86 protein-coding genes, 1 other RNA gene, 3 pseudogenes and 1 riboswitch (2 of these 91 cut by a window edge) are annotated in these 115343 nt (G+C 71.0%); of the genes and pseudogenes, 44 read left to right on the top strand and 46 right to left on the bottom strand.

What is annotated here, in order from left to right:
- On the top strand, positions 1 to 6460 hold the 3' portion of the coding sequence (locus tag ACZ58V_RS17190) for an amino acid adenylation domain-containing protein (protein WP_471290627.1). It extends 4196 nt beyond the left edge of the window; 6460 of the gene's 10656 nt are visible here — the last part of the coding sequence; its start codon lies beyond the left edge, outside the window; its stop codon occupies positions 6458 to 6460.
- A gap of 9 nt (positions 6461 to 6469) precedes the next feature.
- Here ACZ58V_RS17190 and ACZ58V_RS17185 read toward each other — a convergent pair whose 3' ends face one another.
- Positions 6470 to 8092 carry an MFS transporter gene (locus ACZ58V_RS17185; RefSeq protein ID WP_471290626.1) on the bottom strand — a complete coding sequence of 541 codons (1623 nt, stop codon included), beginning with the start codon at positions 8090 to 8092 and terminating at the stop codon, positions 6470 to 6472.
- Between the two features lie 133 nt (positions 8093 to 8225).
- Between ACZ58V_RS17185 and ACZ58V_RS17180 the strand changes: the two genes are divergently transcribed.
- Entirely contained in the window at positions 8226 to 8870 is a 645-nt protein-coding gene (locus ACZ58V_RS17180) for a TetR/AcrR family transcriptional regulator (protein WP_471290625.1), read from the top strand.
- 9 nt (positions 8871 to 8879) lie between these two features.
- Here the strand turns inward: ACZ58V_RS17180 and ACZ58V_RS17175 are convergent, their stop codons facing one another.
- The gene (locus ACZ58V_RS17175) at positions 8880 to 9524 is read right to left on the bottom strand and encodes a TetR/AcrR family transcriptional regulator (protein ID WP_471290624.1); all 645 of its coding nucleotides are present in this window, start codon (positions 9522 to 9524) and stop codon (positions 8880 to 8882) included.
- A 16-nt stretch (positions 9525 to 9540) separates the two neighbouring features.
- Positions 9541 to 10176: a TetR/AcrR family transcriptional regulator gene (locus ACZ58V_RS17170; protein WP_468190806.1), complete on the bottom strand. Its 636-nt coding sequence runs from the start codon at positions 10174 to 10176 to the stop codon at positions 9541 to 9543.
- Positions 10177 to 10312: 136 nt separating this feature from the next.
- On the opposite strand from ACZ58V_RS17170, the gene ACZ58V_RS17165 reads away from it, so the two are divergent.
- From ACZ58V_RS17165 to ACZ58V_RS17150, 4 genes are read left to right on the top strand one after another with little or no spacing between them, the layout of a single operon-like run.
- Positions 10313 to 11431 (top strand): VOC family protein, encoded by a 1119-nt coding sequence (locus ACZ58V_RS17165; RefSeq protein WP_471290623.1) that lies wholly within the window; start codon positions 10313 to 10315, stop codon positions 11429 to 11431.
- 42 nt (positions 11432 to 11473) lie between these two features.
- Positions 11474 to 12412: a fumarylacetoacetate hydrolase family protein gene (locus ACZ58V_RS17160; RefSeq protein WP_468190810.1), complete on the top strand. Its 939-nt coding sequence runs from the start codon at positions 11474 to 11476 to the stop codon at positions 12410 to 12412.
- A gap of 59 nt (positions 12413 to 12471) precedes the next feature.
- Positions 12472 to 14049, top strand: coding sequence for a bifunctional 3-(3-hydroxy-phenyl)propionate/3-hydroxycinnamic acid hydroxylase MhpA (gene mhpA, locus ACZ58V_RS17155; protein ID WP_471290622.1), 1578 nt, complete (start codon positions 12472 to 12474; stop codon positions 14047 to 14049).
- Between the two features lie 11 nt (positions 14050 to 14060).
- Positions 14061 to 16055 carry an acetoacetate--CoA ligase gene (locus ACZ58V_RS17150; protein WP_471290621.1) on the top strand — a complete coding sequence of 665 codons (1995 nt, stop codon included), beginning with the start codon at positions 14061 to 14063 and terminating at the stop codon, positions 16053 to 16055.
- A gap of 28 nt (positions 16056 to 16083) precedes the next feature.
- On the opposite strand, the gene ACZ58V_RS17145 is transcribed toward ACZ58V_RS17150, so the two are convergent.
- The 17 genes from ACZ58V_RS17145 to ACZ58V_RS17065 all read right to left on the bottom strand — a co-directional run bounded on the left by ACZ58V_RS17145 (position 16084) and on the right by ACZ58V_RS17065 (position 35487).
- Complete coding sequence (locus tag ACZ58V_RS17145; RefSeq protein WP_471290620.1) at positions 16084 to 17181, bottom strand: patatin-like phospholipase family protein; 1098 nt, start codon at positions 17179 to 17181, stop codon at positions 16084 to 16086.
- A complete protein-coding gene (locus tag ACZ58V_RS17140) occupies positions 17178 to 18263 on the bottom strand; it encodes a hypothetical protein (protein WP_468190818.1) in 1086 nt (361 codons plus the stop codon). Before ACZ58V_RS17140 ends, ACZ58V_RS17145 begins: the two co-directional genes overlap by 4 nt.
- A gap of 6 nt (positions 18264 to 18269) precedes the next feature.
- A complete protein-coding gene (locus tag ACZ58V_RS17135) occupies positions 18270 to 19586 on the bottom strand; it encodes a P-loop NTPase family protein (RefSeq protein WP_471290619.1) in 1317 nt (438 codons plus the stop codon).
- 61 nt (positions 19587 to 19647) lie between these two features.
- Entirely contained in the window at positions 19648 to 21945 is a 2298-nt protein-coding gene (locus ACZ58V_RS17130) for a dynamin family protein (RefSeq protein ID WP_471290618.1), read from the bottom strand.
- Between the two features lie 229 nt (positions 21946 to 22174).
- A complete protein-coding gene (locus ACZ58V_RS17125; RefSeq protein WP_471290617.1) occupies positions 22175 to 22963 on the bottom strand; it encodes a hypothetical protein in 789 nt (262 codons plus the stop codon).
- Positions 22964 to 23011: 48 nt separating this feature from the next.
- Complete coding sequence (locus ACZ58V_RS17120; protein WP_471290712.1) at positions 23012 to 23500, bottom strand: hypothetical protein; 489 nt, start codon at positions 23498 to 23500, stop codon at positions 23012 to 23014.
- Positions 23497 to 24774, bottom strand: coding sequence for an MCE family protein (locus tag ACZ58V_RS17115; RefSeq protein ID WP_471290616.1), 1278 nt, complete (start codon positions 24772 to 24774; stop codon positions 23497 to 23499). Before ACZ58V_RS17115 ends, ACZ58V_RS17120 begins: the two co-directional genes overlap by 4 nt.
- On the bottom strand, positions 24771 to 26081 hold the full coding sequence (locus ACZ58V_RS17110; protein ID WP_471290615.1) for an MCE family protein: 1311 nt from the start codon (positions 26079 to 26081) through the stop codon (positions 24771 to 24773). Before ACZ58V_RS17110 ends, ACZ58V_RS17115 begins: the two co-directional genes overlap by 4 nt.
- Complete coding sequence (locus ACZ58V_RS17105) at positions 26078 to 27193, bottom strand: MCE family protein (RefSeq protein ID WP_471290614.1); 1116 nt, start codon at positions 27191 to 27193, stop codon at positions 26078 to 26080. Before ACZ58V_RS17105 ends, ACZ58V_RS17110 begins: the two co-directional genes overlap by 4 nt.
- Positions 27190 to 28356 (bottom strand): MCE family protein, encoded by a 1167-nt coding sequence (locus tag ACZ58V_RS17100; protein ID WP_471290613.1) that lies wholly within the window; start codon positions 28354 to 28356, stop codon positions 27190 to 27192. Before ACZ58V_RS17100 ends, ACZ58V_RS17105 begins: the two co-directional genes overlap by 4 nt.
- Positions 28353 to 29390: an MCE family protein gene (locus ACZ58V_RS17095; protein ID WP_471290612.1), complete on the bottom strand. Its 1038-nt coding sequence runs from the start codon at positions 29388 to 29390 to the stop codon at positions 28353 to 28355. The genes ACZ58V_RS17100 and ACZ58V_RS17095 overlap by 4 nt, the downstream gene beginning before the upstream one ends.
- The gene (locus tag ACZ58V_RS17090) at positions 29387 to 30628 is read right to left on the bottom strand and encodes an MCE family protein (RefSeq protein ID WP_471290611.1); all 1242 of its coding nucleotides are present in this window, start codon (positions 30626 to 30628) and stop codon (positions 29387 to 29389) included. Before ACZ58V_RS17090 ends, ACZ58V_RS17095 begins: the two co-directional genes overlap by 4 nt.
- 8 nt (positions 30629 to 30636) lie before the next feature.
- Complete coding sequence (locus tag ACZ58V_RS17085; protein WP_328338145.1) at positions 30637 to 31440, bottom strand: MlaE family ABC transporter permease; 804 nt, start codon at positions 31438 to 31440, stop codon at positions 30637 to 30639.
- 3 nt (positions 31441 to 31443) lie between these two features.
- Complete coding sequence (locus tag ACZ58V_RS17080) at positions 31444 to 32214, bottom strand: MlaE family ABC transporter permease (RefSeq protein WP_010036858.1); 771 nt, start codon at positions 32212 to 32214, stop codon at positions 31444 to 31446.
- On the bottom strand, positions 32211 to 33140 hold the full coding sequence (locus tag ACZ58V_RS17075; RefSeq protein WP_471290610.1) for an ABC transporter ATP-binding protein: 930 nt from the start codon (positions 33138 to 33140) through the stop codon (positions 32211 to 32213). Before ACZ58V_RS17075 ends, ACZ58V_RS17080 begins: the two co-directional genes overlap by 4 nt.
- A 181-nt stretch (positions 33141 to 33321) precedes the next feature.
- Entirely contained in the window at positions 33322 to 34413 is a 1092-nt protein-coding gene (locus ACZ58V_RS17070) for an RNA polymerase sigma factor (protein ID WP_471290609.1), read from the bottom strand.
- A gap of 54 nt (positions 34414 to 34467) precedes the next feature.
- Positions 34468 to 35487, bottom strand: coding sequence for a lytic transglycosylase domain-containing protein (locus tag ACZ58V_RS17065; protein WP_471290711.1), 1020 nt, complete (start codon positions 35485 to 35487; stop codon positions 34468 to 34470).
- A gap of 525 nt (positions 35488 to 36012) precedes the next feature.
- On the opposite strand from ACZ58V_RS17065, the gene ACZ58V_RS17060 reads away from it, so the two are divergent.
- Positions 36013 to 38595 (top strand): GmrSD restriction endonuclease domain-containing protein, encoded by a 2583-nt coding sequence (locus ACZ58V_RS17060; RefSeq protein WP_471290608.1) that lies wholly within the window; start codon positions 36013 to 36015, stop codon positions 38593 to 38595.
- Between the two features lie 71 nt (positions 38596 to 38666).
- On the opposite strand, the gene ACZ58V_RS17055 is transcribed toward ACZ58V_RS17060, so the two are convergent.
- Positions 38667 to 39140 (bottom strand): ATP-binding protein, encoded by a 474-nt coding sequence (locus ACZ58V_RS17055; protein WP_471290607.1) that lies wholly within the window; start codon positions 39138 to 39140, stop codon positions 38667 to 38669.
- A gap of 151 nt (positions 39141 to 39291) precedes the next feature.
- Between ACZ58V_RS17055 and ACZ58V_RS17050 the strand changes: the two genes are divergently transcribed.
- From ACZ58V_RS17050 to ACZ58V_RS17020, 7 genes are all read left to right on the top strand, one after another.
- Entirely contained in the window at positions 39292 to 40206 is a 915-nt protein-coding gene (locus ACZ58V_RS17050; protein WP_471290709.1) for a helix-turn-helix domain-containing protein, read from the top strand.
- A complete protein-coding gene (locus ACZ58V_RS17045; RefSeq protein WP_030950791.1) occupies positions 40203 to 40400 on the top strand; it encodes a DUF397 domain-containing protein in 198 nt (65 codons plus the stop codon). The genes ACZ58V_RS17050 and ACZ58V_RS17045 overlap by 4 nt, the downstream gene beginning before the upstream one ends.
- 73 nt (positions 40401 to 40473) lie before the next feature.
- Entirely contained in the window at positions 40474 to 41640 is a 1167-nt protein-coding gene (locus ACZ58V_RS17040) for a serine/threonine-protein kinase (protein ID WP_471290606.1), read from the top strand.
- A 111-nt stretch (positions 41641 to 41751) separates the two neighbouring features.
- Positions 41752 to 44931, top strand: a complete 3180-nt coding sequence (locus tag ACZ58V_RS17035) for an SNF2-related protein (protein WP_471290605.1) — start codon at positions 41752 to 41754, stop codon at positions 44929 to 44931.
- Positions 44928 to 50414 (top strand): hypothetical protein, encoded by a 5487-nt coding sequence (locus ACZ58V_RS17030; protein ID WP_471290604.1) that lies wholly within the window; start codon positions 44928 to 44930, stop codon positions 50412 to 50414. Before ACZ58V_RS17035 ends, ACZ58V_RS17030 begins: the two co-directional genes overlap by 4 nt.
- Positions 50411 to 57118, top strand: coding sequence for a DEAD/DEAH box helicase (locus ACZ58V_RS17025; protein WP_471290603.1), 6708 nt, complete (start codon positions 50411 to 50413; stop codon positions 57116 to 57118). The genes ACZ58V_RS17030 and ACZ58V_RS17025 overlap by 4 nt, the downstream gene beginning before the upstream one ends.
- Positions 57115 to 59451, top strand: a complete 2337-nt coding sequence (locus ACZ58V_RS17020; RefSeq protein ID WP_471290602.1) for a UvrD-helicase domain-containing protein — start codon at positions 57115 to 57117, stop codon at positions 59449 to 59451. Before ACZ58V_RS17025 ends, ACZ58V_RS17020 begins: the two co-directional genes overlap by 4 nt.
- Before the next feature lie 7 nt (positions 59452 to 59458).
- Here ACZ58V_RS17020 and rnpB read toward each other — a convergent pair.
- The 4 genes and pseudogenes from rnpB to ACZ58V_RS17000 all read right to left on the bottom strand — a co-directional run bounded on the left by rnpB (position 59459) and on the right by ACZ58V_RS17000 (position 62222).
- An RNA gene (gene rnpB / locus ACZ58V_RS17015) (RNase P RNA component class A) lies at positions 59459 to 59870 on the bottom strand.
- A gap of 115 nt (positions 59871 to 59985) precedes the next feature.
- Positions 59986 to 60702, bottom strand: a pseudogene (locus tag ACZ58V_RS17010) (DMT family transporter); the annotation flags it as partial.
- Between the two features lie 82 nt (positions 60703 to 60784).
- The gene (locus ACZ58V_RS17005) at positions 60785 to 61633 is read right to left on the bottom strand and encodes an AraC family ligand binding domain-containing protein (protein ID WP_471290601.1); all 849 of its coding nucleotides are present in this window, start codon (positions 61631 to 61633) and stop codon (positions 60785 to 60787) included.
- A gap of 22 nt (positions 61634 to 61655) precedes the next feature.
- Positions 61656 to 62222 carry a Uma2 family endonuclease gene (locus tag ACZ58V_RS17000; RefSeq protein ID WP_471290600.1) on the bottom strand — a complete coding sequence of 189 codons (567 nt, stop codon included), beginning with the start codon at positions 62220 to 62222 and terminating at the stop codon, positions 61656 to 61658.
- Between the two features lie 132 nt (positions 62223 to 62354).
- Between ACZ58V_RS17000 and ACZ58V_RS16995 the strand changes: the two genes are divergently transcribed.
- From ACZ58V_RS16995 to ACZ58V_RS16980, 4 genes are all read left to right on the top strand, one after another.
- Positions 62355 to 63110 carry a MerR family transcriptional regulator gene (locus ACZ58V_RS16995; RefSeq protein ID WP_468190932.1) on the top strand — a complete coding sequence of 252 codons (756 nt, stop codon included), beginning with the start codon at positions 62355 to 62357 and terminating at the stop codon, positions 63108 to 63110.
- 67 nt (positions 63111 to 63177) lie between these two features.
- Positions 63178 to 63759, top strand: a complete 582-nt coding sequence (locus ACZ58V_RS16990; protein WP_471290599.1) for a hypothetical protein — start codon at positions 63178 to 63180, stop codon at positions 63757 to 63759.
- A gap of 65 nt (positions 63760 to 63824) precedes the next feature.
- The gene (gene yaaA, locus ACZ58V_RS16985) at positions 63825 to 64607 is read left to right on the top strand and encodes a peroxide stress protein YaaA (protein ID WP_468190937.1); all 783 of its coding nucleotides are present in this window, start codon (positions 63825 to 63827) and stop codon (positions 64605 to 64607) included.
- 75 nt (positions 64608 to 64682) lie between these two features.
- Positions 64683 to 65330, top strand: coding sequence for a bifunctional 4-hydroxy-2-oxoglutarate aldolase/2-dehydro-3-deoxy-phosphogluconate aldolase (locus tag ACZ58V_RS16980; protein ID WP_471290598.1), 648 nt, complete (start codon positions 64683 to 64685; stop codon positions 65328 to 65330).
- Here the strand turns inward: ACZ58V_RS16980 and ACZ58V_RS16975 are convergent.
- Genes ACZ58V_RS16975 through ACZ58V_RS16965 form a run of 3 tightly spaced genes read right to left on the bottom strand, consistent with a single transcriptional unit; the run spans position 65305 to position 68252 of the window.
- Positions 65305 to 66621: a bifunctional RNase H/acid phosphatase gene (locus ACZ58V_RS16975; protein WP_471290707.1), complete on the bottom strand. Its 1317-nt coding sequence runs from the start codon at positions 66619 to 66621 to the stop codon at positions 65305 to 65307. The two genes, ACZ58V_RS16980 and ACZ58V_RS16975, sit on opposite strands and share 26 nt — an antisense overlap.
- Positions 66622 to 66654: 33 nt before the next feature.
- Positions 66655 to 67398, bottom strand: coding sequence for a zinc ribbon domain-containing protein (locus tag ACZ58V_RS16970; RefSeq protein WP_189725048.1), 744 nt, complete (start codon positions 67396 to 67398; stop codon positions 66655 to 66657).
- Entirely contained in the window at positions 67395 to 68252 is an 858-nt protein-coding gene (locus ACZ58V_RS16965; RefSeq protein ID WP_471290597.1) for a Nif3-like dinuclear metal center hexameric protein, read from the bottom strand. The genes ACZ58V_RS16970 and ACZ58V_RS16965 overlap by 4 nt, the downstream gene beginning before the upstream one ends.
- 258 nt (positions 68253 to 68510) lie before the next feature.
- On the opposite strand from ACZ58V_RS16965, the gene ACZ58V_RS16960 reads away from it, so the two are divergent.
- The gene (locus tag ACZ58V_RS16960) at positions 68511 to 69803 is read left to right on the top strand and encodes a hypothetical protein (protein ID WP_471290596.1); all 1293 of its coding nucleotides are present in this window, start codon (positions 68511 to 68513) and stop codon (positions 69801 to 69803) included.
- Positions 69804 to 69899: 96 nt separating this feature from the next.
- The gene (locus tag ACZ58V_RS16955) at positions 69900 to 70067 is read left to right on the top strand and encodes a hypothetical protein (protein ID WP_471290595.1); all 168 of its coding nucleotides are present in this window, start codon (positions 69900 to 69902) and stop codon (positions 70065 to 70067) included.
- A 69-nt stretch (positions 70068 to 70136) separates the two neighbouring features.
- On the opposite strand, the gene ACZ58V_RS16950 is transcribed toward ACZ58V_RS16955, so the two are convergent.
- Genes ACZ58V_RS16950 through ACZ58V_RS16940 form a run of 3 tightly spaced genes read right to left on the bottom strand, consistent with a single transcriptional unit; the run spans position 70137 to position 73106 of the window.
- Complete coding sequence (locus tag ACZ58V_RS16950; protein ID WP_471290594.1) at positions 70137 to 71078, bottom strand: 3-oxoacyl-ACP reductase; 942 nt, start codon at positions 71076 to 71078, stop codon at positions 70137 to 70139.
- Positions 71079 to 71089: 11 nt separating this feature from the next.
- On the bottom strand, positions 71090 to 72166 hold the full coding sequence (locus tag ACZ58V_RS16945) for a Zn-dependent alcohol dehydrogenase (RefSeq protein ID WP_468190951.1): 1077 nt from the start codon (positions 72164 to 72166) through the stop codon (positions 71090 to 71092).
- 46 nt (positions 72167 to 72212) lie between these two features.
- Complete coding sequence (locus tag ACZ58V_RS16940) at positions 72213 to 73106, bottom strand: MaoC/PaaZ C-terminal domain-containing protein (RefSeq protein ID WP_468190953.1); 894 nt, start codon at positions 73104 to 73106, stop codon at positions 72213 to 72215.
- 502 nt (positions 73107 to 73608) lie between these two features.
- Here ACZ58V_RS16940 and ACZ58V_RS16935 point away from each other — a divergent pair.
- Positions 73609 to 73905 (top strand): annotated as a pseudogene (locus ACZ58V_RS16935) (response regulator transcription factor); the annotation flags it as partial.
- Here the strand turns inward: ACZ58V_RS16935 and ACZ58V_RS16930 are convergent.
- Both ACZ58V_RS16930 and ACZ58V_RS16925 read right to left on the bottom strand, forming a co-directional pair.
- Positions 73873 to 74655 carry a class I SAM-dependent methyltransferase gene (locus ACZ58V_RS16930; protein WP_471290593.1) on the bottom strand — a complete coding sequence of 261 codons (783 nt, stop codon included), beginning with the start codon at positions 74653 to 74655 and terminating at the stop codon, positions 73873 to 73875. The pseudogene ACZ58V_RS16935 and the gene ACZ58V_RS16930 overlap by 33 nt on opposite strands.
- 273 nt (positions 74656 to 74928) lie before the next feature.
- Positions 74929 to 76347, bottom strand: a complete 1419-nt coding sequence (locus ACZ58V_RS16925) for an MFS transporter (RefSeq protein ID WP_471290705.1) — start codon at positions 76345 to 76347, stop codon at positions 74929 to 74931.
- Between the two features lie 212 nt (positions 76348 to 76559).
- Between ACZ58V_RS16925 and ACZ58V_RS16920 the strand changes: the two genes are divergently transcribed.
- The 7 genes from ACZ58V_RS16920 (at position 76560) to ACZ58V_RS16890 (ending at position 83076) form a co-directional block, all read left to right on the top strand.
- On the top strand, positions 76560 to 78299 hold the full coding sequence (locus ACZ58V_RS16920) for an MFS transporter (RefSeq protein WP_468190958.1): 1740 nt from the start codon (positions 76560 to 76562) through the stop codon (positions 78297 to 78299).
- 101 nt (positions 78300 to 78400) lie between these two features.
- Positions 78401 to 79051 carry a class I SAM-dependent methyltransferase gene (locus ACZ58V_RS16915; protein WP_468190961.1) on the top strand — a complete coding sequence of 217 codons (651 nt, stop codon included), beginning with the start codon at positions 78401 to 78403 and terminating at the stop codon, positions 79049 to 79051.
- 251 nt (positions 79052 to 79302) lie between these two features.
- Positions 79303 to 79590 (top strand): hypothetical protein, encoded by a 288-nt coding sequence (locus tag ACZ58V_RS16910; protein WP_471290592.1) that lies wholly within the window; start codon positions 79303 to 79305, stop codon positions 79588 to 79590.
- A gap of 63 nt (positions 79591 to 79653) precedes the next feature.
- Positions 79654 to 80613: an N-acetylmuramoyl-L-alanine amidase gene (locus tag ACZ58V_RS16905; protein WP_471290591.1), complete on the top strand. Its 960-nt coding sequence runs from the start codon at positions 79654 to 79656 to the stop codon at positions 80611 to 80613.
- A 157-nt stretch (positions 80614 to 80770) separates the two neighbouring features.
- Positions 80771 to 81628, top strand: coding sequence for a hypothetical protein (locus ACZ58V_RS16900; protein ID WP_468190969.1), 858 nt, complete (start codon positions 80771 to 80773; stop codon positions 81626 to 81628).
- A 97-nt stretch (positions 81629 to 81725) separates the two neighbouring features.
- Complete coding sequence (locus ACZ58V_RS16895; protein WP_471290590.1) at positions 81726 to 82736, top strand: LLM class F420-dependent oxidoreductase; 1011 nt, start codon at positions 81726 to 81728, stop codon at positions 82734 to 82736.
- 46 nt (positions 82737 to 82782) lie between these two features.
- Positions 82783 to 83076 (top strand): hypothetical protein, encoded by a 294-nt coding sequence (locus ACZ58V_RS16890; protein WP_003989869.1) that lies wholly within the window; start codon positions 82783 to 82785, stop codon positions 83074 to 83076.
- A 78-nt stretch (positions 83077 to 83154) separates the two neighbouring features.
- Here the strand turns inward: ACZ58V_RS16890 and ACZ58V_RS16885 are convergent, their stop codons facing one another.
- The 3 genes from ACZ58V_RS16885 to ACZ58V_RS16875 are packed head-to-tail and all read right to left on the bottom strand — an operon-like array spanning position 83155 to position 86617.
- Positions 83155 to 84225 (bottom strand): prenyltransferase, encoded by a 1071-nt coding sequence (locus ACZ58V_RS16885; protein WP_468190975.1) that lies wholly within the window; start codon positions 84223 to 84225, stop codon positions 83155 to 83157.
- A complete protein-coding gene (locus tag ACZ58V_RS16880) occupies positions 84222 to 84971 on the bottom strand; it encodes a class I SAM-dependent methyltransferase (protein ID WP_471290589.1) in 750 nt (249 codons plus the stop codon). The genes ACZ58V_RS16885 and ACZ58V_RS16880 overlap by 4 nt, the downstream gene beginning before the upstream one ends.
- Positions 84965 to 86617, bottom strand: a complete 1653-nt coding sequence (locus ACZ58V_RS16875) for a glycosyltransferase family 4 protein (RefSeq protein ID WP_468190980.1) — start codon at positions 86615 to 86617, stop codon at positions 84965 to 84967. Before ACZ58V_RS16875 ends, ACZ58V_RS16880 begins: the two co-directional genes overlap by 7 nt.
- Positions 86618 to 86822: 205 nt before the next feature.
- Here ACZ58V_RS16875 and ACZ58V_RS16870 point away from each other — a divergent pair, with 205 nt between their 5' ends.
- Positions 86823 to 87488, top strand: a complete 666-nt coding sequence (locus ACZ58V_RS16870) for a TetR family transcriptional regulator (protein WP_471290588.1) — start codon at positions 86823 to 86825, stop codon at positions 87486 to 87488.
- A 329-nt stretch (positions 87489 to 87817) separates the two neighbouring features.
- Positions 87818 to 88138, top strand: a complete 321-nt coding sequence (locus ACZ58V_RS16865) for a GYD domain-containing protein (protein ID WP_471290587.1) — start codon at positions 87818 to 87820, stop codon at positions 88136 to 88138.
- Positions 88139 to 88160: 22 nt separating this feature from the next.
- Here ACZ58V_RS16865 and ACZ58V_RS16860 read toward each other — a convergent pair whose 3' ends face one another.
- Positions 88161 to 88394 (bottom strand): ferredoxin, encoded by a 234-nt coding sequence (locus ACZ58V_RS16860; RefSeq protein WP_403876923.1) that lies wholly within the window; start codon positions 88392 to 88394, stop codon positions 88161 to 88163.
- Between the two features lie 2 nt (positions 88395 to 88396).
- Positions 88397 to 89848, bottom strand: coding sequence for an aldehyde dehydrogenase (locus ACZ58V_RS16855; protein WP_471290586.1), 1452 nt, complete (start codon positions 89846 to 89848; stop codon positions 88397 to 88399).
- Positions 89849 to 89934: 86 nt separating this feature from the next.
- Between ACZ58V_RS16855 and ACZ58V_RS16850 the strand changes: the two genes are divergently transcribed.
- The 3 genes from ACZ58V_RS16850 to ACZ58V_RS16840 all read left to right on the top strand — a co-directional run bounded on the left by ACZ58V_RS16850 (position 89935) and on the right by ACZ58V_RS16840 (position 92497).
- The gene (locus ACZ58V_RS16850) at positions 89935 to 90990 is read left to right on the top strand and encodes an MBL fold metallo-hydrolase (protein WP_468190988.1); all 1056 of its coding nucleotides are present in this window, start codon (positions 89935 to 89937) and stop codon (positions 90988 to 90990) included.
- 50 nt (positions 90991 to 91040) lie between these two features.
- Positions 91041 to 91496 (top strand): nuclear transport factor 2 family protein, encoded by a 456-nt coding sequence (locus tag ACZ58V_RS16845; protein WP_471290585.1) that lies wholly within the window; start codon positions 91041 to 91043, stop codon positions 91494 to 91496.
- A 92-nt stretch (positions 91497 to 91588) separates the two neighbouring features.
- Positions 91589 to 92497, top strand: a complete 909-nt coding sequence (locus ACZ58V_RS16840; RefSeq protein WP_471290584.1) for a helix-turn-helix domain-containing protein — start codon at positions 91589 to 91591, stop codon at positions 92495 to 92497.
- A gap of 26 nt (positions 92498 to 92523) precedes the next feature.
- On the opposite strand, the gene ACZ58V_RS16835 is transcribed toward ACZ58V_RS16840, so the two are convergent.
- Together ACZ58V_RS16835 and ACZ58V_RS16830 are read right to left on the bottom strand one after the other, a co-directional pair.
- A complete protein-coding gene (locus tag ACZ58V_RS16835) occupies positions 92524 to 93339 on the bottom strand; it encodes an SAM-dependent methyltransferase (protein WP_193477700.1) in 816 nt (271 codons plus the stop codon).
- A gap of 33 nt (positions 93340 to 93372) precedes the next feature.
- A complete protein-coding gene (locus ACZ58V_RS16830; protein WP_471290583.1) occupies positions 93373 to 94050 on the bottom strand; it encodes a phosphotransferase in 678 nt (225 codons plus the stop codon).
- A gap of 35 nt (positions 94051 to 94085) precedes the next feature.
- Positions 94086 to 94226: riboswitch (cobalamin riboswitch) on the top strand.
- A gap of 112 nt (positions 94227 to 94338) precedes the next feature.
- Here ACZ58V_RS16830 and ACZ58V_RS16825 point away from each other — a divergent pair.
- From ACZ58V_RS16825 to ACZ58V_RS16800, 6 genes are all read left to right on the top strand, one after another.
- On the top strand, positions 94339 to 95547 hold the full coding sequence (locus ACZ58V_RS16825) for a prenyltransferase/squalene oxidase repeat-containing protein (RefSeq protein ID WP_471290582.1): 1209 nt from the start codon (positions 94339 to 94341) through the stop codon (positions 95545 to 95547).
- Positions 95544 to 96182 carry an SCO2322 family protein gene (locus tag ACZ58V_RS16820; RefSeq protein ID WP_468191001.1) on the top strand — a complete coding sequence of 213 codons (639 nt, stop codon included), beginning with the start codon at positions 95544 to 95546 and terminating at the stop codon, positions 96180 to 96182. Before ACZ58V_RS16825 ends, ACZ58V_RS16820 begins: the two co-directional genes overlap by 4 nt.
- Positions 96169 to 97296, top strand: coding sequence for an energy-coupling factor transporter transmembrane component T (locus ACZ58V_RS16815; RefSeq protein WP_471290581.1), 1128 nt, complete (start codon positions 96169 to 96171; stop codon positions 97294 to 97296). The genes ACZ58V_RS16820 and ACZ58V_RS16815 overlap by 14 nt, the downstream gene beginning before the upstream one ends.
- The gene (locus ACZ58V_RS16810; RefSeq protein WP_471290580.1) at positions 97293 to 98927 is read left to right on the top strand and encodes an ABC transporter ATP-binding protein; all 1635 of its coding nucleotides are present in this window, start codon (positions 97293 to 97295) and stop codon (positions 98925 to 98927) included. Before ACZ58V_RS16815 ends, ACZ58V_RS16810 begins: the two co-directional genes overlap by 4 nt.
- On the top strand, positions 98924 to 99763 hold the full coding sequence (locus ACZ58V_RS16805; protein WP_468191009.1) for an ECF transporter S component: 840 nt from the start codon (positions 98924 to 98926) through the stop codon (positions 99761 to 99763). The genes ACZ58V_RS16810 and ACZ58V_RS16805 overlap by 4 nt, the downstream gene beginning before the upstream one ends.
- Positions 99764 to 99921: 158 nt before the next feature.
- Entirely contained in the window at positions 99922 to 100338 is a 417-nt protein-coding gene (locus tag ACZ58V_RS16800) for an aggregation-promoting factor C-terminal-like domain-containing protein (protein WP_471290579.1), read from the top strand.
- 84 nt (positions 100339 to 100422) lie between these two features.
- On the opposite strand, the gene ACZ58V_RS16795 is transcribed toward ACZ58V_RS16800, so the two are convergent.
- A complete protein-coding gene (locus tag ACZ58V_RS16795) occupies positions 100423 to 101661 on the bottom strand; it encodes a cytochrome P450 (protein ID WP_468191013.1) in 1239 nt (412 codons plus the stop codon).
- Between the two features lie 217 nt (positions 101662 to 101878).
- Here ACZ58V_RS16795 and ACZ58V_RS16790 point away from each other — a divergent pair, with 217 nt between their 5' ends.
- Positions 101879 to 103048, top strand: a complete 1170-nt coding sequence (locus tag ACZ58V_RS16790) for a steroid 3-ketoacyl-CoA thiolase (protein ID WP_471290578.1) — start codon at positions 101879 to 101881, stop codon at positions 103046 to 103048.
- Here the strand turns inward: ACZ58V_RS16790 and ACZ58V_RS16785 are convergent.
- Both ACZ58V_RS16785 and ACZ58V_RS16780 read right to left on the bottom strand, forming a co-directional pair.
- Positions 103032 to 103244 (bottom strand): DUF397 domain-containing protein, encoded by a 213-nt coding sequence (locus ACZ58V_RS16785; protein WP_468191018.1) that lies wholly within the window; start codon positions 103242 to 103244, stop codon positions 103032 to 103034. The genes ACZ58V_RS16790 and ACZ58V_RS16785 overlap by 17 nt on opposite strands.
- Positions 103204 to 104052 (bottom strand): helix-turn-helix domain-containing protein, encoded by an 849-nt coding sequence (locus ACZ58V_RS16780; protein WP_471290577.1) that lies wholly within the window; start codon positions 104050 to 104052, stop codon positions 103204 to 103206. Before ACZ58V_RS16780 ends, ACZ58V_RS16785 begins: the two co-directional genes overlap by 41 nt.
- Positions 104053 to 104145: 93 nt before the next feature.
- Here ACZ58V_RS16780 and ACZ58V_RS16775 point away from each other — a divergent pair, with 93 nt between their 5' ends.
- From ACZ58V_RS16775 to ACZ58V_RS16765, 3 genes are read left to right on the top strand one after another with little or no spacing between them, the layout of a single operon-like run.
- Complete coding sequence (locus tag ACZ58V_RS16775; RefSeq protein ID WP_471290576.1) at positions 104146 to 104556, top strand: ATP-binding protein; 411 nt, start codon at positions 104146 to 104148, stop codon at positions 104554 to 104556.
- Between the two features lie 31 nt (positions 104557 to 104587).
- Positions 104588 to 105421: a hypothetical protein gene (locus ACZ58V_RS16770; RefSeq protein ID WP_471290575.1), complete on the top strand. Its 834-nt coding sequence runs from the start codon at positions 104588 to 104590 to the stop codon at positions 105419 to 105421.
- Positions 105418 to 109638 carry an AAA family ATPase gene (locus tag ACZ58V_RS16765; protein WP_471290574.1) on the top strand — a complete coding sequence of 1407 codons (4221 nt, stop codon included), beginning with the start codon at positions 105418 to 105420 and terminating at the stop codon, positions 109636 to 109638. Before ACZ58V_RS16770 ends, ACZ58V_RS16765 begins: the two co-directional genes overlap by 4 nt.
- Here ACZ58V_RS16765 and ACZ58V_RS16760 read toward each other — a convergent pair.
- The 3 genes and pseudogenes from ACZ58V_RS16760 to ACZ58V_RS16750 form a co-directional block, all read right to left on the bottom strand.
- Positions 109626 to 110366, bottom strand: a complete 741-nt coding sequence (locus ACZ58V_RS16760) for an MSCRAMM family protein (RefSeq protein ID WP_471290703.1) — start codon at positions 110364 to 110366, stop codon at positions 109626 to 109628. The genes ACZ58V_RS16765 and ACZ58V_RS16760 overlap by 13 nt on opposite strands.
- 168 nt (positions 110367 to 110534) lie before the next feature.
- Positions 110535 to 112148 (bottom strand): annotated as a pseudogene (locus tag ACZ58V_RS16755) (MFS transporter); the annotation flags it as partial.
- 170 nt (positions 112149 to 112318) lie between these two features.
- On the bottom strand, positions 112319 to 114376 hold the full coding sequence (locus ACZ58V_RS16750; protein WP_471290573.1) for a bifunctional glycosyltransferase 87/phosphatase PAP2 family protein: 2058 nt from the start codon (positions 114374 to 114376) through the stop codon (positions 112319 to 112321).
- A gap of 275 nt (positions 114377 to 114651) precedes the next feature.
- Here ACZ58V_RS16750 and proP point away from each other — a divergent pair, with 275 nt between their 5' ends.
- Positions 114652 to 115343: the 5' portion of a glycine betaine/L-proline transporter ProP gene (proP, locus tag ACZ58V_RS16745; RefSeq protein WP_468191039.1), read on the top strand. The gene runs 703 nt beyond the window's last position; only the first 692 of its 1395 coding nucleotides appear in the window; the start codon lies at positions 114652 to 114654; its stop codon lies off the right edge, out of view.

The raw sequence follows: 115343 nt of genomic DNA, 5'->3' as shown, positions 1-115343 counted from the left end.
CCGGGCGTTCCACTCCGCGGACGTCGACAGCGCGCTGGACGAGTTCCGGACCCGGGCGCGCGAGGTGACGTACCGGCCGCTGCACACCCCCTTGGTGACCACGGCCGACGGCGAGCCGCGCCCAGCGGGCTGGACGGTCGACGTGGACTACCTCTGCCGGCAGGCCCGGCAGCCGGTCCGCTTCGACCTCGCCATGGACACGGCCGTCGAGCAGGGCTTCCGGGACTTCGTGGAGACCGGCTCCGGGCGGACCCTCACCGGGCTCGGCCGGCACTGCGTTCCCGACAGCCGCTGGCTGAACGGACAGGGCGAAGGGGACGGGGCCGCCGAGCAGGCCCACGGGTTCCTGACAGCGCTCGGCTCGCTGTACCGCAGGGGTGCCGACCTGGACTGGCGGACGCTCATCGGCGACGACGGGGGCCGGGTTCCGCTCCCCGGGCATCCCCTGCGCCGGAGCAGGGTGCCGTACCGAACCGGGACGCCAGGGGCGGCACCGGAGCGGCCGGAACCGCGCGCTGATGAAGTCGTGGATGAGATCAGGCAGTTGACGGCGGACAAGCTGGGCCGCCCGACCGCCGACGTCACCCCCGACAGCTCCTTCTTCGAACTCGGCGCCGACTCGCTCTCCCTGATGGGCATGACGACCGAGCTGGAACAGCGGTACGGCGTCCGTGTCCCGGTCCGCGAGGTGTTCGACTCGGCCGACACACCGCGCCGACTGGCCGAACGGGTCGCGGGACTGCGACGGGTCGCGCGACTGCGGGGCGACGACGCGCCGGTGGTCGCGCCGGTGGTGCGGGGCGACGACGCGCCGGCGGTCGCGCCGGTGGTGCGGGAGCCCGTGGCCGAGGACCCACCGGCGGCGCCCGCCGCTCCCCAGGAGGCGTCCCCGGATCTCCACGCCCTGTTCGGTCAGCAGCTCCGGCTGGCGGAGCAACTGGTAGGCCAGGTCGGCGACATGATTTCCCGTCAGCTGGACGTACTCGCGACAGCGTCCGGCACCACGACGGCACCGCTCACTCCCGAATTGGTGCCGACGCGCCTCGTTCCCGAGCCCACGCCCTCGGGAGCCGTCGACTTCAGCCTCTACTTCTTCGGCGACTACCCCCAGCACACCGACCACGACAAATACGGCCTGATCATGGCCGCCGGCGACTTCGCCGACCAGCACGGCTTCCACGCCCTGTGGTTCCCCGAACGGCACTTCAACTCCTTCGGCGCGCTCTTCCCCAACCCCTCCGTCCTGGCCGCGGCCCTCGCCGCCCGGACCAGCCGGGTCCGGCTGCACGCCGGTTCCGTGGTGCTGCCGCTGCACCATCCCGCCCGGGTCGCCGAGGAGTGGTCGGTCGTCGACAACATCTCCGGCGGCCGGGCGGGCCTGTGTTTCGCGAGCGGCTGGCACGCCACCGACTTCGCGCTCGCCCCGCAGCACTTCGGCCGGCACCGTGACGTGATGTACGAGCATCTGACGGCCGTACGGGACCTGTGGTCGGGGCAGGCGCTGAAGACGACGGCGGGCGACGGCACCCCGGTGGAGATCCGCCTGCACCCGCGCCCCGTACAGGAACGGCCGCCGATGTACGTGGCCGTCGTCGGGAACCCGGACAGCTACCGCCGGGCGGCCGCCGAGGACCTCGGCGTGGTCACCAATCTGATGACGCAGACGGTGGAGCAACTGGCCGAGAACATCGCGCTGTACCGGCGCTGCCGAGCCGAGCACGGTCTGGACCCGGCGGCGGGGCGGGTCGTGGTGCTCGTGCACACGTACCTGGAGGACGACGCGGAGCGGGCGCGGGCCGAGGCGTACCGGCCGTTCCTGTCGTATCTGCGCTCTTCCCTCTCCCTCTTCGACCAGGTCACCAACAGTCTCGGCTTCCAGGTGGACCTGGAGAACACCCCCGAGGAGGACGTGGAGTTCCTCCTCGGGCGCGCCTATGAGCGCTACTGCGACTCCCGCGCGCTGATCGGCGACGAGCACACGGCGGCGGAGACCGTAGCGCGGCTGCTGGCCGCCGGAGCGGACGAGATCGCCTGCTTCGTGGACTTCGGCGTACCGAAGGAGAAGGTGCTGGCGGCGCTGCCGGTGCTGGACCGGGTGAGGCGGACCACGCCCGGAACGGCGGCGCGGGCCCTGCCCGAGCCCCGCCATACGCCGCCCCGCACCCCCCTCACCCCCGCCCAGCGCCGCATCTGGTTCCTGGAGCAACTGCACCCGGGCACCGCCATGTACCACGAGCCCAAGGCGATCCGGCTGAACGGCCCCCTGGACGTACCGGCGCTGCGCTGGGCGCTGGACCGCGTCGCGGACCGGCACCCGGCGCTGCGCACGGTCTTCGGTGACACGGCCGGTGTCCCCTACCAGGAGATACGCGACCGTATGCCGCTCGACTGCCCGGTGGAGGACCACACGGGGTCGACGGAGGAGGAGGTCCTACGGGCGCTGCTCGCGGCAGACCACGGACTGGACCTCGCCTCGGGCCCGCTGGTCGCGGCCCGCCTGCTCCGGCTGTCTCCGGACCACCACCTGCTCTTCCTCATGGCGCACCACATCGTCTTCGACTCGTCGTCCACGGCCGTCCTGGCCCGCGACCTGGCCGCGCACTACCGCGCCCGGCGGGGCGGGGGTTCCGTACCACCGCCTCTGTCCGAACTGCCGACGGTCGCCGAGCCGGACCCCGCGTCCCTCGGCTTCTGGCGGCAACGACTCGGCGACGCACCGGAGCTGACACTCCCCACCGATCGCCCCCGCCCGGCGGTCAGATCGGGCGCGGGCGCGAGCCTCACCCACGCCCTCGACGCCGAACTGACCGGCGGCCTGCGGGCGTTCGCGGCCCGCCACCGCGCCACTCTCTTCATGACGCTGACCGGCGCGATCGGCGCGGTCCTGGGCCGGTTCAGCGGGCAGCGGGACGTGGTGATCGGTACCGCGGTCGCCGCGCGTCCCGCCGGCGCCGAGGACCAGGTGGGCCTGTTCCTCGACACCGTGCCGCTGCGCCTGGACCTCACCGGCGACCCGGACTTCCCGGCCCTGCTGCACCGGGTCCGCGAGAGCAGCACCTCGGCATTCGAACACCGGGGCGTCCCCTTCGACGAGCTGGTGGGCGCGCTCAACCCGCGTCGCGACCCGGGCCGCAATCCGCTGTTCCAGGTGATGGTGGAGTACGAGAACGAGGGCGAGGCCCCGTTCGACCCGCCGAGTCTGACGGCCACCCTGCTCGACGTGCCGAGCGCCCGTGCCCCGTTCGACCTCAGCGTCTATCTCACCCATCACGCGGGCGGCGTCCGGTTCATGGTCGAGTACGACACCGCCCTGTTCGACGAGACCACGGTGCGCCGTTTCGTGGACTACGTCGAACAGGTGCTGCGCCGCGCCCTGGCCGCCCCCGACGCGCCCCTCCCCGAACTGACCGCCCTCACCGCCGCCGACCGCGAGTCCCTGGCCCGCTGGGAGCACCCGGCCGGCGTGGACGACGCGGCGTCCCCCGGCACCCTGCACGGCCTGTTCGAGCGGCAGGCCCGCCGCACCCCGGACGCCGTGGCGCTGATCAGCGGGGAACAGCGGCTCTCCTACGCGAATCTGGACGCGGCTGCCGACCGCCTCGCCCGGCAGCTCCGGACCCGGGGCGCGGCACGCGGGGAACGGGTGGCGGTGCTCCTGCCGCGCGGCCCGCACCTGATCACGGCCCTTCTCGCGGTGCTCAAGAGCGGGGCGGCCTACCTCCCCCTCGACCCGTCCCTGCCCACCCCCCGGCTCGCACTGCTGCTCGCCGACACCACACCCGTCCTCCTGCTCACCTCCGACACCGCCCTCACCGCGCACCCGGAGCTGGCGGCCGGGCTGCCCGTCCAGCGGGTGGAACAGGTGGACGACGCCCTCCCCACCGGCCCCGTGCCGGAGGGAGCCCGCCCGGAGGACCCGGCGTACTGCATCCACACCTCGGGCTCGACCGGCCGCCCGAAGGGCGTCGTCGTACCCCACCGGGGCCCGGCGAACCTGGTCCAGGGCCATCTGAGCCGCCACCCGGCCCTCCGCACCCTGCAATGGACGTCACCGGCGTTCGACGTCAGCGTCCAGGAGATCTTCACGACGCTGGCCTCGGGAGCCGCGCTGGTCCTCGTCGACGACGCCGTACGGCACGACCCGGCGGCGGTGGCCGAGGCGGTGCGCCGCCACGAGGTGCAGCGGATGTTCATGCCCTGCACCCCGCTGAAGTACCTGATGGAGACCGCTCCCCAACTGCCGTCCCTGCGCGAGCTGTTCTCGGCCGGCGAGGCGCTCCAGCTCACGGCCGCCTTCCGGCGCTTCCTCGCGTCGCACCCGCGCTGCGCGCTGTACAACCAGTACGGCCCCACGGAGACCTCGGTCATCGTCACCTCGCACCGCGTCGACCCGGACGGCGAGGAGTGGCCGCCGATCGGCACCCCGGTGCCGGGAGCACGCGTCCTGCTGCTGGACGGCACGGGCCGGCAGGTCCCGGTCGGGGCGGTCGGCGAGATCCATGTGGGCGGGATCCCGGTGTCGTACGGCTACCACGACCGCCCCGCCGAGACCGCCGAGGCCTTCCTCGACGACGGCACGGGCGGGGTGCTGTACCGCACGGGCGACCTGGGCCGTCTGCGTACGGACGGCACCCTGGACTACCTGGGCCGGGCGGACGACCAGGTCAAGATCCGCGGCTACCGGGTCGAACCCGGCGAGATCCAGGCGGCGTTGACGGCGCTGCCGGACGTCCGGGACGCGGCGGTCCTCAGCCGCCGCGACCGTCACGGCGACACGGAACTGGTCGCGTACGTGGTCCTGGTTCAAGGGGCCTCCTGCCACTCCGTACGCACGGCTCTGGCAGCCGGACTCCCCGAGCACCTGGTGCCCCGCCGCTGGGTGCCCCTGGACCGCCTCCCGGTGAACGCCTCGGGCAAGCTGGACCGCGCGGCCCTGCCCGCGCCGGGCGACGGCTCCGACGCGACTCCGGCCGCCGTACCGGCCACGGTCCTGGAGAAGACGCTGCACGACCTGTGGTGCGAGGAACTGGACGCGGAACCGGTCCCGGTCACCACGTCGTTCTTCGAACTCGGCGGCCACTCCCTGAGCGCCATCAGGCTGCTGAACCGTATGCGGGACGAGGCCGGCGTCGACCTCACGATGGCCGACTTCTTCCTGGATCCGACCATCCGGGGCATCGCGACCCGTCCCCGTGTCGTGGACACCGCACCGATGCCGTCCACCCTGCGCCGACTGTGGCGCCGCCACCACGCGCTCACCGACCCGAGCGTCTACAACATCGCCCACCGCATGGACCTGCGCGGCGATGTGGACCCCGGCGCCCTGCACCGGGCCCTCACGGACCTGGTGGCCCGCCATCACGCGTTGCGCGGCCGCCCGGTACGCAGGCCGGACGGCCGCTACGAGGTCGAAGTCCTGGCGGAGGTCCCGGTGCCGCTGCCGCTCACCGACCTCACGAGGGCGGCAGCGGACACGGTGGACCGCTGGTGCGACGAGCAGGTGTCCACCCCCTTCGCGATGGACCGAGCCCCGCTGCACCGCTTCCGTCTGGCCAGGGTCGCCCCCGACCACTGGATCCTGGTGACGGTCTTCCACCACGCGGTCTGCGACGGCTGGTCCCTGGGCATCATCCGGCGCGACCTGGCGGATCTGTACAACGCGCGACGGGCGGGAAGGACTCCTGAACTACCCAGCGAGGTAGAGCAGTTCACCGACTTCGCCCGATCGGAACACGCCCTGCCGGACGAACGCAGGACAGCCCTGGAATGCTTCTGGCGCACGGAACTCGAAGGCGTCCCGCTGCGCCCGCCCCTCCCCTACGACCACCCGCACCCCGGCACGCTGTCCGGCCGGGGTGCCCTGCACACCTGGGTCATCGACGACGACACCCCCGCCCTCCTGGCCGACACGGCGACCCGCCTGGGCACCACCACGTACACGGTCCTCGCGGCCCTGTTCGCCAGGTGGCTGGGCGACCTGTGCGGCGAGGGGAACGACATCGTCCTGGCGGCGTCCAGTGCGAACCGCGTCCGGCGCGACCGCTCGGAGATCGTCGGCATCCTGGGCGACGCCGTACTGCTGCGGGCCCGGCTGGGCGAGGCCGAGACCTTCGGCGACCTGGTCGCGCAACTCGGCGCCTCCCTCTTCACGGCCCTCGACCATCAGGAACTCCCCCTGACGGATGTCGTGTCCCTGGTGTCACCCGACCTGAAGGGCGCCCTGTTCCCGACGGTCCTCTTCACGGTGATCACCACGGAGCCACCGGCCCTGGACCTCCAGGGCGTGTCGACGGCCGTACACGCCCTCCCCGTCCAGGGCGTGGCCCGCAACGAGCTGTACGTCGTGATCGCCCCGGAAGGCGACCGCGTCACGGTCACCTTCGAGTACTCGACGGACCTGTTCACCAGGGAGACCGTCGAGGGGTGGGCCAGGTCCTTCACCGGGTTCCTGCGGGGGTAGGCCGGGCCGTTACCGCTGCGCGGACTCCGCGTACTCCTCGTCCCGGTCGGCTGCCGCCGCCGGGTCGTCGTCGCCGGGCTTGACCGTGGCCTTGCGGCCGGGCAGCACGGCGATGACGATCATGGTGCCGGCAGCCATGATGACGGCGCCGATGAGGCTGGTCTGCGCGATGGCGTGGGCGAAGGACTCGTGGACCGCGTCGACGAGGGCCTGGGCCTGCCGGGCGCCGCCGTCGGGGGTCTTCGCGACCTGCTCGGCGACCGCGAGGCCGCCGCCCACCGAGTCCTGGGCGGTGTCCATCGCGGTGGCCGGGAGGTGGCCGCCGACCAGGTCGGTCAGCTTGTCCTTGTAGGAGGTGGCGAGGAGCGAGCCGAGGACGGCGATCCCGAGGGCGCCGCCGAGTTCCAGGGCGGTGTCGTTGGCGCCGCCGCCGACGCCCAGTTCCGACTCGGGGAAGGAGCCCATGATGGTGTCGGTGGCCGGGGACAGGCTCAGGCCGATCGCGAAGCCGAGCAGCAGCAGCGGCGCCAGGAAGTCGGTGTACGTGGAGCCCGACTCGATCCGCGTGAGCAGCAGGACGCCCACGGTGCCGAGCGCCATACCGGTCCCCACCACCAGCTTCACGCCCAGCTTCGGGGCCAGCCCGCCGGTCACCGCGGCACCGGCGAAGACGGCTCCGGCCAGCGGCAGCAGCCGTACGCCGGTCTCCAGCGCGCTGTAGCCGAGGACGAACTGCAGGAACTGGGTGGAGTAGTAGATCGAGCCGAAGGTGCCGAAGAAGAAGAACAGCACCGCGAGCATCGACCCGCTGAAGGGGCGCTCCCTGAACTTGCGCACGTCCAGCATGGGGTTGGGGTGGCGCAGCTCCCAGGCGACGAAGGCGAGCAGGCCGACGCCGGCGACCACGGCCGCGGTGATGGGGCCGGTGCCCCAGCCGAAGTGCGGGCCCTCGATGGCCGCGTAGACCAGGGAGCCGATGGAGACGATGGAGAGCAGGCCGCCGACGTAGTCGATCGCGCCCATCCGCTCCGCCTTGGACGGCGGTACGAGAAGCAGGGCGCCGACGACGCCGAGAACCGCGATGGGGACGTTGATCAGGAAGGTGGAGCCCCAGGCGTGGCTCTCCAGCAGCCAGCCCGCGGCGAGCGGCCCGGCGGCGATGGCGAGGCCCGAGGTGGCGCTCCAGGCCGTGATGGCCTTGGCCCGCTCGGCCCTGGGGAAGATCGCGACCAGCAGGGACAGGGTGGCCGGCATGACGACGGCGGCGCCTATGCCCATGATCGCGCGTGCCGTGATGACCAGGGTGGTCTCGTCGACCATGCCGCCCATCACCGAGCCGCCCGCGAAGATCAGCAGACCGAGGATCAGCGCCCCGCGGCGGCTGTACTTGTCGCCGATCGCGCCCAGGACGAGCATCAGCGCGGCGTACGGAACGGTGTAGCCGTCGACGACCCACTGCAGGTCGCTGCTGGTCAGACCCAGGTCCTTCGTCATGTCCGGCGCCGCCACGATCAGCGACGTGTTCGCCATGACGACGATCAGCAGGCTCAGGCAGAGCACCAGCAGGGCCCACCAGCGCCGTGGATAGGGGGCTGTCATCTTCTCGGCGGGTGTGTCCGCAAGCAGCGGCATCGGAGGCTCCTCGGGGGCGAAGCGACGGGGGCAGTTATTTGCCCATCGATGTGCAGACTAGTTTATTGCCCACTGGTGTGCAAATATCGAGCCGCCCTCCCCCGTCGACCGTCGCCCGGAGATCCGATCCGCCATGACCCGCCCACGCCGACCGGCCCACCCCACAAGGGCCCGCATCCTGGAAGCGGCGGGACGGGAACTGGGCCGCGACCCCGACAGCAGCCTCACGGACATCGCCGAGGCCGCCGGGGTGGTGCGCCGCACCGTCTACGCCCACTTCGCGGGCCGATCCGCACTGGTGGAAGGCCTAGCCACGGAGGCCGCGGAGGCGCTGCGCGGCGCCTTGGCAGCCGAGACGGTGGCGGCCGAGACGGTGGCAGCGGCGCCGACCCCCGGCCCCGACGACGACGCCGCCACCGCTCTACGGCGCTTCGTCCTGGCCCTCTGGCCCGTCGGCGACCGCTATCGCATCCTGCTGAGGCTCGCGCCGCAGGACCTGGGCGCGGCACGGGTCGACGAAATCCTCGCCCCCGCCCGTGACATGGCGACGGCGATCATCGAACGCGGACAGCGACAGGGCGTCTTCCGCACGGCCATCCCACCGGCCCCGCTCGCCAGAGCACTGGAGAAGCTCCTCCTGGCCCTCCTGGACTGCGTGAACGCCGGCATGTGGAGCGACGACGGCACGCGTAGCGCGAGGGCAGCGCTGATCGCCGTGGGGGCGGACGCCCCTGTGGGCCCACAGGATGAGCTCACACACAGGTCAGTGACTCACTGACCGCCCCGATCAACTGTCGGACACGTCGTCCCGCATCTCCGACGCCACGTCTCGGACGATCGTCGTAGCCGCCTCGTCCGACACCCCCGCGGCGACCAACGTGGCCACCGCCGTCCGCGTCCCGTCGTCCTCCCACGCGCCCGTGTTGACGCTCTCCAGCAGGGAGAGGGTGACGGCCTCCAGCGCGGCGCTCAGCACCGCCGCCGGCAGGTGGTCGTGGAACACACCCGCGCGCTGCCCGCGCTCCAGGATCGCGGTGACCTCGTCGCGGGCCGGGGCGAGGGTCTCGGACACCCGCTGCATGCCCAGGTCCTGGCGGGCGAGGGAGAGGAGCAGCCGGTAGCGGTCGCCGACGGGCCAGATCGACAGGACGAACCGGGCCAGGGCCCGCTCCGGCGCCTCCTCGGCGTCGGGGACCCCGGCCGCGATGCCGCGCAGGGTCTCGGACGCCTCCTCGGCGAGCGCCTCCAGCAGGGCCGCCCGCCCCGGGAAATGCCCGAAGAGCGTACGGCGGACCACCCCGGCGGCCCGTGCGATCTCCTCCAGGGTCACATCGGGGTTCCGGCCGAGCTCCTGCCGGGCGGTGGCGAGGATCCGGGCCCGGTTGGAACGGGAGTTGCGGCGCAGCGGTTCGCGGACGACGGGTTTGCTCATGGCGCTCAAGCCCCTGTCAGTCGAGGTCGGGCAGGGGTCGGCGGGCGACGTCACGGGCGTCCTCGGGCGGCACTCCCAGCATGCGCAGCAGCATCTCGGAGAGATTGGACGCGGCCTCGTCGCCGTCGAGCTCCGGCCGGGCGAACCGCAGCTCCACCAGCGCCAGCAGCGAGCCGCCCAGGGCGGTCACGGCGACGGTGGGATCGGCGATGGTGAACCGGCCGGAGGCGATACCGGCCTCCAGATCACGCACCGCGCGCGGCGCCAGGCCCGATTCCGAGTGGATGTGCCCGAGGCCGCGGTGGCGCAGCACCTGCATCAGCTCGGGCCGGGAGTCGGCCAGACGCGCACTGAGGCGGAAGCCGGTCGCGACGAGTTCCGCCGGGTCGTCGACATCCCGCAGATGCTCGTCGAAGGCCTGGCCGAGCTCTTCGAGCGCGTCCCGCACCGCAGCGTCGAACAGCTCCGTCTTCGACTCGAAGTGGTTGTAGAAGGAGCCGAAGCCGACGTCCGCGCGCTCCGCGATCAGCTGGATGCTCGCGCTGGTGTCCCCGGTCTCGGCGAGGATCTGCCGCGCCGCGCGGACAAGTGCCTGACGGGTCTCGGCGCGGCGCCGTTCGAAGCGGTTGCGGGGCGGGGCTGACGACGGCATGCGCGCGAGTCTAACAACACCCCGCAGGACGCCACAGTTCTGACGAAATCCTCAGGCTTCCTGCCGGCAGCTATTGACGATCGAAGAGTCAAAGCTGATGATTTCATCACTACGGCAATGTTGCTTGGAGGACGTCATGTCCAAGACGGCTCATCAGGACCTCCACAGCGAGCAGGGCGCCCTACGCGGCGAGCACCCCGGTCGCTCCCGGAACCCGGTGATCAAGGTGGCCGACCTGGCCTGGCTGGAGTTCGAGAAGCCCGACCTGGACCGCGCCGAGGTCTTCGCCCGGGACTTCGGCTTCGCCATCACCTCCCGCACCGAGCGGGAGCTGTGGCTGCGCGGCACCTTCGCGGGCTCACCGTGCATGGTGATCCGGCGCGGTCGTACGTCCCGCTTCATCGGCCCGGCCTTCCGCGCGGCGGAGCGGGCCGACCTGGACCGGCTGGCCCGGGCGACGGGCACGGCCGTACGGGACGCCGATGTACCCGGTGGCGGCAGGGCGGTCGAGCTGCTCGACCCCTCGGGCTTCCCCGTGCGCGTGGTGCACTGCGGCGAGGACCTGCCCGCGCTGCCCGAGCAGCGGCCGCTCCTCCTCAACTCCGGCACCGGGCACCACCGTACGAACGCCACGCAGCGGCCCCCGCGCGAACCGTCCCGGATCCAGCGGCTGGGCCATGTGGTCCTGGAGACCCGCGTGTTCACCCGCGCCCTGAACTGGTACCTGGACACGCTCGGCATGATCGTGTCCGACTTCCTCTTCCTGGACGGGCAGCGCGATCGCGGCCCGACGATGGCGTTCATCCGCTGCGACCAGGGCGGCCTGGCCGTGGACCACCACACGCTGGCGATGCATCTGGGGCCGGGCACGGGTTACGTCCACTCCGCCTACCAGGTCACCGACCTGGACTCGATCGCCGCCGGCGGCGAGTACCTGGCCGAGCGCGGCTACCGGCGCAGCTGGGGCATCGGCCGGCACATCCAGGGCAGCCAGCTCTTCGACTACTGGCGCGACCCCGACCGCTTCATGCTGGAGCACTACGCCGACGGCGACCTGTTCTCCTGCGACATCGAGCCCGGCTGGGCGCCCATGTCGACGAGCGGCCTGGCCCAGTGGGGCCCGCCGGCCACCCGCGACTTCCTCGGCGCGAGCCCCTCCCCGCAACGGGTCCGCGATGTCGTCCAGGCCCTGCGGGGCGACAACGAGCTGGACGCGGAACGTCTGCTGGGCCTGCTGAAGGCCACGAAGTCCTGAGCACCCCTCCCCCTCCGAATCCCCTCACCAAAGGCAACCGACATGAGCACCAACGTCCTGCGCACCGCCGACGGCTGGTGGGTCGCCCTCGGCGACCGCGCCCTCCCCGTCGACACCAAAGCCGTCACCACGGCCGAACTGCTGGCCGACCGGGCCGCCGTACGCGAGGCCGCCTCGAGCGGCGATGCGGGCACCCCCGTCGCCGACCTGGTGCCCCTCTCCCCGGTCACCACCCCCTGCCGCGTGGTCGCCCAGATGGTCAACTACCGCAGCCATGCCCGCGATTCGGGCTTCACCGGTGACATCCCGCCCGCCTTCTTCCGCAAGGCGTCCGGGTCGGTGAGCGGCCCGCACGACACCATCGTCCGGCCTCCGCACGTCCGGCTCCTCGACTACGAGATCGAGCTGGGCCTGGTCATGGGCACGCCCCTGCCCGTGGGCACCGTCGTCGAGGAAGGCGACCTGCCGTCGTACGTCGCCGGGCTCGTGATCACCAACGACGTCAGCGCCCGGGACGTACAGCTGACCAGGACGCAGTTCTACGAGAGCAAGTCGTACCCCACCTTCACCCCGACCGGCCCCGTCCTCTGCCTGCTGGAGCCGGAGGACTTCGCCCATCTCCTCGACCTGCGGCTGAGGTTGTCGGTGAACGGCGAACCGCGTCAGGACCGCACCCTCGCCGACATGATCGTCCGTCCGGCGCGGGCGCTCACCCTGCTGGCCCGGTTCCAGACCCTCGACCCCGGCGATCTGCTGCTGACCGGCACACCCGGCGGCACCGCCCTCAAGGCCCCGCCGAAGCCCGTCGAGAAGATCGGCGCGCTGCTGCCGCCCGAGGTGAAGTGGAAGGCGTTCTTCAAGGGCCAGGCGAAGAACCCCCGCTACCTGCGCCACGGCGATGTGGTGACCGCGACCATCGCAACGCCGGACGGGCGCATGGACCTCGGAGAGCAGCGCACACCCGTGTCCCACGCGGAATGACCGCGCGAACCGACACCCGAGACCTGATCGCTCAGCCCTGAGACCTGAATGAGCCGCACATGACCGTCGAGCACATCTCGGCCGACGTACCCGTGGTGATCGTCGGAGCCGGACCCGTGGGCGTGACCGCCGCCCTCCTCCTGGCCCGGCGTGGCGTGCGTACCGTCGTCCTCGAACGCCACCACGGCGTCTACCCCCTGCCGCGTGCCGTCGCCACCGACGACGAGGTCCGCCGCATCCTCCAAGCTGCCGGAGTCGAGGCGGAGTTCGCCGCGATCGCCCGCCCCGCCCGAGGGCTGCGGCTGCTGGACGCCCGGCACCGGGTGCTGGCCGAGTTCCCACGCGCCGCGCAGGGCGCCCACGGCTTCCCGCAGACCAGCATGTTCGACCAGCCCGAGCTGGAGCGGGTCCTGCGCGAGGCCCTGGCCCGCGCCCCGGAGTGCGAGCTGCGCGGCGGCGTGGAAGTCGTCGGCGTCGAGCAGGGCGACGACGGTCCGGTCCGCGTGACCTACCGCGACGACACGGGCGAACATCTGCTGCGGGCGGACGCCGTCCTCGGCTGCGACGGCGCCAACAGCCTCACCCGCGACGCCATCGGCGCCACCTGGGAGGACCTGCGCTTCGAGGAACGCTGGACCGTCGTCGACGTCCGCACGAGCCTCCCGGTCCGCTGCTGGGAAGGCGTCGAGCAGATCTGTGATCCACGGCGGCCGGCGACGTTCATGCGTGTCGGGGAGGACCGCTACCGCTGGGAGTTCCGGCTGCGGGACGACGCGGAACCGGCTGACGAGCACGTGCGGGAACTGGTAGCCCCGTGGGTGGACCTCACGCATGGTTCCGACTTCGAGGTGCTGCGCCGGGCTCAGTACACCTTCCGGGCGCGGATCGCCGACCGCTGGCGCCGGGGCCGGGTCTTCCTCCTCGGCGACGCGGCCCACCTCACCCCGCCGTTCATCGGGCAGGGCCTGTGCGCGGGCCTGCGGGACGCCCACAACCTGGCCTGGAAGCTCGCCGCTGTCCTGCGGCGGGGCGCGGACGAGCGGTTGCTGGACACGTACGAGAGCGAACGCAAGCCGCACGCCCGCCACATGATCCGGCTCGCGGTCGCCATGGGCTGGGCGATGACCGGCGGCCAGGACGGCGCCGCCGCTCTCCGACGCGGTGCCCTGAACGCGGCCGTCCGCATCCCCGGGCTGGGTACGGCCGCCGCCCGCGACCTCAGTCCGGCCCTGACCGCAGGCCGGCTGGTCTGCCGCCGGCCCCACGGGTCAGGCCGCCGCCTGGTGGGCCGCTTCTGCCCGCAGCCGTGGGTGACGGCCGGGCCCCAGGGACACCGCACCCGCCTGGACGACCTGCTGGGCGACTCCTTCGCGGTCCTGACGGCCGGGCCACCCTCCCCCTCCCTCCGGGCGATCGCCGACGCCCTCGGCGCCCGGACCGTCCTCGTGACCGACCTCGGCGACGACGGCCGGCTCGCGGCCTGGCTGCGCGCCGGGCGGGCGGACGCCGTACTCCTGCGGCCGGACCGGGTCGTGATGGACGTGGTCCCGCGCGGCGCCCACGCGTTCACGGCCACGGCGTCCTGGGCGCCCCTGCTGCACACCGCACGCACACCACCACTGCCCGAAGCCTGTTGAGGAGCACCAAGATGAAGCACCCGGACCCGTTCTTCACCCCCGATCCGGAGGCCGCGGCGGCCAGCCGCATCGTGGACTTCACCCGCTGGGCGGCCGCCCGGCACCGGGGCGTGGCGGCCGACGCCGACTACGCCGCCCTGCACCACTGGTCGGTCACCGACCTGGAAGGCTTCTGGGGCGCGGTGTGGGAGTACTTCGACATCGAGGCGGACACCCCGTACGAGCAGGTGCTGGCCGAGGAGTCCATGCCCGGCGCCCGCTGGTTCCCAGGGGCCACCCTCAACTACACCCACCACGCCCTGCGCGACCTCACCGACGACGACGTGGCGATCATCGCCCTCGACGAGACCGGCTCGGGATACGAGGTGACCGGTCAGCGGCTCCGCGCCGACGTCGCCGCCGTGGCCGCGACCCTGCGCGACCTGGGGGTGGGCCGGGGCGACCGGGTCGTCGGCTACCTCCCCAACACTCCGCACGCGATCGTCGCGTTCCTGGCCGCCGCGAGCCTGGGCGCCGTCTGGTCGGTGTGCGGCCAGGACTACGCGCCCCAGGCCGCCGCCGACCGGTTCGCCCAGCTCGAACCCACGGTCCTGATCGCCGCCGACGGCTACCTCTTCAACGGCACCACCCACGACCGCCGCGACGCCACCGCTGAACTGACCGGGTCACTCCCGACGTTGAAGGCCACCGTGCTGGTCGACCACGTGGGCCTGCCCTGGCCCGACACCGGCCACCCCACCCTGGCGGTCCCGTGGGAGGACGCGTCCACCCGCACCGAGGAACTGGTCTGCACTCCGGTGCCGTTCGACCACCCCCTGTGGGTCGTCTTCTCCTCCGGCACCACCGGCCTGCCCAAGGGCATCGTCCACGGCCACGGCGGCGTCCTGCTGGAGCACCTCAAAACCCTGGGTCTCCACTCGGACCTGGGCCCCGGCGATCGCCTCCTCTGGTACACCACCACGCACTGGATGATGTGGAACCTGGTCGCCTCGACACTGCTGACCGGCGCCACGACCTGCACCTACGACGGCAGCCCGGCACCGTTCGCCAAGCTCGACATCCTCTGGGAACTGGCCGCCCGCCACCGGGTGACCGTCTTCGGCACCAGTCCCCAGTACCTGCTGGGCATGGCCAAGTTCGGCATCGACCCGTCGGCCCACGACCTGTCGTCCGTCCGCGTGGTCGGCTGCACCGGCTCCGCCCTGCCCGCCTCGGCCTACCCCTGGGTCCGCGACCACGTGGGCGCCGACGTCCTGCTCGCCTCCATCAGCGGCGGCACGGACGTGGTCTCCGGCTTCGCCGGAAGCGCGCCCACCACGCCGGTGTGGGCAGGCGAGTTGTCCGCACCCCACCTGGGCGTGGCCCTGGCCGCATACGACGAGGCGGGCCTCCCGATCACCGGCCAGGTAGGCGAGCTGGTCATCACCCGCCCCATGCCCTCCATGCCACTGCACTTCTGGAACGACCCCAACGGCACCCGCTACCAGGACGCCTACTTCTCCTCCTACCCCGGCGTCTGGCGCCACGGCGACTGGATCACCGTCACCCCTCACGGCTCGGTGATCGTCCACGGCCGCTCCGACAGCACCCTCAACCGCAACGGCGTACGCCTGGGCAGCGCCGACATCCACGACGTGGTCGAACGCCTCCCGGAGATCACCGAAGCCCTGGTCATCGGAGCGGAGGAACCGGACGGGGGTTACTGGATGCCGCTGTTCGTGGTGCCAGCGGCTGGGACGACTCTGGACGAGTCCCTCCGCGAGAGGATCAGGAACGCGATCCGCACCGGCGCCTCCCCGCGCCATGTCCCCGACGAGATCCTCGAAGTACCGGCCATCCCCCACACCCGCACCGGCAAGAAGCTCGAGGTTCCCGTCAAACGCCTTCTCCAGGGGGCGCCCGCCGAGCAGGTGGTCAACCGGGCGACGGTGGATGCTCCCGAGCTCGTGGACTATTACGCCCGGCTGGGAGCGGAACGCCGCGGGCGGAGGATCAGCGGGGCATGAGAACGGCACAGACCATCAGCGCCGTCGTTCAGTCCGTCCCGGTAGCGGACTCCAACCTGGCGACGGCGTCCAGCATCGACTGCTCGGCGGCACGTGTCCCCCACACCGCGGAGACCTGGGCACCCAGTGCCTCCAGAATGCTCGTGGCGTCCCGGTTGCCCAGATCACGCAGGCTGTGCAGCCGGGAAGGGGAGAAGTCGACGAGGGCGGTCGTCCCACCGAGCGGGCCGGGCATCTGCAAGGGCCGGCTCGGCCGGATCTCGATGACGCCGATGCCGGGAAAGTCGTGGGCGTCCCACAACACGCCGTCGGTCAGGTGGACCACGATCACGATGTCGCACTTTTCACGGAGGGCGAGCGCTCCTACCGGAGTGTTGTCCGCGATGCCGCCGTCCCTGAAAAGCCGCCCGTCCACCCGCCGTGCGGGCAGGATCACAGGAAGCGCGGCACTTGCCAGCACGGCCGGCTGACGTTCCTCCGGCGGCAGCGCGTTGACGTGCAGCCATTCCGCGCGTGTGCCGAGTCTGGAGCGGAGGACGTCGAGGACCCAGCCCCAGTCGTGAAGTACGTCGAGCTCCTCCAGGGCAGGGAAGGCGGATACCCACAACGGCGTTCCGCCGTCCAGGCGGCCGGGGTCGACATGGGTGGCGACGAGCCCTTCCAGGTACGTGGGGCGGACGACCTGCCCGGTCAACCGCGGGAGCAGCAGCCTGAGCTGTTCCGAGGTCGTTTCCTCGACAGGCACGCCGAGACCGTCCGCGACCCCGCCGCACCGTTCCGGTACCGCGCTGTATGCCGCCACCTCGTCCCAGATCGCGCGCAGGGCCACCGCTCCCTGTTCCAGGTTCCCGGCGCAGGCGAGCACCGCCCCGTTCAGCGCGCCGATGCTGGCGCCCGCGACGGCGTCGATGTGAACACCGGCCGACGCCAGACACTCCACGACGCCGACGTGATAGGCGCCCTTGGCGCCGCCACCGGACAGAACCAGACCGACTCTGGGCTTGATGGCACCGGATACGGGAGGCGCCGGAGGGAGCTGCTCGACCCTCCTGGGCTCAGGACCGGCGCCCGTCCGGCCCGCCGCCGTACTCCGTGCTGCGGCCGCGAGATCGTCGAGACCGGTCATGGCAGAAGCCTCCCGGCCGGGGCGGCGTCCGGTCCTGCGAGGTGCCCTCCCCCGGGCTCGCCGCGCTGCTCTCCGGTCGGGGTGAACCGCCGACGCAGCGTGCGGGACGCGGCGGTCTGCTCGGCCACGACGTGCTCGACGAAGCGTCGTGCACTGCTGGTACGGGGGGTCCACATCCCGTGGCGCCGCTGCACGAGCGCCAACGCCGTCTTCGCGGGGGCGGCAGGCCTCGCCCCCTGAGGCAGGGCCCACAGCTCCACGGCACTGCCGATGACGGAAACCAGCGCCCCGGTGGGTGCGACCAGGGAGGTCTCCAGACCGCTGTCCAGCAGCTCCGCCACCAACTGGCGCTCACTCCCGGCCAGAGAGCCACATGCCTGGTCGAGGAGGTCGGTGACGACGAACCTCCCCTGCGGGGAATCCCGGCGCGGCGTGGTCATGATCTTGTTGACCAGTCGCTCGTCGAAGGTCTTGTCGCCGGTCCGATGGCCGTAGAGCCCAGCCGGACCGTTGGCGACCTCCGCGGCCAGGAGCACCACCTGGAGAGGCCACGGGAACGTGGCGTACGTCTGCCCGGAGGCCCAGCGTCCAGTGGACACGGCGAAGCTGTCGTCGGCTCTGAGGCGCAACTCCGTCAAGGCCTGCCGGTGCTCCAGCGCCGACACCCGGTCCTCGATCCGCGTGAACCGGTCCTCGCACACCTCGGCCACCCGTGCCACGACCTCGGCGAGTTCGGTGAGCCGTGCCGACAACCGCGCGGTGTCCGACTCCGAGCGGCGCCGCGTCTCCCCGAGGCAGTTCGCGACCCGGCGCAGGGCCAGGTCCGAGACCTGCACATGCCCCGACAGCTCCGTCACCCAGCCGATCAGGGCTTGCTGGCCGTCGATGAGGGCACGCGTGGTGAGCAGCTCGCGGCGGCGTTCCTTCCCCACGATCCCGGCGAGCAGGCCGCGGATCACCCCCTGTTCCTGCCGGAAACGGGTGAGGTCATCGGCGACCACCACACTGTTGGCGAGTTCCAGCATCACCCGGTCGGGCACCAGGGGGACGTCCCGGGCGAGTTGGTACAGGTCCTCGGACACGGCGGATCACCTCCACGTGATCGGAGTACGGACGTACAGGCTCCGAGCCCTCTCGACAAGCTGCTGCCGGCGGCTCGCCAGGACCGTGATCCCGTCACGTGGCGCGAAAGGGCGACCTGACACAGCGGCGGCCTGATCGCCGACCGAGGCGATGCGGGAGAGCAGGTTGGCCAGTGCCCACGCACCGGGGTCGCGGGCTCGGACGGTGATCAGCTGGTCGAGCAGCGCCGGCACCCCGGACTGCTCCCATTGCCGTCGGGCCAGATCCCGGATCTCATCTCCGGACAGCACGTCGGCGTGATGCTCCCAGTCGAGAGGGAACGCCGTCCGCAGAAAGGCGCGCTCCGCGGCGGAGGCCTCGTGCCGTCGTTCGCCGTCCGGTGGGTGCCACAGGACACATGCCGCTGCCAGGCCCTGGCGGGCGGCTGTGCGTACGCCGGAACACTGCGGCGGGGTTGAGGACGCGTTCCGTGGTTCGTCCGCCAGATCCACCCGGTTCACGACGGTGAACACCGGCTTCTGAACGGACGTGGCCATGCGGGTGACGGTGTGCTCGGCCTCGTTGTCGCGCCGTGTGGCGTCGGTGACCAGCAGCAGTTCGTGTGCTCGGTGGATCTCCCGGCTGACGAAGCGGTCCAGCGTGCCCGGCGGCAGCTCCTCGTCCGGACCAGGGGTGTCCACCAGTACCAGCCATCCTCCTGCCGGATCCGTTGCCATCCAGGGCACGGGGACCACCACTTCGGGCGGCTGCAGGCTGGGGAGCCGCACCAGGACGTCCTCGTGGGCCAGCGCCGTCAGTGCCAGCCGGAGCAGATCGTTCACCTCCGCCAGGGCCGCGCGGATCGCCCGGGTTCCGACGGTGCGGTGCGGCGGCCCCGCTACGCCGGTGCCGGACAACCGGGCTTCGGCGGCGGCCAGTTGCGGGTGCCGCCGGACAGCGGTGGCCACAGCGGGCCGGTACCCGGGCCGGGCCAACCGGTGGGCGAGTGCCGTGACGCCCTCGATGGTGGACCCGGGCACCGTGAGGACCGGCTCCGGGACGCTCTCCGCGGCGACCGGCACCACACAGGTGGGCAGCACCGTCATGGCAGGGCCGCGCGACGGGAGCAGCTCCCGGCCCAGGACCGCGTTGATGAGCGTGGACTTGCCCGCCTTCATCGGGGCGACCACCGCGATCCGGTAGTCAAGGCGTCCGGAAGGCGCCTCCGACAGTTCGGGCAGCAGGGGCCGGAGGCGGTCCGGCGTACCGGCAGGACTCGTGGCACCGGCCGCGCCGGCCGACGCCAGCACCTTGGTGGCGGCCGTGTGGAGACTGCTGAGCATCCAGCACAGTTCGTGAGGCAGCGGCATCACCCGGGGACGTACGGCCCGCGGGTTCGCCGTCTCAGACACCACGTAGATGGCGCACTTCACTGTGCAGTGCCCGCGTGGCGTCCAGGAAGTCGGTCAAGGACTCCCGCAGTTCCACCTGGCGCATTTCCTGGAGCTGGTTGTCCTCGGCGGACTGCTGCAAGATGTGCCGGTACCGCTGGAGGAATGCCTCGACTTGGTCGTAGTACTGGGACACCTGCTGTGTGATCATCTCCCGGACATGGCCGCCCAGGGCGGCATGGATCTCTTTCAGCCGCTCCTCGAACGAGCCCTGCAGGCCGGTCGCCATGGCATCGGGCCGCACCAGGTAGGTCCGCTCCTCGGTGATCTCCGTCTCGGTCTTGGCGTACGTGCTCTTCCACAGCCACAGGCGTCGCCAGGAGCGCTGGTGATACTCGCGTTCGACCTTGCGGCTCGTGGCCTTGGTCTCCGTCTGGAGCTCGGTCGGCAGTTCCGCGACGTTCGCCCTGCCCAGTTCCCATGCGGGGATGCTGAAGGTGACGTCGAACTCGTCCTTCATCCGGTCCGCGGCCCGTACGACCACCGGCCGGACCCGCTCGCTCTGGCGACGGACCTGTTCCTCGGCCGACGCGCCCACGCGTGACTCGATGTGCGTCCGGGCCTGTTCGAGGATGGCGTCGAGCCTTTGCCGGGCCCGGAAGGTCTCGGTGTGGACGAAGTCCTCCGCGGCCTCCTGGGTGGCGAACTCGAAGGCTCCGTCACCTCGTCTGAAGATGCCGGTGAGCATCGCCATGGGGTTGCGGCCCCAGGAATGGGAGTGGGTGTCGCGGAAGTCCTCCACGACCTCTTCGCCCTCGGCCTCGGCCTGCTTGAGCTCGCGCTTGCTCAGCTGGCCCGCGAGCTCGCCGGCCAGCTTCGACGGGGAGCTCACCTGGCTGCGGAAGCCCGCGATGGCGTCGAGATCGGCGGAGATCTGTCGAGCCGCTGCCGCCAGGTCCTCCGATTCGCGTCCGATGAGATCGCGTCGTGCCAGTGTCGCGGTCTGCAGATCGGAAAGTTCGGCCGCGGTCTTGTCCAGCGCGGCGTCAACGGCCAACCGCAGCACGCGCATGCGCAGCCAGGCGACCACGGAGACGAGGAACTGGTTGATACGGCTGAACTCCAGCGCTCGTTTGGTGCTCTTGCGCAGTCGGCCGGGGCTCATGTCCTCCAACTGGTCCTGCCAGTCCACGGGGTAGAGAAGCCGGGCCAGCCGTGCGGCGCTGCCGTCCGCCACGGGCGCGTCGTCGGATCGCGCCAACGCCGCCAGCACCTGCACCGACGCCAGGGCCCACTCGGCCGACACCGTGAAGACACGGCTGGAGGCCCGGGCATCGGTCAGCCCGAGGTTGGCACAGGCCGAACGCACGATGCCCTCGTCGTCCAGATCCGTCTCACGACGCTTCTGGTCGATCTTGTTGACCACTGCGAAGAGCTTCTCCGTCCCGACCACGCTGAGCAGGGGCTCCATCAGGTCCCGGATCTGTGCGTCCGATTTCCCGCCCATCTTGGTGTAGTCGAGCACGACCAGCACGATGTGACTCTCGCTGAGCTGCCTGCGGACCACCGCCGTCAGCATGTCCGCGAGGTCGTGCTCGTCCGGGCCCGGGGTGTCCACGATGACCAGGCGCCCCGGACCTTCGGCCTCCTGGGACGTGACGGACCAGTACGGCGTACGCACCACGGGGACGTCCGCGAGGTCCGCCTTCCAGCCGTCCGGCATCACCCGGCCCGCGAGGCGCACGAGGTCGTTGAGCAGCGTCAGGCAGTTCTGTACGGCTGCTCTGCCCTCATAGCGCACTCCGATGTCCTCGACCCTGTCGGACAGGATGTCGTTGACCAGGGTCGCGAGGTGCGGGTACTGCTTGAGGAGGCCTCCGGCCACCGGCTTGGAGACATGTGCGCGAAGCGCCTTGACCAGCAGGTTGAACTGCGCCGCGTCCTCCTCGCGAAGTTCCAGGACGGGGGCGAAGTGGTCGTTGTCGTGGTCCGTCAGCTGGGCCTCGTGCACGCGCTGGTCCAACACGATGCGGGTCGGCAGGGTGGTCATGGCCGCCGCCCGGGCGGGCAGCAGTTCATAGCCGACGACGGAGTTGATCAACGTGGACTTCCCGGCCTTCATCGGCGCGACCACCGACATCCGGAGCTCCCCGCCGCGGACGGCTTCCAGCTCCCGCCTGACGACGTCGATCGCGCCCGCCTCGCCCTCAGGGTGATCGCTCCACGCGAGCTCCAGTTCCCTCGCCCGCGACAGCAGGTCCAGAACCTGCTCGATCAGTTCGATCGCGTCAGCGGCGCGTGCGTTTCCCACCTGCCCGTCGGTCCCACCCGATGTGTTCGACTCGAAAGCGTTCTGGTCCGACATGGCCCCCCACGGCAGAGACGTACTGACGAGCTGCGCTGCATACACCGACACGTCCGAATATGACGGTCATGCGTACTCAAAGTAGCCTGCCTGGCCGGAAGTTGACAGTGGATCCGCGGATCTCGCACTGGCGTCGGTACGGCCTCTGCCCGCCGCTGAGGTGTCGGAGCGGCCTTCACAACGCGTCCACCGCGCTCACCTTCCAGCCGTCGCCCGTGCGCTCCATCGTCATCCGCACCCGGTTCAGGTCCACGCGGGACCCCGAGACCTGGGTGCTCTCGGTGACCTGGTTGACGAAGAGCAGGACCACGACCTTGTCGGGAGAGGCCGAGACGACGGAGGCGGCCGGGGCGGTGCCGGAGCCGGGGGCGGCGACCGTGGCCTTCACCACGCCGCGGTACTTCTCGGCCGTGGGGGCGACCACGGTCTTCGTGGTCTTGCCGTACTCGTCGCGGAAGTCGCCGGTCAGGTGGGCGCGGGCCGTCGAGAAGTCCTTGTCCAGGTGGCGGTAGTCGTACGACAGGACGATCGGCGCCGCTTTCCGCGCGGCCGCGAGCGCCTCGGTCCGGGCGGTCTCCGTCAGGCGGCCGTCGCGGTACTGCCATCCCAGGGCGGCGAGCGCGACCAGGACGGCGACGAGCAGGACGGCCAGGACCGAGGTGAGCAGCCTCCTACGGCCGTCGGGGCCGCGCTCGCTCCCCTCTTGCGGCCCGTCCTCCTCGAACGACTCCGGGGACGGCTCCGGCGGGTCGTCCCAGCCGTCCTTCGGGGCCTCGACGAGGACGGTACGTCCGGCGAGTGGCCGCTCGTCCCGGCGCGGGGTCTCCTCGTCGCCGGACGTGGCCGTCGCCGCGCCCGCTGCGCGGTGGCCGCGCTCCGCGCGCTTCGCCGCCGCGCGGGCGGCCGCCGTCATGGTGCGGCGGGTGCCGGGACCGGGTGCGCGGCCGGTGGTCGTCTTCGGCATGGTGGTACTCCTCGTCGGTGCTTGTCGGTCGGCGGATCGGCCCGTGGATCAGCCGACGAACTCGACGTCGGACGTCAGCCAGCGGCCGTCCTTGTGTACGAGGTCGAGCTGGAGCCGGTACGTGCGCGCCTCACCTTCGGGCGCGGCGGTGTTGGTCACCTTGCTGTCGGCGACCACCAGCACACGGGCCGAGTCCTCGTCGGAGCGGACGATGCCCGCCTCCAGGACCTGGCCTTCCGACACGGACTTGTTCTGGGCCACCAGCTGCGTCAACTGCTCCGTCTGTGCGGTGAACTGCTTCTTGAAGTCGCCGGTCGCGCCCGCCAGTACGTTCGCGCTGTCGCGGTCGTAGTGCCGGTAGTCGAGGGAGGTGAAGTTCAGCGCCGACTGGCGTGCCGCGGCCAGGATGCCCTGGTGTCGCTGGTCCGCCTCGCGCTGTTCGTAGAGGCCGAGGGCCAGCCAGAGTGCCAGTGCGGTGGTGAGGACGGTCGCCGCGACGAGTCCCGCCGTCAGCACTCCGGGTCGCACCCTCTTCATGCCATGGGGCCGACGAGCAGCCATTGCCACGACTCCTTTCCGAACACGGCCTGCTGGCCGCCCGTCGAGCCGATCTCGACGTTCTTTCCGTCCGGGCCGGTGGTGGTGCCGGTCTCCGGGTCGTACGGGGTGACGTAGGTCGCCTGGTTCGCGCCGCCGCCGGTGGTCGACGCGCCTGGGGCGTTCTGAGCGCCCCGCACCGACGACTGGCTGCCGCGCGGGAGCGTGCAGCGGGCGTCGGTGTTCGCCTCGCGGGTGCTGGTGTCCGCGGGGTCGCGGCGTGCCGTGCCGTAGCCCTGGGTGCAGGCCGGCGGGTCGTCGGCGTTCAGCACCAAGCCGAAGTGGGTGGTGCCGTCGCCCGGGACGACCGTGTAACTGCCCGCGACCATCAGCGGGAAGGTGACCAGGGCCTGTTCCACGCCGGGGAGGCGGGCCAGCGTGACCTGGCCGCCGCTGATCAGGTTGGCCAGCAGGACCGACAGCTCCGGCCCGGCCGACTTCAGCAGCGAGTTCAGCTCCTGCGCCGCCGGCCGCGCGTTGCCGATCAGCTTGCGCAGGTCCCCGTCGCTCGCCTTCAACTGGGCCGAGAGCGCCGCCAGATCGCGCGCGAAGGACTTGATCGACGAGCCCTGGTCGGCCTGCGTCTTCAGGACCTTCCGTGAGTCCTCGATCAGGGCGATCGTCTCCGGCAGTGCCTCGGACGCCGACCCGACCAGGGTGTTGCCCGAGTCCACCAGGCGGCTCAGGTTCGGGCCGGTGCCGGCGAAAGCCTTGCCCAACTCGTCGACCGTGACCTGTAGGTCGTCCTTGCCGACCGAGTTCACCAGGCGGTCCAGGCTGAGGACCATGTCCGTCGTCGACAGCGGCACCCGCGTGCTCTCGCGCGGGATCGTGCTGCCGTTCAGCAGGTACGGGCCGTGGGAGGTGCGGGGCTGAAGGTCGACGTACTGCTCCCCCACCGCCGAACGGTTCGCCACCACGGCCAGCGTGTCTTCCGGGATGCGCGGCGCCCCGTCCTCGATGTCGAGTGTGACCGAGACCCCGTCCGGGCCGGCCAGGCGCAGTGCGCCGACCTTGCCCACCGGCACCCCGCGATACGTGACCTCGGCACCGGGGAAGACGCCCCCGGAGGCGGCGAAATCGGCCCGCACGGTGTAACCGCGGTCCAGGACCTCGTCCACCAGGCCCGTGTACTCGGCGCCGACGTACGACACACCCACGGCGGTGAGGGTGGCGAAGGCGATCAGTTGCGCCTTGACCGTACGGGTGATCACGGCCGGACTCCCTTCAGCATCAGCTCGGCGAGTTCGAGGTCGATCCCCTCGGGCCAGTCGCCCCCGGTGCGGTAGCCGTGGGAGCCGTAGCCGGCGGTGCACACCGGCGGGCACAGCGGGTCGCCGCCGTCGTCGGGGGCCGACGGGGACGACGGCACGCTCGGACCGCTCGGCAGCGCGGTGGGCTTCGGCACGCGCGGCACGTCCGGGAGGTCCGGCGCGTCCGGGAGGTCCGGTACATCAGGAAGGTCCGGGGTCTCGGGAAGCCCGGGCCCGGTGTCCCCGCCGTTCCCGCCGCCCGGCTCGTCCGTCAGGTTGCCGTAGATCCCAGCCAGATCGAGGTCCGCCGTGATGTGCAGGTTGACGTAGTCGCCCTTGATGGCGTCCACCACGTTGCGCGGGAACGGGTACGTCGTCAGCAGCTCGAGGGAGTTGGGCAGGTCGCTGCCCGCCTTGTTGAGCTGTCGCAGGATCGGCCGCAGCCGCTTGAGGTTGGCGACCGTGTCGTCGTGCGAGGCGTTGACCACCTTGGTGCCGGTCTTGCCCAGCTTGGACAGGGCGGTGAGCATCTTGGTCAGGTCACGGCGCTGGTCGGCCAGGACCTTGAGGGCGGGCGGCATCGCGTCGACGGCCTCGGCGATCGTCCTCTTCTCCTTGCCCAGCCGTTCGGCCAGCCGGTCCACGGCCTTGAGCGCGCGGACGATGTCCTGGCGCTGGTCGTCCAGGCCGCCGATGAAGGTGTCGAGTTCCTTGAGCAGGGACTTGACCCGGTTCTCCCGGCCCTCCAAGGCCTTGTTCAACTCGGTGGTGATCGTCTTGAGCTGGGCCACGCCGCCGCCGTTGAGCAGGGCGGACAGCGCGGACAGCACCTCCTCGACCTCCGGGTTGCGGCCGCTGCGGGACAGGGGGATCACATCACCGTCGCGGAGCCGGCCGGCCGGCGTGCCTTCCAGCGGCCTGGACAGCGCCACGTACTTCTCGCCGAGCATGCTGGTCTGCCGCAGCTCGGCGATGGCGTTGGCCGGCAGCTTCACCGAGTCCGCGACCCGGAGGCGGACCCTCGCGTGCCAGTCCTCCAGCTCCACCTTCTCCACCGCGCCCACCGTGACGTTGTCGACCTTGACCGCCGACTGCGGAACCAGGTCGAGGACGTCGCGGAACTCGACGGTGACGTGGTAGGCGTGGCCGTCGGCGGCGGCTCCGCCGGGGAGCGGGACGTCGTACCAGCCGTTGACCTCGCAGCCGGACAGGAACAACGTCCCTACGGCCGCCCATGCGACGGCCTCGACCTTGCGCAGTGGCCTCATGCGCTCGCCCCCAGGATTCCGCCGAGGGTGCGGTCGACCGTGCCGGTGACCGCGGTGCCCTTGGGCACTTCGGGCAGGGAGTCGAAGAGCTCCCTCAGGTCCTTGCAGTCGGACTTCTCCCCGGTCGTCTTCAGGATCGAGCACAGCAGGGAGGCCGGATCCTGCGGATGGTCGGGGTTGTTGCGGGTGTCGAGGGTGCCCGCGGAGGGGTTGTAGGCGTTGTTCAGGTTCGACATGCCCGTGGGCGCGACCTCCAGCAGCTCCTCCAGCGCCGCCCGTTGGGTGACGAGCACCTTGGTCACCTTGCTCAGGCCCTCCACGTTCGACGTCAGCGACTTCTTGTTCTTCTTCACGAAGGCGGACACGTCACCGAGCGCCGTGCCGAGGTGTTTCAACGCCGCCGCCAGGTCCTTGCGTTCGCCCGCGAGTTGCTTGGCGACCTTGGCGAGGCTGCTGTTGAAGGACCGCACGCTCTTGTCGTCTGCCGCCAGCGCCGCCGTGAACACCTGGAGGTTGCGGACCGTGCCGAACATGTCCGTGCGGCCGTCGGAGAGAGTCGTGACGGCCTCCGAGAGGTCCTCGACCGTCCGGTGGAGGTTCCCGCCCTGGCCGTCGAGGTTGTCGGCGCTGACGCCGAGCAGCCGTGACAGGGCGCCGTCCTTGTTGGCGCCCTCGGGGCCGAGCGCCTCGGCCGTGGTGTGCAGGCTGTCGAAGACGCGGTCCAGTTCGACCGGTACGGCCGTGCGCGACTGGGGGATCTCGTCCCCGTCCCGCAGTACCGGACCGCTCCGGTACACCGGCAGCAGCTGCACGTAACGGTCGCTGACCACCGACGAGTTGATGATCGCGGCCTGCGCGTCCGCCGGGACCTTGCGGTCCGCGTCGTACTCCAGCTCCACCCGCACCCGGCCGCCCTCCGGCGTGATCTTCTTGACCTCGCCGATCCGCACGCCCAGCACGCGGACGTCCGAGCCGGGGTAGATGCCGACGGTGCGGGGGAAGTACGCCGTGACGCGGGCCGGCTCGGTCCCCGGCCACAGGACGTAGGTGAGCGCGGCGACCAGGGCCAGGGCGGTCAGCAGGGCCGCGCCCTTCTTCCAACGGTTGCTCACTGCGCGCCTCCCGTCCGCGTCCGCGGCACCACCGGGGCGGCGACCAGGTTCTGGACGTAGGAGTCGAACCAGCGGCCGTTGCCGAGGGTGTTGGTGAAGACCCGCACGTAAGGGGCCAGGAGCTTGATGCTCCGGTCCAGGCTTGATTGGTTGCGTTCGAGCATCTTCACCACGGTGTTGAGGCCCTTGAGCGCGGGCCCGATCTCCTTCTCGTTGTCCTGGACCAGGCCGGAGAGCTGGATGCCGAGCGCGGCCGAGGTCTTCAGGAGCTTGTGGATCGCCGCACGCCGCTTGCTGATCTCCTTGAACAGCTTGTCGCCGTCCTCGACCAGGGCGGTGAAGTCGCCCGACCGGTCGGCGAGTACACCCGTCACGCCGTTCGCGTGGTCGAGGAGCTCCCTGAGGGCCTTGTCGCGCGAGGCCACCGTCCGGGAGATCTTCGACAGGCCCTTGATGGACGCCCGTACCTCTTCCGGTGAGTCCTCGAAGGTCGTCGAGACGGTGTCCAGCGCCTTCGCCAGCCGGTCGGTGTCGACCTTCTCCGTGGTGGTGGTGAGATCGCTGAACGCCTGCACGACGTCGTACGCGGGGACGGTCCGCCGCAGCGGGATCTCGCTGCCGGGCTCCAACCGGCCCCGCCCCTTGGGGTGCAGGGCGAGGTACTTGGCGCCGAGGATCGTCTTGACCCGGATCGACGCGCCGGTCCCGGTGCCGAACCCCGGCTCGCCCTTGATCTTGAAGGTGACCTTGACGTGGTCGCCGTCCAGGTCGACCTCCTCGACCTTGCCGACCTTGACCCCGGCGATCCGCACCTCGTCGCCCGGTTTGAGACCGCCCGCCTCCGCGAAGGCGGCGCTGTACGTCTCGCCGTCGCCGATCACCGGCAGGCGGTCGGCGTTGAACGCGGCCGCGGTCAGCAGCGCGAGGACGGTGAGTCCGACCGCGCCGATGACGATCGGGTTCCGCTCGCGGAAGGGGCCGAGGCGCGGACGGCGGAGCCGTATCCTCGGCAGCTTCGGCGGCTCGACACGGACCTTGATCAGCGGCTGCGGACGCGGCTTGCGGCGCGGCAGGAGCCGCACCTTCGGCAGTCGCACGCGAGGCAGCTTCGGCGGTTCCACCCGCACCTTGACCAGCGGCTCCGGGCGGCGCTTGCGGCTCATGCCCCACACCTCGCCCTCGCCACGTGCATCTCGGGCGTGAGCACCTGCTTCGTCTTCGGCAGCACGATCCGGCCGTCGAAGTCGCACAGGTAGAAGTTGAACCAGGAGCCGTAGGACGCCGTCCCCGTCAGCTCGTTGAGCTTGTTCGGCAGCCTCTTCAGCACGCCCTCCACGGTCTTCTCGTTGTCGTTCAGCGTCCCGGTGAGGTCGGTCAGTTCCGCGATGTCGTCCTTCAGCGGCGGACGCGCGTCCTTCAGCAGGCCCGAGGTGGCCTCCGTCAGATCGCCGATGCTCACCAGCGACTTCCCGATGGGCTTGCGGTCGGCGGACAGGCCCGAGATGACCCGGCGCAGCTGCTTGAGCAGTCCGGAGAAGCGGGCGCCGCGCTTGTCGAGCGTCTTCAGCACGGTGTTGAGGTTGTCGATCACCGAGCCGATCAGCTTGTCGCGGCCGGCCAGCGTCGTGGTGAGCGACGCCGTGTGCGTCAGCAGGCTGTTGACGGTGCCGCCCTCGCCCTGGAGGGTCTTGATGATCTCGGTGGCGAGCTGGTTGACGTCTTTCGGGCTGAGCGCGGCGAACAGCGGCTTGAAGCCGTTCAGCAGTGCGTTCAGGTCGAGGGCGGGCTGGGTGCGCGCGAGCGGGATGGTGCCGCCGGGGCGCAGCCGGGTGCCGTCGCCGACGCCCTCGGTCAGCGCGACGTACCGCTGCCCGACCAGGTTGCGGTAGCGGATGACGGCGCCCGTGCTGGTGAGCAGCGGCCGGTCCTGGCTGGCCGTGAAGGTGACCTCGGCCAGCGTCCGGTCCTTGATCCGGATGCCCTCGACCTCGCCGACCCGCACTCCGGCCACCCGGATGTCGTCGCCCTCCTCCAGGCCGGTGACGTCGCTGAAGACCGCGCGGTACTCGTGCGCGGGGGTGAAGGAGATGTTCACGATGGTGGCGGCCAGCAGGGCCGTCGCCACCACCGTCACCAGCGCGAAGAGACTGAACTTGATCAGCGGGGCGGCGGTCTGCCGGGCTCCTGTGGTGCTCATGCGACGCTCACCGCCGTCCCGCGCGCCATCGGCCCGAACAGCAGGGTCGCGACCGGCGGCACCTCGTCCGCGGGCACGCCCAGTACCGGCGCCACGAGCGAGCCGACGGCCCGCTGCTCTGCCCGGGTGGCGGAGGCGCCGAGCGGACCGCCCGACGTCGAACCCGCCTCCTTGGAACCGTCGTTGAGGTGGGCGCCGGGCGCCGGTACCGGAGGGTGCGGCAGATCACGGCAGTTCGGGCCCGACCGCTCGCCGTAGCGCGGTTCCTCACCCGGTTCGTACGCGCCCTGCGGCCGCACGACCTCCAGCGTGATGTGCATCTTTCCGCCCTTGAACGCCTCCTCGGACGCCTTCTCCTGCCGGACCAGGCCGGCCAGCAGACAGGGGTACTGGGGTGAGTAGCGGGCGAACAGCTCCAGCGTGGGGCGGGAGACCCGGCCGAGGGTGATCAGCCGGTCGCCGTCGGCGTCGAGGAAGTCCTCGGCGGTGCCCGCGACGGTGGCCGTGCTCTTCAGCGCTGCGGCCAGCCGGTCCTTCTCCTCGACGATCGTGCGGCTGGTGGTGACGGTGTTGCGCAGGATCTCCATCAGGTCGGGCGCCGCGTCGCCGTAGACCTCGGCGACGTCGGCGAAGCGGGCGATGTCCTCTTTCAGGGACGGCAGGTGGGGATTGAGGCGGCGCAGGTAGGCCTCCACTCGCGTGAGGTTGTCGCCGATCCGGTCGCCGCGTCCGTCAAGGGCGGTGGCGAACGCGGAGAGCGTGGCGTTGAGCTTGCCGGGCTGGACCGTCCGGAGCAGGGGCAGCAGGTCGTTCATCAGCTGCTGGACCTCGATGCCGACGCGGGTGCGGTCCTGGGTGATGACGTCACCGGCACGGATGGGCCGGGCCGAGGAGCGCTCGGGCGGGACCAGGTCGACGTACTTCTCGCCGAACAGCGTCTTGGGCAGCAGGCGCGCGTGCACGTCGGACGGGATGTGGGCGACGTGCTCCGGCTTGAGCGCGATGCCGAGCGTCGCCTTCGTCCCGTCGGCCCGCACCTCCCGCACCTCGCCGACCAGCAGCCCGCGCAGCTTGACGTCGGCGCGCGGATCGAGCTGGTTGCCGAGGCTGTCGGCCTCCAGCGTGATCCGCACGACCGGCGTGAACGCCTGCCGGTAGACGGCGACGGACAGGGACAGCAGCAGCGCGAGCACGGCGATGAAGACGACGCCGTACAACCGCAGTCTCAGCACCCTCATACGGCGGCTCACCCCGCGATCCGTACGGTCGTGCTGGCGCCCCAGATCGCCAGCGACAGGAAGAAGTCCAGGACGTTGATCGCCACGATCGAGGTCCGCACCGCACGGCCGACGGCGACGCCGACGCCAGCCGGGCCGCCGCTCGCGTAGTAGCCGTAGAAGCAGTGCACCAGGATGATCAGGACGGCGAAGACCAGCACCTTCCCGAAGGACCACAGGACGTCCACCGGGGGCAGGTACTGCTGGAAGTAGTGGTCGTAGGTGCCCGTGGACTGCCCGTAGTACCCGGTGGTGATGGTGCGGGCGGCCAGGTACGAGGACAGCAGGCCGATCACGTACAGCGGGATGACGGCCACGAACCCGGCGATCATCCGCGTCGTCACGAGGAACGGCAGCGAGGGCACGCCCATGACCTCCAGCGCGTCGGTCTCCTCGCTGATCCGCATCGCGCCGAGCTGGGCGGTGAACCCGGCGCCGACGGTCGCCGAGAGCGCGAGCCCGGCCACCAGCGGGGCGATCTCACGGGTGTTGAAGTACGCCGAGAGGAACGCCACGAAGTTGGAGGTGCCGAGCTGGTTGAGCGCGGCGTACCCCTGCAACCCCACTTCCGTGCCGGTGAAGAACGACAGGAAGGCGATCACCCCTACCGTGCCGCCCACGACGGCGAGCGCGCCCCGGCCGAAGCTCACCTCGGCGAGCAGCCGCAGGATCTCCTTCTTGTAGCGGCGCAGGGTGCGGCCGGTCCAGGCCAGTGACCGCCCGTAGAAGGACAGCTGGGCACCCAGCTCCTCCAGGCCTTTCAACAGCGCCATGCCTCAGCCCCTCTGGGGAACGACTTGGAAGTACACGGCGGTCATCACGAAGTTCGTCACGAACAGCAACATGAAGGTGATCACCACCGACTGGTTCACCGCGTCGCCCACTCCCTTGGGTCCGCCCTTCGCGGTCAGCCCCTTGTAGGAGGCGACGATCCCGGCGATCGCGCCGAACACCAGCGCCTTGACCTCGGCCGCCCACAGGTCGGAGAGCTGGGCGAGGGTGGTGAAGGAGGCCAGGTAGGCGCCCGGAGTGCCGTTCTGAAGGACGACGTTGAAGAAGTAGCCGCCCGCGACGCCGACCACCGACACCAGGCCGTTGAGCAGCACCGCCACCAGCATCGACGCCAGCACGCGGGGGACGACGAGGCGGTGGATGGGGTCGATGCCCAGCACCTGCATCGCGTCGATCTCGTCGCGGATCTTCCGCGCCCCGAGGTCGGCGCAGATCGCCGTGCCGCCGGCGCCCGCGATCAGCAGCGCGGTGACGATCGGCGAAGCCTCGCGCAGCACGGCGAGCACGGAGGCGGCCCCGGAGAAGGACTGGGCGCCGAGCTGCCGGGTCAGGCTGCCGATCTGGAGCGCGATGACCGCCCCGAACGGGATGGAGACCAGGGCCGTCGGCAGGATGGTGACGCTCGCGACGAACCACGTCTGCTGGATGAACTCCCGTGCCTGGAAGGGCCGTCGGGGGATCGTGCGGACGACGTCCAGTGCCATCGCGAAGAGGCTGCCCGAGTGCCGCAGCGCCCCGACCGGTGACAGGCTCACGCGCCGGCCACCTCCTTCTGGTGCAGCGCGGCCTCACGCCGGGCGATCGCCTCCCAGCGGGGTGGCCGGGCGATATCCGGCCCCGGCAGCAGGCGGGGAGCCGGCTCCTGAACGCGCCCGCTGTCGTCGATCTGCGCGAGCTCCTGCTCTACCTGCGCCGCGTCCTTCTCCTCCGCCATGCCGATCGGGCCCTGCATCCGGCCGTTCAGGAACTGCCGTACGACGGGCTCGTCGCTGGCCAGCAGCTCTTCGCGCGGCCCGAACATCACCAGCTCGCGGCGGAACAGCAGCCCGATGTTGTCCGGCACCTGGCGGGCCGAGGCGATGTCGTGCGTAACGATGAGGAAGGTCGCGTCGATCTGGGCGTTGAGGTCGACGATGAGCTGGTTGAGGTAGGCCACGCGCACCGGGTCGAGGCCCGAGTCGGGTTCGTCGAAGAGGATGATCTCCGGGTCGAGGACGAGCGCCCGGGCCAGCCCGGCGCGCTTGCGCATCCCGCCGGAGATCTCACCGGGCAGCTTCCCTTCCGCCCCGATCAGCCCGACCATGTCCATCTTCTCCAGCACGATGCGCCGGATCTCGCTCTCGGACTTACGGGTGTGCTCGCGCAGCGGGAAGGCGATGTTGTCGTACAGGTTCATCGAGCCGAACAGCGCGCCGTCCTGGAACAGCACGCCGAAGAGCTTGCGCACCTCGTACAGGTCGTGCTCTCGGAGCTTGGTGATGTCCCGGCCCTGGATCGTGATCGAGCCGCGCTCCGGCTTCAGCAGTCCGACGAGCGTCTTGAGGAACACCGACTTGCCCGTGCCCGAGGGGCCGAGCATGACCGAGACCTCCCCGGCGGGCAGCGTCAGCGAGACGTCCTGCCAGATGACCTGGTGACCGAAGGACTTGGTCAGCCCTTCCACACAGATCTCGACACCCATCCGGTCCACCCTTCAGCCCGTGGAGCAGTGCTCCTGGAGCAGCTCTGACATCTGCTCTACGGGGAGGGGCGGGGGGTCCGTCGCTCGGGGGGCGGATTTTTTTCGAGCGGGTTTCCGGACGGGTTTCCGGGCGGGTTTCCGGACGGGTTTCCGGGCGGGATTCCGGGCGGGTTTCCGGGCGCTACGGAAGCGGGCTCGGCGTGGGCACGGGGAGCGAGGCGGACGGTACGGCGGGAGCCTCCGGAGCTTCCGGGAGCGCAGGGGCCTCTGTGCCGGTCGGCACGGCGAGGGGCTCCACCGGCACGTCGGGGACGTCGGGCACCTGCGGGACCTCCGGCGCGGACAACGCGGGCAGCGGCGACACCGGGACCTCAGGAACGTCCGGGACCTCCGGCAGTGACGGAACCGACGGCACCGACGGCACGGACAGCGGAAGGAACGATTCGCCCACGGGAGACTCGGCCGCTCCGCGCTCGGCTGCCGCAGCCGTGGGCCCATTCCCCCGAGGCGTACGATCCCCTCCACCGCTGTCCGGCCGGACCGCCTCGGCACCCGGAGAGGCAACGGCGGGCCGAGGGGGCCTACCATCCCCGCCCCCGTCTCCGCCGCCGTCGAGGGCGTACGGCAGCACGAACCCCGCCACCGCCAGGGACGCCGCCGTCGAGGCGACCGCCACGGCCTGCGCCCTGCCGACTCCGCGCGGCCGTCCCCACCCGATCAGGAACAACGCGAACCCGAGCGTGGCGGCCAGCGACTGCCGCAGCGTCCGCCGGGCCCGGGCCAGCAACGACTCGACGGTCCGGTAGCTCAGCCCCATCCGGACGGCGACCTGGCCGACGTCCAGGTCCTGCGACTTCAGCCGCAGTGCCTCGGCCTGCCGCGCGGGCAGCTCACCACTGCGCACCGCCAGCCACTTCGCCTCGGCCCGGTCGCACACCGCATCCTCGACGGGAACCGGACCGGGGGCGATGAGCGTCGGGCTGGTACGCACCTCGGCCTCGCGGTTCACCTGCCGGTAGCGGTCGACGCACAGCCGCATCGTCACCGTCGTCAGCCAGGCCGCGAGCCGCTCCTCGTCCAGGTCGGGCCGCTCGGCGGCGCGCAGCATCGCCTCGTGCACCGCGTCCTCGGCGTCCTCCGCACTCATCGACCTGCGCCGGGCCACCTTGAGCAGGTGCTCACGGTGGCTCCACATACGCCGCCACCGCTCGTCGGCCGCGGTCACCTCCGCAGGTGTCCCTGCGGGCATGTCCGCAGGCGTGTCCGTCGCCATGAGGGCCCCTTCGCGCTCACCCACCGGTCTCGTGCTGTCCGGCGGTGGGCGACATTACCGCCCAGTATCGGCGGTTGTGGAGGGGGAGACGGTCATCGAGTCCGCGCTGTTACTGGTCAGCGGGGCGCCGCTGGGCAGCAGGTCGTCGCCGGGGAGCTCCATGTCCGGGTCGGGGACGGTGAGTTGCGGCTCCTCCGTCTCCCGGGGCTCGGCGGCCGCACGGGACGGGGTGGGGACCGGTGAGGCGGGGGCCGGTGACGGGCGGGACGGGATGGCGGTCGGACGGCCGGAAGGGGTGGGTGCGGCTCGTTCCGGCTTCGAGGGCGATCGTGACGGCTCGGAGCGCGCGGAGGAGAACCCGGCGGAGCGGTCCGGCACCACACGGTGCCCTTCCAGGAAGTACGCGTACCAGGCCCGGACCGTGCGCAAATATGCCGCCGAGTGGTTGTAGCCAAGGATCGCCCGGTCCAGCGCGGCGGGAACGGAAAGATCCCGCCCGCCCGCACACAGATACCGTCCGGCGGCGAGTGCCGCGTCGAAGACGTTGTTCGGATCCGTACGCCCGTCGCCGTTGCCGTCCGCGCCCCAGCGGGCCCAGGTCGACGGGATGAACTGCATCGGCCCGACCGCACGGTCGTACGCCGTGTCCCCGTCATGAGCGCCGCCGTCGGTGTCCCGGATCAGCGCGAAGGCCACGCCGTCCAGCCGCGGCCCGAGGATCGGCGCCAAGGTCGTACCGTCCGACGCCACCCTGCCGCCCCGCGCCTGTCCCGACTCCACCTGCCCGATCGCCGCCAGCAGCTGCCAGCGGAGCCGGCAGCCGGGCGCCTCGCGCACGAGCCGGTCCTCGGCCCGCCGGTAGGCGGCGAACACGCTCGCCGGCAGCGCACCGCCCACCTCTGCTTCCGCCCCGCCGCCTGCGCCCTTCCCGGTCCGCAGCGGCGGCAGCTCGGTCCGGTACGGCGCGTCGCCGGACACGCTCGGTCCGTCCTCGGCGGGTGCCTGCCTGGGCGCCGGTGCGGAGGCCCGCCCCGGGACCGCCCCCGGTGCCTGGGACGCGGTGAGCGCCGCCATCGCCGCCACCGCGGCCGCCGTGCCCCTGACGCGTCTGCCCCTGTGCCCCGCCACGTCCTGTTCCCCTCCCTGTGAGCTCTTCTCGTCGTCTGCTCTACGGGGGAGGGCGGTGGGTCCGTCGCGGGGTTTTGCGCACGGTGCGGCTACGGCGGATTCCGCGCTCCGCTCAGCGCTTTCTCCGCTCGCTGGTCGACGAGGCGGGTGACCACGTGCTGGGGCACTCCGAGCAGCGCGTACAGACCGGAGTGCAGACGGGCCGCGGCGGCAGTCAGGGCTGTGAGCAGGTCGAGATGACTCTGGAGGCCGGCGCCTCCCTAAGAGGGAAGAGTCGTGATGGTTGTGGAGGGGGAACCTGCTCCGGGTCACTCACGGGGGCCGTCAGTTCACCAACATGTCCCGACGGCGCATCGGCCACGCGTCCAGGTGCAGGACGAAGAGCAAGTAGCGATAGACCACGGCCGTCGGTGGGAGGCCATATGGTCGTTCCCACGTGCCACGACCGCATCATTGTCAAGGGGGACCACGATGCAGGCCAAGGAGACGCTGTTCGCCGACCTCGTGCAGGGGAGGGCCCAGCAGTTCCAGGTACCGCTCTACCAGCGGACGTACTCCTGGACGGAGAAGCAACTCAGGCAGTTGTGGAGCGACATCCTGGAGCAGGCCGAGCTGCTCGAGCGTGGGGAAAAGGCGGCTACCCACTTCCTGGGGTCCGTCGTGCTCGCTCCGTCACCGCAGAACGAGGCGACGTTCCCCCGCTGGCTCGTCGTCGACGGTCAGCAGAGGCTGACCACCCTCTCCATCGCCCTGGCCGCCATCCGCGATCACATCAGGGACACAGAGCCGGACGAGGCCGAACGCATCGACGAGGAATACCTGATCAACAAACGCAAGGGCGGCAGCGATCACTTCCGGCTGTTGCCGACCCAGGCTGACCGGGCGCAGTTCGCCGCGCACATCCGCGGCCCGCTCGCTGAGCAGTCTCCCGGCGGAAGTGTCGCGGCGGCTTACGGCTTCTTCCGCCGCAAGCTGGTCGAGGTAGCCGATCCGGCAGCCCCGCAGGACGTGTTCCGCATCGAGCAGGCCGTCACCTCCCGGCTCACTCTGGTGGCGGTGACCGCAGAGCGCGGCGACAACGTGCACCGCATCTTCGAGTCCCTCAACAACACCGGCTTGAAGCTCAGTCAGGCCGACCTTCTGCGCAACTACCTGTTCATGAAGCTGCACACCCGCGGTGAGCACGTCTACGAGACGTACTGGCTTCCGCTGCAGGACAGCCTGAGCAACGAGGAGCTGGAACAGCTCATGTGGCTCCAGTTGGTCCTGGACGGGGACGACCGGGTGCGCCGCCAGGACCTGTACGCGGCCCAGCAGCAGCGCTTCGAGCGGGGCGAGGCGAGCGAGACGGAGATCGAGGCGTACATCAGGGAGTTGCACCGCCGTGCCGCTCTCTTCCGCCGCCTGCTCCACCCCGAGGAGGAGCCGGACCCGTCGGTCCGCGCCCATCTGCGCCGCCTGGACGCCTGGCAGGCGCAGGTCACCTATCCCGCGCTGATGCTGCTGCTCGACCGGCGCGAGCGCGGGGAGCTCGACTCCTCGGGTACGGCCCGCGCGATGTCGTACATCGAGAGCTTCCTGGTGCGCCGGATGATCTGCCGGGTGCCGACGAACAACCTCAACAGGATCTTCCAGGCCGTGCCCGGGCAGCTTCCGCTCGACGTGCCCGTAGCCGACGGACTGCACCAGTTGCTCTCCGCCGCCAACCGGTTCTGGCCCGACGACGACGAGCTGCGCGAGAAGATCCAGAAGGCACCCTTCTACCAGTTCGGACGCTCGCAGCAGCGCAAGATGGTGCTGCAGCGGCTGGAGGAGAGCTACGAGCATCCGGAGCCGGTGGATTTCGCCGCAGCGCAGCTCACCGTCGAGCACGTCATGCCGCAGTCGCCCGGTGACGAGTGGCTCCGGATGCTGGGCGAGGAGGCGGCCGACGGAGAGAGCGCGGAGGACCTGCACTCCCGGTTGCAGCACACCCTCGGGAACCTGACGCTCACCGCGGTCAACTCGGAGCTGTCGAACCACCCCTTCGAGCGCAAACAGGGTCTGCTCCAGGGCAGTCATCTGGAGATGAACCGCCGTATCGCGGCCACAGAACGCTGGGGCGCGAAGGAGATCCTCGCCCGCGCCGCCGAACTCTCCGACCGTGCGATCGCGTTGTGGCCGGCTCCACTGCGCGGAGTCGGTCGCGCGGAGCGCAGCCGGGACTGGCACCTGGCCCACCAGGTGCTGGCGGCGCTCCCCCACGGCACGTGGACGTCCTACGGCGACCTCGCCGCGTTCCTCGGCTCCGGCGCCCAGGCGGTGGGAAACCACCTGGCGAGCACGCCCGGGGTGGCCAACGCATACCGGGTGCTCACCTCCGAGGGCAAGGTCTCCGAGGGCTTCCGCTGGACGCCCGAGGACGAAGGGGGCGACGTCCGTTCCCGGCTGATCGCCGACGGTGTCCGTTTCACGGTCAACGGAGCCGCCGATCCGGCGCAGCGTCTCACTGCCGACGACCTCGCCGTGCTCGTCGCCGAGGACGACGACCAGGCCGACGGCGCGGACGGCGAGGACACCGCACAGCGCACGCCGGGTGGCGGCCAGGGCGAGGAAACACGCGCCGACAGGTTCTTCCGTCAGCTCGCGGCGGACGACTCCCCCGAGACGGTGGAGGCCGTCCGCGCGCTCCTCACCCGCTGGGAGGAGCTCGGCGGCTGGATCGGGTATGGGGCGGGCCAGGTCACGACCAGCGCGTTCCTCATGCTGGGTCAGGCGGGCGCACCCGGCCGCGGCATCTGGCCCTTGACGCTCTACCCGGGCACCGGGCGTGGCGGCACGGCGGAAGTGGTGTTCCAGCACCTGGCCGCCCGTGAACCGTTCACCGAGCGCGCGCTGCGTGCCGAGTTCCTCAGGCGGCTCAACGAACTGGAGGGCGTCGACATCCCGGAGGGCAAGCTGGAGCTGCGTCCCAGCTTCCGTCTGTCGGTGCTGGAGAAGGACCGCAACCGTGAGCTGTTCGCCGAGACCGTGGCGTGGTTCCGGGACTGCTGGGAGAACCGGGAAACAGCCTGAGCGCCCGGCTCCTCTCCTGGTGCTCGTGCGACCAGGAGAGGAGCAAGTCAGGGACCACCGTGATGGCGTGACTACTTCGCGAGCGCGTACTCGGCCCAGACGGTCTTGCCCGGTCCGTCCGGGCGCGGGTGCCAGTCCCAGCGAGCGGCCAGGTGCGATACGAGGAGCAGCCCGCGGCCGGTTTCCTCGACGTCCGGGGTGGCGTGGGCGGCGGGGCGGCGAGGGAGGCGTTCGGCGCGGGTGTCGGTGACCTCTACGCGTACGGTGCCGCCGTCGGCGGTCGCATGAACGCGGAGACGGAAGTCCCGGCCGGCGACGTGGCCGTGCCGGACCGCGTTGGCGGTCAGTTCGGCGACGATCAGGAGCAGGTCGTCGTGGTGGTGCGAGTCGTACGGGATGCCCCACTCGTCAAGCCGGAGGGCTGTCAGGCGGCGGGCGAGGCGGGCGCCGCGGGGCGTGGAGGTGAAGCACATCTCGAAGACGCGTCCGGCCTTCGCCGGGTCGCCGAGTTCGGTGGTGCTGCTGGTGCTGTCGGGCTTGGTCATCACGCTGATTACGGTCCCGTTGGTGGCGTAGCGTTACCAGTGGTGACGCACAGACGTGGTGCAGCTGTACGCGCGGTGTGCGGCCTGGTACGAGATGCGCGGCGTGACGGCGTCCGGGGGCGGGCGTTGGGCCGGGGAGGCGGTGGCTGGGATGACGGAGCGTGCGGGTGCGGATGCCCTGGCGGGTGGGGGCGGTGGAGCGACCGTGAGTCTTGGAGACGCCTGGGAGAACGGCGACGGCGGGATGGGGCGGCGGCCGGAGGACGAGGCCGGGAAGGGCGTGGTCTGCGCGTTCGGCAAGAACCTGAAGACACTGCGCCTGCGGGAGGGCATGGACCGGGAGGAGTTCGGCAAGCGGATCGGGTACTCGGCCGCGACCGTCGCCTCGTACGAGCAGGGGCGGAGGATCCCGTCGCCCAGGACGATCGACCATGCGGATGAAGTGCTGGGCGCCGGTGGGTTGTTGAGCGTGTGGAAGGAGGAGGTGGAGCGGGCTCAGTATCCGGGGTTCTTTCAGGGGATGGCGGCGCTGGAGAAGGAGTGCATTGAGCTGCTCATGTACGACACACTCGTCGTCAACGGCCTGCTCCAGTCCGAGGAGTACATGAGGGCGTTGCTGGGAATGCGGCGCCCACCATTGGATCCAGAGACCGTCGAGCAGCGCGTGATCGCGCGGCTGGCTCGGCAGGACATCTTTGACCGGCGTCCGGCACCATTGCTGAGCTTCGTGCTGGACGAGTCGGTGCTACGACGCCCTTACGGCGGAAGGGACGTTCTCCAGGGACAGTTGGAACAGCTCCTCCTGATCGGCCAGAAGCAGAACGTCGAGATTCAGGTCATGCCGCTCGACTGCATGGAGAGCGCGGGCGTGGACGGGCCGTTCACCGTCGCCACGCGCACGGACGGCAAGAAGTTCGTGTACGCCGAGGCGCAGGGAACCAGCGCCCTCGAAACCGATCCGAAACAGGCAGCTCTCTCCGCCGCACGCTATGGGATCATCCGATCACAGGCTCTCACTCCGCGGGAGTCACTGGAGTTCGTCGAAGGGTTGCTGGGATCGCTATGAACAATGCCGAGTCCTCGACCGTCACTTCTGGCCTCGCCTGGTTCAAGAGCAGCTACAGCGGTGCCGAGGGCGGCCAGTGCGTAGAGGTCGCGACCGCTACGAACGCCGTCCACATCCGGGACTCCAAGAACGTCACCGGCCCCCTTCTCACGGTGTCGCGTGAAGCATGGGCCGGCTTCGTCGAGTTGGTCTGACACTTGTACGGCCACGATCAGTAAGTAGGCTGTACGGTCCTGCAAACTTTGCGGGAGTCATGGGGGATGTGCGGTGAACGGCGCGACTCTGCCTTTACGAATAGGCCCGTACCTGGTCGAGCGGCGGCTCGGCGCAGGCGGAATGGGAGAGGTCTACCTCGCCTACTCCGTCGCGGGTGAACCGGTCGCCGTGAAGGTGATCCGGCCGGACCGCACGGATCCGCACACCCGCGCTCGTTTCGAACGCGAGGCGACGATCGCGCGGACGATCTCGGGAACGGGCCGTGTGGCCCGTTTTATCGACGCGGATCCGTTCGCCGAACAGCCCTGGCTGGCCATGGACTACGTCCCCGGTCGCCCGCTCTCCGACGTGGTGAAGGATCAGGGGCCTCTAACCGCTCCACTCGTGGCGAGTCTCGGCGCGCTGCTCGCCGAGGGGCTCGCCGCCGTTCACACCGCGGGTTTGCTTCACCGCGATCTGAAGGCGCAGAACGTCATCCTCGGCGACTTCGGCCCGGTGATCATCGACTTCGGCCTCGGCGCCTTCTTCGGGGCGTCCAAGGGGTCGCTCACGCAGGCCGGCGCGGTCATCGGCACGGTGCGCTGCATGCCGCCCGAACAGGCCCTGGGCGAGCTGGACGTGACGCAGGCCGCCGACGTGTACGGCCTCGGAACCGTACTCCTCTACGCGGCGACCGGACACTACCCGTACGACGGCGCCCGCTGGGAGGCGGTTGCCGCGCAGGTGGTCAACTCCGAGATCGGCCCCGACCTGTCCGGGCTGCCCGACGAACTGGCCCCCATCGTGACGACCATGTTGGCGCACAAGGCGGAGGACCGCCCCTCTCTGGAGGAGGTGACCCGGCAGTGTGCGGATCTCCTGCGCCTGCTGGGGACGAGTCCGGCTCGTGCACGGCGGGCTCTGATCCATGAGACGACGGCTAAGGACCATTCCACGATGGTGCTGCCGCAGCCGGATGCGCCCATGCTGGACCGGCTCGACTCGTTCGAGAGGCTGCTGCGCGAGGAGTCGGCGTCCGCGGCGGGGAACACTCCTGCCTCGCCGCCCCGCGGTGAATCCGAGACGGACACGGCGTCCGTGCGGGAGCTCGAGCCCGCGAAACAGAACCAGGCCGAGCCCGTACCGCAAAGGGGCCGCCCGCCTGCTTCCCGCAGGGTCGCCGAGGAACTGCGCGAGCGCTACGCGGCGAGACCCGCGCTCGCCTGGTCCAAGCGCTGAACCAGCCCTCCGCCCTTTCCACGGCGGAGGCCTGCCCAGGGCATTGACCACCTGGCACCCCCCACACGAGCACCCTGCACAGCACGAGCACACAGTCCAGAGGAGCACCACGTGACCACGGCGATGCAGCCCGAGGTTCCTGAGGCCCGCGACGCCGACGCGGAGCAGTCGGCGTATCCGGCCGGTGCGAGGCCAATCTTCGCTCCCGGCGCCCAGGTGCGCATCCGGGACGAGCAGTGGCTCGTGAAGTCCGTCGCGGAGTCCCGGGACGGACTCATGGTCGAGGTCAGCGGAGTGTCCCCGTTCGTGCGTGGCACGGACGCGGTCTTCTACTCCGGCCTGGACCAGATCGACGTACTCGATCCGCGCAAGACCCGGCTCGTTCCCGACGACACCTCCAAGCACGCCAAGGCCCGCCTCTACCTGGAGGCGGTCATCCGCAAGACCGCGCTGCCGCAGACCGAGCACGGCATCGCGCTCGCCGATTCCTTCCTCATGGACCGGCAGGAACATCAGCTGCGCCCCGCCGAGCTGGCGCTGTCCATGCGGAACCCCCAGCCACGGCTGCTGATCGCCGACGTGGTGGGACTGGGCAAGACGCTGGAGATCGGCATCACGCTGGCAGAGCTGATCCGTCGCGGGCGCGGCGAGCGCATCCTCGTGGTCACACCCGCCCATGTGCTGGAGCAGTTCCAGCGCGAGCTGTGGACCCGCTTCTCCCTGCCGCTGGTGCGCCTGGACTCCACCGGCATCCAACGCATCCAGCAGGAGATCCCGGCCGGCCGGAACCCGTTCGCCCACTTCAAACGGGTCATCGTCTCCGTCGACACCCTCAAGTCAGCGACCTACGCCCACCACCTGGAGAACATCACCTGGGACGCGGTGGTCATCGACGAGTCCCACAACCTCGTGAACAAGGGCACCCGCAACAACCGGCTCGCCCGCCGCCTCGCCGAGCAGACCGATGCGCTGATCCTGGCCTCCGCCACCCCGCACAACGGTGACGCGGAATCCTTCGCCGAGTTGATCCGGATGCTCGACCCGGCGGCGATCGCCGACCCCAAGAACTACAAGGTCGCTGACCTCGACCACCTCTACATACGGCGTACCAAGACCGACCGCGAGGTACGCGACGGTCTCAAGGGCAAGCCCTGGGCCGAACGCGGTCCCTCCCTGCCCGTGCCGGCCCCGGCGACGCCGAAGGAGGTCGCCGTCCTGGAGAAGCTGGCGAGCGAGTGGACCCCGGGGGACCCCGACCGTTCGTCGGTCTGCGCCGATCCGCTCGTCGGCTACAACTTCCTGAAGGCGTTCCTCTCCTCCCACGTCGCCCTGCGAATATCCCTCGCCCGACGCCGTGAGTACCTGGACAACCCGAAGAGCGGCACGACGAAGGGGGGCAAGGCCAGGACCGAGGCGGAGGAATCCGCCCGCCGTGCCGCTCTCGCCGCCGAGAGCAAAGCCCTGGCCGAGCTGGAGGCACTGGTCGCGGACTTCACCGACCAGGACTCCGCCAAGCTCGACGCGCTCGTTCGCACCCTGAGGGACTGCCTGGGCGTCGGCCCTGGCTCCGAGCGCCGCGTGGTGATCTTCTCCGAGCGGGTCGACACCCTGAACTGGCTGGCCCAGGAGGTTCCGGCCCGCCTGGGCTTCAGGAAGAAGAACCAGGCCAAGCCCGACGCGACGCGCCCTTGGAAGGCGTATGACGGCGCGGTCGAGGTCATGCACGGCGACACCACCAATGACCAGCAGCAGCAGGAGATCGTCGACCGCTTCGGCCGGTTGGAGGAGCCGGTGCGGCTGCTGTTCACCGGTGACCTCGCCTCCGAGGGCGTCAACCTGCACCACCAGTGCCACGACCTCATTCATTACGACCTGCCCTGGTCCCTCATCCGGATCGAGCAGCGCAACGGCCGCATCGACCGCTACGGGCAGGCGGTCAGTCCCGAGTTCCGCGCGCTCATCCTCACCGCCGACGTGCCCTGGCGGCGCGACGAGGAGAGGGGCGAGACGCTGACCCTCGACGACCGGCTTGTCGGCACCCGCCTGCTGCGCCGCGAGGAGCAGGCGCACCAGATCGAAACCGGCGAGGGCAGCGCCGAGGCCGTCACCGGCCTCTACAACGACAAGAAGGAAGAGGACCGCCTCACCCGCGACCTCATCAAGGGCGGCACCGTCGAACGCTCCATCAAGCAGTCCCAGCAGGAGTCCGGCGGTGTCCTCGCCGGACTCCTCGCCGGCGCCAACGCCCGGCTGGCCGACCCGACGGCCGCTTCGGCCACCTTAGGAAAGGCCCCGGTGCGGGAGGCCGACGTACCGCATGTGTTCGCCCACACCAAGGCGTACTTCCAGGCCGCGGTGGATCTCATCTACCCGCAGGCGGACCGCGAGGCCCTCGACTGGAAGCCCGAGACGGCGGGTGGCCGCATCGAGTTCACCCCGCCCGACGACTTGCAGTACCGCTTCCGGGAGCTGCCGAAGTCGTACCTGGAGCAGGAGAAGATCCTCACCACCCCCAAGTACGAGGGCACTCTGCGCATCACCTTCGACAAGAAGTACGCCGCCGACCGCCTGGAAGCCGCCCGCAACGCCAGGCAGGGCAAGACCGACCAGCCCACCTCGCAGTGGCCGAACGTCTCCTACGTCTCGGACATCCACCCGGTGCTCGACTGGGTGACGGACAAGGTTCTCGCCAAGCTCCGCTACGACGAGGCGTTCGTCCTCGCTTACCGGCCCGACGCCGACAAGGCCAAACGGATCGACGCCGCCCTGCCCGCGGCCCTCACCGGCCCGGTGTACCTCCTCCAGGGGGTCTACTCCAACGCGGCGGGCAAGCCGACGGTCGTGGAGTGGATGGCCGTCACCGGTCTCGCGGAGGGCACTCCGCGCGTATGGCGCATGGACTCGGCGTTCCTCGCCGCCTGCGGCGTGGGCCCCGACATGCCCGGCCGTGGCCGGCCCGTCGATCCCGACCTCCTCCAGTCGCTCGTCCCCTCCGCCGTCGACGCGGCCGAGACCCACCTGCGCGAACGCCGCGCCGACTACGACAAGCAGGTCGACTCTTACCTGGCCCCGTACGAGGACCGGGTGGAGGTCTGGAAGCAGGGCGCCCTGATCGCCGTCGGCAACCAGGAGCACCGCCGCCGGCAGGTGTACGACACGGCCGCCCGCCGCCGCGACCTCGTACGCCGCCTGCGGACCGACGGCGACCCGATGCTGCGGGTCCTGGCCGTCCTCGAGCCCCTCCACACCACGTCCGTGTCCGCCACGCAGGCCGAGGAGTCCGCACGATGAGCTACACCTATGACTCCTTCACCAACCGCGGCGAATACCTCTCCGCCCACTACTTCAGTGAGGAGCTGGAGAACACCCTCAAGAAGAGCAAGGCGGGCGACGAGGGCCTGTTAACCCTCTGGACCAACCGCGAGACCGATCCGCACGACCCGCGACCCACCCCCCGCGAACTCCTCCCCCGGCTCCGCGGTGAGTACCAGTCCACCGTGCGCCCCTTCCTGGCCTCCCGCGCCCAGGAGGACACACTCGGCAGCACCTACGACGACCCGACGGGCGAGTGGGCCGAGCGCCTCACCACGTGGCACACCGTCGTCCTCAAAGCCCTTGGTTACGGCGGTGATCGGCCAGAGCCGATCCCCGTGCACAACGCGGGCAGGGACTACGAGCTCCAGGCAGCCTGGCACGGAGACGGCGTCGTCGCAGTTGACTGCGGCTGGACCGCCACGCTCGACGACGCCCTCGACCCCGACGGGGCCGGACGGCTCCTCCACTCCCTCAAGACCGCCGACGGCCTTCTCGAAGTCGGCGAGAAGCTGGTGGACTGGCTCTTCCAGAGCGAGCTGCACGAGCCCGGCGGCGACCCACCCCGCTTCGTCCTGCTGCTCTGCGGCGGCGTTCTCGTCCTCGCCGACCGCAACGCCTGGGCCGAGGGTCGCTACCTCGCCGCCAGCCTGGACGCGGCGCTCGCCCGCAACGACACGGCGAAGGCAGGCGAACTCGCCCTGCTGGCTGCTTTGTTCTCTCACGACATGCTCGCGCCGCGCCCGGACGGCAAGGGCCGACGCATCGACGACCTGATCAAGGCGTCCCGCGACAACGCCGTCGGCGTCAACTCCGAGCTGCGCAAGGGCCTCCAGCGCTCAGTCGAGATCATCGCGAACGAGGTACTGGCCCGCCTGCGCCAGGCGGAAGTCGAGCCGAGGGAGATCGAGGACCTCAAGAAGGGCCCGTTTACCAAGCAGCTCACCCGTGAATCCCTGCGCTACCTCTATCGCATCCTCTTCCTCCTGTATGCGGAAGCCCGCCCCGAGCTGGGCATCCTGCCCGCCGACGACTCCACCTACGAGGCCGGCTACTCGGTCGCCCGGCTGCGCGAGCTGGTGGCGCGAGAACGAAAGCTGGTCGACGAGGAAGCCCGCAAGGGCTTACACCTCTACGCCTCCCTCGACGTCCTCTTCAACAAGGTCAACTACGGTCACCGCCCGCACGGCACGGAGGCAGACGACCACAAGCCCGCCGACGAGCGCAGCGAGCGATGCGGTCTGCGCTTCGAGGCGCTGAGCAGCGAGTTGTTCGACCCGAAGGCGATCACCCTCATCGGCCGCCGTGTCCTCGACCCCCGCTGGGACGAGGACGGGGACGAGGACCCGCGCTGGCTGGACCTGCGGCTGCGCAACGAGGCGTTGCACCAGGTGCTGCGTCTGCTCACCATGAAGGAGGCCGGGCAGAAGGGGAGGCAGGGCGGCTTCATCTCCTACCGCAACCTCGGCATCAACCAGCTCGGCGCCGTCTACGAGGGCCTGATGTCGTACACCGGCATCATCGCCGAGGAGGAGCTGGCCGAGGTCGCCAAGCCCGGGGCGAAGAAGGGTGACAAGCAGTACGGCGACCCGGAGAAGGGGTCTTGGCTCATCCCTGCGGACCGGCTGAAGCTCTACAACGAGAACACGCACGTCGTGTACTCCGCCCAGGACGCCGAGCAGTACGGTCTGCGCGGCCCGAAGAAGTACCCCGAGGGTACGTTCGTGTACCGCCTGGCCGGCCGTGACCGCGAGACGTCCGCCTCGTACTACACCCCTGAGTCCCTCACGAAGGTCACCGTCGAGCTTGCGCTCAAGCACCGCCTCGACCAGGAGAAGGACGCGGACGGTAACACGATCCGGACGCGGGCGAGCGAGCTGTTGCGCTACACGATCTGCGAACCGGCCCTGGGCTCCGGGGCGTTCCTAAACGAGGCCATCAACCAGGTCGCCGAGGAGTATCTCAAGCGCCGCCAGGAGGAGCTGGGCGTCAGCCTGGATACGTCGAAGACGCTGGATGCCAAGCAGAAGGTGAAGGCGTACATCGCCCTCCACAACGCGTACGGGATCGACCTGAACGCGACGGGTGTGGAGCTGGCCGAGGTGTCCCTGTGGCTGAACACCATGCACCCGGGCATGCGTGCGCCGTGGTTCGGCCTGCACTTGCGGCGCGGCAACTCGCTGATTGGCGCCCGGCGTTGGATGTATGAGGCCGACCGCATCAAGAAGGAGCGGACGATTGGTGCCCAGACGCCGACCAAGCTGCCGTTCCGGGCGGCGGAGGACGGCGGCATGGAGCAACCGTTGCCGGATGGGGCCGTGCATCAGTTCCTTCTGCCCACGCCGGGGTGGGGTGCGGTCGCTGGGGCGAGCGGGGATGCGAAGAAGCTGGTCGAGCAGCTCGCCAGGCCGCAGGTGGAGAAGCTGAAGGCGTGGAAGAAGGGCGTCCAGAGCAAGCCGAAGACAACGGGCGGTAAGGGCAGTCAGCTCGCCCGGTTGCAGGCTGTGGCTCGTAGGGTCGAGTTCCTGTGGCAGCTGGTCGCCAAGCGCATGGAACTGAGCGAGCGGGAGATCGCCCGCACCATCGATGTGTGGGGTACCGATCGTGAGGAGGACGCTGAGGAGTACGCCTTCCTCCGCCGCGACAAGCAGAACGCTGACCGGAGCCTGCCGCTGACCAAGGAGCAGGTCTTCAGGGACCTCTTCGAGGCGGAGGGGTCGCCGTACTGGCGGCTCAAACAGGTCATGGACGCGTGGTGCGCGCTGTGGTTCTGGCCGCTGGAGCAGGTGGGGCTGCTGGACGGGTCGGACGCGGAGTACGACACGGCTCCGGTGGTGACGGCGCAGGCGGGTGTCGATCTGGATGCGTTGCTGTCGTCGGTGGCTGGCCAGGCTGTTGAGGACGAGCGGTCTGTGCCTGAGCCAACGTACGCGCCCCGCTTCGTCGAGACCGGGTTGCTGTTCGCCATGGACGGCGACCAGATGTCCTTGGGTGAGGGCGGGGATGACGGCGAGCTCGTGGAGAGGAAGGAGGTCAAAAAGGCGCGCACCTCTTCTGCGCCCAAGAAGGCCGACGGCCCGCTGCGCCGCCGGGACGTGATCCCGCTCGCGGACCTGGAGGACTGGATCGCCTTCCTGGAATCCATGGTGGGAACGGGACCCGTCCCGGAGAACACCCTTGCCACGACCGTCGACTCCCTCAAGGAGCTGACGGCTCTCGAAGAATTGCTCCAGGCCGAGATGGGCATGGATGACGCCCGTAAGGCGGTCGAGACGCGGTATCCGTGGATGCGGGTCGTGCGGGATATCGCCGATGAACAGGCATTTCTGCACTGGGAGTTGGACTTCGCAGGTGTCTTTACCGGCGAGGCGAGCGGCTTCGATCTGCAGGTTGGTAACCCGCCGTGGGTGCGGCCTACCTGGAACGAGGATTCTGTTATTGCGGAGTGTGAACCATGGTTCATGCTCGCGGAGAAGCCGAAGGGGGAGGAGAAGAAGGAAAAGCGTGAAGCTGAAATCGCCCGAGTGGAGGTGCAGCAGCACCTGCTGGGCGAGTTGACGAATACGATGACGACGGCAAGTTATATTTCTTCATCGTCCGTTTATCCGTTGATTGCAGGGACAAAGCCAGATCTTTATCGAGCATTCATGTGCGAGGTGTGGGACCACACTGGCACCTGCGGAACAGCAGGAATGGTGCATCCCGACACTCACTTTCGTGGGGGGGCAGAGGCCGCGCTGCGCGCGGCGGCATACCAGCGACTGCGGGTGCATGGCGGTTTCGTGAATCAGCGACGGATCTTCCCCGAACCGGTAGGTCACTCCACAGAGTTCGGTGTTCATATCTACGGCGGACGAGGTGAGATCGACTTTTCCAACTTGGCATGGCTCTTTACAGCGGATGCTCTTCGGCTGTCCTTCAGCGCCGTTGATGACGATGATGATCCCGGAGTGAAGTACAGAGGAAGCTGGGACGAGCGACCTCACCCCAAGCGCGTCGTTCGGGTCACTCCCGACACCCTCAAGCGGTGGCGTCGGCTGGCAGGTGATGAAGGGCCCCTGGAGCACACGCGTCTACTCACGCCGGTAAGCACAGCAGAGGACCCGGCGATTGACGCGTTGGGCGCTTACCCTCTGCGGCTCGGAATGTTGAACCCAGGGATCTTTATTGGCTTCGATGAAGGAGCCTCCAAGAAGGCGAAGTTTGGCCCTGCCAAGGATCAGCGGCTCTTTGACTACAACACTGGGATCGACGACGAGGAGGACTACCACGCGACAGCGTGGCACGACGTCATCCTCAAGGGACCGCAGCTTGGCGTGGCCAATCCGCTGTTCAAGCAACCCAGCCAGGGCAGCGGCGAGACGCGGGGGCTCGACCCGAGGACGCTCGCAGATGAGGCCGTTCCCGAGTCGGAGTATCGGCGTGTTGCCCCTCGTGACGTATTCCTGGGTGCGCAAGAAAAGTGGCCTGATTGGGAGAGATGCGAGGCGTTGTTTGCGTCAGAGGAGGAGCGTGTGCAGGCCCGGCTGCAGGTGGCAGAGAAGCGCAAGGTGCAGCCGGAGGAGGTTGAGGACGAGCAGATCGAGAAGTTCCTGCTTGCTAAGGCGAGTTATCCATACAGCAGGGACTTTCGGATCGCGTGGCGCGAGATGATCGCACCCGACACTGAGCGCGCCCTGTATGGAGCACTCATCCCGCCTGGGACAACGCATGTACACGCAGTCCATTCCGCACGTTTCTCGGACGAACGCCTGACTGCTCTCGTAGCGGGTTTCCTGGCTGCACTTCCTGTGGACTATCTCCTGCGAATTGCAGGCGCCGGACATCTCGACGTTGCTCAGACCAAGCGGCTTCCGGCCCCTCAGGACGACCACCCCTTGGCCCCCGCCCTCCTCCTCCGCACCCTCCGCCTGAACGCCCTTACCACCGCGTACGCCGACCTCTGGGCGGAGCTCTACGACCCCAAGTGGCCCGGCTATGAGCCCTGGGCGATCAAGTGGCCCAACCTAAAGACCGAGCTGCACAACATCGCCCCCATCTGGCGGCGCGACACTCCGCTCCGCACCGAGTACGCCCGCCGAGCAGCCCTCGTAGAGATCGACGCGCTCGTCGCCGTATGGCTTGGTATCGACGCGGACACGCTCATTGCCATGTACCGGGCCCGTTTCCCGATCCTGCAAGACTTCGACCGGGTGACCTGGTTCGACGCTAACGAGCGGAAGATCGCCGGGAAGCATCACACCTACGGCTTCGATCAGACCAAGGACCACTGGACCCAGTTCGAGGCCTACCAGAAGGCCCCCGAGACCGGCTTCGTCCCCGACGGCTACACCGCCCCCTTCTACAAAGCCAACCGCGAACGCGAAATGCGCGAGGCCCACGCCTACTTCAAGAAGCGCCTCGACGAAGCCGTAGCCAAGGGTCTCTGGGACCCGGTCAAAATGGAGGTCCCGACCCCGTGAGGCCGACCCTCGAAGCGCAGGGACTCAAGGAGAGCCTCCTCCAGTACCTGTCCACGACATACGGCCTCGCCGACGAGGGCGCCCGCAAGGCCCTGCACTCCTTCCTCGGGGACGAGACGACGGGCATGTTCCGCGGCCCGTATCTCCGCCTGCGCACGCCCTTCACCCCTGCCGACGACGGCTGGCAGCAGCACCTGGACTGGGTGCGTACCGACGGCTGGACACCCCACGCCCACCAGGCCCGCGCCTTCGCCCGGCTCACCTCGAAGGACGGCCACGCACCTCAGCCCACCCTGGTCACCACTGGCACGGGCTCCGGAAAGACCGAGTCGTTCCTCTACCCCGTACTCGACCACTGCGCCCGCGAGCGCGCGGCAGGGAACAACGGGGTCAAGGCGGTCTTCCTCTACCCGATGAACGCCCTGGCCACCGACCAGGCGGCCCGCATCAACCAACTACTCACCGACTACGACGAGCTCAACGGCGTACGCGCCGGTCTGTACATCGGGGACAAGGCGGCGACGCACTACGACCATGTCTACACCCGCCGTCAGGACATGCAGCTGTCCCCGCCGGACATCCTGATCACCAACTACAAGATGCTCGACCTGCTCCTGCAGCGTGCCGCCGACGCGCCGCTGTGGGACGGCAGCGACATCCGCTACGTGGTCGTCGACGAGTTCCACACGTACGACGGCGCCCAGGGCACCGACGTGGCCATGCTGCTGCGCCGCCTCGCCATCGCCGTCGGTGCCGATCGGCCCGGCAAGCCGCTCGGCACGATCACTCCCGTCGCCACCTCCGCGACCCTCGCCTCCGGCACCGACGAGGACGGCGTACGCCGGCTCCTCTCCGTCGCCACCAACGTCTTCGGTACCGAGTTCACCGAGGACGCGATCGTCGGCGAGGACCGGCTGACGGTCGACGAGTTCATGCTCGACGAGTCGATCCCGGACGCGAAGTTCCTTCCCGGCCAGGCCACGCCCCCCGAGACGCTGACCGCCTTGACGGACCCGGCATCCGGCCCAGAAGCGCTCGCGGACCTCGCCGAGGCCGTCACCGGGAGCCGTACCACCGAGCCGGTCGCCCTCGGCGCCGCGCTCAAGCGCAACCGGCTCACGTACGCGGTCCTGAAGGCCTTCGACGGCACCGTGCGCACCTACGACGAGGTGCTCGACGTGATGCGCCGCAGTGGCGCGAAGAGCTGGGACGAGGCGATCACGACGCGGCCGCAGATCGCCGCGCTGGCGCTCGCCCGCTTCGTCGCCCTGCTGTCCGTGGCGCGCGACCCGGAGGCGCCGGCCGCGCTCAGCCGTCCCCTCGTCCAGGTCGAGGTGCACCAGTGGGCGCGGTCCGTCACGCGGATGCTGCGTGGCGTACTGCCCTGGCCGAAGGCCGAGTTCGCCTGGGACACCGCCGGGGCGCAGAGCCAGCTGCGGACGACGCCCGACACGACCACCTCGCGCGACACCAAGACCTTCCTGCCCGCGGTGTACTGCCGCGAGTGCGGGCGCTCCGGCTGGTCGGTCCTCGCTCCCGAGTCGGAGCTGGAGGAGCTGAACTTCGAGGCGCACAAGATCCGCCGGGCCACCGTCACCGCCGACAAGGCCAAGGTGCGCACCCTGGTGGCGGCCACCGACAACGAGGCCCGTGAAGGCAACGGCCGTACCGCCATGGACCGGGCGGCGCAGCGGTCGCTGACCACCGGGGGCGCGGGCGTGCTCATGGTGCTCGATGGGATCTCCCGCCGCCTGCGTCTGCCCGACCCCCAGGGTGACTACGACGACGAGGGCAACCCGCGACCCGCGGGACCGGATTCGGCCTTTGTCCTCGTCCAGCTCGGCGACACGGCGGAACGGGCCGCCAAGGACGACTGGTGCCCGGCCTGCGGCACGCACAACGCGATCCGCTTTGTCGGTACGGGAGCCGCCGCACTCGCGGCCGCGTCCGTCACTCAGCTGTTCACCGGCGGGGAGATGGACAAGAAGCAGCGCGAGACGAAGACACTGATGTTCAACGACTCGGTGCAGGACGCCGCGCACCGGGCCGGTTTCGTCGCCTCCCGCTCGTACACCTTCTCCCTGCGGGCGCTGTTCACCAAGCACCTGAGTGAGCAGCGGCCCAGCGCGCTCAACGACCTCGTCGCGGACGTCGTCGCGGCCACCACCGACCGGGAGACGCTCGCCGCCGTCGTCCCGCCGGACCTGCACGACGACACGGGCGTGGCGCGTCTGCTGTCGGGCCGGGGGCGCGGCGGGGACAAGAAGACGTGGGACCTGATCGGTGAGCGGTTCGCGTTCGAGGCGGTGATGGAGTTCGGTCACCGGTCCCGCAACGGTCGTACCCTCGAACTGACCCGCACCGCGGCCGCCTGGGTGGACCTCCCCGACGAGCGGGCGGCCGTGGCGCTCGTACGCGCCGCCCATGAGGAGGCCGCCCACCGCGGGCTGGCCCTCACCGAGCATGACGATGCCCGTTATCTGGCGTTCCTGCGCGGCCTGTTGGAGCGGCTGCGGACGCGGGGAGCAGTCGGGCACCGGTGGCTGGAGAAGTTCCTCGACGAGGCGGGCACCAGCCGCTACTTCATATGGGGCGGGCGCCCGCGCGGCATGAAGGCCTTCCCCAAGGGGGTTTCCGCGCCGACGTTCCTGCTCGCGCGGCCCAAGCAGAGCAGCGAGTTCGACTTCGCCGCCGGGCGGCTGTCCTGGTACCAGACCTGGGCGCAGCGCTGCTTCGACATGACCCGCGAGCAGGCCGACGAGTTCTGGGTGCGGTTACTCCCCCAGCTCACCGACGCCGGGCTGCTCGCAGCGCGGACCCCGCAGGACACAGCCGTCCGGCTCTACGGTCTCCAGCCGGGCGCGATCCGCTTGCAGTTACTGCCCGACGCCCAGGTCAACGTGTCGTACGTGCGCTGCCCGAAGTGTTTCTGGGAGCAGACGGTCCATCCCGCGCTGCTGGCGCAGTACCACGGGCAGCCCTGCCATGCGTACCGCTGCACGAACGGGCGCCTGGTCGCGGGCGACCGGTGGCTGGAGACCGTCGACCGGCACGACCGGGACCGCGACTACCGGGACGACTACTACCGCAGCCTGTACCGGCGGGCCGGCACCTACCAGGTCATCACCGCCGAGCACACCGGTCTGCTCTCCCGCGGCAAGCGCGAACGCGTCGAGGAGGCCTTCCGTAACGGCGAGGGATTCAACGACCCCAATGTGCTGTCGTGCACGCCCACCCTGGAGATGGGCATCGACATCGGCGACCTGTCCGCCGTCGTCCTCGGAGCCCTGCCCCGCCGTCCGGCCAACTACGCCCAGCAGGCCGGCCGGGCCGGACGCCGTACCGGAAACGCCTTCCTGCTGACCATCCCCGACCGCTCACGCCGTGACCTGTACTTCCTCGACCGGCCGCGCGACATGATCGACGGGCGGATCGTGCCGCCCGGCTCGTACCTGTCGGCCATCGAGATCCTGCGCCGGCAGTACACCGCCCACCTCCTCGACCTCGCGGCGCGCGGCCGACTCGTGCGCGAGGACGGCAAGCCACTGGCCGCGCTGTCGCGCCGGGTCGACGAGCTGTTCGGCCCCTCCGGCTATCTCGCCGACTTCACCGAGGCCGCGCTCGCCCACGGCGAGAAGCTCGTCGCCGGCTTCCTCGCGCTCTTCCCGACCGGCGTGAGCGAGACCGCCCGTGAGGAGCTGGAGAAGTACGCGGTCCGCGGCATTCGCAGCGCGATCGAGAAGGCCGAGCGGGAGTGGGAGCGCGAGAATCAGAAGCTGCGCACCCGTATCCGTACGATCCGCGCCGCGATCGACGAGCTCAAGGAAGGCGACGACGAACAGGCGCGTACGAAGGCGGAGTTGGAGGCCGAACTGGGCGCCATCTCCAAGCAGGGCGCCGCACGTCAGCGCCAGCCCGCCCAGACCGTGCTGTGCGATCTCGGTCTGCTGCCCAACTACGCCCTCATCGACGCCACGACCACCCTCGACGCCACCGTCTTCTGGCCCGAGGGCACCACGCCCGAGGGCCGCGACCGCTACAAGTCGAAGTCGTTCTCCTACGGGCGTCCGCGTGGCTTCGCCCTGTCCGAGCTCGCCCCCGGCAACACCTTCTACGCCGAGGGCTACAAGCACCGGATCACCGGCATCGACATCGTCACCGGCCGGGACCAGGACTGGCGCCACTGGCGCTTCTGCCCCTCATGCGGCTACGTCCGCACCGAGAACGCCGAGAACGACATGACGCCCTGCCCGCGCTGCGGGGAGACGGGCATCGCCGACTCCGGCTGTCTGTGGCAGATCGTCCAGCCCAGTGTCGTGACGGCCCGCGACAAGCGGGAGGACGCCAGGATCGGCGACGAAAGCGACGACCGCGCCCGCCGCTTCTACTCGGTCGTCGACATGGTGGACATAGACCCGAAGGACTTCGCCAAGGGCAAGTCGTGGCGGCACACCAAGGAGATCTTCGGGGTCGACTACACCCGCCGGGCCGTCATCCGCCGCGTCAACGCCGGACCGCTCAGCATCGGCGCCCAGGACAACGATCAGCTCGCCGGGCGGCCCGTGCGTATCGCGCCGTTTCATGTGTGCACCGCGTGCGGGGCGGCGAGCGCCGACGGGCGACCGGTCTTCGACGACGATCGCGACGCCGTGGACAACTCCGCCAACCGTCAGCGCGAACTCAAGCACCACACCCCCTGGTGTCCGCTGCGGCGCGGCAAGAAGGGCATACCCCAGGAACCCGTTCTGCTCGCCCATGAGCTGGAGACCGAGGCCCTGCGCATCCTGCTGCCCGCCGCGACCGTCCTCGTCGAGGAGAAGGTCCACTCCTTCCAGGCGGCCCTGCGCCTGGGTGTGGACCATGCCTTCGGCGGAGACCCGCAGCACCTCGACACCACCCTCGCCACCATGCCGGACCGCGACACCGCCGAGAACCGGCACTTCCTGGTCCTGTACGACCGCCTCCCGCACGGCACCGGCTACCTGGACCGGCTCACGGACCCCGCGAACTTCCGGCAGGTGCTCGAAGGCGCGCGTCGGCTCCTCGTGGAGTGCCCCTGCGGCGCGGAGGGCGGACCGGCCTGCCACCGCTGCCTGTACCGCTACGCCGACGAGCAGCACATCGAGCGCGTCTCCCGCCAGGCCGCCCTGGAGATTTTCGACGAACTCCTCGGCACCGACACCGACGCCTGGGACACCAAGCCGGTCGGCAACACCGACCAGATCGGTCTGGACGGACAGGTCGAGTCCGACCTCGAGGCACGCTTCCTCAAGGCCCTGCGCGGGTGGGCCGGACAGCGCGCCGACGCCGTTCTGGAGGAGAGCGGCGAGAACAGCGCGTATCTGCGTCTGGACGAGGTCGGCACCGTGCACGGCTGGCGCCTGACCGCCCAGCGCAACGAGGGTTATACCCGTACCGACTTCACCTTCGAACGCGTCGACGGACCCAAGCGGAAGATCACCGTCTATCTCGACGGGCACCGCTACCACGCCACCCGCCGGCACAACCGGCTCGCCGGTGATGCCGAGAAGCGCAACCGGCTCCGGGCCGAAGGGCGCGCCGTCTTCCAGCTCACCTGGGACGACCTCGACGCCTTCGAACGTCAGACGAACACGGCGGAGTCCTCCGCGGAGCGGGAGCCGGCCGAGCCGGTGTGGCCGCCGTACCCACACAGCGCCCAGGATCTGGCCAAGCAGCTCTACGCCGAGCGCGGTGGCGACGACCTCGACGCCACCGCGTTCACCGACCCGATGAGCATGCTCCTCGCCTATCTGCGCAGCCCCGACGAAGCGGCCTGGGGCAGGCGGGCCGCGGCCGTGGTCGGCGGGCTTTTCGGGACCGAGAAGGACATCCTCGTCGGCAGCGGTTCTCCCGACCAGACCCGCCGGATGCTCGACGACCTCCTCGGTGCCTGGGGACGTACCGACGGCATCGACCCGGCGCCCGTCCAGGGCATGGGCACGCTCAACCTGTTCCATGGCTGCGACCAGTCCGGTCTGCCCCTCGCTTTCCTGGTCGACGGGGAGACCGGCCACTGGTCCGCCCTGGCCTGCCTCGACGACACCGAACCCGACCAGCTCGGCACACCCGAACACAAGGCGCGCTGGCGCTCGTGGCTCCAGTGGTCCAACGTCCTGCAGTTCCTCGCCCATGACGGCGGCGACGGAGTCCAGCTGACCACCGCCACCGCGGGCCGCTTCGACACCGCGACCCTCAAGGCCTTCGGTGGCGTCGGCGAACTCGAGTCGCTCGTCGTGCGGTACGGCACCGGCACACCCGCACCGCGGCCCAAGCCCTCGGACGCGTCCAACGCCACGCCTCTCGAAGCGGTGTTGCGGGATCTGCTGTGGGACCGGGAGATCCTCGAATACCTCGACGAGGACGAACCCGACGCTCCCCTCACCCGCCTCGCCCACACCTTGGCCGACGGTGGCAAGGAAGCCCCCGCCTTCGGTTATGAGCTCGGCGAACGCGGTTGGCTCGCCGACTTCGCCTGGGACCACGGCGACCGGCGGATCGCCGTCATGGCCGAGCCGTACGACCCGGAGGACGAGGAGAGCGACAAGACCTGGCGCGCCTACCGCGACGCCGGATTCACCGTCCGCTCGGCCGACGACTGGCTCGCCGATCTCGACGCCCTCCTCGCCGCCCTCCCCGACGCCGCCGTCCGCCCCGACTCCGAAGAACAGAGTGCCGCACGATGACCGCACGCCTCAGCCTGTACCAGAAGGCCGAAAACGAGCTCTACAAGATGGACTCGTCGGTCAAGACGAAGTTCTACGACTTCTGTCACCAGTTCCGCCTCGATCCCGATCACCCCAGCCTTGATCTCAAGCCCCTCAAGGGCGACGGCCGGATCTTCCGCGCCAAGATCGACCGCTCGTACCGGGCGCTCCTCGCCCGGGCCGGCGTCGGTGCGGACGGCGTGCAGCAGTGGCTGATCGTCGCCGTCCGCCACCGCAAGGACGTCTACGAAGAGCTCAGCGTCGCCATCAACCGGATCACCGGCGAGATCGAGTTCGTCGACCTCGGCGTCATCGGTCAGAGTGTCCTGCGACGTGCGGGCCTCCAGCTCACGCCCGACCCCGATGAGCAGGCCGCACCGGTCGAGCCCGCGCCCGCACCCGTCGTGGCGCAACCGGCCGTCCCCGCCGAACCGCTCCTTGCCGGCTGCACTCCCGAGGACCTACGTCGCCTCGGTGTCGCCGACGCCCTCATTCACATCGCCCTCACCGTCACTTCGGACGAGGAACTCGACCAACTCATCGCCGGCGCCCCGCGTCTGACCGCCGAGGTCCTCACCGGACTCGGCTCCGGCATGTCCGTCGACGAGGTCGAACGCGAGATCACCGAGCCCGCTTCCACCGTTCTCGAACCGGGCTTCGAGCACGACATGGCGGCAGCTCTCACCCGTACCGCGATCACCACGGTCGACGACGACATCCGCAACGTCCTCGCCGAGGGCGACTTCCGCGCCTGGAAGGTCTACCTCCACCCCACCCAGCGCAAGATCGTCGAACGGAACTACAGCGGCCCCGCTCGTGTCAGCGGCGGACCCGGCACCGGCAAGACCATCGTCGCCCTGCACCGCGTCGCCCGCCTCGCCGCCGCGCTGCCGCCCGGCCACGGCAAGCCGATCCTGCTGACCACGTACACCAAGAACCTCACCGCCGACCTGCGCTCCCGACTCACCTCGCTCATGGATCCGGCGCTGCTGGGCCGTATCGACATCAAGCACATCGACCAGCTCGCCCAGAGCGTCCTCAACGAGAACACCGCGCCCGGCTCACAGCGCAGCCTGATCACCGATGACCGGGCCCTGGACGTGCTGCGCGAAGTCCTCTTCGAACACAACGAGCAGCGCTGGGACGCCGAGTTCCTCTTCGACGAATGGGAACAGATCATCCTCGGCCAGTCCCTCGCCACCCGCCAGGACTATTTCAAGGCCCGCCGCGCCGGTATGGGCCGCGCCCTCAACCGCCCCGAACGCGCCGCCATCTGGAAACTGCTCGACCAGTTCACACTGCGCCTCAACGGACTGGGCCGTGAGACCTGGGCACAGGCCGCGGAACGTGCGGCCCGCTATGAGGTGGAACGGGCCCGCAAGATCCAGGTCCGGGCCGAGCGCAAGGAAGAGGTCGGCGGCGGCGACCTGACCCACTTCGACGACAACAGCTCCGGGATGCGCTATCTCCGTCACCGCTACCGGCACATCGTCGTCGACGAGGCCCAGGACCTCAGCCCCGCACACTGGAAGATGCTGCGGGCCATGGTCGCGCCCGGTTCGGACGACCTGTTCATCGCCAGTGACACCCACCAGCGGATCTACGACCGGCAGGTCACCCTATCCACCGTAGGCGTCAACATCCGGGGCCGCTCCTCGAAACTGACGCTCAGCTACCGCACCACCCAGGAGATCCTCGACCAGGCGGCCAAGGTCGTCCGCGGGGCCGCCTACGACGACCTCGACGACGGCACCGACACCCTCGACGGCTACCACTCCCTGCTGCGCGGCCCAGCGCCCGAGTTCATCGCCTGCGCTGACTGGACCGACGAGATCGCCCAGCTCGCCGAGGCCCTGAAGCAGTGGCGCGCGGACATCACCCAGCCCACCGAGGACGGCACCGCGCGCGACCCCAGCGGCACCATGGCCGTCTGCGTCGCCGACGGTGACATGGCCGGCCGTGTCGCCGCCGACTTGGAGATGAAGCACGGCATCACCACGGCGACCCTCACCAAGGACGGCCCGCAGGGCGGCGGCGAGGTCCACATCGGCACGATGCACCGCTTCAAGGGGCTTGAGTACCAGAAACTCGCGGTCATCGGCGCGAGCGACGGCATCCTCCCGCGCACCGCGCTGATCGAGAAGTACGAGACGACCGACCCCAAGCGGTACGAACGCGAACTCAAGAAGAGCCGCAACCAGCTCTTCGTCGCCACCACCCGAGCCCGCGACACGTTGCGCATCTCTTGGCACGGCAAAGCCAGCCCCTTCCTGCCCTTGCAGGAGAAGACGGGCTCTAACCAGATCAGATAGAGAGCGGCAGACGAGTCGGGCTGTACGCCGGGTTCTGTTCCCCGGTTCCCTCGCGGGAGCCGGGGCGACGGCCATCCATCTAGGGCCGGCGTTGCCACCGGCCTCGTGCGGTCTACCCGCGGACTCGGGCGGGCAGCCCTCGATCGTCCGCGCAGGGACACCTTCGAAAAGGCGGCCCCTCTTGACCTTGCTCCGGGTGGGGTTTACCTAGCTGCCCAGGTCGCCCTGGGCACTGGTGGTCTCTTACACCACCGTTTCACCCTTACCCAGTGCCGAAGCGCTGGGCGGTTTGCTTTCTGTGGCACTGTCCCGCGGGTCACCCCGGGTGGCCGTTAGCCACCACCCTGCCCTGTGGAGCCCGGACGTTCCTCGGGAAGCTCCCCGTCAGGGGGACTCCACGCGGCCGTCCGCCCGGCTCGTCTGCCGTGTCGACCATGGTACCGGGCGTGAGCGGGGGCGCGGACCGGCGGCGGTGGCGAGGACCGAGCCCGCGAGGATCAGCGTGAACGCCGCCACGATGGACGCCGTCAGCTGCTCGTCCAGGAAGACCGCGCCCGCCGCCACCGCGACCGCCGGATTGACGTAGGTGAAGACCGTCGCCCTGGTCGGGCCCGCCTCCTTGATCAGCTCCAGGAAGGCCACGAAGGCGATCGCCGTGCAGACGACTCCCAGGGCCGCCAGCGCGGCCAGGACCGAGGGGGAGGGCATGGCCGACGGCCAGGTCATCGCCGCCGCCGGGGCATAGACCAGCGCCGCCAGGGCCAGGCAGGGGGCGATGAGCTGGAGGGTCGGGACGTTCTTCAGATGGCGGGCCGCTATCAGGGGCGCCGTCGCGTAGCCCACCACCGTCACCAGTACCTCGGCCAGCGACTTCGCGTCGCCGCCCGTCAGGTGCGGGACCGTGAGGACCCCTACGCCGGCCAGGCCCAGGCCGAGTCCGGTCACCCGCCTCACCCCCAGCTTCTCCGTCTCGCCGAAGAAGCGGGCCAGGGCCACGCCCACGATCGGGACGCCGGCGATCAGCAGGCCCGCCGTAGAGCTGGAGAGGTGGCGTTCCGCGTCGGTCAGGGTCCACCAAGGGCCGATGATCTCGATGCACGCGAAGGCCAGCATCGGGCGCCAGTGGGTCCGCACGATGCCGGGCAGGCCGCCCTGGCGTATCGCGAAGGGGAGCAGGAGTGCGGCGCCCAGCGCGCAGCGCGTGAACACCACCATGGACGGGGACACGGCGTCCACCGCCACCTTGATCATCAGGTAGGGGACGCCCCAGATCACTCCCATCAGGGAGAACAGGAACCAGCCGCGTGCAGTCATGCGGCGAGTCTCGGCCGCCTCACCTCGCCGTGTCTTGAACGCTGTTGCGGTACGCCGCGGGGGTCACCCCCAGGACCCGGCGGAACCAGCGGGTGAGGTGCGCCTGGTCGGCGAAGCCGACGAGTCCGGCGACCTCGGCGGGGCGCAGGCCGGACTCCAGAAGACCACGGGCCCTGGCGACCCGGTGCTGGGCGAGCCAGGCGTACGGCGGTACGCCCATGGTCGTGCGGAAGGCGCGCAGGAGCTGGTAGCGGGACAGGCCGAGGTCGGTGGCGAGGGCGGCCAGGGAGGGAGGGTCCAGCAGTTCGTCGGCGAGGCGGTCGCGTACGGCCCTGGCGATGAGGCCGGCGCCGGGCAGTGTGTCGTCGCTCGCGCGGGCCGTGGAGTGGCGGCGGGCCAGCGCCGTGAGCAGCCAGGGCAGCCGGGACTCGGCCTCCAGGGGGTCGGGGCAGTTGCTGATGTCCGTGTGGGCGCGGCGGAGGGCGGCGGCCAGGTCCGGGTCGTGGAGGACGGCGTCCCGGAAGTGCGGGAGGCTACCGGGGGTGCGGTCGGTGCCGTCGGTGAGGAGGGACGGCTCGGCGTAGAAGGCCTGGTAGGCGTACCCGTCGGAGGCGGCCGGGCCACCGGTGTGCATCTCGCCCGGTTCCAGGACGACGATCGAGCCGGGGGAGGAGTGGATCCGCCCGCCCCGGTAGGCGATGACCTCCGAGCCGCCGACCGTGACGCCGATGGTGAACTCGGTGTGCGCGTGCGGCGCGTAGACGTGCTGTTCGAAGTGGGCGGTGAGGAGGTCGAGGGACGGGCCGCAGCGGCCCAGCCGTGCCCTGGTCCATCTGGCCTGCTCGCGTGTGCGTTCCTGTGCGGTCACCCCGTCCCCCCACCACAGGGGATCAGAGGAAGTGGGTGGTGTCCAGGTCGAAGGCGAAGGGTTCCGGGAGAGTGAGCGGTCTACCGAAGGCCGCGGTGCAGAGCCGGCGGTAGTCGTTCTCCTCCGGCTCGGTGAACAGGGTGGTCGAGGAGGCGTCGCGGTCGACGAGCAGGTAGAAGGGGATACCACCGCGGGCGTAGCAACGGCGTTTGGCCACGCGGTCGATATCCGACCTGGTGAATGTCACCTCCAGCACCATGGTGACTCCCTCACAGGCCATCCAAGAGGGCGCCCCTCGGAAGAGCCGTTGTGCGCGGGCGACGATCGTGCCATCAGGGATTACGTGGTCCTGAGGATGGCCATGCGCGTGCCCCAGCTTCAGGCCCTTGTTCCCTGAGAACTGAATGTCGAACTCAGAGCGCCGGTAGAGCTGGCCCACGATCCGGCTGATGCAGTGCTCATGATGCCCGTCAGGCAGCGGCGTAAGAACGAACTCGCCCTCGACAAGCTCCGCCCGGAAGCCCTCCGGGGTGTCCAGTTCGACGAACCAGTCCAGCAGCAGTTTCTGCGTGTACGGATCCTGCGCCATAGCGATGATGCTCCCCTCCGACGATCACTGACCAGACTGGGACACGGCGCGAATCACGGCCGTGGGGTGGGGAGCCGTTCACTCGATGGTGTCGCTTGACCTTGCCGCAACGTCAACGTCTTCACTGGTCCCATGCGGATCGGAGAACTCGCCGTCGCCGTGGGCGTCACCACGCGGGCCGTGCGGCACTATCACCAGCTGGGCCTGCTGCCCGAACCGGAGCGGCGGGCGAACGGGTATCGGGAGTACGGCCTGCGGCACGCTGTCGTGCTGGCGCGGATCCGGCGGCTGACCGAGCTGGGGCTCGGGCTCGCCGAGGTGCGGGATGTGCTGGCGGACGAGGCCGGGAAGGACCTGGTCGAGGTGCTGACCGAGCTGGACGAGGATCTGGCGCGGCAGGAGGAGGCCATCCGGGAGCGGCGGGGGCGGTTGCGGATCCTGCTGGAGGCGGAGGGTGGGTTGCCGGTTGAAGGGCCGGTGTCGCCCGAGCTGGCCGCGCTGTTCGCCGGGTCGGCGCAGTTGTCGGACTCGCCCATGGCCGCCAAGGACCGCGAGATCATGGCCTTCCTGGAGACGGCCATGCCGGACGAGGCACGGGAGCAGCTCGTGTCGTCGTTGGGTGAGGCCCTGGGGAATCCCGAGGCCGTGGCGCGGGCCAACGAGACGTACGCGCTGCTCGACGCGCTCGCCGAGGCGGAGCCGGACGATCCGCGTGTCGCCGAGGCCGCCCGGGCCCTGGCCGACTGCATTCCCCCGGGGCTGTTCCCGGAGGTCGGGGATCTCGACCACGACGACAGTGTCCTGCGCGCCTTCTACGCCGACCTGGCCCCGGCCCAGGCGGAGGCGATCCGCCGGACGCTGCACCTTCTCACCGAGGAGCGACGATGAGGATCCCTTGGCTGCTGGTCCGGCCTGAGGTGTGGGCGCTGGCACGTCTCGTCACCGAGGAGCGCCGATGAGGATCCCGTGGCTGCTGGTCCGGCACGAAATACGCGTGCTCGTGAGTCTCGTGCTGTGGGTGGCGCGGCGTACGCAGGGGGCCGGGGGTGGTGGTCAGGCGTTCGGGTACGCGCGCGGCCAGGGCGCGATGATGTTCGGGTTCGCCTTCGTGTGTGTCGTCGAGACCGTGGCGTTGTCCGTGCTGCTGCGGGACTGGCCTACCGTGCACGCCGTCTTCCTCTTCCTGGACGTGTACGGCGTCGTCTTCGTCGTCGGGCTGCACGCCTCGTCCGTCGTACGTCCGCACGTACTGGATCCGGTCGGCGGTGAGCTGCGGATCCGGCGGTACGTGCATGTCGATCTGCGTGTGCCGCTGGAGCGGATCGCCTCGGTGCGGCGCGAGCTGCGGATGACGCACGAGCGGGCCGACGGCGAGCTCGATGTCGAGGTGGGCGCCCAGACGACCGTCACGATCGAGCTGACGGAACCCGTCACCCATCTCAGCTTCTTCGGGCGCCGGCGCCCGGTCCGTGTCGTCCGCTTCCACGCCGACGACGCCGACGGCCTCGTCCGCGCCCTCGGCCGGGCTCGAGTCTGAGGTCGAGTCTGAGGTCGACGCGGGTCCCCGTACGCTGTCGGCGGAGTTCGATCGAAGGAGTACGCGTGCTTGTCCTGCTGCCGCCGTCCGAAGGCAAGGCCTCCTCCGGCCGCGGTGCCCCGCTGAAGACGGAGTCGCTGTCGTTGCCGGGGCTGACCGACGCCCGGGAGGCCGTCCTCGCCGAGCTGGTCGAGCTGTGCGCCGGCGACGAGGAGAAGGCGCGCGAGGTGCTCGGGCTCAGCGAGGGGCTGCGGGGCGAGGTCGCGAAGAACGCGGAGCTGCGGACGGCGGGAGCGCGGCCGGCCGGGGAGATCTACACCGGCGTGCTCTACGACGCCCTCGGCCTGGCGACCCTGGACGCCTCCGCCAAGCGGCGGGCGGCGCGCTCGCTGCTCGTGTTCTCCGGGTTGTGGGGTGCCGTGCGGGTGACGGACCGGATTCCGTCGTACCGGTGCTCGATGGGGGTGAGGCTGCCGGGGCTCGGGGCGCTGGGCGCGCACTGGCGTACGCCGATGGCGTCGGTGCTTCCCGAGGCGGCCGGGGACGGGCTGGTGCTGGATCTGCGGTCCGCCGCGTACGCCGCCGCCTGGAAGCCGAAGGGCGAGGTCGCCGGGCGCACGGCGTCGGTACGGGTGCTGCACGCACCGACGCGGAAGGTGGTCAGCCACTTCAACAAGGCGACCAAGGGGCGGATCGTGCGCGGCCTGCTGACCGCCGGGGCCGATCCGAAGGGCCCGGCCGAGCTGGTCACGGCCTTGCGGGATCTCGGGTACGTCGTGGAGGCCGAGGCGCCGGCCAAGGCGGGGCAGGCGTGGGCGCTGGATGTGCTGGTGGACGAGGTTCACTGACCCAGCCGACAGCGCTTGTTGCAGCATGCGCAATGAGCTTTGCGCATGTTGCCGGGTCGGCGGCAGGATACCGCCATGGTCTCTCCCCTGCCCGCCTCCGTGCTGGACCTCGCGCCCGTCATCCCTGTTGTCGTCATCGAGGACGCGAGCGACGCCGTACCGCTGGCGCGGGCGCTGGTGGCCGGCGGGCTGCCCGCGATCGAGGTGACGTTGCGGACGCCCGCGGCGCTGGAGGCGATCCGGGAGATCGCGGGGCAGGTGCCGGGGGCGCTGGTCGGTGCCGGGACGGTGATCAGCCCCGGGCAGGTCGAGGAGTCGGTGGCCGCGGGCGCCCGGTTCCTGGTCAGCCCTGGCTGGACGGACCTGCTGCTGGACGCGATGCGGGCGTCCGGGGTGCCGTTCCTGCCGGGGGTGTCGACCACGTCGGAGGTCGTGGCGCTGCTGGAACGCGAGGTGCGGGAGATGAAGTTCTTCCCGGCCGAGGCCGCGGGCGGTACGGCGTATCTCAAGTCGCTCGCCGGGCCGCTGCCGCAGGCCCGCTTCTGCCCGACGGGCGGGATCGGTCCGGCCTCCGCGCCGGACTATCTGGCGCTGCCCAACGTCGGCTGCGTGGGCGGGAGTTGGATGCTCCCGCAGGACGCGGTGGCGACCCACGACTGGGGCCGTGTCGAGGCGCTGGCCCGTGCGGCGGCGGGGCTCAGCGCAGGTGGGACGTGTCGTTGAGGAGGCGGACGCTGGCGTTGCCGTCCGCGTAGTACGCCACGACCGACAGGGACGCGGCCGAGAGTTCCATGCGGAACAGGGACTCCGGCGGGGCGCCGAGGGCGAGCCGGACGAGCGTCTTGATCGGGGTCACGTGCGTGACGAGCAGGACCGTGCGGCCCGCGTACGCCGCGACCAGCCTGTCGCGCGCGGCGGCGAGCCGGGTGCCCGTCGCCGCGAAGCTCTCTCCGCCGCCGGTGGGTTCGACGTCCGGGGAGGCCAGCCAGGCGTTCAGGTCGTCGGGGTGGCGCTCGCGCACCTCGGCGAAGGTGAGTCCCTCCCAGGCGCCGAAGTCGGTCTCGCGCAGCCCGTCTTCGATGCTCACGTCGAGCCCGAGCCGGTCGGCGACGATACCGGCGGTCTCGCGGGTGCGGGCGAGGGGCGATGACACGATCGCCTGGATGGTGCCGCGCCGGGCCAGCATCGCGGCGGCCCGCTCGGCCTGCTCCCGCCCGGCGTCGGAGAGGGAGGGGTCGGTGCCGCCGCTGCCCGAGAAGCGCTTCTGCGGGGTGAGGGGGGTCTCGCCGTGGCGCAGGAGCACGAAGGTGGCGGGGGCACCCATGTCGGCGGGGGCCCAGCCGGGCGTGGCAACGGCCTTGGCGGCACGGGTGTCGGCGCCGGCCTTGACCGAGCGTGCGTCGGCGCCGGCACGGACGTGGGGTGGATCGGCGTCGGCCTGGGCGGCACGAATGTCCGCATCACCCCCGGCCACTGCGGCTTCGCCGCCGTCCTGCCCCGTCGTTCCACCGGCGACAGAAAGCCCGACGGAAGACCCGGCATCGGACCCCGCCCCGTCAGACGTGTCCAGCTCAGCGGTCGAGGTCGACTCCGACCACTGTTCTCCCCTGGCCCCCGCGTCCATCGCCTCGTTGGCCAGCCGGTCCGCGTGCTTGTTCTGCTCTCTCGGCATCCACTCGTACGTCACCCGCCCCGGCGGGAACACCCGTGCCGACTCTGCCGCCAGCGGCTTCATGTCGGGGTGCTTGATCTTCCAGCGGCCCGACATCTGCTCGATGACGAGCTTGGAGTCCATCCGGACGTGGACCGTCGCGGCCGGGTCCAGTTCATGGGCGGCGCGCAGGCCGGCGAGGAGGCCCCGGTACTCGGCGACGTTGTTCGTGGCGACGCCGATGTACTCGGCCACCTCCCGCAGGGTCTCCCCCGTCGCCGCGTCGCTCACCACGGCCCCGTAGCCCGCGGGCCCCGGGTTGCCCCGCGACCCGCCGTCGGCCTCGACGATGAACTCCCGCACGGCCACCGCCCCTGTCACCTCTTACAGACCCGACTACAGACCCGACTCGGACGTGCGCACCAGGATGCGCCGGCAGTTCTCGCAGCGGATCACCGTGTCGGGCGCCGCCTTGCGGATCTCGGCCAGCTCCGTGAGGGCCAGCTCCTGCCGGCAGCCCTGGCAGCTGCGCGCGTACAGCTTCGCCGCGCCGACGCCGCCCTGCTGCTCGCGCAGCTTGTCGTAGAGCTTGAGCAGATCGGCGGGGACCGAAGCGGCGACGACCTCGCGCTCCTTGGCCGCCGTGGCGGCCTCGCCGTCGAGCTGCTCGAAGGCGGCGTCCCGGCGCGCGGTCGCGTCGTCGATCTTCGACTGGACGGAGGAGACCCGCTCGGTCAGCTCGGCCGTCCGCTCCTGCGCGGACTCACGGCGCTCCATGACCTCCAGCACGACGTCCTCCAGATCGCCCTGCCGCTTGGCGAGGGAGGCGATCTCACGCTGGAGGTTCTCCAGGTCCTTGGGGGAGGTGACGGCACCGGAGTCCAGGCGCTGCTGGTCGCGGGTGGCGCGCTGGCGCACCTGGTCCACGTCCTGCTCGGCCTTGGTCTGCTCGCGGGCGGTGTCGCTCTCCTCGGTCTGCGCGGCCACGAGCAGGTCGCGCAGCTGGATGTGGTCCTTGGCGAGCGACTCGATCTCGGCGTGCTCGGGCAGCGACTTCCGCTTGTGCGCGAGCTGCTGGAGGCGGACGTCGAGGTCCTGGACGTCGAGGAGTCGGATCTGGTCGGCGGGCTCGGCGTTCAGTTCGGGGCTCCCAGGGGGTCAGAAGTGGTGGCGGCCGCGTGCGCGGTCCAGGGGTCGGTGACCGTCTTCGAGACGTGGACGCGCAGGTCCCATCCGTGCCGGTCGGAGATCTCGTCGAGCTGGCTCGCGGCCAGCTCGCACCAGGGCCATTCGGTGGCCCAGTGCGCCGCGTCGAGCAGCGCGAGAGGGCTGTGGGCGGCGATGGCCTCGGACACCGGGTGGTGGCGCAGGTCCGCCGTGAGGAAGGCGTCGACACCCGCCGCGTGTACGTGGTCGAAGAGGCTGTCGCCGGAGCCGCCGCTGACGGCGACCGTGCGCAGCAGCGCCTCGGGGTCGCCGGCGACCCGGATGCCCTGCGCGGTGGCGGGCAGCCGCTCGGCGGCGCGGGCGGCGAACTCGCGGACGGTCAGCGGGGGGTCCAGCGCGCAGACGCGGCCCAGGCCCCGGCGGCCCTCGGGGTCGGTGGGGTCCGGGACGAGCGGTCCGGTGACGCGCAGGTCCAGGGCGCCCGCGAGGGCGTCGGAGACGCCCGGGTCGGCGGTGTCGGCGTTGGTGTGGGCGACGTGCAGCGCGATGTCGTTCTTGATGAGGGTGTGGACGACACGGCCCTTGAAGTGGGTGGCCGCGACGGTCGTCGTGCCGCGCAGATAGAGCGGGTGGTGGGTGACGAGCAGGTCGGCGCCCAGCTTCACCGCCTCGTCGACGATCTCCTGGACCGGGTCGACGGCGAACAGGACCCGGCTGACCTCCTGGTCCGGGTCGCCCACGACGGTGCCGACCGCGTCCCAGGACTCGGCCCGCTCGGCGGGCCACAGGTTCTCGAGCGCGGCGATGACTTCAGACAGACGGGGCACGGGAGCAAGGCTACCCGCCTGATCTGTGGCGTTGAACCGCCACCGCCACCGCCCCGGCCACTACCCCGGCCGCCGCCCCGGCCACCGCCCCGGCCACCGTCACCACCCCCGTCGGCCACCTGTCACCCCGCCGAGCACAAATGCACCCTTTTCCTCAGGCGAATCGTTCCTGGAACACCCTTATGCGTGAAGCCGGTGCGTGCTGACTCCCCGCCTGTGCGTGCGAAAACTACGTTCGTCACTGGAGGTGACCGAACGATGACTGCCTGTGCGATCGAGCCTTCGGCGGGACACGAGGACGGGGACGGGGCGGGGCCCGCGGGCTGCGCGCTCTCCGCGGACGGTGCCTACGCCGCGCGTCTGGCGGCGGCCGGCGACTCCTGGTTCCCGGAGCGCTGGACCCTGGACGGCCCCGAGCCGTACGCGGTGCCGCTGCCCCGCAACCAGCCGGAGGAGCCGGGCACCGAGGTGCAGCCGATGGCCGACGGGCGGGTCCTCATCCACCGTCGGGTGGCCGGGCGGCACGCCTTCTCGCTGCTGTATCCGACCGGGCCCGGCACCGGCGAGGTGCCCCTGGGCGCGGTGGAGTGCCCGGACGTGGCCGCCCGGCTGCGGCTGCTGCCGCCCGCCCCCGGCGGCGAACGGGCGTATGCCCTGGCGGTCGGCCGGCGCTCGACGGCGGTGTGGCTGGTGGCGGGCGGCCCCTTCGGGCCCGAGCAGCTGGCCGAGGTGCCGGGCCGCTGCTCGGGCGGGGTCTGGCTGGACCCGGCCGGGCGGCTGCTGGCCCTGGACCGGGAGAGCGGCGGGCGCACCAAGACCGTCGTGGTGGACCTGGAGCGCGGCGGCGAGGTGTCGCCCCTGCTGCAGATCGCCGCCGACAGCGACGACCGGCTGCTGCTCGCCGATCACGACAGCGGGCTGCTGATCGTCCGCTCGGACGCACCCTCGCCGGGCCAGGACCGGCTGGGCTGGGGCGTCCTGGGCAGCACCCTGCCGGTGCGCTTCCCGGAGTGCCTGCGGCTGCGGGACTGCGCGGTCACGCCGTTCGCGATCCAGCCGGGGCAGGTGCTGACACCGGAGAGCTGCGCGGTGGCGCTGCGCGTGGACGGGCCGGCGGGCAGCTGGGTCGCCGTGTGGCGGCCGGCCGAGCGGCGGGTGCACCATCTCCCGGCGCCCGAGGGGTGGCTGGCGGGCACCGGACTGTGGACGCCGGACGGGGTGCTGCGGCTGCCGTACGTGACGGAGGTCGTGCCGTGCGGCGTGGCGCAGGTGAGCCCGCCCGCGGCGGTGGCGGTCCCGGAACCCGGCGCCGCGCCGCCGCCCTGCCCGCAGCCGGGCAGGGAACCGGGTCAGGGGGCAGGGCGGGAGACGGGGCGGGAGGCGGACACGCGGACCGCCGGGACGACCGCCGGGACGACCGCCGGGATGACCGCCGCACCGGGGCACCCCCCGGAACCGGAACGGGCGGCGGAACCGGCGCCCCCGACCCCCTCCACCCCGCGTCCGGTGCCGCTGCAGCAGGCGCCGTTGGGAAGGCTTGTAACGAACTAGTGCCGGTTGGCGTGGCCGCCTGGATCCCGGGTGCGGGGTGCCGGTTAGACTCACCCGGCTGTAAAAAGATCATGTTGACGGGGTGAATTCCATCCGATGAGCGACGCCAGCACGAACCAGCTGCACGCTGACGACGTCCAGGGAACCTCCGCCGGCCACGGCCGGCACCGTGGTGAGGTCTCCACGCACGACGGCGAGACGGCTCCGCGCGGTCGCCACCGCAAGCCGGTGGCGGAGACCGAGCAGACCGAGACGGCGGCCTGACGGAACGTCGGTGCCCGAACAGCGAACGGCCCCATCCCTTGTATGACGGGCGGGGCCGTTCGGCGTTCCTCAGCCGCGTTTCAGTCCCAGCACCTCCGCCGCCGCGAAGGTCTCCCCCGCCGGCCGGTCCGCGTAGTACGGCCCGAGGGCGGCCTCCAGTTCGTCGTACGTGAAGGTGTCCTGCTTGCTGTCGAACTTGGCGGCGACCCGGGGCCGTTCGACGACGGCGACCATCCCGCCGTGCACCACGAGGAGCTGCCCGTTCACCCGGGCGGCCGCGGGCGAGGCCAGATAGCCGACGAGCGGGGCGACATGCTCGGGGGCGAGCGGGTCGAGGCCGTCGCCGGAAGCGCGCTCGACGCCCGCGAAGACGTCCTCGGTCATCCGGGTGCGGGCGCGGGGGCAGATCGCGTTGGCCGTCACGCCGTACTTGCCGAGGGCGAGGGCCGTGGAGGTGGTGAGGCCGACGATCCCGCCCTTGGCCGCCGCGTAGTTGGGCTGCCCGGCGGAACCGGCGAGGAACGCCTCCGAGGAGGTGTTCACGATCCGCCCGAACACCGGCTCCCCGGCCCGCTTGGACCGCTCCCGCCAGTGGGCGGCGGCGAACCGGGTGGTGTTGAAGTGCCCCTTGAGGTGCACCCGGAGCACGGCGTCCCACTCCTCCTCGGCCATCGAGAACACCATGCGGTCGCGCAGGATGCCCGCGTTGTTGACGAGGATGTCGAGCCTGCCGTACGCGGCGACGGCCGACTCGACCAGTTCGCCCGCCTGCCGGAAGTCGGAGACGTCACCGGTGTGCGCGAGGGCGGCCCCGCCCGCCGCCCGGATCTCGGCGGCGACCTCCTCGGCGGGCCCGGTGGACGCCTCGCCGCTGCCGTCGCGGCCCGCCTGCCCGTAGTCGTTGACGACCACGGCGGCGCCGAGCCGGGCGAGTTCCAGCGCCTCGGCCCGGCCGAGCCCGCGGCCCGCGCCCGTGACGACGGCGGACAGTCCCTGGAGAGGCAGCGGCATGGTGGGCGTCCTCACATCTCGATGCACGTACGCAGGGCGGTCCCGGTCCGCATCTGGTCCAGGGCCTCGTTGACGTCGGCGAACGGGACCCGGTGGGTGATCAGGCCCGCCAGGTCGACCCGGCCCGCGCGCCACAGGGCGATGGTGCGTTCGTAGGAGCGCAGGACGTCTCCGCCGCCGTACATGGACGGCAGGACGCGCTTCTCGTCGAAGAACAGCTCGAACATGTTGAGCTGGAGGAAGTCGTCCATGGCGCCCGCGCCGACCACGACGAGGGTGCCGCCGCGCCGGGTGGTGTCGTACGCGGTCCGTGCCGTGGCCGACTTGCCGACGACCTCGAAGACGTAGTCGAAGCCCTCGCCGGCGGTGACCCGCTGTTTGACGTCGGGGAGTTCGTCCGGGGAGACGGCCCTGGTGGCGCCGAACCTGAGCGCGCTCTCCCGGCGTGAGGCGACGGGGTCGACGGCGACGATCTCGGCGGCGCCCCGCAGCCGGGCGCCCTGGATCACGGAGATGCCGACGCCCCCGCAGCCGATGACCGCGACCGACGAACCGGCCTCCACGTCCGCGGTGTTGAGCGCGGCGCCCAGCCCGGTCGTCACGCCGCAGCCGATGAGGGCGGCGATGTCGAAGGGCACGTCGTCGGGTATCGGCACCGCGCAGCCGGCGTCGACGACGACCTCCTCGGTGAAGGTGCCGGTGCCGGCGAAACCGAAGACGTCTCCGCCGGGGCGCTTGAAGTTGGGCGTGCCGGCGTTCATGAACCCGGCGAGGCACAGTTCGGTCTGGCCGCGCTTGCAGGCGGGACAGGCGCCGCAGGCGGGCAGCCAGCACACGACGACCCGGTCACCGGCCTTCAAGTGGCCGACGCCCTCGCCGACTTCGAGGATCTCCCCCGCCCCCTCGTGCCCGGGCACGAACGGCGCGGGCTGCGGCAGCACCCCGCTCATCGCGGACAGGTCCGAGTGGCACAGCCCTGTGGCGCGCACCCTGATCCGCACCTTGCCGGGTCCGAACCCCACCGCCTCGACGTCGTCGAGGACCTCCAGTTTGTCCTGGCCGATCTCGTGCAGTACGGCTGCGCGCATGGTGCGGGCTCCCCTCGTACGGCGTGCGTTCAAGGACTCGAAGGACTCAGGCGTGTTCGACGATGGTGTCGGCGAGGACGGGCTCGTCGTCCCTCCCCCGCTCTCGGCTTCGCTCGAGCGGGGGGCCGCCCATCGCGGCGCTGACGGCGACCCTGGTGGACTCGGGCGTGTGCCACATACGGATCCGCAGCGTCTCCCCCGGGTACACGACCCCGGCGAACCGGGTGGCATAGGCGCGTACCCGGGTCACGTCCCCGTCGAGGAGTGTGTCGACGACGGCCTTGAGCGTGATGCCGTAGGTGCACAGCCCGTGCAGGATGGGCCGCTCGAACCCGGCGACCTTGGCGAACTCGGGGTCGGCGTGCAGGGGGTTCCAGTCGCCGGAGAGGCGGTAGAGGAGGGCCTGGTCCTCGCGGACGTGCCGCTCGACGACCCGGTCCGGCTCACCGGCGGGCGGATCGAGCCGGGCGGAGGGGCCGCGGTCGCCGCCCCAGCCGCCCTCGCCGCGGACGAAGATCTGGGCGTCGTTGGTCCACAACGGGCCGTCGGTGTCCCCGACTTCGGTACGCAGCACGAGGACGGCCGCCTTGCCCTTGTCGTACACGGCGGCGATCCGGTTGGTCGCGGTGGCGGTGCCCGTCGCCGGGAGGGGCCGGTGGAGGACGAGGCTCTGGCCGCCGTGCAGGACGCGGGCGAGGTCGACCTCGATGCCGGGCATGGACAGCCCGCCGGTCACCCCGGGCTTTCCGCCGCCCGCGACGGTGGCGAAGCTCGGCAGGACGTGCAGCCGGGACTCCAGGGTGTAGCGCAGCTCGTCGGGGTCGGTGGCGGGGGTGCCCGCGCCGATGCCGAGGTGGTAGAGCTGCACGTCCTTGTGGTCCCAGGTGATCTCGCCGGTCCGGGGTTCGGCGGCGAGCGCCTTGGCTGCGTCGATGGGCATGGGGCTCCTGATCGCCGTGGGAAGGGCCTCGGCATCGCCGTGGAAGAGACCTCGGCACGGCCGTCCGCACCGTCGGCCGCACCGAGGCCGTCTGGGACCGAACTGGAACGCGTTCCAGTCCTGCGACCTCTGTATAGCCCAGGCCCGCAGAGTTGTGAAGCCTCCTGACGTCGTGTCAGATACCGAGGTTCCGGGAGGCTGGACACCGGTGACATGTGTCCTGCCGGACTCCGTACAACCGCCCCTGCCGCCGGGGACGGCGGATCCGTAGCGTCACTGCCATGGCCCCACGCGGACGCGGCGGGGCGAACCGATCGAGGGCGGGGGCAGCGGGACATGTCCTGGACACGCGAGGTCAGGTGCCACGTCGAGGCGACCCGGTCGGCCGTCCGGCAGGCCAGGGAACACCGGCGCCACCACGCCACGAACACCGAGAACCCCGGCCCGCCGCCCAGCGGTTTCACGCTGCTGCCGTGGCTGCTGATGGGGATGGGCGCGTTCCAAGGACGGCCCCGTGGAGGAACTGGCCGCCGCCATCCGCCGCGTCCTGGCCGGCGAGACCGTGGTCGACCCCACCCTCGCCACCGCCGCACTCAGCGCCGGCCCCAACCCCCTGACCAGCCGCGAGAGCGACACCCTCAAGGCCTCCGCGGACGGCGCGACCGTCGCCGACATCGCCGCCCGACTCCATCTCTCGGAGTCCACCGTCCGCAACCACCTCTCCTCCGCCATCGGCAAGACAGGCACCCGCAACCGCATGGAGGCCCTACGCGAGGCCCGCAGCCAGGGCTGGCTGTGAGCCCCGCGCCCCCACCCGGCGGAACAGCGCCGTCCACAGAAAGCCCTCCCCGAAGCACCCCGACTCCTCCGGCTCGTCCCGCATCCGCCGCAGTTCGACCTCGGTGAGCCCCGAGAAGATCCCCCGCACCGACTCGGCCGTGTACGCGAGCCCGCCCCGCAGTCCGCCCGCCTCCCGGTAGAAATCCGCGTCGGACAGCTCCGACCCCATCCCCCCGGCACCGGCGGCGAAGCACGTGAGGCCGAACAGACCCCCGGGAGCCAGGACCTTCTCCAGCAGCGCCAGATAGCTGATCCGCCGGTGCGGAGGCAGATGGTGGAAGCAGCCGGAGTCGTAGACGAGGTCGTACGGCCCGGTGAGTTCCGTACCGGCGAGCGTGAACGCGTCACCGCAGTGGAACCGGACGCCCTCCGCCCCCGCCTCTCGGGCCCGCTCCCCGGCCCAGTCGACGGCTGCCGGAGCCAGGTCGACCGCGTCGACCGAGAACCCTTGGGCCGCCAGATACAGCGCGTTACGCCCGGGCCCGCACCCGAGGTCCAGCGCACGCCCGCCGCTGATCAACCCCCGTTCCACCCAGCTCACCAGACTCTCGTCCGGCTTGGCCACGAAGAACGGCACCGGCCGGGAACGGTCGGCGTAGAACCCGTCCCACCAGTCGGCACCCCGGCCCGTCCACCGATCGGCGTCGAGTGCGAACAGCCCGTCGAGCAGGGCGAGTACATCGTCGACGGTGCGTATGTTCCGGTCCATCCGGCCCCCTTCCGCATTCGCCAATCGTACGCCGGGATCCATCAAAACCCCAGGTCAGAGCAGGTTTTCGGGCATCTGCGAAACGCCGTCCACGGCTCCCAGGGCCACCGGGACACACCCCGCCGACGCACCACTTCACCCCCAGACCGATACACCGGCGGCACCCCGTCCAGGGGCCTCAACGCCCCCACCCGGGACAACGCGACCCGCGCTGATTCCCACCGCCGGGCAGGCGGCTGGCGGCAGGCGTCTGGCGGCCGGCATCTGGTGGCCCTACCGCCGCCGCGGCATCCTCGGCAGCCAGACCCACATCAACAGCACCCCCGCGACCAGCACCCCGGTCCCCACCCGGAAGGCCAGCGCGTAGCCCTCCGTCAGCGCCGCCGGCGTTCCGCTGCCCGCCGTCCGGGCCGCCGCGAGGGTGGAGAGGACGGCCAGGCCCAGGGAACCGCCCATCGTTCGGGAGGTGTTGACGAGGCCGGAGACCAGGCCGGCCTCGCCGGGGGACGCGCCGGAGGTGGCCAGGGAGGCGAGCGGTGTCGACGCGAGGCCCGCGCCGAGCATCATGAGGACGCCGGGGACGAGGATCGCGGTCGCGTAGGAGCCCTCGGCGGTCATCCGGGACTGCCAGGCGAATCCGGCCACGGCGACCAGCGTGCCCAGCACCGCCACGGTGCGCGGGCCGGCCGCCCGCATCAGCCGGGGCGCGAGCTTGGAGCCGAGGACGACGGCCAGGGAGCTGGGGACCAGGGCCAGTCCGGCCTCCAGGGGCGTGTAGCCCAGGACGTTCTGCGCGTACAGGGTCATGAAGAACCACATGCAGAACATCGCGAAGCCGCACAGGAACATCGAGACGTTCGCCGACGCCACCGACCGCAGGCGCAGCAGCCCGAGCGGCATCAACGGGCTCGCGGTGCGGGCCTCGACCGCGAGGAACAGGGCGACCAGCGCGAGCCCGGCGAGCAGCGGCAGCAGCGTGGCCGCCGCCGTCCAGCCCTCCGCCTCCGTCTGGGAGATGCCGTAGGCGAGCGTGCCGAGCCCGGTCGTCACGAGCAGCGCGCCCGGCAGGTCGAGCCGCCGCCTGTCCCCGGCCCGGCCCTCGACGAGGAACCAGGCGGCGGCGCAGAGCAGCGCGGCCCCCACGGGCACGTTGATCAGCAGCACCCACCGCCAGGACAGCGTCTCCACCAGGAGCCCGCCGGCCAGACCGCCGGCCGCGCCGCCACCGCCTCCGACCGCCGTCCAGGTCCCTATGGCCCGGGCCCGGGCCGCGCCCTCCGGCACCGACGACGTGAGGATGGTCAGCGTCGAGGGCGCCAGCACCGCCGCGCCCAGCCCCTGCACGGCCCGTGCGACCAGCAACTGCCAGTCGTCCTGCGCCAGTCCGCCCGCCAGCGAGGCCAGGGTGAACACACCGAGCCCGACGAGGAACATCCGCTTGCGGCCGTAGAGGTCTCCGGCCCGCCCGCCGAGCAGCATGAACCCGGCGAAGGCGATGGTGTAGGCGTTCACCACCCACTGCAGGCCCTGCTCGCTCAGCCCGAGCCCGGTCCGCATCGAGGGCAGCGCCACGTTGACGACGGACACGTCCAGCACGACGAGAAACTGCCCGGCACAGGTGAGCGCCACCACAAGCCAGGTGGGCGGCGCGGTACGGCGCGGAGTACGGGTCCTTTCGGCGGTTTCGAGCATGGGTGTCATGCTCTCAACCATCCACGCTCCTGACATCGGGATTTCGGCCTAGGGCTTGCGGCCACGGACCTAGGCCCCTCTCCCAAGAGAAGGTCAAGAATTCGTTAGAGTGCCAAAGCAACGGAATAGTTGCCTGCACATACGAGTTCAGGCACCACGTAACCCCGTCCCCCGTGGCTCCGCACACCTTCCCGGCCTGGAGGCCCCCCTCAATGACGCAGACGACGACAGACCGTCCCGCCGGCAGAGCGAGCGGGTCCGTGGTCCCGGTGCTCGCCTTCGCGGGCATCGTTGTCGCGGTGATGCAGACCCTGCTCGTCCCGGTCATCAAGGATCTGCCGCAACTGCTGGACACCGACCCCGGCAACGCGACCTGGGTCCTGACCTCGACCCTTCTCTCGGGTGCCGTGGCCACCCCGATCATGGGCCGCCTCGGCGACCTGTTCGGCAAGCGGCGCATGCTGATCCTCAGCCTCGCCGTCATGGTGGCCGGCGCGCTGCTCAGCGCGCTCACCAGCGATCTGCTGCTCATGATCACCGGCCGTACGCTCCAGGGCTTCGCGATGGGCGCGATCCCGCTCGGCATCGGCCTGATGCGCGACATGCTGCCCCGGGAACGCCTCGGCTCGGCGATGGCCTTGATGAGCTCCTCCATAGGCGTCGGCGGCGGCCTCGCCCTGCCCGCCGCCGCCCTGGTCGCCCAGCACGCCGACTGGCACGCCCTGTTCTACGGCGCCGCCGGCCTCGGTGTGCTCTCCATCGTCCTGACCCTCCTCGTCGTACCGGAGTCCCCGATGCGCGCCGAGGGCTCCTTCGACCTGCTGGGCGCGCTCGGTCTGTCCGCCGGTCTCGTGCTGTTCCTGCTGCCGATCACCAAGGGCAGCGACTGGGGCTGGACCTCCGGCACCACGCTCGGCCTGTTCGCCGCCGCCGTGGTCGTGCTGCTCCTGTGGGGCGTGATGGAACTGCGCGTCAAGGCCCCTCTGGTGGACCTGCGCACCACGGCCCGCCCGGCCGTCCTCTTCACCAACCTCGCCTCGATCATGGTCGGCGTCTCCTTCTACGTCGTCTCCCTGGTCCTGCCGCAGCTGCTCCAGCTGCCGAAGTCCACCGGCTACGGCCTCGGGCAGTCGATGGTCGTCGCGGGTCTGCTCGTCGCGCCGCTCGGCCTGACGATGATGTTCACGGCGCCCGTCTACGCCCGGCTGTCCGCGAAGTACGGCCCCAAGGTCACCCTGATCCTCGGCCTGCTGATCATCGCGATCGGCTACGGCGCCGGTCTCGGCCTGATGAGCGCCGCCTGGCAGAGCCTGGTCATCTCGGTGCTGCTGGGCGCGGGCATCGGCCTCGCCTACTCCTCGCTGCCCGCGCTGATCGTGGGTGCGGTCCCGGCCTCGGAGACGGGTGCGGCGAACGGCCTCAACACCCTGATGCGTTCCATCGGCACGTCGGTGTCGAGCGCCGTGATCGGCATGGTGCTGGCCAACACCGCGAACCACGTCGGCGGGGTCGCGATCCCGACCATGCACGGCTTCCGGGTCTCCTTCCTGATCGCGACCGCCGCGGTCGCCGTGGGCCTGGTCCTGGCCCTCTTCCTGCCGGGCCGCCGCCCGGCCGCCCACTCGCAGCTGCGGGCCAGCAGCGAGGAGGACGCCAACCTGGAGCACGCCGAAGCGGTGCTGCGCGGCTTCAGCGGCCGGGTCCTGGACGCGGACGGCGCCCCGGTCGCCCGTGCCAAGGTCACGCTGATCGACCGGCGGGGCCGCCAGGCCGGCGCGACCCTCTCCGCCGAGGACGGCAGCTACGCGCTCACGGTCCCCTCCCAGGGCTCCTACGTCGTGGCCGCCCGGGCCCCGGGCCACGCCCCGCTCGCCTCGTCCGCGACCCACACGGGCGACGACCGCCCGGTCGGCCTGGACCTGCCGCTGCCGGGCGCGACGGTCTCCGCCTGACCCGCCCCGCCGCTCCCTTACTCACCGGTACCCCCTGTCGCCCGTCGGCAGGGGGTACGGCAGCATGGCGCCCACACCGTCGTACGACCGGAAGGAACCCCATGCCCGCGGCCCCGAAGCCCGAGATCCTGGCCGCGTTCGAGGCGGCGAAGGGGTTCATGCCCGTGGACGAGGGGCTGGCCCTGTACGCGGCGGCGGTGGAGGCCGGGCGGCTGGGGCTGCCGCTGCTGGAGGTCGGGACGTACTGCGGCCGGTCCACGGTCCTGCTCGCCGACGCGGCCCGCGAGGCCGGGGCCGTCGCGCTGACCGTCGACCACCACCGCGGCAGCGAGGAACAGCAGCCGGGCTGGGAGTACCACGACCCCGAGACGGTCGACCCCGAGCTCGGCCTGATGGACACGCTGCCCACGTTCCGGCGCACCCTGCGCAAGGCCGGCCTGGAGGACCACGTCGTCGCCCTGGTCGGCCGTTCCCCGCAGATCGCGGCGATCTGGGGCACACCCGTGGGGCTGGTCTTCATCGACGGCGGCCACACCGACGAGCACGCCAACGCCGACTACGAGGGATGGGCCCCGCACGTGGCCGACGGCGGCCTGCTCGTCATCCACGACGTCTTCCCGGACCCCCAGGACGAGTTCACCGGCCAGGCCCCGTACCGCGTCTACCTCCGCGCCCTCGCCTCCGGCGCGTTCACGGAGGTCTCGGCGACGAACTCGCTGCGCGTGCTCCGGCGCACGGGGCCGGGCATCTGAGAGCGAGCACCGACGGCGGTCGGCCGGGTGCCTGCGCCGACCGACAACCGGCGGCAGTGGCGGGATCGAACGACAGCGCCGGCGGGCGTCGGGTGTCCGCGACGGCCGGGGAACCGGGCGCCGGGCGTCTGTGGAGCTCGACGGCTGGGCGGCCGGCCGGGTGAACCGTGCCCCCCGTGCCCTCTCCCGGTCGGCCCACGGGCGGCGTGGCGAGTCGGTGGGCGGCGGCCGCTGCCCGAGTATCCGGCCGCGTGGCACACACCTTCGCAGAGCTCGTGGAGAAGCAGCGCGCGGCGGACGCGGCACACGCCCGTATGCGGAAACTGCGGGACGCCTATGGTCCGCCCACCCAGACGAAGTGGAGCGACCAGCAGACCACGACGTGGGAGACCGCCTGGCGCGCCTGGCGCGACCTCGCCCGGGACGTCCAGGCGGCGCTGACCGCGTACGCGAGGCAGGAGGACACACCCCGCCAGAAGATCGAGGCGGAGGTGAAGGAGGCGGTACAGCGCGAGGACCCCGACGGGAACGAGAGGTAGCCGCCACCCGCCCGGCCGTGCTCGGCCCGCGGACGGCTCGGGACGGCCGCTAGGGTGAGGGACGTGTCGTACGTAGGCCCGGACTTCGAACCTCCCCAGCCCCGCCGCTCCCGCCGCGGCCCCCTGACCGTCGCGCTCGCCGCGCTGGTGCCGGGGGCGCTGCTCGGCTGGCTGGTGTACGAGACCGTGGGCGGCTCGGGGGACGGGGGCGGCTCGGGTCAGGCGACCGTACGGTCCTCCCCGCCCGCCGCGTCGAGCCCGCCCGCCGACGACGCCACCGACGACGGCAAGAAGCCGGGCGCCGACCCCACGCCCACCGCGTCCTCGACCTCCGCGCCCGCCGCCTCCGGCCCGCTCAAGGGCAAGGTCGTCGTCATCGACCCCGGGCACAACCCGGACAACTTCCAGCACCCGTCCGAGATCAACCGCAAGGTGAACATCGGGACGAACTGGAAGGAGTGCGACACCACGGGTACGTCCACCAACGACGGTTACACAGAGGCCGAGTTCACCCTGGACGTCGCGCACCGGATGCGCACGCTCCTCGAAGAGCAGGGCGCCACGGTGAAGCTGACGCAGGACGGCGACCGGCCGTACGGCCCGTGCGTGGGCGAGCGGGCCCGGATCGGCAACGAGGCGAAGGCCGACGCCGTGGTCTCGATCCACGCGGACGGCTCGGGCACCGGCAACCGCGGCTTCCACGTCATCCTGCCCGGCGCGGTCCACGCGGGTTCCGCCGACACCCGCGCGATCGTCGCCCCCTCCCGCGACCTCGGCGAGCGCGTCGCCGGCCGCTTCGTGGCCGTCACCGGCAGCGCGCCGTCCAACTACATCGGCGACGGCTCCGGTCTCGTCACGCGTAAGGACCTTGGCGGTCTCAATCTGTCAACGGTTCCGAAGGTGTTCATCGAGTGCGGCAACATGCGCGATAGCAAGGACGCGGCATCACTGACCAGTGGCGCGTGGAGGCAGAAAGCGGCGCAAGGGATCTCTGAGGGAATCGTGAGTTTCCTGCACGGGTAGCTCTCGACGGGCGGATCCCGGCGGACACCCTGACAGGGCGGACGATAGTGTCTCCCTACGATGAGGGGCCACCCCCGCGCTTCACACAGGGGCCTGACGGCGACATGGTGACAGCGACGCCTCTACCGACGATGAGACGACCTACGAAGGACCTGAAGTGAATATCCGCTCCCTCACTCGAGGCGATGGCGTGGTGCTCGGAGCAGCGGTGTTGCTCTTCATCGCGTCGTTCCTCGACCTGTACTCGTTCGACAATGTCCCCGACAGCGTCGACCTCCCCATGCTGTGGGGCAGCGGCCCGGTCGTGTTCAGCGTCGTGCTGGCCGGAGTCATCGGCGCCGCACTCGTCGTCGTGGCCCGGGGCCTGCCGCAGGTCCCGAAGGTCGCCGGGCTCGACCTCGGCCAGTTCGGCGCCGCTTTCACGGTGTTCGCTGCGTGGAGCGCGCTCGGCAACATCGTCGACGTGCCGGGTGGCTTCGACAACATCGGTGACAACGCGAGCGAAGGCGCCCCGAGCCCCGGCATCGGCCTGATCCTCGCCCTCGTCGCGACCCTGCTCATGGCCGGCGCCGCGATCGCCACCCCCCTCGTCCCGGCCCTCAAGGGCGCCCTCCTCCCGGCGCCCCGCCCGGCCGCCCCGCAGCCCTACGGCGCCCAGCCCCCCGGTGGCTACGGCTACCCGGGCGCCCAGCAGCCCGGCGGCTACGGTCACCCGCAGCCCGGGCAGCCGGGGCAGCCCGGTCAGCCCCAGCCGGGGCAGCCGTTCGGCGGCCAGCCCCAGCCGCAGCAGGCACAGGCGCCGCAGGCCCCGGCCGGGGACTTCTCGCCGTTCTGGTTCGCGGTGCCGGTGCCGCGCCCGCTGTTCGCCGAGGACGGTTCGCCGACGCCGATCGCCGAACTCGCGCCGGGTACCTGGTACCTGGCCGTCGAGCAGCGCGGCCCGGCCCTGGTCGCGCAGACGCAGGACGGCCGCCGCGGCGTCCTTCAGGACACGTCGGGCATCCAGCGCGGCTGAGCCCACGCCTCCTTCACGGCCCCTCGCCCTTCCGGGCGGGGGGCCGTTGCCGTACAGTCGTCGCCCCAGTCGGCTGACGCACCGTCAGGAGGCAGGTATGCGGCTCGGTCTCGCACTCGGCTACTGGGGCCGCGGCCCCTCCCCCGACCACATACCGCTCGCGCGGGAGGCCGAACGGCTGGGCTACGACTCCGTGTGGACGGCGGAGTCCTGGGGCTCGGACGCGTTCACGCCGCTCGCCTGGATCGCCGCCCACACCTCCACCATCAAGCTGGGCACGGCGGTTGCCCAGATGGCGGCCCGCCCGCCGACCACCACCGCCATGCAGGCGCTCACCCTCGACCATCTCTCCGGCGGGCGCATGATGCTGGGCCTCGGACTGTCCGGCCCGCAGGTGGTGGAGGGCTGGTACGGCCGTCCGTTCCCCGCGTCGCCGCTCACCGCCACCCGCGAGTACGTCGACGTCGTACGGCAGGTGCTCCGCCGCGAGGCCCCGGTCGAACTGTCCGGCCGCTTCCACTCCCACCCGTACCGGGGCCCGGACACCACGGGTCTGGGCAAGCCCCTCAAGCCGATCACGCATCCGCTCCGCGCCGACCTGCCGATCCTGCTCGGGGCGGAGGGCCCGAAGAACGTCGCCCAGACGGCCCGGATCGCCGACGGCTGGCTGCCGCTGTACTGGTCGCCGACCCGGCCGGAGGTGTACGGTCCGGCCCTGGCCGACCTGCCCGAGGGTTTCCTGGTGGCACCGATGGCGCAGGCCCGGGTCTGCGACGACGTCGCCGAGGGACTGCTGCCCGTCAAGATGATGCTCGGCTTCTACATCGGCGGCATGGGACACGCGGCCCGCAACTTCCACGCCGACCTGATGGCCCGCATGGGCTACGAGGAAGACGCCCGCCGCATCCAGGACTTGTTCCTCTCCGGCCGCCGGGACGAGGCCGTGCTCGCCGTCCCCGACGCCTTCGCCGACGAGATCTCCCTGGTCGGCCCGCGCGAACGGATCGCGGAGCGACTGGAGTCGTGGCGCAAGGGTCCGGTGACGGACCTGCTGGTGCTCAGCCCCGACCGCCACACGCTGCGCGTACTCGCCGAGTTGAACGCCTGAGCGAATCCCCGGGTTTCATCCAGAGTTCAAGGGCAATACGGAGGACATGTCCCCTCGATATCGCAACGGTGCGAATCAGGCCGGCACGATCGTCGCGGTCGTGGCCGACATCATGGCTCTCATCCTGGGTCTGTGGATCCTGATGTACCTGCTGGACGCCAACCAGGCGAACAGCTTCGTCCAGTTCATCCACGACGCGGCCCGCTGGCTGGCCGGCTGGTCCCACGACCTCTTCACCTTCGACGAGGCCTGGGCCCGAGTGGTCTGCGGCTACGGCTTGGCAGCGGTGGTCTACCTGTTCGTGGGCCACGCGATCGCCAACAGGGCCCATCGTCACTGACTCTCTTGGGGGCGCGGGGAACTGCGCGACAAGCCACACACATCCCGCGCCCGCAAAACCGGCGAACCCCCCGAGTTCCTAGGCGCAGCAGTCCGAGTCCAGCCCACTGGGCAACTCATCCCCACCGAACACCTGGCACGTGGCCTCATGCCCACCCAACGCGGCCACGGCCAGCAACAACGACCCGGCCGTCCACGTGGTCAACTCCCGCGGCCAGATCGCCCCGTCCTCGAAGACATACCCCGTCCAGTACAGCCCGCTCTCCGGATCCCGCAGATGCTGGATCGACTGCAGTACCTCCAACGCCCGGTCGGACTCGCCCATCGCCCACAACGCGAGGGCGAGTTCGGCCGACTCCCCACCCGTCACCCACGGGTTGGGCACGACGCACCGCACCCCGAGCCCGGGCACCACGAACCGGTCCCAGTCCTCCTCGATACGGGCCTTGGCCTCGGCCCCGGTCAGCGCACCGCCCAGCACCGGGTAGTACCAGTCCATCGAGTACCGGTTCTTGTCGAGGAACCGCTCCGGATGCCGGCGTATCGCATGCCGCAACGCACCGGCCGCCAACTCCCAGTCCGGCTGCGCCTCTTCCCGCTGCTCGGCGATGGCCAGCGCGCACCGCAACGCGTGGTGGATCGAGGAGCTGCCCGTCAGCAGCGCGTCCGCCGTGTCCGTGCCGTCGTCGTCGCGCCGCCAGCCGATCTGTCCGCCCGGCTGCTGCAGGTGCAGCACGAACTCGACCGCCGCGTAGACCGCCGGCCACATCCGTTCCAGGAACGTGTCGTCGCCGGTGGAGAGGTAGTGGTGCCAGACGCCCACGGCGATGTAGGCGACGAAGTTGGTCTCCCGGCCTCGGTCGGTGACGTCGCCGGACTCCCCGTCGGCGTAGGCCGCGTACCAGGAGCCGTCCTCGTTCTGGTGCCGGGCCAGCCACAGGTAGGCCCGCTCGGCGGCCTCGTGCTCGCCTGCCGTGTCGAGGGCCATGGCAGCCTCGACGTGGTCCCACGGGTCGAGGTGGTGCCCCCGGAACCACGGGATCGCACCGTCCTCGCGCTGCACGGCGAGGATGCCGGCGACGGTCGCGGCGGCCTGCCCCGCGGTGAGGACCCCGGGCAGGACCAGATGTTCCGTCCGGGGAGTGGTCACTGGGCGTCCGCCCCGGTGCCGGAGAGACGCGGCAGGTGCGGCTTGGTCGCGTATGCCACGAAGCTCTTGCCGATCAGCGGATTCAGCGCCTGCTCGGCGACCCGGGTGGCCAGCGGCTTCTTCATGATGTCCCAGACGAGGAGCTTGTGGTACGCCCGCACCGGCAGCGCCTTGTCGTTGTCGACGCCGAACGCGCACTTCAGCCACCAGTAGGGCGAGTGCAGCGCGTGGGCGTGGTGGGTGCCGTAGGGCTTGAGACCGGCCTCGCGGATTCTCGCCAGGAGTTCGTCGGCCTTGTAGATGCGGATGTGGCCGCCCTCGACCTCGTGGTAGGCGTCGGACAGGGTCCAGCAGACCTTCTCGGGGCCGTACCGCGGGACCGTGATGGCGATGCGCCCGCCGGGCTTCAGCACCCGCACCATCTCCGCGAGGACGCCCTTGTCGTCCGGGATGTGCTCCATCACCTCGGAGATGATGACGACGTCGAAGGACTCGTCGGGGAAGGGCAGCGCCAGGGCGTCGCCCTCCATGGCCGTGGCGGTGGCGCCGTCGGGGGCCTCGCCGGCCTCCTTCATCGCCGCGAACCACTTGGCGACCTCGCGGATCTCCTCGCCGTTCTGGTCCAGCGCCACGACCTGAGCGCCACGCCGGTAACACTCGAACGCGTGCCGGCCGGCACCGCAGCCGAGGTCCAGGACGCGGTCGCCCGGCGCGAGCGGGAACCGGGAGAAGTCGACGGTCAGCACGTGGCCCTGCTTTCGGAGTTGACGCCTTCTACATCTGTGGGAGCCGCGGAGTCGGCACCCTCGGGAGCCGCGGAGCCCGCACCGGCCGGGGCGGCGGACGCGGTGCCTGCCGATGCCGCGTCGCCTCCGGACGGGGCCGGGGAACCAGCGGTCGCCGAAGCGGCGGAGCCGGCACCCGCCGAACCGGTCGGCCCGGCTGCCGCCGAGACCGCGGAGCGGGCGGAAGCCGGCGGCGCGGACCGCTCACCGCTCGCCACGGAACCGGCGGGAACCCCCGGGGCGGGCCGCGCACCACTCGCCGTGGAACCACCGGAAGCCCCCGGCCCAAAGCGTCCTGTCTCGCGACCGGCCCGGTCGATCGCCTCGCGGTACCTGGCCACCGTGCCCTCCGCCGCCCTGGCCCAGGTGAAGTGCCGCAGCACCCGTTCACGCCCGGCCGCTCCGAGCCGCGCACGCAACTCCGCGTCGCCCAGCAGCCGGCTCAGCCCGGCGGCCAGCGCGCCCGCGTCCCCCGGGGGCACCGCCAGGCAGGTCTCCCCGTCACGGCCCGCGACCTCGGGTATGGCGCCGCCGGTCGTGGCGAGCAGGGGCGTGCCCGTCGCCATGGCCTCCGCGGCCGGCAGCGAGAAGCCCTCGTACAGCGAGGGCACGCACGCGACCTGTGCCGAGCGCACCAGGTCGACGAGTTCCGCGTCGGAGATGCCCTTGACGAAGTCGACGGCGCCGGCGAGGTCGTACCGCTCCATCGCCTGGGCGACGGGCCCCTCCGTGGGCCGCTTGCCGACGACGACGAGGTGTGCGCCGGGGTGTTCCGTGCGCACCTTGGCGAGCGCCTCGACGAGATGGACCAGGCCCTTCAGCGGCACGTCCGCGCTGGACGTCGTCACGATCCGGCCCGGCACCACAGGCACCGAGGGATCCGGCGAGAAAAGGTCGGTGTCGGCGCCGATGTGGACCACGTGGATCCGGTCCTGGCGTACACCGAGGTGGTCGACGATCTCCTGGCGGGACGTGCCGGAGACGGTGAGCACGGAGGGGAGCCGGCGGGCGACGCGCTTCTGCATACGGGTGAAGGCGTACCAGCGGCGCACCGACAGGCGCCGCTTCCAGCCGTCCGCCGCGTCCAGCTCCAACCGCCGGTCGACGGTGATGGGGTGGTGGATCGTGGTCACCAGGGGCGCGCCCACGTCTCCCAGCAGCCCGTACCCGAGCGTCTGGTTGTCGTGGACGACGTCGAACTCGCCGCGGCGGGCCAGCAGATGGCGGCGGGCGCGCAGCGAGAACGTCAGAGGCTCGGGGAAGCCGCCGGTCCACATGGTCGCCACTTCGAGCGCGTCGATCCAGTCGCGGTACTCGTCGCGCTTGGGCGTGCGGAAAGGATCCGGCTGGCGGTAGAGGTCGAGGCTGGGCAGCTCGGTGAGGCTCTGGCCGTCGTGGCCCTCGTCGAGGACGGGGTAGGGCTGGGCACCGATGACCTCGACACGGTGGCCGAGGCGGGACAGTTCGCGCGAGAGGTGCCGGACGTAGACGCCCTGGCCGCCGCAGAACGGGTTCCCTTTATAGGTGAGGAGCGCTATGTGGAGCGGTCGCAAGCCGTCGGCGGCGGGGTCCTCCGAGGGCCCGGCCTCCCTGGCCTCAGCGGTCACTCTGGCCCCCTTCTCCCTGCACTGTCCCGCGAGATTACGCCGGGACGCTAATCTAGAACAAGTTTCAGACTTGATCGTTCGGAGGCACTGAATCTACCGGCAGGTAGCGGCGCTGTGAGCAGTGGATCAGGTGATTCACGCCACGGCCGAGCCGTGCCATGCTGTGTGATCACTCGCCCTCACGGACCGTCACGGAACGGGACCCATGCCCGCGGAAGCCAAGGTGAACACAGTGGCCAAGGTGGAAGCCAGAGCCGCAGCCCCCGCCTCCCCTCCCCTCACGGAGCGACAGGAGGCCCGCCGTCGCCGCATCCTGCACGCGAGCGCGCAACTGGCCAGCCGGGGCGGTTTCGACGCCGTGCAGATGCGCGAGGTCGCGGAGTCCTCACAGGTGGCGCTCGGCACCCTCTACCGCTACTTCCCCTCCAAGATCCATCTGCTGGTCGCCACGATGCAGGACCAGTTGGAGCACATGCACGGCACGCTGCGGAAGAAGCCGCCGCAGGGCGAGTCGGCGGCCGAGCGGGTCGCGGAGACGCTGATGCGGGCCTTCCGCGCCCTGCAGCGCGAGCCGCATCTGGCCGACGCGATGGTCCGGGCCCTCACCTTCGCCGACCGCAGCGTGAGCCCGGAGGTCGACCAGGTCTCGCGGCAGACGACGGCGATCATCCTGGACGCGATGGGCCTTGAGGACCCGACCCCGGAGCAGCTCTCGGCGGTCCGGGTCATCGAGCACACCTGGCACTCGGCGCTGATCACCTGGCTGTCGGGCCGAGCCTCGATCGCCCAGGTACGGATCGACATCGAGACGGTGTGCCGGCTGATCGCCCTGACCAAACCGGAGGGGCAGACGCCGGAAGGGCAGCAGTAAGACCTACGAGACGGGTTCCCTTCGCCGGCATGGTCCGGATCAGGTACTGGGGGTCGCCTTCCGGTCGCCCGGCCTCTCGGCCTTGCGTCCTTCCGGCCTCTCAGCCCTACCGTCGCAGTCGGCACCGGCGGACCCAAAACCTCTGGCTTCCTGCCACCGTCGGCTACTCCGGTCGGACTCCCTCACTCGCCTCGTAGGCCACTTCCAGACTAGGACTTCTGTCCGCAGAAGAAACCCCCTTATGCGACATTTTTCGGAATTGTCCCGATTGATGGATCATAAGAGGTAGGAGCGACTTCTGGGACATACCGGAACATGGAGGTGTCCTCATGTCGAAGTACCTCTTCAAGGTCAAGCTGACCCCGGAAGGGCTGAAGGGCCTGCTCAGCGAAGGCGGCACCGCGCGGCGTGAGGTCGTCGGACGCATGGTCGAGGGCCTCGGGGGCCGGGTCGAGACGATGTACTGGGGGTTCGGCGACGACGACGTCTACCTCACGGCGGAGCTGCCCGGCAACACCTCCGCCGCCGCCATGAGCATGGTCGTGTCGGCCGCCGGCGGGGTGCGCACGAGCACGGTCGTACTCCTGTCCGCCGACGAGGTCGACGAGGCGGTCCGGCAGAAGGTGCACTACCGGGCCCCCGGCACCTGACACACGAACCGGCCGACACCCCCTAGTCCTCCGGCGGGAACACCGCTTCGCCGCCACCTCCCAGCGTGATCACGATCGCCTCCACCGGACAGCTCTCCGCCGCCTCCAGTACCCGCTCGTTCGCGTCGGTGTCCGGGGCGACCGGATGGGACTGGCGGGCCGGGTCCAGGCGGAAGCCGTCCGGGGCGTGGTGGACGCACTGGGCACTGCCGATGCACAGGGAGCGGTCGACCTCGACGTGCCAGCGGTCGCCCATCTCTACGCTTCCGCCGGGAGATGGATCATCTTGTGCTCCAGGTACTCCCCGTACCCCTCGGGTCCGAACTCCCGCCCCAGGCCCGAGTTCTTGTAGCCGCCGAAGGGGCCCAGCATGTCCAGGCTGAAGGTGTTGACGGAGTACGTGCCCGTGCGGACCTGCCGGGCGATCTCGATGCCGCGCTCGACGTCCGCGGTCCAGACGCTGCCGCTCAGTCCGTAGTCGGAGTCGTTGGCGATCTTCACGGCGTCGGACTCGTCGTCGTAGGGCAGCAGGCAGATGACCGGGCCGAAGATCTCCTCGCGGGCGATGCGCATGGAGTTGTCGACGTCGCCGAAGAGGGTCGGCTCGACGTACCAGCCGCGGTCCAGGCCGGCCGGGCGGCCGCCGCCCGTGAGGATCTTCGCGCCCTCCTCCTGCCCGATGCGGACGTAGTCGAGGTTGCGCTGCTGCTGCCGCCTGGCCACGAGCGGGCCCACCTGGGTGGCGGGGTCCAGCGGATCACCGACCACGAGCGCACCGGCCGCCGCGGCGAGGGCGTCGGCGAACTCGTCGTAGCGGGAGCGCGGGAGCAGGATGCGGGTCTGGGCGACGCAGGCCTGGCCGTTGTTCATCCAGGCCGCGGGGGCGATGCCCGCCACGGCCGTCTCGACGTCCGCGTCGGGCAGGACGACGGCCGCCGACTTGCCGCCCAGTTCGAGCGTCACACGGGTGAGATTGCGCGCCGCCACCTCCATCACGCGCTTCCCGGCCGCGACCGACCCGGTGAAGGACACCTTGTCGATGCCGGGGTGCCCGACCAGGTACTCGCTCACCTCCCGGTCGGCGGGCAGGATCGACAGCACGCCCTCGGGCAGCCCGGCCTCGCGGGCGATCTCGCCGAGCAGATACGCGTCCAGCGGCGACTCGGGCGAGGGCTTGAGGACGGCCGTGCAGCCGGTGAGCAGCGCGGGGGCGAGCTTGGCGGCGGCGACGAACTGCGGGACGTTCCAGGGGGCGACGGCCGCGACGACCCCGACGGGCTCGCGCCGCACGAGGATGCGGCCGAGCACGCCGTCCCGGCGCTCCTCGTAGGTGAAGTTCCGCGCGACGGTGATCGCCGAGTCCCAGACCATCACCGCGCCGAAGGCCTGGGCGAGGACGCTCCAGGAGTACGGCGAGCCGTTCTGGCCGGAGATCACGCGGGCGATCTCCTCGTGCCGGGCGACGATCCCGTCCTTGATCCGGCTCACGACCTCGATCCGCTCATCGAGGCTCATGCGCGGCCAGGGCCCCTGGTCGAACGCCCGCCGCCCGACCCCCACGGCCCGGTCCACATCCGCGGTCGAGGCATGCGGGACGCGTCCGATGACCTCTTCCGTGTGCGGCGAGATCACCTCGATGACGTCCTCGCCCAGGGGGTCGGTCAACTCCCCGCCGATGAACAGCTGTCCGTGTTCCACGAGTTCGGTCATGGCCGACTGCCTTCATATCTGACGGTGTTTCAGAAACTGATACCAGTTCTCGTTATAGTGGGCAATGGCCGTGGGACGGAGGGCAGATGACAAGCAGCCAGGACCGCGAACCCACACCGGCGGTGCACGACCACGGCGGAGGCGTCCGCTCCCTCCGGGTGCCCATCCCGGACAACCCCCTCGGCCACACACTCGTGTACGTCGTCGACACCGGCCGGGGACCGGTCCTCATCGACACCGGCTGGGACGACCCGGAGTCCTGGGACACCCTCGCGAACGGCCTCAGGGCCTGCGGCACCTCGGTGGCCGAGATCCACGGCGTGGTCATCACCCACCACCACCCGGACCACCACGGCCTGTCCGGCCGGGTCCGCGAGGCGTCGGGCGCCTGGATCGCGATGCACGCGGCGGACACCGCGGTCGTACGACGGACCCGTCAGGCCCGTCCCGAGCGCTGGTTCTCGTACATGACGGCCAAGCTCACCGCTGCCGGAGCGCCCGAGGAGCACATCGCCCCGCTGCGTACCCCCCGGCCCCGCGCCCTGCCCGGCCTCTCCCCCGCCCTGCCCGACCGCGACATCGTCCCGGGCGAACTCCTGGACCTGGCCGGCCGCCGCCTGCGCGCGATCTGGACCCCGGGGCACACGCCCGGCCACGTCTGCCTGCACCTGGAGGAGGACCACCCGGCCCGACTGCCCGGCCACGGCCGCCTGTTCTCCGGCGACCACCTGCTGCCCGGGATCACCCCGCACATCGGCCTCTACGAGGATCCGGACGACGCCACGGTCACCGACCCCCTCGGCGACTACCTCGACAGCCTCGAACGCGTCGGCCGCCTCGCCCCCGCCGAGGTGCTCCCGGCCCACCAGCACCCGTTCCCGGGCGCAGCCGCCCGCGTGCACGAGCTGCTCACCCACCACGAGGCCCGCCTCACCGCCCTGCGTGCCCTCCTCGCCGAGCCGCTCACGCCCTGGCAGCTCGCCGAACGCATGGAGTGGAACCGCCCCTGGGCCCAGATCCCGTACGGCTCCCGGAACATCGCGGTCTCGGAGGCCGAGGCGCACCTGCGCCGCCTGGTGAAGCTGGGCCGGGCGGAGGCGGTGCCGGGGAGCGAGCCGGTGAGGTACATCGCTCTCTCATGACCAGGTAATTCCGCCGATGCGCCGACGCCCGGGATGCTAGGACCAAGCCCATGGACCCCATGGAGCACCTCCTCGCCGAACGCGCCTGCGAGCGCCTGATCCTCGACTTCGTCCACCGGCTCGACCTGGGCGACCCCTCCTCCGTCGCCGAGCTGTTCACCGAGGACGGTGTCTGGCAGTGGCCGGAGGACGGGCGGCTGGTCAAGGGACGCGACGCCCTGCGCGCCTACTTCGGCTCCCGCCCCGCAGACCGGCTCTCCCGCCGCATGATGTCCAACGTCCTGGTCACGGTGGAGTCCCCGGACACCGCCAGGGCGATCTCGTACTTCACGACATACCGCGTCGACGGCTACGACGGCGGCATGGTCCCGGCCGGGCCGCCGGTCCAGGCCGGGCACTACGAGGACGCCTTCCACCGGGCCGACGGCACCTGGCTGCTCGCCTCCCGGACTCTTCACCTTCCCTTCGGTGGTCCCACTCCGCGGCCGAACTCGCCTTCGGCATAAGCCGGATGGGGTCAGGGCAGGGCATCTAGGATGAACGAGCCGCGGCGTCCCCACGCCTGCGGCGCTGCGTACCACCGCAAGGAGACATGCCCATGGGCACCGAAGAGGCCGCTCGAACGTCGCCCTTCAGCGGAGTCCTGGACGGGAGATCGGCCGGGCCCATGGTGCCTCGGCTCGCGCTGGGCGCCCGGCTGCGCAGGCTGCGGGACGCGCGGGGCATCGGCAGGGCGGAGGCGGGCGAGGTCATCCGCGCCTCCTCCTCCAAGATCAGCCGCATGGAGGCCGGGCGCCACGGGTTCAAACTGCGGGACGTCGCCGACCTGCTCACGTTCTACGGCGTCACGGACGAGGCCGAACGCGCCACGCTGCTGGCGCTGGCCGAACAGGCCAACACCCACGCCTGGTGGCAGTACTACAGCGACGTGGTGCCCTCCTGGACACAGAGCTACCTCGGTGCCGAACAGGCGGCGAGCGTCATCCGCTGCTACCAGATACAGCGCGTTCCCGAGCTGCTCCAGACCCCCGACTACGCGCGTGCGGCGGTCCAGCTCGCCCACGTCGACGCCGATGCGCGCGAGATCGACCGCCGGGTGGCGTTGCGGATGACCCGGCAGCGGATCCTGCACCGGCAGCCGGGCACGGCCCAGCTCTGGGCCGTGATCGACGAGGCGGCGCTGCGGCGCCCGGTGGGCGGGCCGGCCGTGATGCGCGCCCAGCTCAGGCATCTCATCGAGATCTGCCGGCTGCCGCAGGTCACCGTCCAGATCCTGCCGTTCCTCTCCGGCGGGCATGCCGCGGAGGGCGGTCCGGTCACCATCCTGCGGCTGCCCGGTGGCCAGTTGCCCGACGTGGTCTACCTCGAGCAGCTCACCACCGCGCTCTATCCCGACCGGCCGGCCGACATCGAGCGCTACTGGGACGCCATGAACCGGCTGGTGGTCGAAGCCGAGTCACCGGACGAGACTCCGACCATCCTGCACCGCATACTTCAGGAGACCTGAGCGAGGCCCCCGGGGTTCAGCCGGGTTCAGCGCTTGAGGGCGACGCCGCCGTACTGGTGCACCTCCGCGGGCAGGCCCAGAGCCTCGGCGTCGGGACGCCAGCGCGAGCAGGACGTGACGCCCGGCTCCAGCAGCTCCAGACCGTCGAAGTAGCGGGCGATCTGCTCGGGGCTGCGCAGGATGTACGGGATCGAGCCGCCGTCGTTGTACTGCCCGATGGCCCGGACGTAGTCCTCGCTGGTGTCGGTGCTGTCGTACTGGACGAGGTAGCTGCCGGGAGGCAGGGCGTCCACCAGCTGCGACACGATCGAGCGTGCCTCGTCGTGGTCCTCGATGTGGCCGAGGATGCCCATCAGCATGAGCGCGACGGGCTGGTCGAAGTCCAGCGTCTTCCCGGCTTCCCGGACGATCGTGCTCGGCTTGCGCAGGTCGGCGTCGACGTAGTTGGTGACGCCTTCCGGTGTACTGGTGAGCAGCGCGCGGGCGTGGGCCAGCACCAGCGGGTCGTTGTCGACGTAGACGATCCGGCTCTCCGGAGCCACCCGCTGGGCGATCTGGTGGGTGTTGTCCACGTTGGGCAGCCCGGTGCCGATGTCCAGGAACTGGCGGATGCCCTCTTCGGCGGCGAGATGGCGGACGGCGCGGGCGAGGAAGTAGCGGGCGGCGCGGGCCCCGGTCTCGATACCGGGGAAGATCTCACGGAACGCGTCACCGGCCACACGGTCGACTTCGTAGTTGTCCTTCCCGCCCAGCCAGTAGTTCCAGATCCGGGCCGAGTGCGGAACCGAGGTATCGATCTTGGAGAGCGGCTCCTGCTCGGAGTTCTCCACCTGATCAGTCATGGACGCTCCTGCGTGTGGTCGTGGAGCTTCACGTTAACCGTTTTGCCTCACGGACAGGATCAACTCCTCGGCCGCGTCCAGCAGTTCAACCTCTCCACGCGTCATGGTCGGACTTGCGGCCCGGCGGCGCAGGGCCTCCGTCAGGGCGGGCCGGGTGAGCGGGGACGGGTCGGCGAGGAAGGCGGCCAGCATGGCGCGGGCGGGGGTGGCGAGCGAGTCGTCGGAGACGGCGGCCTGGGCGAGGATCACCGCCGTGGCGGCCCGGTCCAGGCCCGGGTCGCCCTCCTCCGTGTTGGACCAGTCGATGACGCGAGGCCCCTCGGGCGTGAGCATCACGTTCTCCGGGTGGAGGTCCAGATGGAGGACGCGGACCGCCGGGTCGGCCGAGCGCAGGGCGGGAAGGGCGTGGAGGTCGCGCAGCAGCCGGGCCAGGATCGAGCCGGCCTCCGTGACGTCCAGCGTGCCCGCCAGGCAGGCCTGGAGCATGGTCGGGCCGGAGAGCCGTTCCATCACCAGGTCGGTGCGCGAGCCGGTCGGGCAGACCCGGGGCACCGGATAGCCGTGGGCCCGCACATGCTCCATCACCGCGCCCTCGGCAGCGGCGTCACCCCCGCCCTCCCGTTCCCGCCGCAGCACCCACCCCTCGTCGATCTCGTACACATCGGCGCGGCGGCCCGAGCCGAGGAGTCTTCCCGGTGGTGTGGTCGGCATGGGGCGAAGCTACCCGGCAAGCACAGCACCCTCAGCCCGTTTTCCTACGTGCGGGTACAGTGAGCGGGTCGTCATCACACCGTACAGGGAGAAGCCGGTGCAATTCCGGCGCTGACCCGCAACCGTGAACCGCCCTGCCAGGCGGGAGCCGGATCGCCCCGTACGGATCGTGACCGGCTCACGTGCCCGGCACCTGCCGGTGCACGGCACCGTCGAGGTATACGGAGCCGAGCCGCCGGGGTGTCCCGTGCTGCCCGGCTCCCTCACAGGGAGAGGCACCCGCCGATCATGAACGTCCGCCGCAGCGCAGCGGTCCTGGCCGCCGTCACCGTGATCGGCGCCGCCACGCCGGCCGCCGCCGCTCCGTCCCCTTCGCCGTCCCAGGCGTTCCCCTCCGCCCTGTACGGAGACAAGGACCCCAGGTTCGACGGCGTCTGGCGCCAGTCGCTCGCCCTGCTGGCCCAGGACACGGTGGGTGAGAAGCCGGCCGCCAAGTCCGTGGAGTGGCTGGTCCGGCAGCAGTGCGAGGACGGCGGGTTCGCCGCGTACCGCCCGGACCCCGCCGCCGCGTGCGACGCCAAGACCATGCTCGACACCAACGCCACGTCCGCCGCCGTCCAGGCCCTCTCCGCGCTCGGCGGACAGGACGCCGTCGCCGACAAGGCCGTCGGCTGGCTGAAGTCCGTCCAGAACGAGGACGGCGGCTGGGGCTACGCGCCCGGCGGCGCCAGCGACACCAACTCGACGTCCGTCGTCATCGGCGCGCTGACCGCCGCGGGCGAGAAGCCGGACCAGGTCGACAAGGGCGGAAAGTCGCCCTACGACGCCCTGCTGAAGCTCGCCCTCCCCTGCGGCGGGGACGACGACGGCGCCTTCGCGTTCCAGCCCGACAAGAAGGGCGAGCTGACCGCCAACGCGGACGCCACGGCGGCCGGTGTCCTCGGCGCCCTGGGCAAGGGCATGGTGGTGGAGGCAGGCAAGAAGTCCGACGCCACGTGCGCGAACCCCTCCACGCCACAGCAGGCCGCCGGCAACGGAGCCGCGTACCTCACGCAGACCCTCGCCGAGGACGACAACCACCTCACGTCCGCCCTCGCCGGCTCGGACCCCCAGCCCGACCACGGCAACACCGCCGACGCGGTCGTGGCACTCGCCGCGCAGGGCGAGACCGCGCAGGCCGAGAAGTCCGTGCGGTGGCTGGAGAAGAACTCCGCCGGCTGGGCCGGGCAGGGCGGCCCCGCCGCCTACGCCCAGCTGATCTTCGCCGCGCACGCGACGGGCGCGAACCCGCGTGACTTCGGCGGCACGGACCTGGTGAAGCAGCTCAACGCGACGGGCCCGGCCCCGCAGGCCCCCGAACAGCCCTCGGCGACCGACGAGAAGGACGACTCGGAGTCGGGCTTCTTCGGCGTCTGGTGGTACGTCGGGGTCTGCCTCGTCGCCGGCATAGGCATCGGCTTCCTCTTCACCGGCCGCAGGAAGAGGCAGCAGTCGTGATCCGCCGGGCCGTTCTCCTCCTCCTGGCCTCGCTCCTGCTGATCGCGGGCGCGGGCCAGGCCCAGGCCGCCGGCTACCGGTACTGGTCGTTCTGGGACCGCGAAGGCGACCGCTGGGTCTACGCCACCCAGGGCCCGTCCATGGCCCGCCCCTCGGACGGCGACGTCCAGGGCTTCCGCTTCGCGGTGAGCGAGGACTCCTCCGAGGCGGCCCGGCCGCGCGGCACAGCCGACTTCGGCACCATCTGCGCGAAGACCCCCGCGCGGGACGGCGAGAAGCGCGTGGCGCTCGTCATCGACCCCGGCACGAAGGCGGACGCCCCCCAGGGCGAGACCCCGCCCCCCGCCCGGACGGCCTGCGCCCGGGTCTCCCCCGACGCGACCACGGCTCAGGCCCTCGCGACGGTCGCCAAGCCCCTGCGCTACGACACGAACGCCCTGCTGTGCGCGATCGCGGGGTATCCGGAGAAGGGCTGCGGAGAGCAGGTGTCCGGCTCCCGGAAGTCGTCATCGGCGGCGAAGAAGGACACGTCCGACGACAACGGCCCGTCCCTGGGCCTGCTGGCGGGCATCGCCGTGGTGACGGCACTGGGGGCGGCGGCGATCTGGCAGGTACGGCGGCGTGACCAGGCTTAGCAGCGCGGACCGGCTCAGCGACGCGCCCTCCCACCCCCCGCGCCGGCCCCGGGCCCCTCTGCACCCCGGCGCCTGGTGGCTCTGGTCCCTCTCCCTCGGCACCGCGGCCACCCGCACCACCAACCCCCTGCTCCTCTGCCTCCTCATCGCGGTCTCCGCCTACGTCGTGGCGACCTGCCGCCCCCCGACCCCCTGGTCCCGTTCCTACGGCGCCTTCGTCAAACTCGCCCTCGCCGTCCTGGTCATCCGGCTTCTCTTCGCGATCGTCCTGGGCTCCCCCATCCCCGGCACGCACACCCTCGTCACCCTCCCCGAGGTGCCCCTCCCCGACTGGGCGCAGGGCATCCGCCTCGGCGGCGAGGTCACGGCCGAGGCCCTCACCTTCGCGTTGTACGACGGCCTGAGACTGGCCACCCTGCTCATCTGCGTCGGCGCCGCGAACGCCCTCGCCAACCCCTCCCGCCTCCTCAAGTCCCTCCCGGGCGCCCTGTACGAGGTGGGCGTCGCGGTCGTCGTCGCCCTCACCTTCGCGCCGAACCTCATCGCCGACGTCCAGCGTCTGCGCGCCGCCCGCCGGCTGCGCGGCCGCCCGGACAAGGGCGTCCGGGGCCTGCTGCAGGTGGGCCTCCCGGTCCTGGAGGGCGCGTTGGAGCGCTCGGTGTCCCTGGCCGCCGCGATGGACGCCCGCGGCTACGGCCGTACCGCCCAGGTCCCGGCCGCGGTCCGACGTACCACCGCCGCCCTCACTCTCGGCGGCCTGCTCGGCGTCTGCGCCGGAACGTACGGGCTGCTCACCGCCGAGGGCGCCACCTACGGCTTCCCGGTCCTGCTCGTCGGCCTCGCCGCCGCCCTCGCGGGTCTCCGGCTCGGCGGCCGGCGGTCGCCGCGCACCCGGTACCGCCCGGACCGCTGGGACGTGCGCGCCCTGCTGGTCGTCGCCTCCGGCGTGGCGGTCGCCGCGCTGCTCGTGCTCGCCGCCGTCCGTGACCCCGCGGCCCTGCACCCCGGCGTGCTGCCGCTCGTGGCGCCCACACTCCCCGTCTGGCCCGCGGCGGCGATCCTCCTCGGCCTGCTGCCCGCGTTCGTCGCCCCCGAGCTCAAGGAACCGTCGTGATCCGCTTCGAAGATGTCTCCGTGACGTACGACGGCGCCTCCGAACCCACCGTCCAGGGCATCGACTTCGAGGTCCCGGAGGGCGAACTCGTCCTCCTGGCCGGTCCCTCCGGCGTCGGCAAGTCCACCGTCCTGGGCGCGGTCAGCGGGCTCGTGCCGCACTTCACCGGCGGCACTCTGCGCGGCAGGGTCACGGTGGCCGGACGCGACACCCGCACACACAAGCCGCGCGAACTCGCCGACGTCGTCGGCACGGTGGGCCAGGACCCGCTCGCCCACTTCGTCACCGACACCGTCGAGGACGAACTCGCCTACGGCATGGAGTCGCTGGGCCTCGCCCCGGACGTGATGCGCCGCCGCGTCGAGGAGACCCTCGACCTCCTCGGCCTCGCCGACCTGCGCAACCGCCCCATCGCCACACTTTCCGGCGGCCAGCAGCAGCGCGTCGCCATCGGCTCGGTCCTCACCCCGCACCCGAGCGTCCTGGTCCTGGACGAACCGACCTCCGCCCTCGACCCCGCAGCCGCCGAGGAGGTCCTGGCGGTCCTCCAGCGCCTCGTCCACGACCTCGGCACCACGGTCTTCATGGCCGAGCACCGCCTGGAACGCGTCATCCAGTACGCCGACCAGGTCGCCCTGCTCCCGGCCCCGGGCGAGCCGCCGATCCTGGGCACCCCGGCCGAGGTGATGGCCGTGTCCCCGGTGTATCCCCCCGTGGTGGCACTGGGCCGGCTCGCGGGCTGGACCCCTTTGCCGCTGACGGTCCGTGACGCACGCCGCCGGGCCAATGACCTACGGCAGCAGCTCGCCCTCAAGGGGCGCGGGGAACTGCGCGACCAGCCACAAACCACCCGCACCCGCGAACAATCCACGGCCGAAGTCCAAGCCCTCTCAGTAACCCGCGCCCGCATCCAGGCCCTGGCCCACGTCACCCTCACCATCACCCCCGGCGAAGCCATCGCCCTCATGGGCCGCAACGGCGCCGGGAAATCCACCCTCCTCAACTCCCTCGTCGGCCTGGTCACCCCCACCTCCGGAACCGTCAAACTCGGCGAAGCCACCCCCCACCGCACAGCCCCCAAGGACCTCGTCCGCAAGGTCGGCCTCGTCCCCCAGGAACCCCGCGACCTGCTCTACGCCGACACCGTCGCCGCCGAGTGCGCGGCAGCCGACCAGGACGCGCAAGCAGAACCCGGCACCTGCCGCGCCCTGGTCACCGAACTGCTCCCGGGCGTCACCGACGACACCCACCCCCGGGACCTCTCGGAGGGCCAGCGCCTCGCCCTCGCCCTGGCCGTCGTGCTGACCGCCCGGCCCCCGCTGCTCCTGCTGGACGAGCCCACCCGCGGCCTGGACTACTCGGCGAAGGCCCGCCTGGTCGGCGTGCTGCGCAAGCTCGCGGAGGAGGGGCACGCCATCGTGCTGGCCACGCACGACGTGGAACTGGCCGCCGAGATCGCCCACCGCGTGATCCTGCTGGCCGAGGGCGAGGTGATCGCCGACGGCCCGACCGCGGAGGTCGTGGTCTCCTCGCCGTCCTTCGCCCCACAGGTCACCAAGATCCTGGCGCCGCAGCACTGGCTCACGGTCTCCGAGGTACGCGCGGCCCTCCAGCCCGGGACGGACGCGTGAACGCCCAGCGCCAGGCCCGGGCCGTCCGCCTCGGCCCCCGCTCCCTCACCGCCCTGATCCTGGTCAGTGCCGTAGGGGTGGCCGCGTTCGGCTGGCCCTTCCTCGCCCCGCCCACCTCGCGGCTCAGCGCGCACGCGCAGGACGCGCCCTGGCTCTTCGCGGGCCTGCTGGTGCTGCTCGTGGCCGTGGTGGCCGCGGCGATCTCGGAGTCCGGTCTCGGCCCGAAGGCGGTCGCGATGCTCGGCGTGCTGGCCGCCACGGGGGCCGCCCTGCGGCCGATCGGCGCCGGTACCGCCGGGATCGAACCGATGTTCTTCCTGATGGTGCTGAGCGGCCGGGTCCTCGGCCCGGGCTTCGGGTTCGTCCTCGGCTCGGTGACGATGTTCGCGTCCGCGCTGCTCACGGGCGGGGTGGGCCCGTGGCTGCCGTTCCAGATGCTGGCGATGGGCTGGTTCGCGATGGGCGCGGGCCTGCTGCCGGGCCCGGACCGGCTGCGCGGCCGTGCCGAGCTGGTGATGCTCGCCGGCTACGGCTTCCTCGCCGCCTTCGCCTACGGCACGGTGATGAACATGGCGGGCTGGCCCTTCATGAGCGCGCTCGCCTCGAACGTCGCCTTCGACCCGCAGGCGACGGTCCCCGCCAACCTGGCCCGTTTCCTCGCGTACTGCCTGGCCACCTCGCTCGGCTGGGACCTGGGCCGGGCCGTCGTCACGGTCGTCCTGACACTGACCCTCGGCCCGGCGGTGCTCAGGGCACTGCGCCGCGCCACACGCCGGGCGGCGTTCGAGACGCCGGTCACGTTCGACACCCCACCGACCGTGAGGCGCCCCACGTGACTCAGGTCACATACGAAGCGAGGCCGTAGGGACCACTCCCGGTCACGGGTCGGACCACCACCCCACATGCGGCCACGCCTAGTAAAAGGGGGCATTGCGGGCATCCGCGAAGACTGTTTCTGTGGGCGACTGCCCCGCCCACGACGAAAGGTCAACGCGTGTCCGCCGCTGCCGTCCTCCGCCGTGCCGCCACCCCGAAGAACGCTCTCGCCGGTACCGCCCTGGCCGCGGCCACCTGCGGCACCCTGATCGCCGCCGCGCCCGCCCACGGCGCGACGACAGGGGCCTCCTCGGCCAAGGCGGTCGCGAAGAAGATGATCGGCGACGACGCCCAGTACCAGTGCTTCTCCGAGATCGTCGAGCACGAGAGCGACTGGGACGTGAACGCCCGGAACGCCTCCAGCGGCGCCTACGGCCTGGTCCAGGCCCTGCCGGGCGCCAAGATGGCCTCGGCCGGCTCCGACTGGAAGACCAACGCGGCCACCCAGATCGAGTGGGGCCTGGACTACATGAAGGACCGCTACGGCAGTGCCTGCGGCGCCTGGAACCACTGGCAGTCCCACCACTCGTACTGAGAGCCACTGAGCCGGACCCGCTCCGGCCCCCAAAGACCGAAGGCGGCGGCCCCCTGATCCCCGGGGCCGTCGCCTTCGCCCCACTCAGCCGCCCGTACTCACGCGGAGTTCCTTCACCCCGTTGATCCACGCCGAGCGCAGCCGACGCGGGTCGTCGACCAGCCGCAGCCCCGGCATGGCGTCGGCGATGGCGTTGAAGATGAGGTCGATCTCCAGTACCGCGAGGGACTTGCCCAGGCAGTAGTGCGGCCCGCCCCCGCCGAAACCGAGGTGCGGGTTGGGATCGCGGGTGATGTCGAAGTCGTCCGGGTCGTCGAAGACCTCCGGGTCGTGGTTGGCGGAGGCGTAGAAGAGGCCTACGCGGTCGCCCTTGCGGATCCGTTTGCCGCCCAGCTCGGTGTCCTGGGTGGCGGTGCGCTGGAAGGCGGCGACCGGGGTCGCCCAGCGCACGATCTCCTCCGCCGTCGTCGACGGCCGGTCGCTCTTGTACAGCTCCCACTGCTCGGGGTGGGTGAGGAAGGCGTGCATGCCGTGGGTGATGGCGTTGCGGGTGGTCTCGTTGCCCGCGACGGCCAGCATCAGCACGAAGAAGCCGAACTCGTCCGAGTTGAGGTTGCCCTCGTTCTCCGCCGCGACCAGTTGCGTGACGATGTCATGGGCGGGGCACTGTTTGCGATCGGCGGCCATGTTCATCGCGTAGGCGATGATCTCCGTGGCCGACTCGGCGCCGACCTCCTCGGTGATGGCGTACTCGGGATCGTCGTACGCGATCATCTTGTTGGACCAGTCGAAGATCTTGTCCCGGTCCTCCTGCGGGACACCCATCAGCTCCGCTATCGCCTGGAGGGGCAGTTCGCAGGCGACCTGGGTGACGAAGTCGAACGGCCCGGAGTGCGTGCGGGCGTTCGCGACGATCGCGAGGGCCCGGGCCCTCAGCCGCTCCTCCAGCGCGCGGATCGCCCGGGGCGTGAAGCCGCGCTGCACGATCTGCCGGACCCGCGTGTGCTCCGGCGGGTCCATGTTGAGCAGGATGAACCGCTGGGCGTCGATGGAGTCCCGGTCGATGTGCTCGTTGAAGCGGATGATCGCCGTGTTGAGGTACGACGAGAACAACTCCGGGTGCGTGGAGACGTACTTGACGTCGGCGTGCCGGGTGACGGCCCAGTACCCCTCGTCCTGGAAGCCGGCGACATTGGCCGGCTGCGGCACCCAGCAGACCGGTTCGACCCGGCGCAGCTCGGCGAACTCCGGCAGGGGCACGCGTTGATGCAGCAGGTCCGGGTCGGTGAAGTCGAACCCGTCGGGCAGCGCGGGACAGGGCATGGGCGGCTCCCACCACTCGTACCGACTCTTGTTCTGACGGCCCATCAGCTGTGCGGAGTTGCGGTGACGGTAGTAACGGGTTCTACAACTAGCAAGAGGCATGGACCCCTCAATTGCCCGCACGACCCTTGCGGTCACCGAGTGACCGTCAGCACACTGCTGACAGAACTAGAACGCGTACTAGTTCCGCGTAGCCTCCCGGAGAGGACCCGCACCCATGGCTGCCGAACCTGTGATCGTCGAAGCCGTACGCACCCCGATCGGCAAGCGCGGCGGCGCGCTCGCCCATCTGCACCCCTCCTACCTGCTGGGCGAGACCTACCGAGAACTCCTGGGCCGCACCGGCATCCCCGCCGACTGCGTCGAACAGATCGTCGGCGGTACGGTCACGCACGCCGGCGAGCAGTCCATGAACCCCGCGCGCACGGCCTGGCTCACGATGGGGCTGCCGTACGAGACGGCCGCGACGACCGTCGACGCGCAGTGCGGGTCGTCGCAGCAGGCCTCGCACATGCTGGCCAACATGGTCGCCGCCGGCGTGATCGACGTCGGCATCTCGTGCGGGGTGGAGTCGATGTCCCGGGTACCGCTGGGGTCGGGCTCGAAGCACGGGCCGGGCAAGCCGTTCCCCGACGAGTGGAACGTGGACCTGCCGAATCAGTTCGAGGCGGCGGAGCGGATCGCCCGGCACCGGGGCCTGACGAGGGAGAACGTCGACGCGCTCGGGCTCGCCTCCCAGGAGCGGGCCGCCCACGCCTGGGCGGAGGAGCGCTTCAAACGAGAGACCTTCGCCGTCCAGGTCCCGACGACGGAGGAGGAGCAGCACGCCGGGCAGGGCATGTGGCGCCTCGTCGACAAGGACGAGGGCCTGCGCGACACGTCGCCGGAAGCGCTGGCTTCCCTGAAGCCGATCATGCCTACGGCGGTGCACACGGCCGGCAACTCGTCGCAGATCTCCGACGGGGCGGCGGCGATCATGTGGGCGTCGAAGCGGATGGCTCGTGCCCTGAAGCTGAGGCCCCGGGCCCGGATCGTGGCTCAGGCGCTGGTGGGAGCCGACCCCCACTTCCACCTGGACGGGCCGATCGATGCGACGAACGCTGTGCTGGGGAAGGCCGGGATGTCCCTGAAGGACATCGATGTGGTGGAGATCAACGAGGCGTTCGCGTCGGTGGTGCTGAGCTGGGCGCGGGTCTTCGAGCAGGACCTGGAGAAGGTGAACGTGAACGGCGGCGCGATCGCGCTCGGGCACCCGGTCGGGGCGACCGGGGCCCGGCTCATCACGACGGCGCTTCATGAACTGGAGCGCGCGGACAAGGAGTTCGCGCTGATCACCATGTGTGCGGGGGGCGGTTTGGCCACCGGCACGATCATTCAGCGGTTGTAGACGCCGTCGTCCAGGTGATGAAGGTGGTGAACGTGGCGGGGTCGAGGGTGAGGATCGGTCCCGCCGGGTTCTTGGAGTCGCGAATAGCGACGGTGGTGTGCGGGGTTTCGGCGATCTCTATGCAGTTGCCACCCTGATCGCTGCTGTAGCTGGACTTACGCCACAGGATCCCCGTCGGAACCGCGTTGCTCGCCATAGCGTTCCTCCATCAGTCGCCGCATCAACTCCGCCGAATCCCTGAGGGAGAGCGCGGCGGCCTGAAGATGATCGTAACGGAGCGAGCAGTCCTTGACGGTGTCCGGATTCGCGGTGGGATGCCCGCTGCCGTAGCCCTCCGTGTAGACGATGGCCGGGTCGCTCGCAAAGCGGTAGAGGTCATACGAGCCTGTCATTCCGGCGTGCGCCCCTGCCGAGAACGGCAGCACCTGGATGTTGATCCGAGGATTGTGCTCGAAGGACAACAAGTGGGCGAGTTGCTCCCGCATTGTCTTTCGACCACCGACCTCCAGGTACAGTGCGGCCTCGCTGAGGATCACCCAGAAGACCGGCGACTCCTCCTTCTCGAAGATGCCCTGGCGTGCCAGCCGTACGGCGGTGCGGTCGTCGAGGTTGCTCTTGTCCAGCACACCGAGCACGGCACGCGCGTACGCATCGGTCTGGAGCAGACCATGGACCATGAGCGCCTCGAAAGAGCAGATCTCGACCGCTCTCGCTTGCAACTCCGCCACCTGTTGAAACCAGCCCGGAAGCTGACTACGCAACACCAGGTCGACCAGTCGGGACAGCTGCCCTCCCGTCTCCAGCGCCGCATCCGCCCGTTGACTGAACTCCGGCGTCGGGAGCTTCCGGGCCGTTTCGATCTGGCCGACGAGCGAGCCGGTGTAGTTGACGATCTCCCCGAGCTGCTTCTGTGTCAGCCCGGCGGCCTCCCGGTATCTCCGCAACTCATAGCCGTAGTAATCCAGCGGCGAGGCACCCGGGTCAAGGGCGTTGATGTGGGTCACGGCAGAAGCCCCTCTCACGCAACACGGCCCACTACAGGACCGGTTGTATCCGTTCCGTAGCCGAGGGTAGTCACCGCACGTCAACCTCGTCTCGTGAACGATTACTTTCCCGCCCAGTACACGATCCGCCTCACCGTCGGTGAACACGCCGCCCGCCACATCCGCCGTATCGTCCGCTCCTTCCTCGAAGAGTGGCGCACGCCCGAGCTGTCCGACGCCGTAGAACTCGGCGTCACCGAACTGCTCGCGAACGTCGTACGGCACGTCCCGGACCGGCGCTGCACGCTGCTGTTGCTGCGGCAGCCGCACGGCGTACGCGTGGAGGTCACGGACGGCAGCAACCGACCGCCCGTCTCCCCGCCCCGGCCGGACCCGGACTCCGAGAACGGGCGGGGACTGCTCCTGCTCGACGCGATGGCCGACAAGTGGGGCGTGTCGCTGTGGAACAGCGGGGGCAAGACCGTGTGGTTCGAATGCGAGGCCGAACCCGCCCCTCTAAAGTGATGGGTCCTGCTGAGCTCGGGGGACGGGTGCGATGGCGCGGATCGTTGGTGTGCACGGGGTGGGGAAGCAGCGGCTGGGAAGCAAGACGCTGCTGAAGGACTGGGAGCCGGCGCTCGCCGACGGGCTGGATCGGGCGGGCGTCCCGGAACTCACGCCCGGTGACCTGCGGATGGCGTTCTACGGCGATCTGTTCCGGCCTCCCGGGCACACCCTGGCCGTCGGCGACCCGATGTTCACGGCGGACGACGTGGAGGACGGGTTCGAGTCGGAGCTGCTGCTGGAGTGGTGGGCGGAGGCGGCACGGGTCGATCCGGGCGTGCCCCCGCCCGGTGGGGACACACTGGTCCGCTCCCCTCGCGCCGCGCAGGCGGCCCTGCGCGTCCTCCAGCACTCGCGCTACTTCGCCGATGTGACCCTGCGTGGGCTGGTCTTCGACCTGAAGCAGGTCCGCCGCTATCTGCTGGACGGGGAGCTGCGGGAGGCGGCCCGGAGCCGGGTCGAGGAGGCGGTAGGCCCCGACACGCGGGTGGTGGTGGCGCACTCGCTCGGCTCGGTCGTCGCGTACGAGGCGTTGTGCGCGCTCCAGGGGCACGGGGTGCGGGCGTTGGTGACACTGGGATCGCCGCTGGGGATGCGGATGGTCGTCGACCGGCTGCGGCCCGGGCCGGAGACCTGGCCGGGGACGGCGTCGTGGACGAACGTCGTGGACGAGGGCGATGTCGTAGCGGCCGTGAAGGACCTCTCGCTGTTCTTCGGGACGGGCGTGGCCGGGAGGGTCGTACACAACGGCTCGCACGCGCACGACGCCACGCTCTATCTGACGGCGAGGGAGACGGGCGAAGCGGTGGCGGAGGGCCTGGCATGACCGGGACCGAGCCCCGGCGTTTCCTCATCGCGACCGCGGTCAGCCACTACCCGAACGCGGCGGCGGAGCTGGAGTGGGACCGGCCCGGGCTGGCGGACGCACGCCGCAAGATGGTGGAGCTGTTCACCGAAGCGCTCGGCTACACCCATGTCTCCGACCTGGGGCTGAACCCGACCAAGCCCCAACTACTGCGCGAGTTGCGTGAGTTCTGCCGCGCCCCGGACCGCCGGCCTGACGACGTCATCGCCGTGTACATCGCGGGACACGGGGAGATCCTCGACAACGGCGACTACGTCCTGCTCACCGCCGACACCGAGCCCGACGACCTCTACGACGCGCTGCTGCCCGGCACGCTGGCGCGCAAGATCCTCGCCGGGACGAAGGTGCGCCGGCTGCTGCTGATGCTCGACACGTGCTTCTCCGGGCAGGGCGGCAACGAGTTGCTGGCCGCGATGTCCCGCTGGAAGAGCGACTGGCGGGAGGAGGAGGCGGGGCTGGCGGTGATCACGTCGGCACAGCCCAGGGAACTGGCGCGGACGGGCGCCTTCCCGGAGCTGCTGGCCGAGGCGGTGACCAGCCTGGCCACGGCCGGCTACACCCCGCCGCTGCTGGCCCTGGACGCGGTCGTGAACGCCACGCGCACCAACCCCAAGCGCCCGGACTACCAGCACATCGGCCTGGAGATCATCGGCCTGACGGGCGAGATCCCGCCGTTCCTGCCCAACGCGAAGCACAGCCACCGTCTCTCCCACACGGACATGGCGCTGCAGCAGGCGGCCGAGTGGGACGAGCAGGACAAGCGCCGGGACGTGGAGTTCCGGTCGCGGCTGCTGCGGAGGGCGATGGGGCACAGCGATCCGAGCCGGGCGGGCTGGTGGTTCTCGGGTCGCCGACAGGCTCTTCACGACATCACCGAGTGGCTCGGCGACCCGGCGGCGGAGGCGTGCCCGGCGCTGGTGGTCACCGGGGCGCCCGGCTCGGGCAAGACGGCCGTACTGGGGCTGCTGGCGGCGGTGAGCGACCCCGAGTACCGGCGTACGGTGCCGCTGGCGTCGATCGGGCTGCACCGCGTGCAGCTTCCGCCCGAGCGGGCCATCGGGACGACCGTGTACGCGCAGAGCCTCACCGACCAGCAGATCGTGCGGGCGGTCTGCGCCGCGCTGCGGCTGCCGCCGGCGGAGGCGGTGGCGGATCTGCTCAACCACCTCGGCGCCCGCCCGGAACCGGACCGCCCTCACGTCATCCTCGTCGACGGCCTGGACGAGGCGGCGACGCCGACGACCCTGTGCGGCCAGGTGTTACGTCCGCTGATGGAACTGGCCTCCCCGCACCTGCGCCTTCTCCTCGGCACCCGTCCCCACCTCTTCGGCCCTCTCGGTCTGTGCCCGGAGGACCACATCGACCTCGACTCGGACCGGTACGCCGACCCGGAAGCCGTCATCGTCTACGCGCTGCGCAACCTCCTGGACGCCCACCAGGACTCCCCGTACCTCGATTGTCCGCACTGGGTGCGCATGGGTGTGGCGGAAGCGGTCGCCGGCGCCGCGGGCAACTGCTTCCTGGTCGCCCGCATCACCGCGGGCACGCTCGCCGCCACCCCGGAGCTTCCCGACCCCCGGGACCCCGTCTGGCTCCGCTCCCTGCCGCGCGCGGCGGCCGACGCCATGCACCGCGACCTGCACCAGCGCTTCGCCGACGACGCCGACCGCATCCTCGACCTCCTGCGCCCCCTCGCCTACGCGGAGGGCCAGGGCCTTCCCTGGGAGGACATCTGGGCCCCGCTCGCCTCGGAGCTCTCCGGCCGGCCGTACACCAACGACGACCTCTACCAACTGCGGCGCGACGCCGGGGCGTACGTCGTCGAGGCGCAGGAGGACGAGCGGTCGGTGTACCGGCTGTACCACGAGTCGATGGCGGAGTATCTGCGCCAGGGGCAGGACGCGGGGCGGGCGCACCGGGCGTTCACGGTGGTGTTGCGGGGGGCGGTGCCGTATCACCTCGACGGGGCGCGCGACTGGGCGCGGGCCCATCCGTACGCCCTGCGGCACCTGGCGGCGCACGCCGCCGCGGCCGGACTGCTGGACACGCTGCTGTCCGACATCGAGTACTTGGTCCACGCGGAGTACGAGACGCTGATGCCGCGTCTGCTGGAGGCGGAGGGCGACGAGGCCCAGCTGAACACGGCGGTGTTCCGGTCCTGCCTGCATGTGCTGCGTGATCTCGACGCGGCGGCGCGGCGGCAGGTTCTCGCGCTGGAGGCCGCACGGTTCAACGTGCCGCATCTCGTCGAGGCGCTCAACGGCAAGGCGGAGCGCCGTGCGTGGAAGCCGGTGGCGGCGTCCGGGGGCCAGTTGTCGAGCAACCTGCGCAACGCGCTCACGGGGCACACGGGGCTGGTGCGTGCGCTGGCGTGCACGGAGGTGAACGGCCGGCCGGTCGCCGTCACCGGCTCGGAGGATCTGACCGTCCGTATGTGGGATCTGGACACGGGCGAACCCATCGGCAGTCCCATGACCGGCCACACCGAGGACGTCGAGGCTGTGGCGTGCACGGAGCTGGACGGCCAGCGAGTCGCTGTGACCGTAGCTCGCGACGAAACAGTACGACTGTGGGACCTGGGCACCGGCCGTGCGGTCGGCGAACCCATGCGAGGTCACGGCGACCAGGTCAACGCGGTCGCCTGTACGGAGTCGGACGGTCGCCCGGTCGCGGTCACCGGCGGTGTGGACGGCACCGTACGGGTGTGGGACCTGGCCGGCGGCCGGGAACTGGGCAGGCCGATGACGGGCGCGGGTCACGTGAAGGCGGTGGCGTGTACGGCGTTGAACGGCCGACCGGTCGTCGTCGTGGGATCGAGTGAATCCTTGCACCTCTTCGACCTGACCACCCGTCGTCGCATGGGACGGCTGGATCGCAGAGGTGCGTCCATCAGGTACCAGGCGGTGACCTGCACGGAACTGGACGGCGGCCCGGTCGCCGTCAGCGCCGACGACCGAGGACGGGTGCGGGTCTGGGACCTCAGGAAGCGCCGCATGGTCAGCGAGTTCGAAGGGCACGAGGGGAGGGCGTCTTCGGTGACGTGTGCCGTGCTGGACGGTCGGCGGGTCGCTGTCGCCGGCTATCAGGACAGGACGGCGCAGATCTGGGACCTCGAAGCCCGTCGTCCGATGGGAGCACCCCTCGGAGGTCACGTCTTCCCCCTGCTCGCGGTGGCGTGCGCCGAGTTGGCCGGGCAGCCGGTCGTCATCACCAGCGCCTACGACACCCTCCGGATCTGGGACCTGTCCCGTCGGTCCTTCGGCCGTCCGGTCGTCGGGCACACCCAGCGCGTTCTCGCTGTCGACCACGGTGTGGTGGACGGCCGACCGGTGCTCGTCACAGGGTCCGAGGACTCGACTGTGCGTGTCTGGGATCTTTCGGCGGGCCTGCACAGCAACGAGCTGCCGACCGGGCACCACAGCGAGGTGTGGTCGGTGGAGTGCAGAGTGCTGAACGGCCGCCCGATCGCCGTCACCAGTTCTCGAAAAGGCCCTGTACACGTGTGGGACCTCACCACTGGCGAGACGATGTATCCCTCGTTCGAGAGCGACGGCGACTTCCGATGCTGCACTGCGTGTATCGAGCTGGACGGCCGCGAGGTCGTGGTGACAGGAACCACAGGAGGCTCGGTCGAGATACGGGATCTGGCGACGGGCGAGCCGACCCGGCGCTTCTCGTTGGACGACCTCGGGATGTGGGCCGGCTGCTGCGTCATCGACGGGCGTCCGGTCTTCGTGCACGGCAATGCGTACAGGCCGATGGACGCCGTGGATCCGGCCACTGGCCGGACTCTCGGCAGGGCACAGGGCATCGTTCGCCCGAGGGACCTGACCGTGGGCCGGCTGAACGACCGCCCCGTCGTGCTGATCGCCTCGGAGGACACGACCGTAGAGATCTGGGGACTGCCCGGATGCCGCCCCCTCGGCGATCCCATGACCGGCCACACCAGATTCGTCTGGACCGTGACTCTCGCCGAACTCGACGGCCGCCCCGTCGCCCTCACCGGCTCGGCGGACAACACCGTCCGCATCTGGGACCTGGAACGCCGCACCACCCTCCACGTCATCCATCTGCCCGGCCCGTGCAGCGCCCTGTCACTCAGCGAGGACGGCCTGCTGGCCTGCGGCTTCGGCAACGACGTGGCCGTCTTCAGCAGGGACGGCCGTCAGCTGTCCTGATGCGCCAGCCGCGGATGGACGTCGTTCGGGCTCCCTCCGTCCACGGTCACGGTCGTGGCCACGGGCGCGTACCCGCTGGCGATCAGGGAGTAGTCGCCCGCGTCCAGGTCGGTGAAGGCGTAGGCGCCGTCCGTGCCGGTGATGGCCGTGCCCACGACGTTCCCGGCGGCGTCGACGAGGGTGACCCGTGCGTCGGCCAAGGGGTTGCTGCCGTTCCCCGCGCGGACGACGCCCTGCAACCGCGCGCCGGGTTGCAGGAGTACCTCGAGGCCGGTGGTCGGGGCGCCGGACAGCACGGGGAGTGCGGCCGGGCGGTAGCCGGTGGCGTTCACGGCGACCGTGAGGTCACCGGCGGGCAGTCGGCCGAAGCCGAACGCGCCGGTCCTGTCGGTCGTGCCCGTGGCCAGGACGTCGCCGCGGATGTCCGTCACGACGACCATCGCGCCTTCGACCGGCAGCCTGTCGTCGGCCGTGGCCACCGTGCCCGCGAGGCCGCTGCCGCCGGACAGGACCACGTCGTGGGGCAGCGGCTCCTCGCCGAGGACGAGCGTGGTGGCCTGGGGCTGGTGACCGTCCGCCGCCGCGATCAGGACGTACGAACCGGCCCCGGGCGCGGTCAGCCGGTAACGCCCGGCGTCGTGCGCCACGGCCCGGCCGACCTGACGCCCGGCCATGGAGATCAGGGTGAGGGTGGCGCCTGCCATGGCGTTTCCGACGCCGTCGCTCACCCGGCCGGTGACGCCGGGGCCGATCGCAGCGGCAGGCTCGGACTCGGGCGCGGACCTGGCCCCGGGCACGGACCGGGACGTGAGCGCAACCCCGGACGCGGGCTCAGGCGCGGACGCGGACCCGGACCGGGACGTGAGCGCAACCCCGGACGCGCGCTCAGGCGCGGACGCGGACCCGGACCGGGACGCGAGTTCGGCCCCGGACGCGCGCTCAGGCGCGGGCTCGGACCCGGACCCGGACCCGGGCTCGGACACCGGCCTCGGCCTGCGCAGCAGGACCGCCCCCACCACCGCCGCCACCAGCGCCAGCGACGCCGCGACGATCAGGCAGAGCTGGAGGCCGTCGAGGAAGGACTCGGACAGGGCGCCCAGGGCGCGGCCGGTGTCGGGGCCCAGGTTCAGGCGGGCCACGGCTCCCAGCCCTGCCGCGTCGACGGCGGTGGTGACCTGATGGGCCGTCGCCCCGTTCACGCCCGCGTCGGCGAGGTGACCGGGGAGGGCGTCGGTGGCCTTGGTGGTGAGCAGGGTGCCCAGGACGGCGGGGCCGAGGGCGCCGCCGACCTGCCGGAAGGCGTTGTTGCCCGCCGCCGCCATACCGGCCAGGTGATGCGGGACGGAGGCGACGGCGGTGGCGGTCATGGGGGTGATGACCAGGCCCATGCCGAGGCCGAGCAGGGCCAGGCGCCAGGCCAGTGGCCCGAACGCGGTGTGCGCGTCGAGGGCGGTCAGGGACAGCAGCGCGGCCGTGGTGGCGAGGAGGCCGGTGGTGATCAGGGCGCGGGCCGGGATGCGCCGCATCAGCGGTCCGACGACGACCCCGAGGAGCAGGCTCACCGCGGTCACCATCAGCATGCGGTAGCCCGCGTCGAGGGTGTCGAGCCGCTGCACCATGCCGAAGTAGAGGCTGAGGACGAAGAAGAAGCCGATCAGGCCGAGGAAGCTGATCATCGCGATGAGCGTGGTCGCGCTGAAGGCGGCGCTGCGGAACAGCGTCAGGTCCAGCATCGGGCTGGGACTGCGCCGTTCGGCCAGGACGAAGGCGACGGCGCCGACGGCCGCGAGGGCCAGAGCGACGATGACCTCAGGCTCGGAGAAGGACTGGGCGCCGCCCTCGATCACGCCGTAGACCAGCGCGGTGATGGTCAGCGCGGCGGTGAACTGGCCGGGCCAGTCCAGCTTGCGCGAGCCGGGGGCGCGCGAGTCGGCGACCAGGGGCACGGCGAGCGCCATGGTGAGGAGGGCCACGGGTATGGCGGGCAGGTAGATCCAGTGCCAGGCGGTGTGCTGGAGGATCACGCCCGCCATGAGGGGGCCGACGGCCAGCGCCAGCGACAGGGAGGCGGCCCACAGTCCGACGAACTTGGCGCGTTCGTGGGGGTCGGGCACGGCGTGGCTGATCAGCGCCAGTGTCGTGGGCAGCAGCGCCGCCGCGCCCGTCCCGGCCAGCGCCTGCCCGGCCCACAGCACCTGGACCGACTGCGCGCTCATCGCGACGGCGGCCCCGACGGCCGAGAACAGCAGGCCGGCCTGGAAGACCTTCTTGCGGCCGTGCACGTCTCCGACGACCCCGGCCGTCAGGATGAGCGCGGCCATGGGCAGGACGAACGCGTCCGAGACCCAGGACAGTTGGGAGGTCGAGGCGTGCAGGGCCCGCTGGATCGCGGGGAGACTGACCGAGACGGTGGTGACCGGCAGGTAGGCGACGAACACCCCGATGCAGGCCATCAGGAGTATGGCTTTCGGACTCCGCCGAGGTCCGTCAGCCGTCGTTGCCACGTTCACAGAACTCTCCATGTCGACGTTCGGGTGGACAGCGAGGCACACTTTTCAGCCACTCGCGGCCGAGAGCCAGCCACAGCCCGCCCGGGCGCCGAAAACCGACATGCGGAGGGCATTTTCGAAGGTTTTCCGACACGCCGATCCGGCCGGCGTGGTGCGTCAGGCGACGTGCGTCAGCCGACGGAACTGGTCGAGCGGCCGCGGCCGGTGCTCGGATCCGCGGACCGGGACGCCCGGCGCACGGCGGTGGCCGCCCGGGGCCCGGACAGCAGATACGTCAGCGCGAAGCCCGCCCCGACCACCACCGCTCCCCCGGCCGCGTCCAGCAGCCAGTGGTTGGCCGTCACGACGATCGCGGAGCCGGTGAGCAGCGGATGCAGCAGACCGAGCGCCTTCGTCCACCACCGTCGCGCCAGGACCGCGATCACGACGCCGCACCACAGTGACCAGCCGAAGTGCAGGGACGGCATGGCCGCGTACTGGTTGGTGACGTCGGTGAGGGTGCCGTAGTCGGGCTGGGAGAAGTCCTGGACGCCGTGGACGGTGTCGATGAAGCCGAGCGTCGGCATCAGGCGCGGCGGGGCCAGCGGGTAGAGCCAGAAGCCGACCAGGGCGAGCAGGGTGGCGAAGCCGAGGGCGGAGCGGGCCCAGCGGTACTCGGCGGGGCGGCGCCAGTACAGGACGGCGAGGACGGCCAGCGGCACGACGAAGTGGAACGACTCGTAGTAGAAGTCGGAGAAGGCCCGCAGCCAGTCGGTCCGCACCACGGCGTGGTTGGCCCAGTGCTCGATGTCGAGGCGCAGGGCGCGTTCCAGGCCGAGGATCTGCCAGGCGTGTTCCTCGGCCTCGGCCCGGCCGGCCGAGATGCTGCCTCCGGTGGCGGCCAGCCGGACCTGGGAGTAGGCGGCGTAGGCGACCCGGAGGAGGAGAAGCTCCAGGAGGAGGTTCGGCCGGGTGAGGACCCGGCGCAGGAAGGGCACCAGCGGCACGTGCCGGAAACGGGCCGGGGCGGCGGGCGCGTACTCGGTCGGTATGGGCGACTGGTAGTACGGCGAGGCGCGGGACAGGAACGGGACGGCCACGGCGGCGGCCAGGGCGGCCAGCAGGACGAGGTCGGTGCGCAGCGGGTCCAGCGACGCCATGTCCGGCAGCAGCATCCTGCTGGGCAGGGTCATGACCAGGACGACGGCGACGGGCCATACGTACCGGTCACGGGCGCGTCTGCCGGCCCGGCCGACGACCGCGAGGAGCACCCACAGCAGCTGGTGCTGCCAGGCCGTGGGTGAGACGGCGATGGCGGCGCAGCCGGTGATGGCGACGGCGAGGAGCAGCTGGCCGTCGGCGACGTACCGCACGGCGCGGCGCAGGGCGAGGACGGCGACGGCCGCGCCGAGGAGCAGGAAGAGCGCGATCTCCAGGGGGCCGTTCAGGCCGAGCCGCAGCAGGGCGCCGTGCAGGGACTGGTTGCCGAGGTCGCCGGCCCGGCCGCCGAGGCCGGCACCGGCCAGGTGGTGGACCCAGTAGATGGAGGAGTCGTGCGGCATCGCCGCCCAGGCGAGCGCGGTGCAGGCGGCGAAGGTGACGCCGCCGGAGAGCGCGGCGCGTCTGCGGCCGGTGAACCACAGCAGGGGCGCGAAGAGCAGCAGCGTGGGCTGGAGCGCCGCCGCGACGCCGATGAGCAGACCGCTGGTCCGCTGGCCGTGGGCGACGAAGCAGCCCAGCAGGACGAGCAGGACCGGGATGATGCTGGACTGGCCGAGCCACAGGGTGTTGCGGACCGGCAGGGACAGCATGAGCAGGCCGATGGCGACGGGCGCGGCCAGAGTCGCGGTACGGCGGCCGATGGGCTGGGGCAGGGCGCGGGCGGCGATCAGGCCGAGGGCGGCGACCAGCAGCAGCGTGCCGAAGGTCCAGCCCCAGCCGAGGGCCTCTTCGGCCGAACGGGTGAGGGGCTTGAGGACGAGCCCGTTGAACGGGGTGCCGGTGAAGCGGGTCGAGTCGTAGAGCGAGCCGTTCACCTGGAGGACGCCGTTGGGCCCGACCCAGGTCTCCAGGTCCGTCAGCCGCTCCCCGCGCGGGGTGCCGAGGACGACGGTCACCTGCCGTGCGGCGAGGACGGCGACGATCAGCCACAGCCCGAGGCAGGCCATCCGCAGGCGTGCGTGAGGCCTGCCGACGGCTGTCGCTCCGAAGGCTTCCGTCGGTCGTCCGCCGCGCTCCGCATTTGTCACGCCTCGTCGACCTTCTGCCCCGTTTTTCCCTTACGCCCCCTTCATCCGGTTGACGATAGTGCGCGAGACGCGCGGTTGCCTCTCGTGGACGCGAGAAGGATCACATCAAGATCACGTGGGGACCGCTCCCAACCGGGCATACGTGCCTGCATAGCCGGTGTTTAGATGCACCCTGCAACGAAAGGCGTACCGCCCGTGAGCGGGCATTCTCCGCCTATCGTCACTTTTTCGGCCCGTTCGACAGCGCCGCCGCGCGGACCGCGCCCCTGTCCCCGATGAAAGGTAGGCGAGCGAGTCTTGTGACTGCCTCAGTCATTGCTCCCACGTCCGCGCTCAAGAGCCGCACCACGAAGGCCCACGACACCACCGTCACCGACCCCGCGCTCGTCAAGCGCGCCGTGAAGGCGGCCGCGCTGGGCAACGCGATGGAATGGTTCGACTTCGGTGTCTACAGCTACATCGCGGTCACCCTGGGCAAGGTCTTCTTCCCGTCGGGCAACCCCACCGCGCAGCTGCTCTCCACGTTCGGCGCCTTCGCCGCGGCCTTCCTGGTCCGCCCCCTCGGCGGCATGGTCTTCGGCCCGCTCGGCGACCGCGTCGGCCGCCAGAAGGTCCTCGCGCTCACCATGATCATGATGGCCGCGGGCACCTTCGCGATCGGTCTGATCCCGTCGTACGCGACGATCGGTGTCGGCGCGCCGATCCTGCTCCTCGTGGCCCGCCTCGTGCAGGGCTTCTCCACCGGCGGCGAGTACGCGGGTGCCTCCACCTTCATCGCCGAGTACGCCCCCGACAAGCGGCGCGGCTTCCTCGGCAGCTGGCTGGAGTTCGGCACCCTCGCCGGCTACATCGGCGGCGCGGGCCTGGTCACCCTGATGACCGCCCTGCTCTCCACCGACGACCTGACCTCCTGGGGCTGGCGCATCCCGTTCCTGATCGCGGGCCCGATGGGCATCGTCGGCCTCTA

The organism is Streptomyces sp. NPDC040589, from assembly GCF_055594445.1.
The sequence above is the reverse complement of the archived record's forward strand: the minus strand, read 5'-3'. Positions and strand labels throughout refer to the sequence as shown.

Bases quoted from the DNA above. Each gene is read 5' to 3' on its own strand.
- ACZ58V_RS17185 (WP_471290626.1), bottom strand. From the start codon at position 8,092: ATGCCGCTGCTTGCGGACACACCCGCCGAGAAGATGACAGCCCCCTAT.
- ACZ58V_RS17180 (WP_471290625.1), top strand. From the start codon at position 8,226: ATGACCCGCCCACGCCGACCGGCCCACCCCACAAGGGCCCGCATCCTG.
- ACZ58V_RS17175 (WP_471290624.1), bottom strand. From the start codon at position 9,524: ATGAGCAAACCCGTCGTCCGCGAACCGCTGCGCCGCAACTCCCGTTCC.
- ACZ58V_RS17170 (WP_468190806.1), bottom strand. From the start codon at position 10,176: ATGCCGTCGTCAGCCCCGCCCCGCAACCGCTTCGAACGGCGCCGCGCC.
- ACZ58V_RS17165 (WP_471290623.1), top strand. From the start codon at position 10,313: ATGTCCAAGACGGCTCATCAGGACCTCCACAGCGAGCAGGGCGCCCTA.
- ACZ58V_RS17160 (WP_468190810.1), top strand. From the start codon at position 11,474: ATGAGCACCAACGTCCTGCGCACCGCCGACGGCTGGTGGGTCGCCCTC.
- mhpA (WP_471290622.1), top strand. From the start codon at position 12,472: ATGACCGTCGAGCACATCTCGGCCGACGTACCCGTGGTGATCGTCGGA.
- ACZ58V_RS17150 (WP_471290621.1), top strand. From the start codon at position 14,061: ATGAAGCACCCGGACCCGTTCTTCACCCCCGATCCGGAGGCCGCGGCG.
- ACZ58V_RS17145 (WP_471290620.1), bottom strand. From the start codon at position 17,181: ATGACCGGTCTCGACGATCTCGCGGCCGCAGCACGGAGTACGGCGGCG.
- ACZ58V_RS17135 (WP_471290619.1), bottom strand. From the start codon at position 19,586: ATGCTCAGCAGTCTCCACACGGCCGCCACCAAGGTGCTGGCGTCGGCC.
- ACZ58V_RS17125 (WP_471290617.1), bottom strand. From the start codon at position 22,963: ATGCCGAAGACGACCACCGGCCGCGCACCCGGTCCCGGCACCCGCCGC.
- ACZ58V_RS17120 (WP_471290712.1), bottom strand. From the start codon at position 23,500: ATGAAGAGGGTGCGACCCGGAGTGCTGACGGCGGGACTCGTCGCGGCG.
- ACZ58V_RS17110 (WP_471290615.1), bottom strand. From the start codon at position 26,081: ATGAGGCCACTGCGCAAGGTCGAGGCCGTCGCATGGGCGGCCGTAGGG.
- ACZ58V_RS17100 (WP_471290613.1), bottom strand. From the start codon at position 28,356: ATGAGCCGCAAGCGCCGCCCGGAGCCGCTGGTCAAGGTGCGGGTGGAA.
- ACZ58V_RS17095 (WP_471290612.1), bottom strand. From the start codon at position 29,390: ATGAGCACCACAGGAGCCCGGCAGACCGCCGCCCCGCTGATCAAGTTC.
- ACZ58V_RS17090 (WP_471290611.1), bottom strand. From the start codon at position 30,628: ATGAGGGTGCTGAGACTGCGGTTGTACGGCGTCGTCTTCATCGCCGTG.
- ACZ58V_RS17085 (WP_328338145.1), bottom strand. From the start codon at position 31,440: ATGGCGCTGTTGAAAGGCCTGGAGGAGCTGGGTGCCCAGCTGTCCTTC.
- ACZ58V_RS17075 (WP_471290610.1), bottom strand. From the start codon at position 33,140: ATGGGTGTCGAGATCTGTGTGGAAGGGCTGACCAAGTCCTTCGGTCAC.
- ACZ58V_RS17070 (WP_471290609.1), bottom strand. From the start codon at position 34,413: ATGGCGACGGACACGCCTGCGGACATGCCCGCAGGGACACCTGCGGAG.
- ACZ58V_RS17065 (WP_471290711.1), bottom strand. From the start codon at position 35,487: ATGGCGGCGCTCACCGCGTCCCAGGCACCGGGGGCGGTCCCGGGGCGG.
- ACZ58V_RS17060 (WP_471290608.1), top strand. From the start codon at position 36,013: ATGCAGGCCAAGGAGACGCTGTTCGCCGACCTCGTGCAGGGGAGGGCC.
- ACZ58V_RS17055 (WP_471290607.1), bottom strand. From the start codon at position 39,140: ATGACCAAGCCCGACAGCACCAGCAGCACCACCGAACTCGGCGACCCG.
- ACZ58V_RS17050 (WP_471290709.1), top strand. From the start codon at position 39,292: ATGACGGAGCGTGCGGGTGCGGATGCCCTGGCGGGTGGGGGCGGTGGA.
- ACZ58V_RS17045 (WP_030950791.1), top strand. From the start codon at position 40,203: ATGAACAATGCCGAGTCCTCGACCGTCACTTCTGGCCTCGCCTGGTTC.
- ACZ58V_RS17030 (WP_471290604.1), top strand. From the start codon at position 44,928: ATGAGCTACACCTATGACTCCTTCACCAACCGCGGCGAATACCTCTCC.
- ACZ58V_RS17020 (WP_471290602.1), top strand. From the start codon at position 57,115: ATGACCGCACGCCTCAGCCTGTACCAGAAGGCCGAAAACGAGCTCTAC.
- ACZ58V_RS17000 (WP_471290600.1), bottom strand. From the start codon at position 62,222: ATGGCGCAGGATCCGTACACGCAGAAACTGCTGCTGGACTGGTTCGTC.
- ACZ58V_RS16995 (WP_468190932.1), top strand. From the start codon at position 62,355: ATGCGGATCGGAGAACTCGCCGTCGCCGTGGGCGTCACCACGCGGGCC.
- ACZ58V_RS16990 (WP_471290599.1), top strand. From the start codon at position 63,178: ATGAGGATCCCGTGGCTGCTGGTCCGGCACGAAATACGCGTGCTCGTG.
- ACZ58V_RS16980 (WP_471290598.1), top strand. From the start codon at position 64,683: ATGGTCTCTCCCCTGCCCGCCTCCGTGCTGGACCTCGCGCCCGTCATC.
- ACZ58V_RS16960 (WP_471290596.1), top strand. From the start codon at position 68,511: ATGACTGCCTGTGCGATCGAGCCTTCGGCGGGACACGAGGACGGGGAC.
- ACZ58V_RS16955 (WP_471290595.1), top strand. From the start codon at position 69,900: ATGAGCGACGCCAGCACGAACCAGCTGCACGCTGACGACGTCCAGGGA.
- ACZ58V_RS16950 (WP_471290594.1), bottom strand. From the start codon at position 71,078: ATGCCGCTGCCTCTCCAGGGACTGTCCGCCGTCGTCACGGGCGCGGGC.
- ACZ58V_RS16945 (WP_468190951.1), bottom strand. From the start codon at position 72,166: ATGCGCGCAGCCGTACTGCACGAGATCGGCCAGGACAAACTGGAGGTC.
- ACZ58V_RS16940 (WP_468190953.1), bottom strand. From the start codon at position 73,106: ATGCCCATCGACGCAGCCAAGGCGCTCGCCGCCGAACCCCGGACCGGC.
- ACZ58V_RS16930 (WP_471290593.1), bottom strand. From the start codon at position 74,655: ATGGACCGGAACATACGCACCGTCGACGATGTACTCGCCCTGCTCGAC.
- ACZ58V_RS16925 (WP_471290705.1), bottom strand. From the start codon at position 76,347: ATGCTCGAAACCGCCGAAAGGACCCGTACTCCGCGCCGTACCGCGCCG.
- ACZ58V_RS16920 (WP_468190958.1), top strand. From the start codon at position 76,560: ATGACGCAGACGACGACAGACCGTCCCGCCGGCAGAGCGAGCGGGTCC.
- ACZ58V_RS16915 (WP_468190961.1), top strand. From the start codon at position 78,401: ATGCCCGCGGCCCCGAAGCCCGAGATCCTGGCCGCGTTCGAGGCGGCG.
- ACZ58V_RS16895 (WP_471290590.1), top strand. From the start codon at position 81,726: ATGCGGCTCGGTCTCGCACTCGGCTACTGGGGCCGCGGCCCCTCCCCC.
- ACZ58V_RS16890 (WP_003989869.1), top strand. From the start codon at position 82,783: ATGTCCCCTCGATATCGCAACGGTGCGAATCAGGCCGGCACGATCGTC.
- ACZ58V_RS16870 (WP_471290588.1), top strand. From the start codon at position 86,823: ATGCCCGCGGAAGCCAAGGTGAACACAGTGGCCAAGGTGGAAGCCAGA.
- ACZ58V_RS16865 (WP_471290587.1), top strand. From the start codon at position 87,818: ATGTCGAAGTACCTCTTCAAGGTCAAGCTGACCCCGGAAGGGCTGAAG.
- ACZ58V_RS16860 (WP_403876923.1), bottom strand. From the start codon at position 88,394: ATGGGCGACCGCTGGCACGTCGAGGTCGACCGCTCCCTGTGCATCGGC.
- ACZ58V_RS16855 (WP_471290586.1), bottom strand. From the start codon at position 89,848: ATGACCGAACTCGTGGAACACGGACAGCTGTTCATCGGCGGGGAGTTG.
- ACZ58V_RS16850 (WP_468190988.1), top strand. From the start codon at position 89,935: ATGACAAGCAGCCAGGACCGCGAACCCACACCGGCGGTGCACGACCAC.
- ACZ58V_RS16845 (WP_471290585.1), top strand. From the start codon at position 91,041: ATGGACCCCATGGAGCACCTCCTCGCCGAACGCGCCTGCGAGCGCCTG.
- ACZ58V_RS16840 (WP_471290584.1), top strand. From the start codon at position 91,589: ATGGGCACCGAAGAGGCCGCTCGAACGTCGCCCTTCAGCGGAGTCCTG.
- ACZ58V_RS16835 (WP_193477700.1), bottom strand. From the start codon at position 93,339: ATGACTGATCAGGTGGAGAACTCCGAGCAGGAGCCGCTCTCCAAGATC.
- ACZ58V_RS16830 (WP_471290583.1), bottom strand. From the start codon at position 94,050: ATGCCGACCACACCACCGGGAAGACTCCTCGGCTCGGGCCGCCGCGCC.
- ACZ58V_RS16825 (WP_471290582.1), top strand. From the start codon at position 94,339: ATGAACGTCCGCCGCAGCGCAGCGGTCCTGGCCGCCGTCACCGTGATC.
- ACZ58V_RS16795 (WP_468191013.1), bottom strand. From the start codon at position 101,661: ATGCCCTGTCCCGCGCTGCCCGACGGGTTCGACTTCACCGACCCGGAC.
- ACZ58V_RS16790 (WP_471290578.1), top strand. From the start codon at position 101,879: ATGGCTGCCGAACCTGTGATCGTCGAAGCCGTACGCACCCCGATCGGC.
- ACZ58V_RS16785 (WP_468191018.1), bottom strand. From the start codon at position 103,244: ATGGCGAGCAACGCGGTTCCGACGGGGATCCTGTGGCGTAAGTCCAGC.
- ACZ58V_RS16770 (WP_471290575.1), top strand. From the start codon at position 104,588: ATGGCGCGGATCGTTGGTGTGCACGGGGTGGGGAAGCAGCGGCTGGGA.
- ACZ58V_RS16765 (WP_471290574.1), top strand. From the start codon at position 105,418: ATGACCGGGACCGAGCCCCGGCGTTTCCTCATCGCGACCGCGGTCAGC.